Source organism: Ruegeria sp. CDSB086, assembly GCF_059611065.1.
Map to the genome: position 1 here is coordinate 57,672 of NZ_JBXWOV010000009.1, position 111,279 is coordinate 168,950.

Genomic DNA, 111,279 nt, shown 5'->3' on the forward strand with positions numbered 1-111,279 from the left:
GATCGCGGATTTCGTAGGCATGCACGAGCTTGAGGTGCAGGGCATCGCAGACGGCGATGTGGCCGCTGGCGTGAAAGGCTTTGACCCCATCGCCAACAACCAGCTGACCCAGGACGAGATCGACACCGCGCAGAACAACCCGCTGCACAAGCTGAAGCTCAAGTTCAACCCCGCTGCAAGCGGCGAGGAAAAGCGTCGCGGTCCGCGCTATACCCCGCTATCCAAGCGTCAGGACCGTCCGAACTCGATCCTGTGGCTGGTCAAATTCCACCCAGAACTCAGCGACGGTCAGATCGCCAAGCTGGTGGGCACCACCAAGCCAACCATCCAGTCGATCCGTGAACGGACCCATTGGAACATCTCCAATATGCAGCCGATCGACCCCGTTGCGCTAGGTCTGTGCAAACAGTCCGAGCTGGACGCGATCGTGCAGAAGGCCGCAGCAAAGAAAGCTGCCGAAGGTGGCGTCATGAGCGATGACGAGCGCCGCAAGCTGGTCTCGACCGAACAGTCGCTGGAAATGGACGCGGCGCCGAAGATCCCGACTGCCATCGAAGGTCTGGAAACATTCTCGCTGTCGGACGAGCCTGCGGAAGAGAAAGAAGAAGAACCAATCCTCGACGCGGACAGCTTCTTCAACCTGCCCAAAGGCGGTGCCGACGACGAAGACGAAGACGATCCGCGCCCCTAAAGCACAGACAGCCCCGGCCTGAACGGACCGGGGCTTTTTTACGAGAAAACCATGCTGAACGTTCTTTCCAAACTATTTGGACCGCATCGCGCCGTTTCGATCTATGCCTTCCTGAAGACCTGGGGTTTGCCCGTGGCAGGCGGTGTTGGTCTTGTTGCCGTCGCTGCTGGTTTGCTGATCTTCAACGACAGCGGCGAGCACGAGCATGAGGCATTCATGACCGTCAACGTCTTGTCAGCGACACCCATCAACGGGGACCTCAAGAACGGCGTCATTGCTTCGGTCCGACTGCCGGACGGGTCTGCGACCTCGGTCACTTCGACCGACGCTCCGGTCTCACAAACCGTTGGCACCACGGCATGCATCGAAAAGCGTGTGTACGTGGACAGTGGCGAGGCTCGGTATCGGTTCAAACTGCCGCGCCACTGCGAAGCAGGATAAGTAAAGCCGCCCGGTAAGAACACCGGGCGGCTTTGGTTTCAGATCATCTGGAACAGAATGCCAGCGGTGATGGCCCCAGTGATCCCCAGCCCCAGATAGGTCGCAAAGACCCGTGGTTTGACCAATGACCAGACCGCGGCCATTGCCGGGATCGAACTGACGGCACCCGCGACCATGAAGGACATCGCGGCCCCTGCGCTCATCCCTTGTTCCATCAGGCCAGCCAGCAGCGGCGGCGCGACGTAGGAGTTCAAGTAAGCGGGCATCCCGACCAACGCGGCAATGACAATGGGTACAACACCGTCACCGCCGACAACGCGCGCGATCAGATCGGCCGGCACATAGCTGACCAACAACGCCTCAAGCACATAGGCCAGAGCCAACCATTTAAGCAGGAACAAGCTGTTGTGAATGAACTCGGACCGGAAGCTCTGACGACGCTCGGGTACCTGCCAGAACTTCCAGACAGGTTTGTCCTCCTGTTTAGGTCCGCATCCGCAGCCAGCCGGTTTGTATTCGCGCAGAGGCTGGGCAAACGCGCCGCCTCGCATCAGGGCACGGACGGCAAAGCCTCCAAACAGACCCAATGCGACCGCTGCAATGGCCTTGCCGATTGCAAATGGCCAACCCAATGCGCCTGCCGTGATCAACAAGGTCGGTGGGTCAATCAGTGGCGAGCTGAGCCAGAACGCCATGACAGCCGACAATGGCGCACCAAGCGCCAGCAGACCAGCAATGAACGGAATGACTTCGCAAGAACAGAACGGTGCGAGGCCGCCGAAGACTGCGGCCAAAAAGATCATCCGCGTTTCGCGCCCCTCAAAGGCGCGCGCAACCATCACTTCGGCACCGGTCGCCTTGAGGTAAGACAGCAGCAAGACGGCGAACAGAATATACTGGCCGGTATGTGCAAGGGCTTTGCCCGCAAAGGTTACAACCTCTCCCCAATTGCCGGGGTCAAGGACGGCCACAAGCGCCAAAATGGCCACGATCACCGCCCATGGGGTTTTGATCAGATCAACGGCCACCTTTGCCGGTGCCTTTGGGTTTTGTGTCAGCTCAGCCATCGTTCGCAGCCTTTCCCACTTCGTCCGCGCAGCATTCGCTAAGAATGAACTGCGCGAGGTCTCTCAATTCTTCGTAATTTGCGCGGTTGATGGTGGCGCGCCCGATTTTCTCTTGCTCGACGACCCCGCCGGCCGCGAGGAACCGCAGGTGATGGGCCAATGTCGAAGGGGCAATGCCTGTGCGGTTCTGGATTTCCCCAACGGTCAACCCAGCCTCACCAGCCCGAACCAATGTCTTGAGAACCTTCAGTCGCGCTTCAGAGCCCATGGCCGAGAATCCTGCTGCAGCTGTTTCCCACATCTGATTTCTCCATTAAACTAGATTTCTAGTTATTTAGGTGAGTCGTTCTTTTTCGTCAAGCGCCTTGTTCACGAATTCTCGAGACGAGATTAAGTCCAGATTGCCCTCACCTTAAGTCCACCCTATAAGGCGCTATGGGAATATCGGTCGACACATTCTTTCTGGAATTGAACGGACAGGGCACGCTGCAGGCGCAGATCCAACAGATGATTGCCGAAGGCATCTTGTCTGGCCGGTTCCACGTTGGGGAAAAGCTGCCCTCGTCTCGCAAATTGGCGGCGCATCTGGGTGTTAGCCGGATCACGGTGACACTGGCGTATACGGAACTACTGGCCAATGACTACCTGACTGCCAAAGGCCGGTCGGGGTATTTCGTGTCGCAAAACGCGCCCGTGCCACCCAAGTATTCGCCCGTGCAAAAACGCGATGAAAATGTCGACTGGGACACGGCCCTCGCACGCAGGTTCTCGGACGGGGACGTGCTGCCCAAGCCCAGTAATTGGCGCGATTACAAATACCCTTTCATCTATGGTCAGGCAGATCGGAAATTGTTCGACCACGCCAATTGGCGTCTCTGCGCGGTCCGTGCACTGGGTCACAAGGATTTTGCCTCCCTGACCGGGGACTACATGGATCAGGATGATCCGCTGCTGATCGAATTCATCGCCCGTCACACGTTGCCGCGCCGTGGAATCGCCGCCCGCCCCGAAGAGATCCTGATCACTATGGGCGCGCAAAACGCCCTGTGGCTGGCCTCACGCATCCTGTTGAACCGCAACCGCACTGCCGTGATTGAAGACCCTTGCTATTATGCACTGCGGGATTTGCTAAATCACTCCGACTGCAAAGTTTCACCACTGGCCGTTGACCGCGATGGCCTGACCCCGGATGCGTTGCCGGATGAAACAGATGTAATTTTCACGACCCCCAGCCATCAAAGCCCGACGACCGCAACCATGCCCGTCGATCGCCGCCACGAGTTGCTGAAACGCGCCCGCGAACTGGACGCCATGGTGGTCGAGGACGATTACGAGTTTGAAATGGCCTTTCTGGGATCCCCGTCCCCGGCCCTCAAGTCAATGGATCGCGACGGACGGGTGATCTATGTAGGCAGCTTCTCGAAATCGCTGTTTCCCGGATTGCGCCTTGGCTACATTGTCGGGTCCGAGCCCTTTATCCGCGAGGCTCGCGCCTTGCGTTCTTTGGTGCTGCGCCACCCGCCGGGCCATATCCAGCGCACCGCGGCCTATTTCCTGTCCCTAGGCCATTATGATGCTCAGATTCGACGTATGTCGAAGACCCTTGCCCGGCGACGCGAAGCGTTGGACAGCGCGGTCGAACAGTACGGGCTTACCGTTGCCGGACGCGGAATCATGGGCGGGTCGTCGCTTTGGATGTCGGCCCCCGATCGTGTGGACACGACCAAACTTGCCAAAAAGCTGCAGAGCCAGGGCGTGCACATCGAACCAGGCGCCTCGTTCTTCAATGGGTTGCACCAACCGCGCAACTTCTATCGCCTTGGATACTCGTCCATTGGCCGAGACCGCATCGGGCCGGGCGTTAAACTGATCGCGGATGCCATCCGTTCCGCCTAGCACAACTCTGGACATATCCCGCCTAACGTTCTGGCCCTAACGCCGCTTCGCCCCTTGCGCCAAAACCGTATCAAAGGCGGGTGCTGTGCCCGAACCTTTCTTCAATTGTGCGGAGAACACTCAGATGAAAATGACCACTGAAGAGGCCTTTGTTAAGGTTCTGCAAATGCACGGTATCGAACATGCGTTCGGTATCATCGGTTCGGCCATGATGCCGATTTCGGATATCTTCCCGGCCGCAGGCATCAATTTCTGGGACTGCGCCCACGAAGGTTCGGGCGGCATGATGGCGGACGGCTACACCCGTGCCACCGGCAAGATGTCGATGATGATCGCGCAGAACGGCCCCGGCATCACCAACTTTGTGACTGCCGTTAAAACCGCATACTGGAACCACACCCCGGTTCTGCTGATCACTCCGCAGGCAGCCAACAAGACCATCGGCCAGGGTGGCTTCCAGGAAATGGAACAGATGCGCATGTTTGCGGACTGTGTTGCCTACCAGGAAGAACTGCGTGACCCCAGCCGTGTCGCCGAAGTTCTGAACCGCGTCATCCTGCAAGCCAAGCGTGCTTCAGCACCTGCTCAGATGAACATCCCGCGCGACATGTGGACTCAGGTCATCGACGTCGAACTACCCAAGATCGTCGAATTCGCAGCGACCGCTGGTGGCAACGAAGCACTGGACGAAGCCGCGGCCCTGTTGTCCGACGCCAAATTCCCGGTCATCCTGAACGGTGCTGGCGTTGTTCTGTCCGGCGCGATCCCTGCGTCCGCCGATCTGGCTGAACGTCTGACCGCACCGGTCTGCGTTGGCTATCAGCACAACGACGCCTTCCCCGGCTCGCACCCGCTGTTTGCCGGTCCGCTGGGCTATAACGGTTCAAAAGCCGGTATGGAACTGATCGCCAAAGCGGACGTTGTTCTGGCTCTGGGCACTCGTCTGAACCCGTTCTCGACCTTGCCTGGCTACGGCATCAACTACTGGCCGACCGATGCCAAGATCATTCAGGTTGACCTGAACCCTGATCGTATCGGCCTGACCAAAGACGTGACCGTTGGCATCGTCGGCGACGCCAAGAAAGTGGCCGAAGGTCTGCTGGAACGTCTGGGCGACAACGCCGGTGAAGCAGGTCGCGAAGACCGCAAGAACCTGATCGCCACCACCAAATCGGCTTGGGCGCAAGAACTGAGCTCCCTGACCCACGAGAACGACGATCCGGGCACCACCTGGAACGAGCGTGCACGTGCCGCCAAGCCCGACTGGATGAGCCCCCGCATGGCATGGCGCGCAATTCAAGCGGCGCTGCCGACCGAGGCAATCATCTCGTCCGATATCGGCAACAACTGCGCCATCGGTAACGCGTACCCGTCCTTCGAAGAAGGCCGCAAGTACCTGGCACCTGGCTTGTTTGGCCCCTGTGGTTACGGCCTGCCTGCCGTTGTTGGCGCGAAAATTGGTTGCCCGGACGTTCCGGTTGTCGGCTTCTCGGGTGACGGCGCATTTGGTATCGCTGTGAACGAATTGACCGCGATTGGCCGCGAAGAATGGCCCGCCGTGACCCAGATCGTTTTCCGCAACTACCAGTGGGGCGCTGAAAAGCGTAACTCGACCCTGTGGTTCGACGACAACTTTGTTGGCACCGAGCTGGACCAACAGGTCTCTTATGCCGGTATCGCAACCGCATGTGGTCTGAAAGGCGTCGTTGCACGCACTCAGGACGAGCTGACCGCGGCCCTGAACCAGGCGATCATCGACCAGAAAAATGGCATCACCACTCTGATCGAAGCCATGATCAACCAGGAACTGGGCGATCCTTTCCGTCGCGACGCCATGAAAAAGCCGGTCCGTGTTGCCGGTATCGACGCGGCTGACATGAATACGTCGGTCGGGGCATAATCGCGTGAAGCCATTGCGCACAATTCTCGGAGCTGCCAGCAGCTCCGACAAGATCATCGCCCTCGCTGAGGGCGATGATCCACGTGTTGTTGAAGGTGCTTTGAAGGCCCGCAAGGAAGGTGTCGCACGCATCATTCTGGTTGGCGACAAAGCCAAAGTAACTGCCCTGCTGGCCGAACAGGCTGGTCAGGATGTCGACGGCATCGAAATCCACGATCCATCGGACTCTCCCCTTGCCGAAGCGTTTGCAGCTGAGCTTTTCGAGCGGCGCAAGCACAAGGGCATGACGCCTGAAAAGGCCGCTGAAGAAATCAAACACCGCCTGAACTATGCCGCGATGCTGGTTCATACCGGTAATGCCGACGGAACCGTCGGCGGAGCTGTTGAGACCACGTCGGCCACAGTGCGCGCTGCTTTGCAGATCATCGGCAAAGCGCCCGACGCGGCCATGGTTTCCAGCTTTTTCCTGATGCTCTACTGCCGCGATCACCACACGGTCCGTGGAGCGCATATCTTTGCCGATTGCGGCCTGGTCGTTGATCCGAACGAACAGGAACTGGCCGAAATCGCCCGGGCATCTGCTGCGTCTTTCAAGGCACTGACGCATGAGACACCCCGCGTTGCGATGCTGTCCTTTTCCACCGGCGGCAGCGCCAATCATCCGAAGGTCACGAAGGTCAGTGAGGCCACGCAGCTTGCAAAATCGGCTGATCCCGATCTGTTGATCGACGGCGAGCTGCAGTTTGACGCTGCGTTCGTCCCCGAGGTGGCTGCAAAGAAAGCCAAGGATTCGCCCCTGCGCGGCGAGGCAAATGTCTTTGTGTTCCCGAACCTCGACGCAGGCAACCTTGGCTACAAGATCGCGCAGCGTATTGGGGGTGCCGAAGCAATCGGCCCGGTCCTTCAGGGGCTGGCGAAACCGGCCAACGACCTTTCACGCGGATGCTCCGCCGAGGACGTTCTGCACATGATCGCGGTTACGGCCGTGCAAGCAGAAACATCCAAAACCCGGACAGACGCCTCGTAAATCCGGCTAAAGCGAAATACTGTTCCGATTGATCTCTGCTCATGAGAATAATCGGATCAAAAGCCACAGGGACCAGAAATGAACCAGCCAATCATTAATACCTCTCCCAAGGTCTCTGACGAGGTCAGAAAAACAACGTGCTACATGTGCGCCTGTCGCTGCGGCATCAACGTACACATGAAGGACGGCAAGGTTGCCTATATCGAAGGCAACCGCGATCACCCGGTTAACAAGGGCGTCTTGTGCGCCAAGGGCTCGGCAGGGATCATGCAGGTCAATGCCCCTTCGCGTCTGCGCGCCCCACTGAAACGCGTCGGTCCACGTGGTTCGGGCAAGTTCGAAGAGATCAGTTGGGACGAGGCGCTGGACATCGCCGTTGGCTGGCTCAAGCCGATCCGCGAGGATAACCCCGAAAAACTGGCCTTCTTCACCGGTCGGGACCAAAGCCAAAGCTTTACCAGCTTTTGGGCGCAGAATTTCGGCACCTGTAACTATGCAGCACACGGTGGCTTCTGTTCCGTCAACATGGCTGCGGGCGGCATCTATACGATGGGCGGTGCGTTCTGGGAATTCGGCCAGCCTGACTGGGATCACACCAAGCTGTTCATGCTGTTCGGTGTTGCCGAAGATCACGACAGCAACCCAATCAAGATGGGCATCGGCAAGATCAAAGCCCGTGGCGCACGGGTGATCGGCGTCAACCCGATCCGCTCGGGCTACAACGCGGTGGCTGATGATTGGGTCGGGATCACTCCCGGCACGGATGGTTTGTTCATCCTGTCGATGATCCACGTGCTGATGAAGGCCGGCAAGATCGATCTGGACTATCTCAGCCGTTACACCAACGCGCCGGTTCTGGTCGACGCGTCCGAAGGCCCCACCAAGGGTCTGTTCCTGCGCGATGAGAATGGCAAGCCGCTGGTTGTTGATCGCAACACGGGCGAGCTGACGGCGTTTGACAAACCGGGTGTCCGCCCCGACCTGTCGGCGACCTTTGAGAAGGATGGCGTCACCCACCGGCCCGTGTTCCATCTGATGGCTGAACGCTACCTCAGCGACGAATACGCGCCCGAGAACATCGCCGAGCAGTGCGGCATCCCCGCCACCCGTATCCGCGCCATCGCGGGCGAGTTGGCCCGCGTTGCTTTTGACGAGGCGTTCGAGCTGGAGCGCGAATGGACCGATTTCCGCGGCGAAAAACACACCAAGATGATCGGCCGCCCGGTTGCCATGCATTCGATGCGCGGTGTCTCGGCCCATGCCAATGGCTTCCAGACCTGCCGCGCACTGCACGTGTTGCAGATCATCCTCGGCACAGTCGAAGTCCCCGGTGGCTTCCGCTTCAAGCCGCCCTATCCCAAACCGGTTGAGGCGCACCCGAGACCGCACTGCAAGGTGACCCCGAATACGCCGCTCGACGGCCCGCATCTAGGCTTCGTTCAAGGGCCAGAGGATCTGGCGCTGAAGGCAGACGGCAGCCCGGCGCGGATCGACAAGGCGTTCACATGGGACAACCCGATGTCCAGCCACGGGCTGATGCATATGGTGATCTCGAACGCACATGCGGGCGATCCCTACAAGATCGACACGCTGTTCATGTACATGGCCAACATGTCCTGGAACTCATCCATGAACACCAAAGGTGTCATGGAAATGCTGACGGACAAGGATGAGAACGGCGATTATGTAATCCCTCATATCATCTACTCCGACGCCTATTCGTCGGAAATGGTGGCCTATGCCGACTTGATCCTGCCGGATACCACCTATCTAGAACGCCACGACTGTATCTCGCTGCTCGATCGCCCGATCTGCGAAGCAGACGCGGCAGCCGACGCAATCCGCTGGCCTGTGATTGAACCCGACCGGGACGTCAAAGGCTTCCAGTCAGCGCTTGTCGAACTGGCCAACCGCTTGGGCCTGCCGGGCTTCACCAATGAAGACGGCAGCGCCAAATGGACAGATTACGCCGACTATATCGTCAATCACGAGCGCAAGCCCGGCATCGGCCCACTTGCCGGTTTCCGTGGTGAAAACGGCGACAAGGAAGGCCGGGGTGAGGTCAACCCCGATCAGTTGAACCGCTATATCGAAAACGGCGGCTTCTACGTGGCCCATATCCCCGAGGGCGCGGATTACTACAAACCATGGAACGCAGCCTATCAGGATTGGGCTGTCGGCATGGGCATCTATGACAGCCCGCAGCCATACCTGTTCCAGCTGTATTCCGAGCCGATGCGCAAATTCCAGCTTGCCGCCGAAGGCCATGGCGAACGTCAGCCCCCGGAACACCTGCGGGAACGCATCAAAGAGACATTGGACCCGATGCCCATCTGGTACGAGACCGACCAGACCGGCAACGAAGGCTTTACTGTCAACGCTCTGACCCAGCGCCCCATGGCAATGTATCACAGCTGGGGAACCCAGAACGCATGGCTGCGCCAGTTGCACGGCCGCAACCCACTTTATGTTCCGACTAAGCTGATGCGCGAGAATGGCCTGAGCGACGGTGATTGGGCCAAGGTGACCTCGCCGCATGGCGAGATCACGGTGCCGGTCATGGAAATGGCGGCCCTGAACGAAAACACCGTCTGGACCTGGAACGCCATTGGCAAACGCAAAGGCGCATGGGCGCTGCAAGACGACGCGCCCGAGGCCACCAAGGGCTTCCTGCTGAACCACCTGATCCACGAACTGCTGCCGCCCAAGGGCGATGGTCTGCGGTGGGCAAACTCTGACCCGATCACCGGCCAGGCAGCCTGGTTCGACCTGAAAGTGAAGATCGAAAAAGCTGACCCACCAACGGATGCGGAAAGCCAACCGGAATTCCCACCGATTGAATCTCCGGTCGGAACTGGACCGAAGGATTTGGCATGGAAGGTAGGCAAATGACCCGGTCCCTGCGTCATCTGGCCAAAAATATCGCGGGGTCTGGGGCAGCACCCCAGTCCGCCCTCACCACAAAAGCGGAGGCAAGGTAGTCATGACCCAGCTCCCCACATCCACCGACCGCAAGATGGGTCTGGTCATCGACCTGGACACCTGCGTTGGCTGCCACGCCTGCGTCATCTCATGCAAAGGCTGGAACACGGAAAACTACGGCGCGCCGCTATCCGATCAGGACGCTTATGGTGCCAACCCGTCCGGCACTTTCCTGAACCGGGTGCATTCCTATGAGGTGCAACCGGCGGAAGGTCACGCCCAGCTGATCCACTTCCCCAAATCCTGCTTGCACTGCGAGGACGCGCCTTGCGTCACCGTTTGCCCCACAGGGGCCAGCTACAAGCGGGTCGAGGACGGCATCGTTCTGGTCAATGAAAGCGACTGCATCGGCTGTGGCCTGTGCGCGTGGTCTTGCCCCTACGGCGCACGTGAACTGGATCAGGCCGAAGGGGTGATGAAGAAATGCACCCTCTGCGTTGACCGTATCTACAACGAAAACCTGCCGGAAGTAGACCGTGTTCCGTCTTGCGTACGCACCTGTCCCGCAGGCGCGCGCCACTTCGGTGATCTGGGCGATGCGGACAGCGATGTCAGCAAACTGGTCGCCGAACGCGGTGGCATGGATCTGATGCCGGAAATGGGCACCAAACCAGTCAACAAATACCTGCCGCCACGGCCCAAGGATAACGTCGAAGATCAGATCGACATCCTGGCCCCGTTGCTGGCCCCGGTCGCTGAAGAGCCCAAAGGGTTCCTTAGTTGGCTGGACAAGACCTTGGAGAAGCTCTGATGCATCCAGCACCTTCCGTCATCATTTTCACCACCCTGTCGGGTCTTGGCTTTGGACTGTTGTTCTTTTTGAGCCTCGGTCTGCCAGACGTCTCTGGCTGGGTCGCTTTTGTCTTTTTCGCCATCGCCTACGCCCTGTCCGTTGGCGGCCTGATGGCGTCCACCTTTCACCTTGGCCACCCCGAGCGGGCCTGGAAAGCGTTTACGCAATGGAAGACCAGCTGGCTCAGTCGCGAAGGCTGGTGCGCGGTCATCGCTCTGATCGTCATGGGGCTTTATGCGATTGGCGTGATCTTCCTGGGCCAACGCTGGAGCATTCTTGGCTGGATCGGTGCGCTGTTCTCGCTACTGACCGTCTTCACCACGTCGATGATCTACACGCAGCTCAAAACCATTCCCCGCTGGAATATGAACCTGACTCCGGCCATGTTCCTCAGCTTCAGCCTTGCAGGCGGTGCCCTGCTGGCCGGGCAGGTCCGGGTAGCGCTGCCGCTGCTGCTGATCGCGGCGCTGGTGCAGATATTGTATTGGAAAAAGGGCGACAAAGCGCTGGAGGAGTCCGGCACAAATCTGGGCACGGCTACCGGATTGGGCGATCGCGGCACCGTGCGCGCATTCGAGCCTCCTCATACCGGCACCAACTATTTGCTTCGTGAATTCGTTCACGTCGTTGGCCGCAAGCATGCTGAAAAGCTGCGCATCATCTCGTTTGTGTTGGCGTTTGTCCTGCCGGTTATCCTGCTGCTACTGCCGTTCGGCCACTTCTTTGCACTGCTGGCCGTGGCGTCGCACCTTGCCGGCGTTGCCACATCGCGCTGGCTTTTCTTTGCGCAGGCCGAGCATGTCGTTGGACTGTATTACGGAAAACGATAGGGGGCTCTGCCCCCGTCGCGGCAAGCCGCGACGCCCCCGGGATATTTTGGGCCAGATGAAGTCTGGAACCGGAACAAAAAAGGCGGCGCTCGAGGTTCGAGGCCGCCTTTTTTCTTTTTTGAATTCGCCTTAGATAAGGCCTGCGTGCTGGAGCGCCGCGTCAATCGCGGATTTGGTGCTGCTTTCCAGCCCGGACAGGGGCGAGCGGACTTCTTCGCTGCACAGACCCAATTTGCTGAGCGCGTATTTGGCACCCACGAGGCCGGGCTCGATAAAGATCGCTTCGTGCAGGGGCATCAGGCGGTCCTGATACTCCAACGCTTTGGCATAGTCGCCGTTCAGCGTCGCCTGCTGGAATTCGGCACACAGTTTGGGTGCGACGTTCGCGGTGACCGAAATACAGCCCACACCGCCATGCGCGTTGAAACCAAGCGCCGTCGCGTCCTCGCCTGACAACTGGCAAAAGTCCGGGCCGCAGGACGCGCGCTGTTGGCTGACGCGGGCCAGATCTCCGGTTGCGTCCTTTACACCGACGATGCGTGGCAGTTTCGCCAACTCACCCATGGTTTCAGGGGTCATGTCGATGATTGACCGACCGGGAATGTTGTAGATGATGATCGGAATATCCGCGCAATCATGCAGCGCACGGAAATGCATCAGCAGACCCTTTTGCGTGGGCTTGTTGTAATATGGCGTCACGACCAGAGCTGCATCGGCGCCTACTTTCTGCGCGAATCGCACAAACCGGATGGCCTCAACAGTGTTGTTTGACCCGGCACCTGCGATCACAGGAACACGACCAGCCGAGGCTTTGACAACCTCGTCGACAACAGTTTCATGCTCTTCGTGGCTCAGAGTGGGGCTTTCGCCGGTGGTGCCAACGGGAACCAGTCCGGTGGAGCCTTCCTGAATCTGCCATTCCACCAAGTGTTTGAGCGTCTTCAGGTCCAACTCGCCGTTGCTAAACGGTGTGACGAGGGCTGGCATAGAGCCTTTGAACATGACACGCTCCTTAGGTGCAGTTTGTAATTTTTACGCCTCGGTTTGCCAGAAATCTGTCTTTCTTGAGTTGAACCCGACGGCGCAAGCTTTATCCTGAATGGCTGTATCCTTGGTTGGTTGGGAAATGCAAGGGATGACACGCTTTCTGGCGTTTTTGACGGTCGTAATTCTGATTTCGGGCACACAAGTGCGGGCCGACGCCGCAGGTGATCTGCGGGCCGGCATGAATGAAATGCGCAAGGGGGACTGGAATGAAGCCCTGCGTGTTTCTGGTGCGCGGGGTTCAGTGTCTCGGGACATCATCGTTTGGCACTGGCTGCGCGAAGGGTTTGGCAGTTCGGGTGACGTTCTGGTGTTTTTGGATCGTCGTCCAGACTGGCCTGGTCTGGCTTGGTTGCGGCGTAAAAGTGAGCCCGCCTTTACTGGCGCCGATCCGGACCGCGTTCTTAGATTCTATGCCGAACAGCCGCCGCAAACCGCAGAGGGTGCGTTGAACTATGCAGTCGCATTGAAGGCAAAGGGTCGTCAGGGAGATGCCGAGGCCGATATCGTCGCGGCCTGGCGGACGATGCCAATGGGCTCGGGTCTGCAAAAAGACTATCTTGAGAACTTTGGAAAACTTCTGAAACCCCATCACGCTGCCCGTCTGGATCGGATGCTATGGGACAACCACCTTGTCAGCGCAGGTCAGATGCTGCCGCTGGTCAGCGCTGATCAGCGTAAACTGGCTGAGGCGCGGATCGGCCTTCAGAAACGGCAACTCGGCGTCGACGGCAAGGTGGCGGCAGTTCCGAAATCGCTGGGTGATTCACCGGGCTTGGCTTTTGACAGGTTCGTCTGGCGTGACAAGAAAGAACTGGACGACAGCGCGATTGACTTGATGCTGGCGCGTTCTTCCGGCCCTGATGCGTTGGGAGAACCTGACAAATGGGCCGAAGGCCGCCGCCGGTTGGCCCGACTTGAGATGCGAAATGGGGACCAGAACCGCGCTTATCAGATTGCTGCCAATCACCACATGACGCCAGAAATGGGTTATGGCTATGCGGATCTGGAGTGGCTTTCCGGGTTTCTGGCCTTGCGGAAGCTGAATGATCCTGCGACCGCGATCCGGCATTTCCAGAACTTCTCGGACGCGGTGAAATCGCCGATTTCGAAAGGACGCGCCGGGTATTGGTTGGGTCGTGCCTATGCGGCCCATGGTGACGCCGAAAAAGCCTATGACGCCTATGCAATGGGTGCAGATTATCAATCCTCTTTCTACGGCTTGCTGGCGGCGGAACAGATTGGGCGTCCTTTCGATAGTGAACTGGCCACCCCCCGCCGGGCGCCACACTGGAAGCAAGCTGAGTTCTCCAATTCAAGTGTACTGGAGGCGGGGCTACTGCTGCTGAAGGCTGACGAAGACACCCTGTCTGAACGGTTCCTGACCCATCTGGTTGAAGGGTTGGACCCGGTTCAGGCCAATCAGTTGGGCGATTTGGTGATCGAGTTAAAACAGCCGCATCTGGCCGTGATGATCGCCAAACGCGCTGCAACAGTCGGCCTGGTTTTGCCAGCCGCGTATTATCCGGTACACCCGGTTGCCGACATGGGTCTGCCCATGGCCAAGGAAATGACACTGGCCATTGCCCGTCGGGAAAGCGAGTTTGACCCCGTTGTGATCAGTGGAGCCGGAGCGCGCGGGCTGATGCAGGTCATGCCGGCCACGGCAAAGCTTGTGGCCAAGGAATTGGGTATCCTAAGCGGCCACAAGACGATCAAGCTGACCTCGGATTGGCAATATAATGCCAAGTTGGGTGCCAATTACCTGTCCGGTCTGGCCGCTGATTTCAACGGAAACGTCGTGATGATGGCGGCCGGATATAACGCAGGTCCGCGTCGGCCGATGTCGTGGATGGATCGCTATGGCGACCCGCGCGCAGGTGAAATCGACGTGGTCGACTGGATTGAGGCGATCCCGTTCAGCGAGACCCGCAACTACGTGATGCGTGTGTCGGAAAGCCTGCCGGTCTATCGCGCCCGTCTTGGCCAACCTGCCTTGCCGATCCCGTTCTCGCAGGAACTGGTCGGGTCAACGCTGGCGTCTTTCGCGCCATAGGGTGAACAGCCCAGCGGCGACAACCAGCGCTGCGCCTATGACCACTTCGGGGCGCAGCGTTTCACCAAAGACCGAGATTCCCAGGATCGCGCTCCAGACCAAGTGGAAATAGGCGAAGGGCTGCACCGCGCTGGCCTCGGCCATCTCATAGCATTTGATCAGCAACCAGTGTCCAAGAACGCCGCTCACGCATAGCAGCGCCATCCAGGCCCAATCCGTTTGGGCCATCGGTTCCCAGAACCACATTCCCACTAGCGTCATGGCGACGGCACCGCTGACGCCCGTCCAGAAAAAGCTGGTGGCGGAATTGTCCCGGCGGGACACGTAACGGGTCAGCAAACCATAGACTGCAAACATGAAAGCCGAGATCAGCGGTACAATGGCCCAAGGGTTAAAGACACCCACGCCGGGCTGGAGAATGATCAGAACACCGATGCACCCAACGCCGATTGCGGCCCAGCGTCGCCAGCCGACCTGTTCGCCCAATACCGGCCCGCTGAGAGCGGCGATCAACAACGGGTAGCAGATGAATACGGCCATCGCGTCGATCAGGCCCAGAACAGTGAAACTGAACACCGCGACACAGATCTCGGCCGCCAGCAGAAGGCCACGAAATATCTGCAGCTTCAGCTGGCTTGTCTGGGTGGTGGCCTTCAATCCGCCGGGCGCACGTGCGGCCAAAGCGATGACAAAGGCGGCGAAGAACCAATAGCGGATCATCACCACCATGTATGTGTTGTATGTTCCCGCCAGATGGCGCGAAATACCATCCTGCAGTGCGAAGACGATGGTCGCCCCGATCATCAACGCAATCCCGGCGCGCGTATTGTTCTGCTGCGTCATGATTTGACCGCCCGGGTCATGTGGCGCTTGCGGCCATAACCGGGTGCGCGTGTAACTGTGAAACCGGCGTCCTCAAGCCCCCGTCGCACGAACCCGGCGGCTGTATACGTTGCCGCCGTTCCGCCAGTGGCCGTGTGGTCGGCGACTTGCTGCATCAGGTCTGCACCCCATAATTCGGGGTTTTTAGCCGGAGAGAACCCATCCAAGAACCACGCATCGGCGGCACCTTCCCATGCTTGCAGGGTTTGACGTGCATCGCCTTCAACAACCTCCAGCCGCAGGGTGCCCAAATCACATGTGCCGCCCTCCCATTGCGCAAGGAACCGGTCAGACCAAGGCGCAAGTTCAGGAAAGGCCGCCAGCGCTCGGGACATGTCCGCGGGTGCCATCGGATAGGCCTCAAAACTGGTAAAGGACAGCGGCGTGGTCTGGCCCGATCTCTCCCACTCTGACCAGACAGTCAGCATGTTCAACCCGGTGCCAAAGCCCAATTCAGCAATGTGGAAGCCAGGTGCGAACCGCGCAGGCAGCTCATTGCCCGCCAGAAACACATGCCGCGTCTCTTCCAGCCCGTTTTGCAACGAGAAATACGGATCGTCGAAACGATCCGAGACCGGGATCTGATCCTCAGTCCATGTCAGTTCGGCACGCTGGTCTGCCATCGGGGAATCCTGTAGCTAAGCGGCGCGACACTGAACAAGGTAAAGGGGAATGGCAATGGTCGATGTGACGGTGCGCGGTGCAGGGATTTTCGGCCTGTCAATCGCCTGGACCTGCGCACGGCGAGGCGCAAAGGTGCAGATCGTCGACCCTTTTGGTCCCGGAGCCGGATCCAGCGGCGGCCTGGTTGGCGCACTGGCACCGCATGTGCCCGAAAACTGGAATGCCAAGAAGGCGTTTCAGTTCGACAGCCTGATCATGGCCGAACCATTCTGGAAACAGGTCGAGGCCACAGGCGGTGTCTCACCCGGATATGCGCGGCTGGGACGGCTGCAACCCATCGCCGACACCCGAACACTGGATCTTGCCCATGCGCGCGCCATCACAGCAGCGGAACTGTGGCAAGCCCGCGCCAAATGGAGCGTTGTTGAAACAGCCGCAATCGGTGCTTGGTGCCCACCCAGCCCCACGGGCTTTGTCGTCCATGATACACTCAGCGCACGCATGCATCCCCGCCGGGCCTGTGCTGCATTGGTTGCCGCACTGGCGGTGATGGGGGTCGAGGTCGTAGCCGACGCACCAGATCGCGGACAGGTTGTCCATGCCACCGGCCTTGCCGGTCTGCAGGAACTGACCGAGGCTTTTGGCAAAACCGTTGGCAACGGCGTCAAGGGTCAAGCCGCACTTCTGCGGTTTGATGCGGGAGAGGTTCCACAACTGTTTGCGGACACAATCCACTTCATACCGCATGCGGACGGGACGTTGGCAATCGGTTCGACCTCGGAGCGTGACTATGACGATCCGACCAGCACGGACGCGGCTCTGGATGACGTTTTAGACCGGGCGATGCGGGCCGTTCCCGTCCTGCATGGCGCAGAGGTCATCGAACGATGGGCGGGTGTACGGCCGCGCAGCAAAAGCCGCGCACCGATGCTGGGCGCGCACCCGGTACACAAAGGTCAATTCATTGCCAATGGTGGTTTCAAGATCGGCTTTGGCATGGCCCCGAAAGTAGCTGAGGTCATGGCGGATCTGGTTCTTGAGAACCGGGACGCGATCCCGAGTGATTTCAGACCCGAAGCATCACTCTGATCGCGGGACAAACTCGGCGGACATGCATTGCCGCCCATCTGGTCCGCGCACCCACATCGCTTGGCCATTCCAGCACAAGGTCGCCGTCTCAGAGTGCATTAGCGGCGATGACGCGCGAAATGAAAACTGAGCCAAGGGACCTGCCAGATCCTCGGCAAACAGCATCAATAATTGTGCCAGCAAAGGGCCATGAACGACCAGGCCGTCATAGCCTTCGACATCCCGCGCGTAGTCCAAATCGTAATGGATACGGTGCCCATTGAAGGTCAGCGCCGAGTATCGGAACAAAAACGTGCTGTCGAAAGTGACGTCTCGCCTGTGGGTTTCATCGGTACGGGCCACGGGTGCCTTGGGCTTGATGTCAGTATCCGAAGGGTCAGGCCGATAGACCAGATCCTGCCATTCGCTCAGACACAATTGACCGTCCTGAGAAATCTCGTGTCGCAGGGTAACAAACCCCAGCGGTCCCGTCCGTCCGGTTTTTGTCGCCGCACTTTCAAGAACAGACCGGCGCACGGCTTTTGAACCCGCGACCAGCGGCGCGTGAAACTGCAACCGTCCCCCGGCCCACATCCGACGTTGCAAGCCCATATCGGGGATCAGACCGCCCCCAACCTTTGGATGCCCGTCCCGCCCCAAATTGGCAGGCGGCTGAGGCGACCAGAAATACAGCTGGTGAAAGAACAGCGGCAGTTGATCGCCCGCATCGAATTTCTTATGGGAACCAAGCGCAGCCAGCAGCGCAGAGGCGCGGGCCGGGTCCATCACATCGGTCTGTATTTCGTCAGTCATGGCGGCAGACTATGCAGACGGACCAGACCCGGCAAGCAACCTCTCGATCTTAGAACCCGGACTCAGCACGTAGTTTCTGCATGAGTGTCCGCAGAGAACTTTCGTAACGGTCGCTCAGCAATTTCCCCTGCTCGTCAAACTCGTTCGAACTGCTCGCGAGATGAATCTCTGGCCCCTGCAAGATACGAGGCTGGAACGGAACCATATAGCCGCGCAGAACCATCTGCGCCCGCTCGCCACCCGCACGCCCTGCGGCGGCTGACATCACGGCAACCGGTTTGTCGGCCCAGGGGCGGCCATCGGTTCGGCTGACCCAGTCCAAAGCGTTTTTCAGAACACCCGACGGGCCTTTGTTGTATTCCGGAGTGGAAATGATCACGGCATCAGCCTGCGCAATCTGATCGGACAAGGTTTGCACTGCGGCAGGAATGCCCTCGCCATCCTCAAGATCACCATCATAAAGCGGCAGGTTCAGATCGGCTTCGATATGTGTCCCCGGCTCGAACAGCCGGGCCGCTTCGCGCAACAATTTGCGGTTGGTCGCGCTTTGGCGCAATGAGCCGGACAGGCTCAGAAGTATGGGGTCAGACATTGGGAAACTCCGGTTCGGGTGTTTCCCAATAGCTAGCGTAACTTTCGCGCGCACCAAAGACCGGATGACGCGCAGTCAATGTGCGAAAAATGGGCACCCGAAAGTGCCCATGTCATTATGTGTTTCCGTTCGGAATGATCTCTATGTCGACCCGGCGGTTCTGGGCCTTCCCCTCGGGCGTCAGGTTAGAGGCAATCGGGCGGTTTTCGCCCTGGCCGATGGTCGAGATGCGTGCACCGCTTACGCCATTTGCCTGAAGAATATCCGCGACAGACCGCGCACGGCGTTCGGACAGGCCCTGATTATACGCGGCGTCGCCGTCGCTGTCGGTATTGCCGATGACCTGCACGTTCGAGTTGGGGTAATTCACCAGATTCTGCCCCACCCGGACCAGATCGGCCCGCAGTGCCGGGCGCACGGTCGCGCTGTCGGTGTCAAAGGTGATATCATTCGGGACGGTCACAATCAGTCGGTCGCCCGCGTTGGTAACGATGATGCCCTGATTGGCCAGTTGCTGACGCAGTTCTGTGGCTTGTCTATCCAGTTGGTTGCCGATCAGGCCACCCCCTGCCGCACCGATCGCACCGCCTGCCACCGCACCCAAAAGCGGATCAGATCCATTGGCAATCGCGCCGACACCTGCGCCGATCAGACCGCCAAGGAGTGCACCCTGCTTGGCGTTCTGGTTCGGGTCCGAGGGCAGGTTCAACGTGCCGGGGTCCGTACAGGCCCCCAAAAACATGGCCGAACACAGCCCTGCGGCAAGAACACTCTTGGAAATCGTCATGAAATCACCTTCTGCTCTGGGGCCCGTTCACCGAACCCGCTTTGTTTGGCGCAGTATATCGCGTTACCTTATCTTAGGCTCAAGCAACAATCGGGTGAAGTCGGCAAATTACCGCCGTTCAACAGGATCCAATTGGTTCTGGTCTTGCCAGATAGCCCGCAGTGGCTCCCCCTGCCCGCAGAAATGATCGTCTGTAACGTCGCAGGCCCAAATGCGATCCGTACGAAAATGGCGAAACCCATTCCTCAGCTCGCACCACGCCGCCAACATCGTGCATTCAATGTGGTAGATCAGGGCGACAGGTCTGACGATCCGCTCGGTTCGCTCACCTTGGGCATTCACATAGGTGATGAGAATTTTGCGTTCAGAGCGGATGGCCTCGCGATAGTTTACGACAGGCACGCACCCCTTGGCCGGATCATCCAACGGTGCACCCCATGGGGCGACTTGCAGCCAATCCGCAGGCGCGCGCAAAGCGTCGATCTTGCGGCAAACACGGTCCGCAGCTTGTTGCAGGGTGCTATCCCCGGTGCGCGCCAGCATCGACAACCCGACCCACAGCGCCTCGACCTCTTCAGCGTCGAAATTCAAGGGTGGCAGGTCATATCCCCGCCGCATCAAGTATCCCACGCCGGCTTCACCCTCGATCGGGGTTCGCTGTGCCTGCAAAGCGGCGATATCGCGATAGACGGTACGCGCTGACACTTCCAGCTTTTCTGCCAGTGCCTCCGCCGTCACAGGCATTTCGGCCGAACGCAAGATCTGGATGATTTCAAAAAGGCGGGTTGAGCGGCGCATAAGGTTCTCCGGGCGGTCTGCTGACATCCTAGCACACCCCACTGACAGGGTGGTGTCAGGAGTGATCTGCGATCTTTGGGAAACAAACCAAAGGAGGTCGACCATGCCATACCTCGACAATCACGTGATGATGACATTGAAACTGGACCGCTGGGCGCAGGATCACACTTTGCGCGCGTTCGAGATCGAACGTGAAATTATGGCTGCCCGTCAGCCCTGCGCACCGCGCAAACGGACCAAACGGTTCTCGCTAGGCAACCTCAAGATGCTGTGGACAAGCACGGCCTGAGGTTAGAAATCAGCCGGGGCGCGGAATTTCATCGAAACTCCGCCCTCGGGGCTTTTCAGGCGCAGTTCCTCAGAATGCAGCATCAGACGCGGGAATTTGCGCGCTTCGCCCTCGGCGTAGAACGGATCGCCCAGAATGGGGTGGCCCAGCGCCAGCATATGAACGCGCAGTTGATGCGACCTGCCCGTTTTGGGGAACAATCGGACGCGCGTTGTCTCACCTTCGAATTTCACAAACCGCCAGTCAGTGACGGCGGGTTTGCCAGTCTCGTGACATACCATCTGGCGCGGGCGGTTGGGCCAATCCACGATCAACGGCAGATCGACGGTTCCTGACTTTTGCTCGATGCGCCCCCAAACGCGCGCAACATAGGTTTTTCGGGTCTGGCGCTTTTCAAACTGCATGCTCAGATGCCGCTGTGCGTGCGGTGACTGGGCAAACACCATGACACCCGAGGTATCCCGATCCAACCGATGCACCAGCAAAGCCTGAGGAAACGCCGCCTGCACGCGGGTCAACAGGCAATCGGCCAGATGCGCGCCACGCCCCGGCACAGACAACAACCCCGAGGGCTTATTCACCACGATCAGCTGTGCATCCTCATGCAGCACATCCAACGGCGTATTCGGGGGATTATAGGTTTCGCTCATGCGCGCCTGCCTAACGCACGGATTTGGTTCCCGCAACGTCGGCCTTGCCTGAACGGATCGGTTCAGCAACTCTCGGACCCAAAGCAGAGGAGAGACCATGCACCCCACAATCGCGCGCATGCAAGACGTTGTCGCCAAGGGCGATGAAACCCTGATCCACGAATTGCTGGCCGAAGACGTACGGTTTTCCCCGCCAACTTACTACAGCACCTGGACCGGACGCGAACCGGTGGCGGCTGTTCTGGGTCACGTGGGACAGGTGTTTTCCGACTTCCGCTATCGCCGGATTATGGGTGAAGGCAATGATTGGGCGTTGGAATTTCAATGCAAGGTCGGGGATCTGGACGCGGTCGGCGTCGATCTGATCACATTGAACGATGAGGGTCTGATACAGGAATTCGAGGTCGTCATGCGCCCTTACAAGACCATTGGTACCCTGCGCGAGGCGATGATGGCTCGGGTTATGACGGACGCCCGCTTCCTCGAATACAAAAACGCGCTCGGCTAACCATGACTGCCCCGATTGCCGCCGATCAGATATTGCGTGTCCCACTGTTGCCGGTTCTGGCAGCACAGGCGATTTCCGTGCGTCGTAACGCTCAGCTACTGCCCGAACCGTCCGGCCCGCGCCAAGGGCGCGAAGGGCGCGGCCCCCGGTTGCGACTGCTCATCGCTGGTGACAGCTCGGCAGCAGGTGTGGGGGCGGGGCGACAGCAACAGGCGCTTTCGGGGTTTCTCGTGGCGCGGTTGGCCCGCCATTACAGCGTGGAGTGGCGACTGGAGGCGACGACGGGTCACACAACACAGGATACGCTGGAACGATTGAACCGCCTTGAAGGCAGCTATGACGCCGCCGTGACTGCCTTGGGTGTAAACGACGTCACGCGTGGAGTATCCCGGCAAAAGTTCACGGGTTTGCAGACCCAGCTTCTGGATCATCTGACGAGCAATCTGGGTGTTCGACGTGTCGTGGTCACCGCCGTGCCACAGATGAACCGTTTTCCGGCCCTGCCCCAACCGCTGGCCTGGGCACTGGGGCGACAGGCGGCCCGGCTGGATCGGGGTTTGCAAAAGGCCTCTGCGACATTCCCGCAAGCCCGGCACCTTTCATTGGAGTTTCCGGATGACCCGGCACTGGCTGCTCCGGACGGATATCACCCAAGCCCCAAAGCCTATCGCTTGTGGGCGGAGGCCGCGGCCGACTTATTGCATCAGCGCTGACCCCGCATCTGGCGGATCATCGGGATCGTATAGACCACCAAAGCCGCCCAGATCAGCGGGAAGGCGATCATCCGGCCCCGATCGATCTGTTCCCCAAACACGGTAATCGCCGTGATAAAGATCATCGTCGGCGCGATATACTGCAGGATTCCCATTGTGGACAACCGCACCAATTTGGCCCCGTTGGCATAGACCAGCAGCGGAACAGCGGTGACAATGCCGGCACAGGCCAGCAGCATGGTGTCCCCAGCGGCAGCGCCAAAGTGGCCGGTTCCTTTTGCCCCCAACCAGGTGATGTAGACCAAGGCTGGGATCAGCAGGATCAGAACCTCTAGCAGAAAGCCCTGATTGGGGCCGATGGGCAGCGAGCGTTTGAAGAAAGCATAAAACCCCCAACTGACCGTCAGAGCCAGCGCGGCCCACGGCAACCGACCCGCTTCGACGATCAATACCAACACACCCAAAGCAGCTAACCCCACTGCCGCCAATTGCGTACGATTCAAAGGCTCACGTAACAGGATCGCCCCTAGCGCAATGCTGAACAGCGGGTTGATGTAATAGCCCAACGCTGCGTCCAATGCGTTACCGCTGGCAATCGCCCAGACGTAAATGGCCCAATTCACCGAGATCAAAGCCGCTGTCAGACAGGCCATGCCCAGCATTTTCGGGTTTTGCAAGGCAGCCTTCAAATCCCCGGTTCGCCCTAGCGCCACCAGCAACAGCCCGGCCACAGGCACCGACCATACAATCCTATGCGCCACGATCTCGACCGGCCCGATATGCGCCAGAGCTTTCATGTAAAGCGGCAGGAAACCCCATAGAACGTAGGCGGTCACCGCCAGAGCCAATCCTTTTGGCGTGTCCTCATTCTGGGGTGATGTTGCGACGTCCGCCATCATGGATCTCCGGGTGATACCGTTTGTCTATACGGCTGTTCCGGAGGGTTTGGAAACTGCGAAAACCGTGAACGGTCGCATCAAGAAAATTGATATGTACCAATAAAACGGGGCGCCGCAGCGCCCCGTGTGTCAAACCTTGGCGCTAAACTTTAACGCGCTCGGATTTTGGGTCGTACATCGGCTTGAGTGATGCTTCGGCTTTCACCTTCACACCGCAGACATCGATCTCGTAGGTCGAAGCCAAAACGTCAGCCGCCTTTTCGCCTTCGCAAGGCACATAACCCAGACCGATCGCACCGCCCAGCGTGTGGCCATAGTTGCCTGAGGACAGATAGCCCACATACTCGCCATCCCGGATGATCGGCTCGTTATGGAACAACAGCGGTTCCGGATCGGTCAGCTTGAACTGAACAAGGCGGTTTTGCGGTCCGCTTTCCTTGCGCGCAATCACCGCCTCACGCCCGATGAAATCGCTGCCCTTGTCGACCTTGACCGCAAAACCAAGACCGGCGTCGACCACATGGTCCTCACAAGTGATGTCGTGGCCGAAGTGGCGAAACCCCTTTTCGATCCGTGCGCTGTCCATCATATGCATGCCGCATAGTTTTAGCCCCATGTCCTGTCCGGCCTCGTGCAGGGTTTCGAACACATGTCCCGCCATGTCAGACGAGACGTAGATTTCCCAGCCAAGTTCTCCCACGTAGGTCACACGGTGAGCGCGGGCCAGGCCCATGCCGATCTCGATTTCTTGTGCGGTGCCGAACGGGTTGGTCGCGTTGGTGAAATCGTTGGACGAGACCTTTTCAAGCAGCGTACGCGCATTTGGACCCATAATGGCCAGAACACCCTCACCCGCCGTAACATCGGTGACGACGACGTTGAAGTTGCCCGCATGGCGCTGCATCCAGGTCTGGTCAGACAAACGGGTCGCTGCCGGGGTCACCACCAGATAAGCGGTCTCGGTCAGGCGGGTGACAGTCACGTCCGCCTCAATCCCGCCTGCGCGGTTAAGGAACTGAGTATAGACGATCTTGCCATTCGGGACCGAGTAATCGCCGCCACCGATATAGTTCATGAATGCTTCGGCATCGGGGCCGTCAACGCGGATTTTGCCAAAGGACGACATGTCATACATGCCGACATTCTCGCGCACGGCTTTATGCTCGGCAGCCGAGTTCTCGAACCAGTTCTGGCGTTTCCAGCTGTACTGATACTCGCGCTCCTGCCCTTCATTCGCGAACCAGTTGGCACGTTCCCAACCCGCCAACTCGCCCATGACCGCGCCCTGTTCTAGCAGGTGGTGGTGGAATGGGGTCCGACGCACGCCGCGCGCAGTGGCCTTTTGGCGATAGGGGTAATGGTCGGCATAGAGCAAACCCAGAGTCTCTTTCGAGCGCTCAAACAGGTACTGCTTATTGCCCTGGAACGGCTGCATCCGGCTGATGTCCACGTCTCCCAGATCGAACGGTTTTTCACCGCTATCCATCCATTCGGCCAGCGCCATGCCAGCGCCACCGGCGGACTGGATGCCGATCGAGTTGAAGCCCGCCGCGACCCAGACATTGTCCATCTCAGGCGCGAGGCCCAGATGATAGGCGTCATCGGGGGTAAACGACTCGGGCCCGTTGAAGAAGGTGTGAATACCCGCTTCGGCCAGCATCGGCATACGTTCACACGCAGCTTCGAGGATCGGTTCGAAATGGTCGAAATCCTCGGGCAACTGGTCGAATTCAAAGGTGTCAGGAATACCGTCCATCGCCCAGGGCTTGGCATTCGGTTCAAATGCACCCAACAGGATTTTGCCTGCGTCCTCTTTGTAATACGCGCATTCATCGGGAACGCGCAGTACCGGCAGCTGGGTCAAACCGTCGATATTTTCGGTAACGATGTAGAAGTGTTCGCAGGCGTGCAACGGCACGTTCACGCCAGCCATCTGGCCGACCTGATGCCCCCACATACCGGCGCAGTTCACCACCATGTCGCATTCGATATGACCCGAAGCGCTGCCGTCATCTGCGACCCAGTCAACGCCGGTTACCTTGCGGCCCTGCTTGACGATGTCGGTGACTTTCACACGTTCTTTGACGATACCGCCACGCTGACGGGCGCCCTTTGCCAGCGCTAAGGCAATGTTGGCCGGGTCACCCTGACCATCCAGCGGTAAGTAAACAGCACCCTTCACGCCTTCGAGGTTGATGTGGGGATACAGCTCCTGAACACGTTCATTCTCGATTTCTTCGACCTCGACGCCGAAAGCGCGCGCCATGGCCGCCTGACGGTAGATCTCTTCTTTGCGCTCTTCGGTTAGCGCAACAGTGATTGATCCACAGCGTTTAAAGCCTGTGGCCACACCGGTTTCTTCTTCGAGCGAACCATAGAGTTCCTGGCTGTACTTCGCCAGCTTTGTCATGTTCGCCGTTGCGCGCAGCTGAGCGATCAGACCCGCCGCATGCCAGGTCGTGCCGCTGGTCAGCTGCTTACGCTCTAGCAGGACAACGTCTTTCCAGCCTTTCTTGGTCAGGTGATATGCCACCGAACATCCGATGACACCGCCACCGATGATGACAACACGGGCCTTGTTTGGAAGATCAGCCATTCTCATGATTCCGCTTTATGAGTTTCCACCCAAAATGACACGGAAGAGCGACACAGAATGCACGAAAAACGTCAGCCCGTTTGCAAAAATCAACGTTGTTTGACTTGCCGTTTTTCGCGTCTCAGCACAAAGGGGGTTACGCCGAAAAAGCTTTTGTAGACCGACGAGAAACCGTTGGGGAAACCGCAGGCTAGTCCGATTTCGCGCACGCTCATCGTTGTGTTCAGCAACAGGTTATTGGCCTTGGCCAGCCGCATTTCGCGATAAAAACCGTTTGGCGTGGTTCCGAAATAGTTCTTGAATTTCCGTTCCAGCGACCGGTTCGAAAGCTTTAGCGCTTCGACGATTTCGTTAATCGGCAGCGGGTCTTCGATATTAGCCTGCATCACTTTGATGCACTGGTCCAGCTTGGCGTCACCTGTAGCGGTGGTCTTTGATCCGGAAAATGGTTGGAGAGACGAGAAATCCCGGATGTTTTCGTGCAGCATGATGTCGGCCACGGTCATTCTTGTTGGCCCGGAAATATGACGCCCGATCACGGCCAGCGCTACATCGGTAGTGGCCTCCATCCCGGCGCAGGTCACCACGGCGCCCTGTTCTGTTGCAATCGACAGTTTGGCCTCGAACTGGGCGCGACGTTCACGCAAGAAGGACGCGTTTTCCCAGTGGGTCGACATGTCCTCGGTCCCCTGCTCGTCGATATAGCGGCTTGCAGCTTCGGACAGCAAAAAGACCTGTGCGCCGCGGAAAGTATAATCCGACACAACACGCCCCAGAGACAGATCAGGATGATCGGGGTCGGAATTTCCGATGACGAACAAATAGTCCGCGTTGGGCTGCGACGGAATGCGGTCGGTCTGGATCGTCGCCTCGCTGCTGCTGGCGACCGGGCCACCCCTCAGAGAGCGATAGGCATAGGTGAATGGCGGGCTCGGACAAACGCGGTTGGCCAACCGCAGCACTTCAACCAATGACGCCAGTTCCAGCAGCACATAGCCCGGCGCGACAACGATGTCGAAATGTCGCTGCGCGTTAGAAGCCGGGATGTTCGACGGCGATGGCATCACTTTCCTCTCAGACAATCCGGTGCCCGGCGGACCGCAATCGATCGGCAAGGATCTCTATGTGATCCGGCCCGACTTCGCAGCATCCGCCAACAATCGTTGCCCCCTGCGCTACCCATTCCATGGCATGATCGGCATAAGCCTCAGGTCCAAGATCGTGGCGCTGCGTCAACACGTCGACAGTCGGCGCGTCTTTCAGGAAATCCTGTGCAATCCCTGTGAACCCGTTTGCATAGGCCCCAAATGGTCGCCTCATCGTGGCTATGACCTTGAGCGCGGCGGGAATAGCCTCGGGGCGCGAACAGTTTATCAGAACAGCGTCAGGGTTAAACCGATCCACAAGAGGCGCAATATCGGCAAGCGGTTCACCAGACCGCAGCCGTGTTCCGTCATCATCCATAACGGATAGCGCAAGCCAGACCGGCTTGGCCGCATCGATCGTACCACGCAGGGCCCCTTCGGCCTCTTGTACCGAGGAAACGGTTTCGATCAGGAATAGGTCGACGTCATCGGACATGAGGGTAACCAACTCGGCAAACTTTTCAGCGGCGTCTTCCACATCAGGGTTCAGATCGGGGCGATAGGACGCCAGCAAAGGACCCAGTGCCCCGGCGATGCGCCCGGAACCGCCCTTGCGTGCGTGGTTCGCCTGGGTAACCGCAGCACGGACTAGGTCGGGCAGTTGATCCTCCATATCCAGACGTTCCAGCCGAGAGCGATGGACCGCGTAGGTGTTAGTCGTTGCAACCGTCGCGCCACGGCGGAAGTACTCGGCATGGACCTCCTTCACCAGTTCCGGGTGGTCGATCATCACGCGCGTCGACCACAGCGGCGTGGGTTTGTCCCCACTGCGTTTGACCAGTTCCTGCCCGATCGAGCCATCCAGAAGCGTGATATCCGCCATTTGCCAACCTTCCTACGGAATTAGAACGAGTTTTCCCGGCAGCGCCTTGGACTGAAAGTCCTCCTGCGCCTTGGCGATGTCTCTTAGTGGATAGGTCTTGGAAACCAAAGGCTTGATGCGGCCCGCATTCATCATCTCGACAAGGCGGCCAAAGACTTCAAATGCCTGATGTGTGCAGCCGTGAATCGTGATGTCGCGCAGGTAGATCTCACGCAGGTCAGCCTGCACTATCGGCCCTGCAATTGCCCCGGAAACGGCATAATGACCGCCGGGTTTCAGGGCCAGGATCAGGCCGGGCCAGGCCGGGCCTCCGACAACGTCGATCACGACGTCGAACATGCCCTTGGGCAGCGTCGCGTTGCGGTCAAAGGTGTCCACGGAACCCTGCGCTTTGACCACCTCGGCCTTGGCTGAACCCGTAACGCCCCAAACCGTCGCCCCACGTAGCGCCGCCAGTTGCACGGCGGCAAGGCCCACGCCACCCGAGGCACCGGTAACCAGCACCTTATGCCCGGCAGTCACGCCAGCACGGGTCAATAGATTTTCGGCTGTGCCAAATGCACAGGGGATGGCGGCGATTTCGACATCTGACAGAGGTGAGGTCGTCACGTCGTACAGGTCGTCGGCCTGAACCAGACAATATTGCGCAAATGCTCCGTCGATTTCAGAGCCTAATGCGATAAAGTCAGTCGGATTGCCGGGGCGTGGGCGCGGCAAGTTGATCGGGCAAGTCACCCGTTGCCCGGCTTGAAACCCGGTCTCTTGCCCTGCCAATTCGACTATCCCACATAGATCGCCACCCTGAATGCGCGGAAACGGCAACGCACCTCCCCAGCCTCCGGCATCAACATCCTGATCAACGGCGTCCGTTGCCCCGGTCACGTCCGAGGAATACCAGCCGACCCGTGTATTGATGTCGGTGTTGTTTACCCCTGCAGCCGCGACCCGAACCAGAACCTGCCCCGGACCAGGCGTTGGGACCGGAATATCCTCGCGCCATTCCAGCGCTTCGGGACCGCCGTGGCGCGTCAGGTAAACGCCGGACATTTTCGTGGGCGTGGTCATCTTTAGACCCTGTCTTCCGGATGGGCTGGAACCGGCCCCATCGGCACAATGTCGTAACGCGCGTTCAGCTCGGCCATTTTCGCCTCATCTGCAAAGTCAGCCTCGGTCATTTTTGCCAGTTCAGCCAGAAACCCGTCGAACCCCGAGGGTTGAAAGATCTTCAGCATTCTGGCGGGCTCGCCATCGGCGACGCGACACGCGTGGGGTACTCCGGGCGGGACATGCATGGTTGTGCCCGGAGTACAGCGATGCCAGCCGCCATCAACGTAGAAATCCACCGCGCCTTCCAGAAAATAGAAGGTTTCGGCATGGTTGTCATGGCGATGAAGGCCAAGCGCGAAGCTGGCCTTCAGATTATCTTCCATAAGCGTGTATGCGCCATCGGTATCCTGACCAGACACCTTCACAAAGGTGTGGTCATTTTCCCAGTCATAGTTGGGACCCTCACTGGGTCCCAGTTTGGCGTATCGTTTGCTCATGGTGGTCTCCGTGAGAATTTAAGCGCGCAACCGCTCGTTCTCAGGATCCCAGAGCGGCTGATCCTGCTCTACCACGGCGCGGCACTTTTGGCCGTAGATTTCGACTTCAAGCTCGGTGCCGGGGTTGGCAAGCTCGGCCTTGACCATGCCCAGCGCAATGGACTTGCCGACGCGGTAACCCCATGCGCCCGAAGTGGTCTCGCCCACGATCTCGCCGTTCTGCCAGATGCAGGACATGTAGGGCGCGTCGCAGTCTCCTGCATCCACTGTAATGGTGACAAAGGCCTTTTTTACGCCCTGCTGCTTTTCGTTCAGGATCGCGGCCTTGCCAGGGAAGTCCTGCGGCTTGTCGAGTTTGACGAAACGCTCCAGCCCACCTTCCAGCAGAGAGTAGTCGGTCGACAGGTCACCCTTCCATGCCCGATAGCCTTTTTCGATACGCAGTGAGTTCAGGGCATACATCCCGAACGGCTTGGCACCAGCGTCGACGATTGCGTCATAGATCGCAGGCATATGCTCGTTCAGGGCGTGCACTTCCCATCCCAGTTCACCGGCAAAGGAGACGCGGATCAGGTAGGCGGGCTGGCCTGCAACCGTGGCGGACTGGTGGGTCAGCCAACCAGTGGTCAGGTCGGCATCTGTCAGGTTCGACAGGATCTCGCGCGATTTCGGGCCCGTGACGATCAGAGTGTCGCGTGTTGTGGTCACGTCCTCGATCGACACACTGGCAGGCATTGCGTTCATCAGGATGTCACGGTCATGCCATTGCGCAGTGGCGGCGGTGATCATGACGAATTCGTCCTCGCCCAGACGGATACAGGACATCTCGGTCAGAATGCGGCCACGATCATCAGAGACATAGATGAGGTTCATCCGGCCAACCTTTGGCAGCCCTCCGGTTGCGAGACCGCGCAACGCCTCAGCGGCGCCCTCTCCCTTGACCATGAAGCGCGAGAAGCCTGGCAGATCCAGCACTCCACAATCATCTCGCACGGCCTCGCATTCTTCTTGGATCCGCTGCTCCCACGGGCCGGACCGACCCCAGGTATGGGTGGCATCAAGCGACGTGTCGTCGCCCGGCTTTGCGAACCAGTTGGCGCGCTCCCATCCATTATAGGCACCCATCACGCCGCCCAGCGCTTTGACCTTGTCATGTACCGGCGACAGTTTCTTGTCGCGTGCGGCAGGCCATTCGTGATGAGGGAAGTGCATGGCGTATTCGTTGCCATAAACTTCCAGACCTTTCTGGTTGCAGTAGTCCTGATCTGTGTAGTCGGTGTAGCGGCGCGGATCGACGGCCCACATGTCCCATTCGGTCGCGCCATCGACGATCCATTCGGCCAGCACTTTGCCCGCGCCACCGCCCTGCGCGATGCCGAAAGTAAAGGTGTGCGCTTCGAACGCGTTTCTAACTCCCGGCATCGGGCCGATCAGCGGCAGACCATCCGGTGCATAGGGGATCGGGCCGTTGATGACACGGCCAACGCCCGAGGTTGCCATCAGCGGAACCCGCTCCATCGCGTCAGTGACGATATCCTCGATGCGGTCCAGATCATCGTTCCACAGCTGGAACGAGAAATCCTTGGGCATAGCATCGTCTTCAGTCATCCAATGGCCCTTGCAGTTAGGCTCATACGGACCAAGGTTGAAGCCATTCTTTTCCTGCCGCAGGTAGTACGAGATATCCACGTCGCGCAGCAGTGGCAGTTTCTTACCACCGTTCGCTTTGGACCATTCTTCAATTTCTGGAACTTCGTCGGTCAGCAGGTACTGGTGGCTCATCACCATCGCGGGAACTGTGCGGCCGCCGAAAGGTTTGAACCACTCTCCCACGCGCTGCGCGTAATACCCAGCCGCGTTCACAACATAGTCGCAGGCGATATCGCCTTTGTCGGTGTGTACGGTCCAGGAGCCGTCGTCGTGCTGAGTTACGCCAGTTGCCGGGCAAAAGCGGATGATCTTCTGGCCCATGTCACGGGCACCCTTGGCCAGTGCCTGTGTCAGCTGCGCCGGATCAATATCACCATCGGTGGGATCGTACAGAACGCCTTCAAGATCGTGCGTTTCTAGGAATGGATAGCGCTCTTTAGCTTCTTCCGGGGTCCACATCTCCATCGGGATGCCTTGATAGCGTCCCATCGCCATGGCGTGTTCGAACTCTTGCATCCGCTCTTTGCTGTGCGCCAGACGGATCGAGCCGGAAACGTGGTAGTTCATCGGATAGTCGACCTCTTCGCCCAGACGCGAATACAGCTCGGTCGAGTATCGCTGCATGTTCATGATCGCCCATGAATTCGAGAACGTAGGAACGTTACCCGCCGCGTGCCAGGTCGAGCCTGCGGTCAATTCGTTCTTTTCCAGCAGGACACAGTCGGTCCAGCCCTTCTTGGCCAGATGATACAGCGAGGAGGCCCCCACCACACCGCCACCGATAACAACCACGCGGGCTTTTGTCGGAAAATCGCTCATTTGTCTTGATCCTTGTTACTGTGCCCGTTGGGGCAGATCGTCTGTGATGTCGTAATAATCGCCCTTGTCGGCCACAAAGATGTGCCGGGCGAGCTGTAATCCGGTGGGCGTATCGAAAGCCCCCATGGAAATCGAAATCGTGTCCTCGTCATTGTGCTGCCAGAAGAGGAACGAGCCGCAGGAACGGCAGAAACCGCGGCGGGCGGTGTCCGAAGCGCGGAACCACGTAAGCGTATCGCTGGCGGTGAAGCTGACGTTTTCCTGATGTGTCCAGGTCGAAGACCAAACATGGCCGGACTGCTTGCGGCATTGACCGCAATGGCAGGCCGAAGGCTGTGAAAGCTCTCCGTCAATCGTGAACGCGACTGCGCCGCAGAGGCAAGAACCGTTTTGCATCTGATTACCCCCTAGCTGCGGGCGTGGAGCTGGCACCCAGCAACACGCCATAGATGATGAAACAGGCGGCCATGACACGACGCACCCAAGTGTTGAAAACCGCTCCTAGCGCCGCTTTGCCCATCAATGTACCCATCAGGGTGAACCCGGTATAGCTGAGCGTGGTAATGACCAGCGCCGTGGGCATGACGACGACCATCTGCTGCCAGATCGGCACATCCGGTTGCACAAACTGTGAAAAGGCGGCGAGATACCCCGCCACGCTTTTGGGGTTGATCGTCGCGACCGCCAATGCGTGCAGATACACGTGACGCGCGGGGCGTTCGGTAACTGGTGCCGGACGCGTGGCATTTATCCAACCGCGAACCCCAACCCAGATCAGGAACCCTGCACCAACCAGTTTGGCGATGAAAAACCCGGTTGGGGAGGCTGCGATCAACGCGGTCACACCTAGTGCTGACAAAATCAGAAACGCGCTGGCCTGCGTTAGAATCGCCAGCACACCTAGCATCGCCTTGGGAAACGGCAGGCTCATTCCGTTCGAGATGCAGTTTACAGCATTCGGACCCGGCGTGGTGACGAACACCACCCAAAACAGCGCGAATATGGTCCAGGCTTCAAAGCTCATCAGTACACCGGCGGAGCGATAACCCATATGGCCACTGCGGGCTCATCATAGGGGTTCGACCATTGATAGGGTTCATGTTTGATCCGAAAGCTGTCGCCGGGGCCGACCGAAAACTGGCGCCCACTGATCGTCAGTTCCAACCGCCCTGACACCATGTACCCTACCTCCTGCGTTGGTCGGTTGGCCGGAGTTTGCATTTTCGATCGGGGCTTGAATGTGGAATGCACCATTTCGAAATCATCGGTCAGATCGGGCGAAAGCAGTTCTTCGATCAACCCTTCCTCACCGGACCCCATCGGGCGGCGCGTTCCGGCGCGCACCACATACCCCTGCTCATCTGCCGGAGCGGAGGAATGCGCGAACAGCATCGACATCGGCACGCCCAGACATTCGGCAATCTGGCGCAGGTCGGAAATTGAGGGGTCGGATTTGTCGCGCTCGACTTGGCTAAGCCAACCTACAGAACGACCCAGACGTGCAGCGATCTCGGTCAGCGTCAACCCACGCGCCTTACGCAAAGCCCGAAGATCGGCTCCGAGTGTGGCGCTGTGCGGGGCTTGGCTGTTCACTGAACGCTCCGAAGTTTGGTGAAATTTTCTCCTCGTTTTTCACGATGCATTGATTCCGTGAAAAATCCAAGATTTTTTTCACTTGGGTCCACGACATTGTTTGGATATCCGTCAACCATGTGGATTGCGGTGATTTATCTGTGGGTCGTCAACACCCTGACTTTGCTTGCCTTTGGCTGGGATAAGCTGCGGGCAAGACGGCGGAAAGGGCGTATCCCGGAACGAAAACTATTGTGGCTGGCGGCGCTGGGCGGCAGTCCAGGCGCATTGCTGGGGCGGTGGATTTTCAGACACAAAACCCGCAAGCGGCTGTTTTCATACTACATCTTTGGGATTTTCGGCGCTCAGGCTGTCCTAGCCTATCTTCTGGCGGCCTTGGAATTGCCCAGCCTAGTCTAGCGCGAGATTTCCATCAGGGATTAGGTGCTAACCATTTGGGAAACTGTCTGCTACACTCTCATTCTATCTGAATATGATTATTCTTACGCATTCGCAAAGGGTTGAATGACAAATGGACAACGGCATCGGTTTCTTCGACATAGTCTGGTCAATCTTCTGGCTGTTCCTGATGGTGGCCTGGTTCTGGGTGATGATTTCGGTTGTGGCCGATGTCTTCCGATCCAAGGACCTAAGTGGCGGTGGAAAGGCAGTCTGGATTGCCTTTGTCATCCTGATTCCTTGGATGGGTGTTCTGGCCTACCTGATTGTCCGCGGCGACAAAATGCACCAGCACAATGCCGAAGCCATGAGCCAGATCGAACAGGCGCAAAAGGACTATATCCGCTCAGTCGCAACCGTATCCGCCGCGGATGAGCTGGAACGGCTTGCAGCGCTCAAGGAAAAAGGCGTTCTGACGGATGAGGAATTTGCAGCGCAGAAAGCCAAGCTTCTGAGCACCTGATAGGAAGCACACACTAATCAATATGGCCGGGGGTACGCCCCCGGCCATTTTTACTTGGCGAATACGCTGGACAGAATTCCGCTCAGTTGCCTTGCGTCTTGTTCATTGAACGCGTTGGGTTGATCACTGTCGATATCGAACACCGCAATGACGTCACCGGCGGCGTTGTGCACAGGCAGCACCACCTCGGATCTGGTCGAAGATGCGCAGGCGATATGGCCCGGAAACGCATCCACATCCGGCACCAACTGTACCTCGCCCGTACGGGCGGCAGCGCCACAGACACCGTGGTCGAACGGGATGACCAGACAGCCGTGCCCACCTTGATAAGGTCCAATCTTCAAAAGCCCCGGCTCGGTGACCCGGTAGAAGCCTGTCCAGTCAAATCGATCATCGGAATGATGCACCTCGCACGCGACTGTAGCCATCAGGGCCACGTCATCGGTTTCCCCCTCGGTCAGGGCTGCGATGGTTTTGGCAAGTGTATTATAATCAGCTGTCATGTCAGAACTCGTGGCACGTTTGCACCGGAGTATTTGGAAAAAGGTGAAGCGTCAAACGCGTTCGATGGCGATCGCCGTTCCTTCGCCGCCGCCGATGCAGATCGCCGCCACCCCGCGTTTCAGGTTTCGCTTTTCCAACGCGTTCAGCAGCGTGACTATAATCCGCGCACCCGACGCACCGATCGGATGTCCAAGTGCGCAAGCCCCGCCGTTCACGTTGACGATATCGCGGGGCAGACCCATTTCGTGCATGAACGCCATCGGCACGACCGCAAAGGCTTCGTTGACCTCCCACAGATCGACATCTTCTTTGGACCAGCCGATGTTGGTCAGCAGTTTCTGCGCGGCCGGAACAGGTGCCGTCGTAAACAGCCCCGGTGCCTGCGCATGGCTAGCGTGGCCGACAATACGGGCACGCACAGTCAGACCCTGCGCATGGGCTGCGTTCTCGGATGCCAGCACCAATGCAGCGGCACCGTCCGATATCGAAGAAGAGTTTGCCGCCGTGACAGTGCCATCCTTCCGAAACGCCGGCTTGAGCGTCGGGATCTTCTCGGGCCGCGCCGAAAGCGGCTGTTCATCCGTGGCCTGCGTGACCTCACTCTTTCGGGTGCGGACCGTAACCGGCGTGATTTCATCCGCGAATGCGCCGTTTTCCTGTGCGGCCAGCGCATTTGACAATGAACGCAGCGCATATTCGTCCTGCGCTTCGCGCGTGAACTGATAGGCCTCGGCGCAGTCTTCGGCGAATGTGCCCATCAGGCGACCTTTGTCGTAAGCGTCCTCGAGCCCGTCCAAGAACATATGATCCATTGCCTGCGTATGACCCAATCGCGCGCCTTCGCGCATTTTGGGTAAAAGGTATGGCGCGTTCGTCATGCTCTCCATCCCACCTGCGATCATTGTATCGGCATGCCCTAAAGCGATCTGGTCATAGGCCATCATGGCCGCTTTCATGCCCGATCCGCACATTTTGTTCAGCGTTGTGGCGGGAACGTCTTCGCCCAACCCTGCCGCAAAACCGGCCTGGCGCGCGGGCGCCTGCCCCTGCCCGGCCGGCAAAACACATCCCATAAGGACTTCGTCAACGGTTTCAGTACCGGCCCCTTGCAACGCTGCCCTGATGGCGTCGCCGCCCAGATCGGCCGCTGTCACGGTATCGAACATCCCCTGAAACCCACCCATCGGGGTCCGCGCCGCGCCGGCGATAACGACTTGCTTCATCTGGATGCTCCTTCGCTTTTCTACTGGAATGGATACAGAATGGTAAGAATTGTCGTCTAGCGTATTTCTACGAGTGATTTTCAGTTTAGAGAGCCCGTGCGCATGGCCCTGACCAGTAAGATAACAGACACGACGCAGATCATTACCGTGCATTCGGACCGGATTGATGCCGCAATGGCCATTCAGTTCAAGGAAGACATGCGCAATGAGGCCGACGGTGGCGCGTCGCGCGTTGTTCTGGACCTGACGGGGGTCGAATTTATCGATTCAAGCGGCCTTGGGGCCATCGTCGCGTCGATGAAACAACTGGGCAGTGACCGCAGGTTGGATTTGGCCGGGTTGCACCCGTTTGTCGAAAAGGTGTTTCGGCTGACCCGCATGGATACGGTTTTCAACCTCTATCCTACCCTGGACGACGCTCTGGCACCGCCGGCGGAATGACTTCACGGATTGAATAGGCGCGATGTCGATGGGGAACGGGAACTGCTTGGATCTGAGCTTTACTGCAACCGAAACCGAAGCCAGTGTTGGTATCGCCCAGCTAAGCAAAGGGCTGGAGGCGCAGGGTCTACCGCCACACAAGGCGAGCGACGTGAAAATCGCTCTGGCCGAGGCGATCAACAATGTGGTGGAGCATGCTTATTCGGACGTCACCCCGGCCAAGGTCCGGGTGCATTGTCGGCTGCACCAAAATTGGCTGGATATTTTGATCTCTGACACCGGGACTCCTTTGCCGGGATTTCGCGTGCCCGATAGTGTGCCCGCGCCTTTGGGATCGACACTCGACGAGTTGCCCGAAGGCGGGTTTGGCTGGTTCCTGATCCACGAACTGACCAGCGACATTCGCTATGAACATCGCAATGGCTGCAACCGGTTGTCCCTGCGGTTTGACTTTCCAAACCCAACCACCTGACCCAAAATAGTCACATAATGGCCCAGATCGTACCATTGCCGCGCCGCAAACAAAGGGCAAAAAGGTATCCGTAGCTCAGATAGCTTCCCTCGGCGCCTCGTGTCACAGCCCCCACCCAGTGAACGGCGCCGAGGATCTCCCTTCCCGCTGATGTGACTAGACAATCCCTGACCGCGCTTTACGTTCGGCGTGTTCAAAAGGGGAAGGCAAAGCTATGCGGGATTTTCACACTCCAGGTCGGTCCGAAGTTCTGGCAACCGAGGGAATGTGCGCCACATCGCATCCTCTGGCCGCGCAGGTTGCCGTAAATATCCTGCAGCAAGGCGGCAATGCCATGGACGCTGCCATCGCAGGCGCTGTGCTGCTGGGAATTTGCGAGCCGCAGATGACGGGCATCGGCGGCGATTGCTTTGTCCTGTTCAACCGCGCAGGCGAAGATCAGATACGCGCCCTGAACGGATCCGGGCGCGCGCCGGCGGCTGCCAATGCGGACAAGTTGCGGGCCGAGGGGCTGGATACAGTGCCGTTGAACACACCCGATGCGGTGACCATTCCCGGTGCGATTGATGCCTTTTGCCATCTGGCAGAAACCGAGGGCAGGCTTGGGCTGGATGAGATACTGGCACCTGCCATTCACTATGCCGAGGTGGGTGTCCCAGTTGCACCCCGCGTCGCCATTGATTGGAAAACGGGGGCCGCCACGTTACAGGGCGCCGCGCGCAGACACTACCTGACCGACGGCGAAGCGCCAAAAACAGGTCAGGTCTTTCGCGCGCCAGGGCAAGCAGAGGTTCTGCGCCAGATTGCCCGCAATGGTCGTGACGCCTTTTATTCCGGTGAAATTGCACAGGATATGATTGACGCCCTAACAGCATTGGGTGGTGTTCACATGGCCGAGGATTTTCTGGCCACGCAATGCACAAAATCCCAGCCTGTCAGCGGAAACTACAACGGCATCGATCTTGTCGAACACCCGCCCAACGGCCAGGGTGCGACTGCAATCCTGCTTTTGAACATCCTAAAGAACTTCGATCTGGCCGGTCTTGACCCATTTGGCCCAGAACTCATCCATCTTGAGGCCGAGGCCTCGAAACTCGCCTATGACGCGCGCAATCGGTTCATTGCGGACCCCGATCACACGACCCACGCTGAACGATTCCTCGACCAGAGCGTGGCGGACAAGCTGGCCGCGTTGATTGACCCCAAGCGCGCCATGCCAGCGGCAGCCCCACTAACCGAGTCCATTCACAAGGACACGGTCTATATTACGGTTGTTGACCGGGATCGGATGGCCGTTTCGCTGATCTATTCCATATTTCACAGCTTTGGGTCTGGCATCGCATCGGAAAAATACGGGATTTTGCTGCAAAACCGCGGCTCAGGCTTCAACCTGAGCCCCGGTCACCCAAACGAGCTTGGCCCGGGCAAACGCCCGATGCACACGATCATTCCCGGTATGCTCAAACAGGATGGCCGTGTGCTCATGCCATTTGGCGTGATGGGCGGAGCTTTTCAACCAACAGGCCATGCACGCCTATTGTCCAACCTCACTGATCATGGGTTGGGTTTGCAGGCCTCTGTGGACGCCCCGCGCGCCTTTGCAGACGGCGGCGTTCTGAAACTTGAACGCGGAATTCCGCCCAGCACATCTCAACAATTGAGCGATTTTGGGCACAACGTTCAGGTTCCAGAAACGCCCCTTGGCGGAGCGCAAGCAATCCGAATCCGCACAGATGGTGTTCTGGAAGGCGCAAGTGACCCCAGAAAAGACGGTTGTGCGTTAGGTTACTGACCACCAGGGCGCGAAATCTGGCGCACCAAATCACTTAGTTCAAATTAAAGTGCAGCGGGTACGCGCCATTCTCGAAAGGACCGAACATGTCAGGAATATCAGGATGCTCAACCGGTTCCCCGGATTGGTCGGCAACCAGATTTTGTTCTGAAACATAAGCCACATAGAAGGATTGGTCGTTTTCTGCGAGCAGATGGTAAAACGGCTGATCCTTGATGGGGCGGCTGTCCTCGGGAATGGCCTGATACCACTCTTCTGTGTTGGAAAATTCCGGGTCCACGTCAAAAATCACCCCTCGGAAGGGATGCTTTTTATGGCGGACCACCTGTCCCAGGCGGTACTTGGCATTTGTCTTCAGCATTATCTCAGCCCCCAGAGATCTTACTACCTCTTTCCGGGCCGGAATGCCAATCATTGATCGGAAATTAAAGGAAACAGTCTGTGAACATCTTACTGACAGTGTTCGAAATTGTGGCGCCGGTTTTTCTGCTGGCGGGCATTGGATTCACCTGGGTCAAACTTGGTTTTGAGTACCGTTTGGAGTTTGTGACGCGCCTTGCCGTGACGCTTGCCGTGCCCAGCCTGATCTTTGTGGCGCTGATGCAAACCGAGATCCCGGCAGGAGAGTTGACCCGCTTCACACTGGCCGCAATTGCGGGTCATATTGGCCTTGCCGTGGCCTTTGGCGTTTTCGTTCGACTTTCAAACCTGGACCGTCGGACTTACCTGTCGCCACTGATTTTTGGCAATACCGGAAATCTGGGCCTGCCGCTGTGCATTTTTGCGTTTGGTCAGGCAGGTCTGGGTTTTGCAGTCATTTTCCTGGCAATTACCGCCCTGTTTTCCTTCACCTATGGAATTTACCTCGTCGCTGGAAAGGGTGCATTCGGCAAAGTTGCGCGCGAACCGATGGTTTGGGCGACCCTGCTTGGGGCCTTATTCCTATGGCAAGACTGGGAAACGCCACTGTTCCTGACCAATACGCTAGAGCTGCTAGGCCAAATGGCCATCCCCATGATGTTGATTACAGTCGGCGTGGCAATTGCAAGGCTGACGACGCGCAAATTGGGTCAGGCGATCTGGCTGTCCGTCCTGAAGCTGCTGGTCTGCTTTGCGCTCGGCTGGGCAATAGCTCGATTCTTTGATCTGGACGCAACCGCTTTTGGAGTATTGGTCCTGCAGATGTGCACTCCAGTCGCGGTTACATCGTACCTGCTGGCCGAGCGGTTTGACGCGGATTCGGACGCGGTTGCAGGGATGGTCATGGTATCAACTGTGCTTAGCGTGGGCGCTTTGCCTATAATTCTAGCCATTGTTCTATAACGATTGTGATTTCCTAATCGCTCAATTTGCGCTAGAATAAAGAAAAAAGGCACGAGGCACATGAGCAGAATTCTTTTCGTACTCTTCGGGGTGCTGCTTTTGGCATCCTGCGGTGGCGGGTCCAAACAGCCACCGAGCAGATTGAATGACGCGTGCAGCATTGCGCGCGAACGGCCTGATTTTATCAAGGCGTTCAAAAGCACCGAACGGAAATGGGGCGTCCCAATTCACGTTCAGATGGCGACGATCTATCAGGAAAGCCGCTATAAGCACGACGCACGTACGCCGCACCAATACGTTCTGGGTGTGATCCCGATGGGCCGTCAAAGCAGCGCCTACGGTTTCAGCCAGGCCCTGGACGGCACTTGGGATGAATACCGCAAAGAGACCGGCAAACGCCGCGCCAAGCGGGACCGCATCCGCGATGCGTCAGATTTCATCGGCTGGTACATGAACAAAAGCCATCAGCGGAACGGTATTCACCCCACAGATACGCGCAACCAGTATCTGGCCTATCACGAGGGGCACACCGGCTTTGCCCGCGGCAGCCATAACAGCAAATCCTGGCTGTTGAACGTCGCCAATGACGTGGATGCACGCGCCAAGCTCTATCAGGCGCAGCTGGCCAATTGCCGCTACTGACAGGAGTGCGGGTCAGCGATTGCCTGACCCGCTTCTTTTTGATCTGGAAAACAGATCGTTGCTGAGATTTCCGCCGGTACTCAGCTGCCCCAGCAGAACGGTCGTCTGACTGCCGGCATTGTCGTGAATGACCCATTTGCGCAGCTCGATCGGGTCCCCCGTGAACATCAGTTCAATCCGGCCGGAATCGGGGTTCTTTGGGTCCCGAGCGGTAACAACCGTGGCCGTCCCGTCAAAATCATGGGCAACCACCATATTCGCCTGCCCCAGATTGACGTTACGCGCCAGCACCAGCGACAGGGGTGTGCGTTTCAACGGATACTGTTCAGGGGGCTGGTTAGATTTCGGATCAAAGATCTGCACCGTACCTGCGCGCGCCAGAACCACAGCGCTGTTGGGCGGGTCATATTCGAACCGCATCTTACCGGGGCGTTCTATCCACAGCTTTCCGGTGCTCAGCGAGCCGTCATCGTTGACTTGTGTAAACGTGGTCTCAACGGTTTTGAGGCCATTGAGGTAGTTTGAGATTTGGGACAACGGCAGCTTATCAGCCGCCCAGGCCGCAGGCGCGGCGAGTGTCAAAGCAAGGGCAAAGGCAATCTGTTTCATAAGTTCCCAGATAAGCGCTCTGCCCTTGTTATTAAATATCCTATTGTTCGGGTACGAGGATTTCGCGTTTCCCGACATGATTTGCCGACGAAACAACGCCTTCATCTTCCATTTGCTCAACAAGTCGCGCAGCTTTGTTGTAGCCAATGGCAAGTTTCCGCTGAATGTACGAGGTCGAGCATTTGCGATCCTTGATCACAATCGCCACCGCCTGATCGTATAGCGCGTCTTCCCCGTTGGTGTTGCCACCGGTGTTGAGGCCCAATACGGCATCGATGTTGTCGGCTTTATCCTCAGATGGGCCGTCCAGTACGGTGTTCACATAGTCCGGTGGGCCGAACTGTTTCAGGTGGTTGACGATTTCCTCGACTTCCTCGTCCGAAACAAACGGGCCGTGGCAACGGGTGATCTTGGCACCACCTGCCATATACAGCATGTCGCCCTGCCCCAGCAGTTGCTCGGCCCCCATTTCGCCCAGAATAGTGCGGCTGTCGACTTTCGAGGTCACCTGGAACGAAATCCGGGTTGGGAAGTTCGCCTTGATCGTACCGGTAATCACATCGACCGAGGGGCGCTGCGTGGCCATGATCAGGTGAATACCCGAGGCCCTTGCCATCTGCGCCAGTCGCTGGATACAGGCCTCGATCTCTTTGCCCGCGACCATCATCAGGTCGGCCATCTCATCAACAATCACGACGATGTAGGGCATCGCTTCGGGCGCGAACTCTTCTGTCTCGAACGTTGGCTCGCCGGTTTCATCGTCGAACCCGGTCTGCACGGTGCGGCTGAACATCTCGCCCTTGGCCAACGCGTCCTTCACGCGGCCATTGTAGCCCGCGATGTTGCGCACACCCATCTTGGACATTTTACGATAGCGGTCCTCCATCTCGCCCACGACCCATTTCAGCGCGACAACCGCCTTTTTCGGGTCGGTCACAACGGGCGACAGCAGATGCGGAATGCCATCATAGACGGACAGTTCCAGCATCTTGGGGTCGATCATGATCAGGCGACATTCGTCCGGTGTCAGCTTATATAGCAGCGATAGGATCATGGTGTTGATCGCAACCGACTTACCGGAACCGGTTGTCCCCGCAATCAACAAGTGGGGCATCTTGGCCAGGTTTGCGACCATGGATTCGCCGCCGATATCCTTGCCCAGCGCCAGTGGCAGCGCGTGGTTACCATCACCGAAATCACGGCTGGCAAGGATTTCGCGCAACACCACCATCTCGCGGTTTTCATTGGGCAATTCGATCCCGATCACCGAACGACCCGGCAGGGTCGAAACACGTGCCGACAGTGCCGACATCGAGCGCGCAATATCGTCGGCCAGACCGATAACCCGGCTCGCTTTCAGGCCCGGAGCAGGCTCTAGTTCGTACATGGTAACAACCGGGCCGGGGCGCACACTGGTGATCTCACCCTTGACGCCATAGTCGTCCAGCACGTTTTCCAACATGCGCGCGTTTTCTTCCAATGCCTCATCGCTGAGGTGATGGCGCTGAATGCTGGAAGGGTTGGACAGCAAGCTCAAAGGCGGCAGCTCAAAGTCCGAATGCCGGTCTTCAAAGGACAACCCAGGCTGTGCTTCGGCCTGTGCACGACGCGACGGCGCAGGGGTACGGCGAACAGGCTGTGCCACTACGGGTTTGCGCGGCTCGGCCACTGGAATTTTCATCGCAGGAAGCGGGGCCGGTTCGGGTTCGGGTGCGTCTTCAAATACGGCCTCATCCTCAAAGACGGGCTCGGGCGCAAAATCATGATGCAGGGGTTCCTGATGCCACTCGGGTTCAGGCTCTGCTGTCAGCATCGGCTCAGGCGGCAGACCGTCCAATGTCATCGGCGGCTCGGGGGGAAGCTCCTCTCCGCCTCTGGCGTTCAAAATCAACGGGTCCGGCCCCCGGCCACGCCCTTTGGTCAAAGGCAGGGTTGGATCGACCTCTGGCGCCACTTCACCCGCGGCCACTTTGCGATTGCGCACGGCTGCGGAAATCTTGGACTTGATACGATCTTCACCCGGCATTTCATCGAATCCGGCAACCGGTTCGCGGGCGACCAGTTCAGGTTCCGGCATGGGATCGGCGCGGCGGATCAGGCTTGGCATCCGCGCCAGCAGACCGGGTTTTGCGGGTTCGGGCTCTTCGAAATCCGGCTCTTCGAACATCGGATCGGCATACGCCATATCATCGTCAAACACCGCGTCGTTGGCCTCTGCGCGGATGGCCTTGCGCTCTTCCCACTGTGCCCGGCGATCTCGTGCCGCCTGTGCGGTAACCGACGCACTGCGACCCAAGAGGTTCATCAACATGTCATAGGACATCACAAGGCCCAACAAGAAGGCACGCGTGCCTTTGCGCACGTCGGCTTTTGTGAATCCAAGGACAAATGTACCCAGCACCAGCATGCCAGCTGCCATCGCCAGCGACATCAGTTTGACCATGAAATGTGACGATATAGGCAGCAGTGTCAGCAACGCACCCATGACGGTATCACCGAACAAGCCCCCCAGACCAAAGCTGTGGGTCGTGCGCCATGCCTCACCCGGCACCAAAGTCGCGGCATAAACGGAAACGATGGCAATCCAGATCGGAGCAAAGATAAGGCGGGCCACTGCGCGTTCCTCGCCGAAGTGCCCGGCAAAGCGTATGCCCCAGCCAATCAGCACCAGCGCGATGCTCCAACTGCCCCATCCGACGATCATGAACAGCGGCGCGGCGATCGACGCCCCAATCCGCCCCATCCAGTTCTGCACTGGCGCGTCTGTCGACACCATCCAGTTCGGATCATCCGGCGTGTAGGACCAGATCATCGCGGCTGAAGCCAGCCCCAGCAGGATCAGGGCGATCCCGATCAGTTCCTTGCTACGCCTTTCGATGGCGGCCTGGGTCGTACTGTCCAGCAATGGATCGCGGTTGCGCGCGTTATATGATGCCATTTTGCCCTCGTACCTCACGAATAGATGCAGTCACGGAGCGTAATCAGCCCCTGCCGCAACTCTGTTTTTGGGGCCACCATTGCGACCCGGATAAATTGTTCGCCCGGGTTTTGCCCCGGATCACCTTGAGAAAGATATGCACCAGGCAGCACCCGAACACCGGTTTCCTGCCACAGCCTTAATGTGGTTTCCTCGCCATTTTCGACTGGCAGCCATAGGAAAAACCCGGCTTCAGGCGCCATATAGCCCTGCACGCCCGCGAAAACCTCATCCGCGATCGTGTATTTTTCCTGATACAGCGCGCGGTTCTCTACAACATGCACCTCATCTGCCCAAACTTTTGCGGCGGCAGCCTGCAAAGGTAGCGGTAAAGGCGCACCTGCGTAGTTGCGTAACTGCTTGACCCTCTTGATGGTCTCGGGACCACCGGCGATCAGGCCCGAGCGCAGACCAGCCAGATTGGACCGCTTCGACAGTGAATTGAACAAGGTGATCCGCTCCGGATCGGCCCCAAGTTCCTGCGCGGCGGTCAGCACACCGGTTGGTGCCGTGTCGCGGTAAATTTCGGAATAACATTCATCCGCGAAGATGCGGAAATCATAGGTTTCGGCCAGTTGGATCAGTTCGACCCAATAGTCGCGCGAGGCGACTGCGCCCTGCGGATTGGCGGGAGAACAGATATAGGCCGCTACGGTGCGGTTCAGAACGTCCTTTGGTAGCCCCGAATAGTTCGGCAAGTGACCTGTGGCGGCAGTTGCGGATACGAATACAGGCTCGGCACGAACCGACAGTGAGGCCACCATATAGACCTGGTAGAATGGATTCGGGCACAGTATGACGGGCTTTTCACCGTTTTTCTGCTCGGGGCACAGCGCCATCGCGGCGTTGTACAATCCTTCGCGCGTGCCATTCAACGCCATCACGTTGGTGTCAGGGTCCATCGAAACGCCATAGCGGCGATCAATCCAGTCAGTAATCGCCGACCGCAACTCGGGCGACCCTTCGTTTGGAGGGTATCCTTTAAACCCGGCCGCGTTTTCTGTGATCACATCGGTGACCCACGCCGGAAAATCATGCATAGGCGCGCCAATGGTCATGTGAATCACTTCGCCACCCGGCTGGTGATGATCCAACAGGGTGCGCAGACGCGGGAATGCATATTCCGGTAGGTCCGAAAACCGTTCGGGGAAATTCATAACTACTGCCTCAATACCGGGATCATTTCGCCCCGTTTTACAGGCAGACTACAGATCGCACCCGGTTTCGTCCAGACAAAGAGGTGGCGAATCAGGGGATTGTGGCATTCAGGCCAACGCCGTCTCGGCCGCTGATCCCAGCCTTAGCAGGGCCTCTTCCGAGCCCGGATATCCCATCATCATCACGCCACAGCCGGGTATTCCGGTCGGCAGTGTCAGTGCAGCAAGTCCCATCAGATTGCCAATACGGGTGTTGCGCAGCGCCAACAGATTTTCCGTGACATAGTAGTCATGGTCATTCATCAACCGATCCAGATTCGGCGGCAAAATGGGCGCTGTCGGCGCAAGCACTGCATCAAACCCGGATGTGGCGGCATCCCATGCCGCCCGACAGGCTTTCAGCCTGGACCAGGCCGCGATGTAATCGGCTCCGGTCGCGTTTTGACCCGACCGAAACCGTTCCAGTATCTCGGGATACATGGCGTCAGGGTTGGCCTCGATCACATCGCGCCACAACCCATAAGCTTCGGTCGTGTACAGAATGCCGGACAGCGCCATGGCGTCGTGCAGCTCGGGGACGTCCAGCGGAACGATCTCGGCGCCTGCCTCGGTGAGTCTTTGCAACCCATCCTCAAAGGCCTTACGCGGTTCATCCCTCAGGTCGTCCTGCGCCACAGTCTGAAGATTGGCAAAGCGGCGGCCTTTCAGGCTGGCACCGCGAAGATCCAGTGGAGAGCGCCCCTCGAGCAAGGCCAGCATCTGAGCCGTGTCCTCGACTGAGCGGGTCAGTGGACCAATAGTGTCGAACCGCAGACACAAGGGCACTGTACCCTCAAGGCTGACGCGCCCGGCGGTGGTTTTCAGCCCGACCAGATTGTTCCAGGCCGCTGGAATGCGCACTGACCCGCCCGTATCTGAACCGATCCCACAGGCGGCAAGCCCCCAGGCCACCGATGCCGCCGCGCCGGAAGAAGAGCCTCCGGATACAGCGTCTTCGTCGTCAATGCATGGGGGTGTGCCAGTGATCGGGTTCAGGCCAAGGCCTGAGAAAGCCAGCTCGCTCATATGCGTCTTACCCAGACAGACCGTGCCCATGGCGGTGGCGTTACGCACAACGACCGCGTCCATTTCGGGCACCCGGCCTTTCAGCAAGGCCGAGCCTGCCTCAGTCGCGGTGCCGGCGGTGTCGAACAGATCTTTCCAGCTGATCGGCACACCATCCAACAGGGACCGCCGCAGGCCCAGATTGGCGCGCTCCTGCGCAGCCTGTGCCTCAGCTCGTGCACGATCATGCGTAACGCGGGCATAGATCCTGTCACGGTGCGGATGCGCGTCGATAGCGGCCAGATAGGTCTCGGTCAATTCAACCGGATCGATCTGTCCCATGCCGATACCCCGACCCAGATCACACGCCGCCATGGTCAGCCAGTCCTGCATCCCTGCCCCCTTGGAAAAAAAGCACTTTTAGGGAAGGTAGCGACAGGACCGCACATGGACAATCCCGAAAGGGCGCGCATATTGCAGGCCATGGAACACAACTCGGATATCCTGATCGTAGGCGGCGGCCTGAACGGCCCGGCCCTGGCACTGGCACTGGCCCAGACGGGGCATTCTGTCACCGTCATCGACGCATTGGCCGAAAAAGCACGGAAAAACGCGGCTTTTGACGGGCGCGCCTATGCGCTGGCGCTAGCCTCGCAGCGGTTGTTGGATGCGGTTGGCGTCTGGGACAAGGTGGCAGACCGTGCCCAGCCCATGCTTGAGATCAAGGTCACTGATGGCCATTCCGGCGCTGGTCCATCCCCGTTTTTCCTGCATTTTGACCATGCCGAGATAGAAGAAGGCCCGATGGGTTACATGGTCGAAGACCGCCACCTGCGCCGCGCTTTTCTGGATGCCATGGCCGAACAGGGCAGCATCACGCAGATCAGCGGCAAAACCGTTGTCGCGCAGGCCTCTGATGATACCGGCGTAGCGCTGACGCTGGATGATGGCACGACCCTGACCGGCGGATTGTTGGTTGGCTGTGACGGGCGCCGCAGTGGCACCGCCGCGCGTGCTGGGATCAAGCGCACCGGTTGGGACTACGGCCAGACCGCGCTGGTCTGTGCCATTGAGCATGACCTGCCCCATAACGGCGTGGCGCATCAGTTCTTCATGCCCCCCGGCCCCTTGGCGATTCTGCCGCTGACCGGCAATCGCAGCTCGATCGTCTGGAGCGAACGCTCCGAAATGGCCAAACGCATCAACGCCATGCCCGAGGCGGACTATCTGCAGGTATTGCGCCCGCGCTTTGGTGATTTTCTGGGTGACATCCGCCTTCAGGGCGACCGATTCACCTATCCGCTAAACCTGACGATCGCCAATTCCTTTATCGGTGACCGCATGGCTTTGGTCGGGGACGCCGCCCACGGCATGCATCCAATTGCAGGTCAGGGTTTGAACGCAGGTCTTCGGGACGTGGGTGCCTTGGCGGAAGTTCTGACACTGGCCGGACGGCGTGGCGAAGATATCAGTTCGGTATTGGTTTTGGAACGTTACCAGGAATGGAGACGGTTCGACACGGCGGCGCTGGCCATGGCGACCGATGTGTTCAACAAGCTGTTTTCGAACGACAACCCGATTCTGCGCTTCGGGCGCGACATCGGGATGGAGATCGTCGGCTCGATCCCCGGACTACGTCGCGGCTTTGTCCGTGAGGCCGCCGGGCTGACCGGAGATCTGCCAAAACTTCTGCAAGGGCGCGCGATTTAGTCAAGGTGCCGGGCTTCATCCACCAGCATCACCGGGATACCGTTGCGGATCGGAAAGGCTAGATTGGCAGCTTTGGACACCAGTTCCTGCTTTTCGGCGTCGTAGTGCAAAGTAGTGTGCGTCTGCGGACAGATCAGCGCCTCAAGCATGTGGCGATCAAATGGGTGTTCAGGTTCGGTCATTGCAGTTTTTCCTCGCTCGATCCGCCGCGCATGGCGAATTCAATCAATGTCACCAATGTCTCGCGGCGCGTGCGAAGGCAAGGTGCCTCAAGCAGCGCCTGTTTCTCTTCGGGATCGAAATCCAGCAGCATCGACAGAGAATTCACTAGCAGCTCGTCATCGGCATCCTTCAACGTGTCCCAGTCGGTCGACAGCTGGCGCGAGGAAAAAAACCGTTCAAGCAGATCCAAAAATCGCAACCGATCGAACGCATTGTCCGCCTCGGCCTTGCCAAGATCGCGGTCAAACCCGTCCCATGAAACAGCACAACGGCGATAAGGCGTAAACGCATCCAGCTCGGACTTGATCCGAAATCGCGAGATGCCGGACAATGTAATCAGGTAGCGACCATCTTCGGTTTCAGAAAACTGTGTCACACGTCCGGCACAACCGATTTGGTGCAGCTTGCTTTCGTTGGACTGACAGGGGTTCGGCTGGGCCATGCCGATCAAGCGTTCAGGCGTTTTCAGCGCGTCGTCCAGCATTTGCAGGTAACGCGGCTCAAAAATATGTAGCGGCAAGCGAGACCGGGGCAGCAAAAGCGCCCCGGGCAATGGGAAAACGGATACCGTCTCCGGCAGATCAGCGGGATGCATCATGTACCCGAGTGTAGCCCTGATCAGGAATTAGGCAAATATCATCGAGCTGAGCTTGCGCCGCCCGTTCAGAACAATCGGATCATTGGGCTTCAGCGCGTCAAAAATGGTGAACAGTTGCGCCTTTGCGGCACCGTCATCCCACTCGCGGTCGCGGCGGAACAGTTCCAACAATTGCGTAACAGCCTCTTCAACTTCACCACTGGCGTGCAGCGCCTGTGCAAGATCGAACCGCGCCTGATGGTTGTCGGCATCTGCCTCGACCGCTGCTTTCAGCTCACCCACGGGACCTGCATCAGCCGCTTGTTTCGCCAGCTCAAGCTGGGCATGGGCTGCTTCAACCTCGGCCGAGGTTGAAATCTCTGCGGGTGCGCCATTCAAAATGGCCTCGGCTTGCTCCAGATCACCGGCTGCAATATGGGCACGTACCAGGCCGCCATAGGCTGCAGCGTGGTTCGGGTCTTCCCCCAGAATGGCGGAAAAGGTCTGCGCGGCGTCGACGGCTGCACCTTCGGCTAGCATTTCTTCAGCGGCCAGAACTGCGTCATCCAACTGACCGCCGGGGCTTTCACCACCGGCGGCCTCAATCACTCGGTCCACAAACGCCTTGATCTCGGACCCTGGAACGGCACCCTGAAACCCATCGACCGGCTGGCCTTTGTAGAACGCGTACACTGTCGGGATCGACTGAACGCGCATTTGCGAGGCGATCATCTGCGCCTCATCCACGTTGATCTTGACCATCTTCACCGCGCCTTTGGCGGCTGTCACGGCCTCTTCCAGCAATGGGCCAAGGGTTTTGCACGGGCCACACCAGGGCGCCCAAAAATCCACGATGACGGGGGTTTCCTGCGAGGCCTCGACGACATCGGCCATAAAGGTGGCCTCGGATCCGTCCTTGATCAGATCGGCGGTATCGGGTCCGGCTGCGGCGTTCAGAAGGTCCATGGCATTCACTCTTTCGTTCGAATTTGGCCCCTATATGCAACTGCAAAGGGCAGAAACCAAGGGGAGAGTTGCAGGGTCAAAGGTCGAATGTCGCAAAGACTGGTGCGTGGTCGCTGGGTTTTTCCCACCCTCGCGCATCGCGCAGAACGCGGCTGGAGTGCCCCGCGTTCGAGATATCCTGCGTGGCCCAGACATGGTCCAGACGCCGCCCCTTGTCGGCTGCGTCCCAATCGCGGGCCCGGTAGGACCACCAACTGTATAGCTGCCCGTCGGGGATGTCCTGACGGGTAATGTCCACCCATCCGCCTGCGTCCTGCGTTTCGGCCAGCGCCTCAACCTCGATCGGCGTGTGTGAGACAACCTTGAGAAGTTGCTTATGCGACCAGACGTCATCCTCGCGCGGGGCGATATTCAGATCGCCAACCAGAATGGACTTTTCGGGCTTTTCGGCATGGAACCAGTCGCGCATATCTGTGAGGTAGTCGAGCTTCTGCCCAAACTTCTCGTTCTTTTCTCGGTCTGGGATGTCGCCACCGGCCGGGACATAGAAGTTGTGAATGGTGACACCGTTTTCCAATCGCCCAGCGATGTGGCGCGCGTGGCCGAGACCTGCAAAATCCTTGTCACCGACTTCTTCCATCGGCAGGCGCGAAAGGATGGCGACGCCGTTATACCCCTTCTGGCCCCTCGCAACCATGTGGGTGTACCCCAGTTCGGCAAATCCGTCGGTTGGGATCTTCTCAACCGGCGACTTGCACTCCTGCAAACACAATACATCGGGAGCCTCTTCCTGCAGTAATTTCAGCACGATAGGCTCGCGCAGGCGGACCGAGTTGATGTTCCAGGTGGCAAGAGTAAAGGGCATGGGGGATTCCTCTGTCGCGGTTGGGCGGAGGTTAGCGTGGGTTGGAGTGGGGTGCCATTGGAAAAGAGGCCCAAAAGCAGTTATGCGGACAATGCTGTCGTTCGCTCGAAGAAAATGAACGACCGCTCGTGAAGGTAACACATTTTAGGGTTGTTCAAACGATCCTATCCAGTGGATCGAAATGCAAACACCCTATTGCAACTTCGGAAGCGGTCGGCGGCGCGCCGCGTCTACAGCCTGATCTAGAAAGCGAATGTAGTTCGCCATGGAGTCGAGGTGATCCTCCATCGGGGGGCCACACTTCCATAGTTCGGTGAACGCGCCATTGGTGAAGGCGCTGCAATCCCAACCACGCAAAGAGAATTGAATCAGCTGTTTGAAATGGAGCGTATTCAAGCCTTCATCCTCCGCAAAGCTGACGGTTTGCATGTCGCACCTGTCATTACAGAACAGCACGACATAACGGCCCTGAAACATACGGGATTTTGACAAGTAAACACGGCGCTGGCTCTCAAGTGAGCTGTGGTCAATAATATCGAAATCTTGCGAAGCGGGACGCAAGAACGCGCGCAGCGAGGCATAGGTGGGTTTGGAGTCACCCTTCCAAAACCGCGCCGGGCCCAAAACTTCAAGAAAGACGTTATTGCGGTTAGGTTCTTCAGACCCAAACTGCCCTCTGTAGAAAATAATGTAATCTTCCCATCTGGTAAAGGGCATGGTGGGTTCTGCACAACGGACAAAATAGGAGGTCGCGCGACGATCCAAGGCTGCCCCACGGAGCACCTTACCGTCCAAGTATTCGGTTTCATCAAAGCTATCAGTCGTTAACCGACAGGTGTCTCCCGGAAACGGCTGGGCATAGTGGATTAGGCTTAGGGTCTCCTGCCCGATGTTCTTGACGATGTATCCTTCAGGTACGTCATCGCAGTCGTACTGCGTGCAGAAGTCTGTCCATTCCTCGGCTTTCGTGCGGAGTTTCTCTGCCCGCTCAGCCTCGACCCTCTCACTGTGCGTCGGAGCGGTAAACACCAAATACGCAAAATAGCCAATCCAAACCACCGCGATGAGAATTGCCACGGCGGTAGACGCGACTACTGCGGAAAGGAGGTAGCGAAAGAAGCGTTTCAGAATCATAGAGTTTCGGCCCAGAACCAAATCGTTGACAGCTTGTGTCAGCATTCGGGCGAAACTTTGGCCCATTTCCGGGTCACGGGGGTCACTTTCCCAGTGTGGCTAGCAGGACTTTCTAACGACCTTCGAACCAAAGCTATCGGTGTGAGTTTTGGCAAGCAGAGATAACTAAAGCCGACATTGGAACTATGCTCGGGATTGAGCACTTTGGGCTCAAAGCCGGCATCCATCCCCAGCCCAACAAAAAAGGCCGGGCCATAAGGCCCGGCAGTCCAACAGGGAGGTGCATGTCATAACCCGGACATGCGCGGGTTGGGAGTACTCTAATTACACATCCAGAGTATCACTTTGATCCACGTCAATCCACCCGGAGTTACGAGACCAAGCGATATCCGCCCGATTCTGTGACCAAAAGGCGCGCGTTCGATGGGTCGGGTTCGATCTTTTGGCGCAGACGATAGATGTGGGTTTCCAGCGTATGTGTGGTGACACCGGCGTTATAGCCCCAGACCTCGTGCAGCAGAACGTCGCGGGCGACCACGCCATCTGCCGAGCGGTACAGGAACTTGAGAATGTTGGTTTCTTTCTCGGTCAGGCGGATCTTGCGATCCTCTTCGGTGATCAACATCTTCATCGCCGGCTTAAAGGTATACGGCCCCAGCACAAAGACCGCGTCTTCGGATTGTTCATGCTGGCGCAACTGCGCGCGGATACGGGCCAGTAGGACCGGAAATTTGAACGGCTTAGAGACGTAATCATTGGCACCGGCATCCAAACCCAGAATGGTATCTGCGTCGCTGTCATGGCCGGTCAGCATCAGGATCGGGCTTTTGACGCCTTGTTTGCGCATCAGACGGCACAGCTCACGACCGTCCGTATCCGGCAGACCGACGTCCAGAATGACCAGATCGTAAATCGCCTCGCGTGCGCGCTCCATGGCGGATTGACCGTCTGCCGCTTCGAACACGTCGAAATCCTCGGTCATCACGAGTTGCTCGCTGAGCGCCTCGCGCAGATCTTCATCGTCATCCACCAGCAGGATTTTCTTGAGCTGAGCCATGTCCGGTCCTCCTAAGCCTTTTCCACCATTTGCGTGCGGAAGATGCAATCAACAAGATTTACTGCAATGGTCTCACGCCCTCGTGTCTGACGCAGAGGAATTGTTTCACTTTTTCTTCTGTTCGGGTTAGACGAAGACCAACACGTTATAGGGTAACATAGATGAGTCTTATCCCCGATATCTCGGAATTGCTGGCACGGGCCCGCGCGGATCTGCGTATGGGCGTTCCCGTCGTATTGACTGATGACAGCGGGTTCAGCGTCATAGCGATAGCGTCCGAGACATTAAGCGCACAACGGCTGGCCGACCTTCGGAACTTCGAAGGTCAGCCTGTGGTCGCGATCACCGTAAGACGCGCAGAAACGCTGAAGGCACGCGCCTATGATGGCGACCTCGCACGGGTAATCATCCCATCGGACACCGACATCGCATGGGTTCAGGCGGTCGCCGATCCCTCGGATGATCTAAATACCCCGATGAAAGGCCCTCTGATGTCCGAGCGTCAGGGTAGCGCAAACCTGCACCGAATTGCCATCGCTTTGACGAAGTCCGCACGCCTCTTGCCGGCCGCCGTGGTGGTTCCAATTGATGACGGTCGCGATTTTGCGGTGGCACATGGCCTGACCTGCATCGACCATACCCGCGCTGCGCCGCATCTGGCAGATCGAAGCACCCTGCACGCGATTGCCGCCGCGCGCCTGCCGATGGAAGTGTCCGAGGCCGGTCGGCTGCACGTTTTCCGCCCCGAAGATGGCGGAGAAGAGCATTATGCCGTGGAAATTGGGCGTCCGGACCGAAGCAAACCTGTGCTGGCCCGTTTGCATTCGGCCTGTTTCACAGGCGACTTGATGGGCAGCTTGAAATGCGATTGCGGGCCGCAGCTGCGTGGTGCGCTTGCCCAGATGGGGTCCGAGGGCGCAGGCGTGTTGCTGTACCTCAATCAAGAAGGACGCGGCATCGGCCTTGCCAACAAAATGCGGGCCTATTTCCTACAGGATCAGGGTTTTGACACGGTCGAGGCCAATCACCGATTGGGGTTCGAAGACGATGAACGTGATTTCCGACTAGGCTCGGACATTCTGAAAGAACTTGGTTTTTCGTCGGTTCGGTTGCTGACAAACAACCCGGCGAAAATCGCGATGATGGAAAAGACAGGCATCGCGGTGACCGAAAGAGTACCGCTGAAAGTGGGTGAAACAGCCCACAACCGGGGGTATCTGGCCACCAAGGCAGCGAAATCAGGCCATTTGCTGTGACCCCGGACGATCTGGTTCTTACGCCACGGGGCATAAGGTTTGCCGGGCGCCTCTTTCCTTGTTCGATCGGAAAAGGCGGCCTGACGGATGACAAGCACGAAGGCGATGGGGCAACGCCAATCGGTGTGCATCACATAGTCGGTATGCTGTTTCGACCAGATAGAATTGCAGCTCCGTCCTCATGGGCCATCCCAATAGGCCCCGGCGATCTTTGGTCTGATGACAGCGCGGACAGCCAGTACAATCAGATGGTCAGCGCGCCCTATGCCCCCAGCCACGAAAAGCTGCGGCGCGCGGACCCCCTGTACGATCTTGTTCTGATCACCGACTGGAACTGGCCGAACTCTGTGTCAGGCCGGGGATCAGCCATTTTCCTTCACCAGTGGAGACGCCCCGGCTACCCGACCGAAGGCTGTGTCGCTTTTCGCCGCGACCATCTGCATTGGATCGCGCGTAGAATTTCCCCCGGAACGCGTCTGATTATCCCGCAGGTTTGACCCTCTCGCCAAAGATCGCGGACCCCACGCGCACATGGGTGGCCCCCAACGCGATCGCCTGCTCGAAGTCACCGCTCATCCCCATCGAGAGCCCTTCTAAACCGTTGCGTTCGGCGATCTTGGCCAGCAACGCAAAATGCAGCGAGGGTTCCTCTTCAACCGGCGGGATTGCCATCAGACCCTGAACCGGCAAATCCAGTTCGCGGCACTCGGCGATGAAGGCGTCCGCATCAACCGGCATGATCCCTGCTTTTTGCTCTTCTTCTCCGGTATTGACCTGAATGAACAGATCCGGGCAGTGGCCAACCTCTTGCGCCAACCGTGCCAGCGTTTTGGCAAGCTTGGGCCGATCCACCGAGTGAATCGCGTTGAACAGTTCAATTGCCTGCCGGGCCTTGTTGGTTTGCAGCGGTCCGATCAGATGCAGGTCTATCCCTGAGAATTGCTCCTTAAAGCCCGGCCACTTTTCGGCCGCTTCCTGCACGCGGTTTTCCCCAAAACAGCGGTGGCCTTGGCTCAGCACAGCCTCAACACGTTCATTCGGCTGGACCTTTGAAACCGCGATCAGCTTTGTCGAACCCGCAAGTCGTCCGGCGGCGGATTCGGCCTTGGCGATGCGGGCAGTGATGTCGTGCAGCGACATGGATTTCCTCTCTCTGCTTTGGGGCAGGAAAACACCAAGTCCGCGCAAAAGAAAAGGGCAGGTCCGAAGACCTGCCCTTAAACTTTGTGGTTTAGCTCAACTTAGAAGTTGAACTGAGCACCGAAGTCGGCACGTACACGGCTGTCGCCGTCGCCGCGCTTCTCTTGGCCGAGACCACCGCGCAGCGATGCACCGCCGCCCAGGTCGTACTTAACGCCGATACCATACTGCTGCAGGTCGTCGTCCGCCGAACCGTCACCGTAAGCAGCGGTCAGAGTGGTTGCCGCGCCCAGGTTGTAGGCCAGCGACAGACCGTATGCGGTGCCGTTGCGATCGTCGTTTACAACGTCATCGTCAGCTACAAACAGAGTACCCGAGAAGTCACCGAATTCTGCACCCAGGGTCAGAACGGTCAGCGACTGCTTTTCGCTCGCGCTGTTCACGTTCGCCTTGGTCTGACCATAGGCCAGTGCAGCGGTGATGTTGTTGAAGTTGTAAGTTGCGCTGATGTCCCAGCGGTCTGCGTCCTGCGCAACACCGTCAAAAGCAATAGTTGCTTGGTCATATGACGCGCCGAATGCGAAATCGCCAACTGCGTACTGGAAGAACACAGCGTTCGAACCCGAACCGGTCGACGAGTAAGCCAGGAAGCTATAGTCAACGCCCGAGTACTGACCGATGAAGGCTTCCAGGCCAGGCTCGTTACCGTAGTAGTTTGCCAGGTTGTCGAAGGAACCCGCAACGTTGCCGGCGTCAACACGCAGACCACCGTAGATGACCGAGAAGCGTGCGCCGTTCAGGCCAGCGCTGTTCTGCTCACCGTTGCCGGCGTTTTCGTCAGCCTGCAGACGAACACGAGCCGAGAACTCAACGCCGCCATCGGTTTCTGCGGTGCCGTCGATGTTCAGACGGAAACGCGAGACCAGGATGGTGCTGTCGGTTTCGACGGTCGAGGTGCCATCAGCGATGATGTCGCCGTTTGCATCTGTGGTGAAGTTGTTAACAGTACCGGTACGATCTTCGTAGTAGCCAATACCAAAACGGCCATAGCCGCTGAATTTAACGTCGGCCGCTGCAACACTTGCGGTTGCGATCAGAGCGGTCGATGCGAAGAGAACTTTTTTCATCTTGTTTCCCTCGGTTTCAAAAGTTTTTCTACTCGACACATGCCTCAGCACATGTCTCAGCACGGGAACCGTTTCGCTCGAATTACCCCCTTCACGCAAGCTTGCCTTAAATGTGAAGGGTGCATTGGCCCCAAATTGGTGCAAGGATGCCACAGTCGATAATCGGGGGCTAATCTGCCGTCCACACTGACATGAGTAACAAGAATAGGGTTGTTGCTGAACTGGACCTTGTCTAGGAGTAACACGTAATAAAGTAGACCAAGTGAAACAGGACCAGTCGACAATGCGCCTGCAGACGATTTTCGGTTTGATCATAATGACTGCTGCCGTGTCGGCCTGCGGACAGAATCAGAGTGCGGCTCCGAATCCCGCGTTGCTGTATACAGATAGCACACGCACGGAAGAACGAGAGCTGAACGATCCAGAACGCACGACAATCTGGGACGTGTTCAACCGCGGGAATGCTGAACAGATCGTCAATGTGAACCGGTATTTGTGGGCGGCCTCACTGGATGTGCTGAATTTCCTCCCAATTCAGGAAGTTGATCCATTTACCGGCGTGATCGTAACAGGTTACGGCACGCCTCCTGGTGGCGGACGCTCTTATCGCGCGACCGTGCATATAAGTGACCCGGCCCTGGCGGCGCGGTCCCTTTCGGTAGCACTGCAAAGCAGCGGAGGCGCTCCGGTCAGCGCTGCAACGGCCCGGGCGGTCGAGGATGCGATCCTGAATCGCGCACGCCAGTTGCGCATTGCGGACAACAAACTCTAGCCACCCGCTGAAAATCACAATATTACCACGCCGGGTTCACGCCCGGCGTTTTCATTCACGAAGGACCGCACAATGTCGCGCTACTCGGCCACCGAAATCGAAGCAAAATGGCAAGAGGCCTGGGACAAGGCCGGGATCTTCACCGCCGACCATAAGGCGGACAAGCCGAAATATTATGTGCTTGAGATGTTCCCCTACCCGTCAGGGCGAATCCATATGGGGCATGTGCGCAACTATACGATGGGCGACGTCATTGCGCGTCACAAGCTCGCGACGGGGCATAACGTGCTGCACCCGATGGGCTGGGATGCCTTCGGGATGCCCGCAGAGAACGCCGCCATGGCCATTGGCGGCCACCCGAAAGACTGGACCTATAGCAACATCGCCGACATGCGCGGACAGATGAAGCCACTGGGCCTGTCGATTGACTGGTCCCGCGAATTCGCCACCTGTGACCCCGAATATTATGGCCAGCAGCAGGCTCTGTTCCTCGATATGCTCGATACTGGGTTGGTTTACCGCAAGAACGCCGTGGTGAACTGGGACCCGGTCGACATGACCGTTCTGGCCAATGAACAGGTGGAAAATGGACGTGGCTGGCGCTCAGGCGCACTGGTAGAACGGCGCGAGCTGACACAGTGGTTCTTCAAAATCTCGGACTATTCCGAAGAATTGCTGGATGCGCTTGATACGCTGGAGAACTGGCCTGCCAAAGTGCGGCTGATGCAGGAAAACTGGATCGGCAAGTCGCGCGGCCTGCAATTTGGCTTCGAACGTACTGATGGTGGTGAGCCCATCACCGTCTATACGACTCGGCCCGATACGCTGTTGGGCGCGTCCTTTGTTGGTATTTCGCCGGATCACCCGATTGCCAAGCAGCTTGAGGCCGAAAACCCCGAAGTTGCTGAGTTTGTTGCCGAATGCCGCAAGGGTGGCACCACGGAAGAGGCCATCGAGACGGCCGAAAAGCTGGGTTGCGACACCGGCATTCGCGTGCGTCACCCGCTGGACCCGAACTGGGAACTGCCGGTCTGGATCGCCAACTTCATCCTGATGGATTACGGAACTGGCGCGATCTTTGCCTGCCCCGCGCATGACCAGCGCGACCTTGATTTCTGCCGCAAGTATGGCCTGCCGGTCATCGACACCTTCTTTGCACTGGGTGACAATACGACGGTCGACAAGATCGCTTTTGTGCCGCCGAAAACTGAAAAAGTCCGCTGGGTGGACCACTTCGCAGGCCTGACCGAGGCCACGGGGGATGAGGCGATCAACGCCACCGTCGATTTCGCGGAAAAAGCAGGTTGGGGTGAAGGCGTCACCAAATATCGCCTACGCGATTGGGGGCTCAGCCGTCAACGCTATTGGGGTTGCCCGATTCCGGTCGTGCATTGCGACAAATGTGGCACCGTGCCCGAGAAGAAAGAGAATCTGCCGATCGAATTGCCTTACGACGATGGCAACGGCAAACCCATCGACTTCTCGATCCCCGGCAACCCGCTGGACCGCCATGCCAATTGGCGTGACACCCCTTGCCCGTCTTGCGGCGCGCCTGCCAAACGTGAAACGGATACGATGGATACGTTTGTCGATTCGTCGTGGTATTTCGCCCGTTTCACCGCGCCACGCGCTGACACACCCACCGATCTGGCCGAGGCCGAATACTGGATGAATGTCGACCAGTATATCGGCGGTATCGAGCACGCGATTCTGCACCTGCTCTATTCGCGCTTCTTCGCGCGGGCGATGAACATCACGGGTCACCTGCCTAAGAAAGCCATCGAGCCGTTCAATGCGTTGTTCACGCAGGGCATGGTCACGCATGAGATCTATCAGACACGCGACGCCAATGGCCGTCCGGTTTATCACCTGCCCGAAGATGTGACCGACGGAAAACTGGCCGACGGCACCGAGGTTGAGATTATCCCCTCGGCCAAGATGTCGAAATCAAAGAAAAACGTAGTCGACCCGGTCAGCATCATCTCGGCCTTCGGCGCGGATACTGCGCGTTGGTTCGTCCTGTCCGATTCGCCGCCTGAACGGGATGTGGAATGGACCGCATCCGGGGCCGAGGCTGCGTTCAAGCACCTCAGCCGTGTGCATCGGATCGCCTCGGAAATCGCCGAATCGGATGTTCCGGCCAATGCCGAGGATGAAACCCTGCTGCGCGAGATGCACAAAGCCATCCATGACGTCACAGGCGGAGTCGAATCTTTCGGCTTCAACGCCTCAATCGCCAAGCTTTATGCTTTCACCAACACCCTGGCCAAATCCAAGGCGGGCACCGCAGCCAAACGCGAGGCCGCCAAAACGCTGGCACAGCTGATGTCGCCGATGACCCCGCACCTGTCCGAGGAGCTTTGGCAGCTGCTGGGTGGCGAAGGGCTGGTTGCCACGGCATCATGGCCGGTTGCGGATGCAGCTATGCTGGTGGACGACACCGTCACCCTGCCGATCCAGATCAACGGCAAGCGCCGCGCGGAAATCAGCGTGGCCAAAGATATGCCCAAGGACGAGGTTGAAAAAGTCGCGCTGAGCACCGAAGCTGTGCAAAAGGCGCTAGATGGCGCCACACCCAAGAAAGTAATCGTTGTACCGGGCCGGATTGTGAATGTCGTCGTTTAACCGCAGAACCTTGTTGCTGATGCCCTTGGCCCTTGCCGCCTGCGGGTTTGAACCTGTGTACGCTCCGGGCGGATCGGGCTCGGCCCTTTTTGGCCGCGTAGAAGTGTCGGCACCAAACACGGTCACCAGCTTTCTTCTGGTCGAAGATCTGGAACAAAAGCTAGGCCGTAGCGCAACATCCGGCAGTGAATACAGTCTGGACGTTTCCGTCGTGACCCAGACGGTGGCGGCATCGATCACCTCAACGAACGAAACCAACCGTCTTATCATCAACGGGACCGCCAACTATTCGCTTAGATCGAAAGCGACGGGGCAAGTTCTTGCGTCGGGCTCGGTGACGGACTTCGTGGGGTATTCGGCTGCCGGTTCCACCGTATCCACCCTGGCTGATGAGCGGGATGCAACGCAGCGCCTGATGGTGATTCTGTCCGATCAGATCATCAGTCGGCTGTACGCCACGCCGGGCCTGTCCGTATGAAGCTGAGCCCGCGCGAGGCCGAGGGATATTTCTCGAGACCCGACGCGGACAAGGCCGGGCTGTTGATCTACGGTGCGGATGCGATGCGCGTGGCGCTAAAGCGGCAACAGGTTTTGGCCGCTCTGCTGGGCGCCAATGCAGAAGAAGAGATGCGGTTGACCCGCCTGCCCGGAAGCGATCTGCGTGGCGATCCGGCCTTGTTGCTGGACGCGGTCAAGGCGGTCGGGTTCTTTCCCGGGCCACGCGCTGTATTCGTCGAAGACACAACCGACACGGCCGCCCCAGCAATCCTTGCCGCGCTGGAAGATTGGGTGGCTGGCGATGCCCAGATCATCGTCACCGCCGGGCAGCTCAAGGCCAGCTCCAAGATTCGCAAAGCGTTCGAATCGCACCGCTCGGCCTATGCGGTAGGTATCTATGACGACCCACCATCCCGGGCCGAAGTCGAACGAATACTTTCTGAGGCCGGTTTGCAAAACATCCCGCGCGATTCGATGGCCGCGATTGCTGAGCTGGCAACCGGTATAAGCCCCGGTGACTTTACCCAAACGATTGAGAAACTGTCGCTTTACAAGCGCGGTGACAGTTCCGAGCTGACCATTGAAGACGTCGAAGCCTGCGCGCCCCGCTCGACCGAGGCCGCACTGGATGATGTGCTGAACGTGGTTGCCGATGGTCGCGCGGGTGAAATCGGCCCGCTGATCCGACGTTTGCAATCACAGGGAACCAATGCGGTCAGCCTGTGCATCGGCGCGACAAGGCACTTCCGCACTTTGTACGCCTGCGCATCCGATCCGGGCGGAGCAGCACAGGGCATCGGAAAGCTGCGCCCCCCGGTTTATGGGAAACGGCGCGACCGCATTCTGCGTCAGGCCCAAGGGTGGGGTGCGCCAAAATTGCAAACTGCGTTGACGGTTCTGACAGATACGGACCTGTCGCTGCGCTCGGCCGGGCAAACGGCACCGGCCATGGCATTGGTCGAACGTGCCATGATCCGTTTGGCGATGCTGGCGCGGACCCGCTAACCGCTTTGATCCAACCAATATGCCGCCGAACGCCCAGCCCAACGGCCGGTCGCTAGGCAGGCTGTCAGAAGGTACCCCCCGGTCGGGGCCTCCCAATCCAGCATCTCGCCCGCGCAAAACACTCCGGGACATGCAGTAAGCATGAGCCCCTCATTAAGCGCCGAACGTGGCACACCTCCTGCTGTGGAGATGGCCTCGTCCATCGGGCGCAGGCCCGAGTGTCTGATCTGCAGATGCTTGATCACGCTTACGTCTAGCGATGGAAACTGGCCATCGCGCTTGGACATTTCATGAAACAGGGCGACCTTTTGCGGAGACAGGTGCAGAGATTTCTTCAGCCACTGCGAAAAGGTCGTTTTCGATTTCTTTGACGCAAAACGACTTCGCAACGTATCGGCATCCAAATCCGGAACCAAATCGACAAAAAGCGGTGCTCTGTCACGCAAGGCCGGGGTCAGTGAGTACAATCCACCCCCTTCCAACCCTTTCGCCGAAACCGCAGCCTCGCCGCGACTTTCCAACTCTCCGGCCCTCCATCGCACCGATTTCAAAGCCGCGCCAAAATGCGGCTGCATATGGGGGCTCCATTCCACGGAAATGGCTGAGTTTGCGGGTGCGAAAGGTGTGAGGGGCACGCCTTTACCCGTCAGCACCGATGCCCATGCGCCGTCTGATCCCAACCGCGACCAGCTTGCCCCGCCCAGCGCAAGAACGGTCACATCGGGGAATAGCTTCTGCCTGCCATCATCCGTGTCGAATACGGCTTGGGCACCGTCCCAACCAAACCACCGCCAGCGTGTTCTGACCTGAACGCCAGCCTCTGCCAGCCGTGCCAGCCACGCCCGCAACAGCGGAGAGGCCTTCATCGATGTCGGAAACACCCGCCCGGTCGAGCCTGTGAACAGCTCTTGCCCCAACCCTTGCGCCCATGTTTGCACGTCCGAGGCATCAAATTCGGCAATCATTGGTCGCAACCAGGTCGCAGCCTCACCATAGGATCCCAGCAAAGTCTCAAGCGGCTCGTCCTTGGTCAAATTCAGCCCGGACTTCCCGGCCATCAGGAATTTTCGCGCCACCGAAGGCTTGGCCTCGGCCACAACAACAGAATGCCCGGCTTTGGCCATTTCCTCGGCCACCATCAGGCCTGCGGGTCCGCCGCCGATCACCAGTGCCTTTGCCATCCCTGCCCTCTTGCCTTTCGCGCCACCTGACGCAACCTTACCCTCGTCATGACGAACCGCGATCCGACCTGCCCGCTCTGCAACCGCCCGATCCCGGACGGGGGCGGAAGCCTGCACCATCTGATCCCAAAACTCAAAGGGGGCAAGGGCGGACCCACCGTCCTGCTGCACCAGATCTGCCATAAAGAGGTGCATGCGACCCTGACCGAGGCGGAATTGGCCCGTGAATTCAACAGCGTCGAGGCCCTGCGCGCCCATCCGAGGTTGGAGAAATTCCTGAATTGGGTTCGCAAACGCCCGCCCGGCTTTCGCTCGAAAGTTCCGGGCAAGCGTCGAGGTCGTTGATCAGCCGGGATTAACCGGGTCGCCAAACGCGTCCCGCGTCGGCGCGGCAAGCCCCTGAAACTCCAACCCGCGATAATCGGGTACATTGGCAAACCTGACGCCTTTGACGTGTTGGAACTCCAACGTTGTGTAGGGGCGTTTCCACAGCCATTCGCGATTTCCTACTGACCAAGGGTCTGGATTTGGCGGAGCCTCGTCGGTGAACGCGTAAAAATGCAGATCAAAGCCGTATTGCCCAATGTCCTGCATCGAAAGCAGGCGCATGCCCTTGCCCCGGCAGAATTCATCCTCGGCTTCTATATTTCCGGTGCGCAGGGTGATCTGGCCGATACAAGCCTGCGCAAACGGATCGCTCGGATCTGCTGCGTTTAGCGGCCGGTTGCCTTCGAAATCATGCTGAAGCAGCTCGATCACGAACCCTTCTGGGTCTTTGAGATGGCACATATACCCGATGTTCAGAAACTGCTTCGGGTCCGAAACCTCAATTCCCTTTTCGCGCAGGAAAGCGGCCGCCAGATCGACATCCGGAACGGTGATGCCGATCTTCCAATAGCGTTGTCCTGTGTCATGGGTGTATCCGCCGCCGCCAGGCATCAGCAGCAAATCGGCGTCCTGCCCCGGATAGCCGATGCGCAGGCTCACCCCCTGGGCCTGAACCGGCATCCCAAGGACATCCGTATAGAATTTGCCCAGTTGTTCAGGATCGGCGACGCGTAGTCGCAAGCCAGACAGCCTCATCCGCACAGCCCGGCAATACCGGCAGCGATCTTGGGGTCGGCGGCGGTGCTATCAGCGACCAGTTCACGCGCTGTCTGCATCAGCGCATCCGGTGCCACCACCCGGTCCACCAGACCAAAGGTATAAGCCTCATCCGCGGTGATCTTTTGCCCGGCCATCAGGATCATCTTGGTGCGGGATGGTCCGATCAGGGCTGACATGCGGGCGGGATCAGACGGTTGCGGTAAAAACCCCAGTTTCATCACGGGATAGAAGAACTTGGCGGACGGGACTGCAATTCGAATATCGCAGGCCAGCACCATACCGTTCGCTCCCCCAGCCAGGGTTCCATTCAACGCGGCGACCGTCAGGCATGGCAGGGCGGCGATTGCGCCCGACAAACGCTCCCATACATCCGAAGTTGCAAGCCCCGCGCGTGCCTCAGCCAGATCCGCCCCGGCACTGAACACACTGCCCGTCCCGGTCAGGATCAACGCGCGTGCCTCAGTGGCGGCTTCGGCAATTTCGGCCAGCTCAGTCAGCATCGCCCCGGTCAGCGCGTTGGCTTTGCCGGGGTTGTTCAACGTAACAATCCACAAACCGTCTTCTTTGTTTAGTTCGATCACGTCAGCCCAACCCTTTGTCGAATATCTTCACGCCGCAACGAGATTTCGGATCCCAAAAATTCATCCGCATCGGACGTGCACATCCACAGCAGCGCTTTGGCTGGCCAATCGGCGGGAATATGATCGCTCCAATCCAACTGGCTGACGGCGTTGATACCGCTTGTCTTGATTACCCGCTGCATATCCGTCGCCACGGTGCCCGGGGACAGACCCATGGCGCGGATACCGTGCAACGATTCCTCAAGATGGAGGCATTCCGTCAGCATTTTTGCACCAGCCTTGGAGGCACAATAGTGGCTCCATGCCTCAACCGGGTTCGAGGCCGCGCCTGATGATACGGTCAGCACGGTGCCTCCACCTGCTGCGCGCATGATGGGCAGGGCAGCGCGCATTCCGTAGAACACACCCTTGAGATTTATGTCTATCGCCTTGTCCCAGGCCGCGACATCCGCGTTCGAAAGATGGAAGATCGGGTCAATAACACCGGCATTCCCGATCAGAACATCCAAACCACCAAAGCGGTCGACGCAATCTGCCACAGCCTGTTCAACCTGCGCAAAATCACTGACGTCACATTCCAGTGCGATTGCGTTTTCGCCCAGCGCAGTTGCCAATGCGGCGATCTGATCGCGGCTACGCGCGAGCAGCGCCACGTTCGCACCTGCTGCGGCAAAAAGGCGCCCTGCCTCTGCTCCGATGCCGCGGCTGGCCCCAGTTATCAGTACGGTTTTCCCCTGCATTTGGTTCCTATACCTCCAACGGTTTGAATTTGTGTGAATGCTTACCGCGCGAAGGGGGAAAGGGTCCAGCCCTTGCCCCTTGACGCCCGACGTCACAAGCACGACGATGCCGGCAAAATTATCTAGAAGGGTACTGTAATGTCCGTTTTCCTTCGCCGCAGTTGCGGTGCTGTATTGGCATATGCCGTTATCACACAAGGCGCACTTGCCGACCTGACCTCGCAGGATGTCTGGAATGATTGGAAAACCTATCTGGGTCAGATGGGGTACACCGTTTCGGGCGACGAAACCGTTTCAGGCAATGTAACTACGATTGCCGACATGGCTGTTTCGATGGACCTGCCGGAAGAGGATGCAACCTTCCAGATGGTCGTTCCGGAAATGAGCCTGACGGAAAACGGCGACGGCACGGTCAGCATCGATTTCCCTGACACTTATGTGATGACCGTGTCCGGCCAGGGAGATGGCGAGGAATTCTCGGTCGATATCAACTATTCTGAGACCGGAATGAACCTGGTCGTTTCAGGCTCGCCCGACGAAATGACCTACGACTATTCGGCCGACACGATAGGTATCAAGCTGGATGGTCTGAATGTGGACGGCGAAAAGATGCCCGCTGATGCGCTCGCGCTCAGCTTAAACATGACAGATCTGGCTGGCAGCTCGGTCATGAAAATCGGCGAAAACCGTGACATTGATCAGAAGTTCACCGCGGGTGGGATGACCTATGATATGGCGTTCCAGGACCCGGACAGCGGCGACACGGCTAGGGTTGACGGCTCGATGAGCCAGCTGGCGTTTGAGGGCACAAACGTTATCCCATCCGAATTCGACATCTCGGACCCGCAGGCCTTCTATGAGGCGGGCTTCTCGTTCTCGGGGCTGTTCACCTACGGATCCGGCCAGAACGCGATTGCAGGCACCAGCGAAGGCGAGGCATTCTCGGTCGGAAGCGAGTCTCAGGGTGGCAAATTTGGCGCCAGCATCGACGCAGAGCGTCTTGCCTATGACATCGAGCAGAACAGCGCGAAAGTCGCAGTGACGACGGCCGACCTGCCTTTCCCGATCGAAATCGCGATGGAGAATGCCGGGTTCAAGTTTGAAATTCCGGTGCAGAAATCCGAGGAAATCCAACCGTTTGGGTTCGCCATGAACCTGACCGACTTCACCATGTCGGATATTCTGTGGAGCATGTTCGACCCAGCAGGCGCACTGCCGCGCGACCCGGCGACGATTGCGCTGGACACGACCGGGACCGCCAAGGTTCTGTTGAACATCTTTGATCCTACCGCAGTCGAAAACCTGGATACATCTGACGCAGCACCGGGCGAATTACACTCGCTGAAGATCAACGAACTGCTGGTGTCTCTGGTCGGAGCCAAGCTGACCGGTGAAGGCGATTTCACCTTCGACAACTCCAACGTCTCAGAGTTCGACGGAATGCCCACGCCGACCGGCGTTGCCAAGCTGAAACTGAATGGTGCCAACGCCCTGATCGACAAGTTGATCGAGATGGGGCTGGTGTCGGACAGCGATGCAATGGGCGCTCGGATGATGATGGGTCTGATGGCCGTACCGGGTGACGAGCCCGACACGCTGAATTCGGAAATCGAATTCACTGCGGATGGTCAGATTCTGGCGAACGGCCAGCGTATCAAGTAACACTTCGGGAAGGCGGCACCGCTGCCTTCCCAATCCTTCGCCCGTGGTGCGAACTCCGGCACCGGGCGCATCGTGGCGAATTCCATTTCAATAGTTTGCTCAACCTAAAATAGCCGCAGGCCTTGCGAGACCGGCGGTCCAAGGCTAGGTCGAATGCACACAGACCGGAGGCCTCATGACCCGCACACCCGAAGAAATCAGCCATAATCTGCTGGACGCGGCCCGCAAAGCCGGGGCCGAAGCGGCGGATGCCATCGTTCTGGATGGCTCATCGGTATCGGTTGAAGTCCGCGGTGGCGCGCTGGAGCACGCCGAACGGTCCGAAGGCACCGACCTGGGACTGCGTGTGTTTCTAGGCAAGCGGCAGGCGATCGTCTCAAGTTCGGACAGTCGCCCCGAAACGCTGACGGCGATGGCGCAACGTGCAGTGGCCATGGCAAACGAAGCTCCGGAAGATCCTTTTACAGGGTTGGCCACGCCCGACCAGCTTGCAAAAGACTGGGATATCGCGGCGCTGGAACAATTCGACCCGACGCCGGAACCGTCGGCGGATACGCTTTTGCAGGATGCACTGGCTGCCGAAGCTGCCGCTTTGGCCATAGAAGGCGTGTCCCAAGTATCAGACGCCGCGGCCGCTTATGGCACCCACCGCGTGCATCTGGCTGCCACAAATGGCTTTTCCGGCGGGTATTCCCGCAGCAGCCGCTCGACCTCTTGCGTTGCTATCTCGGGCCAAGGCACAGGGATGGAACGCGACTACGACGGCGACAGCCGCACATTCCAGAGTGACCTGCGCAGCCCTGATGAGATTGGCCGCTCGGCAGGTGAACGCGCCGTTGCGCTGATTGGGGCACAAAAACCCGCGACAGGCACATTCCCTGTCCTGTTCGACGAGCGGATTTCGTCTTCGCTGATCGGTCATCTTTTGGCCGCCAGCAACGGCGCCGCCATTGCCCGTGGTGCGTCATGGCTGAAGGACAGCCTGGGAGAGCAGGTCCTGCCTGAACACCTGTCACTGATCGAAGACCCGCATCGCCCGCGTATCTCGGGCTCTCGCCCCTTTGACGCCGAAGGTTTGCCAACACAGCGAAGGGCCGTTGTTGAAAACGGAGTACTGACCGGGTGGACCCTGGATTTGGCCAGCGCACGAAAACTGGGCATGACCTCGACCGGGAATGCGGCGCGTGGCGTGTCCGGCCCCCCGTCGCCCAGCAACTGGAACCTGAGCCTGACCCAAGGCACGCACAGCCGGGACGATCTGCTGCGTGACATGGGAACCGGCCTGCTGGTGACCTCGATGATCGGATCGACGATCAACCCCAATACCGGCGACTACTCACGTGGGGCATCAGGCTTTTGGGTCGAAAACGGGGAAATCACCCATCCCGTCAACGAATGTACGATCGCTGGCAATCTGCGTGACATGCTGAAACGGATTATTCCGGCAAATGACGCACGTACGTACTTGTCCCGCGTGGTGCCATCGATCCTGATCGAAGGAATGACACTTGCCGGCACCTGACCTGCAACTGCTGATTGACGCCGCATTAGAGGCCGGAAAGATCGCCACTCGGTTTTCGGGGACAACGGCGCAACGCTGGGATAAACCCGACGGGGCCGGCCCGGTGACCGAAGCTGATCTTGCCGTGAACGAGATGCTTGAGCAAATGCTGCCCGCAGCGCGTCCGGGGTATGGCTGGTTGAGCGAGGAAACCGAGGATTCAACTGACAGGCTATCGAAAGACCGTGTTTTCATCATTGATCCCATCGACGGCACCCGCAGCTTTGCCGAAGGCTCGCGGACCTGGGCCCACTCATTGGCTATCGCCGAACAGGGCGAAGTGACGGCCGCTGTGATCTACCTGCCTTTGCGAAACCTGCTTTATGCCGCAGCAAAAGGTCAGGATGCTACGCTCAACGCCGAAAAGATTCGGGTCAGCGAACTCGGTGTGTTAGAAAGCGCCGAGGTGTTGGCCGCGAAACCCAACATGCAGCCGCAACACTGGCGTCAGGGGCAGGTACCCGAGTTCAAACGGAACTACAGGCCATCTCTGGCCTATCGCATGGCCCTTGTTGCACAGGGACGATTTGACGGGATGATGACCCTCAGGCCCAGTTGGGAATGGGACATCGCCGCCGGTGATCTGATTATACGCGAAGCCCTCGGCCGGTGTTCGGACCGCGCGGGGCTGCCTCTGCGGTTCAACAATGAAACTCCGCGTCTGAACGGTGTGATCGCTGCGGGTTCAGGTGTTTATGGGCTACTGTCGGAACAACTCGAACCGGAAAGCCCTGGAATCGCACCATGAGCAAGCCACGCTCGTTAAGCCTTGCCGCCTATCGCGTGCTGTCCTGGGGTATGCAGAATACCGCCAGCAACGGCGATATTGCGCGCCCCGAGGGCGAGGTTCTGTGGTTGCACATAAATGCGTGGGAACGTCACCGCGCTATTGTTGATTTTTGCCAGCGGTTGCAGCAGACGCGCCCCAATCTGTCGGTGGTTCTGACCGCGCCACCCGATGCAGATCTGACAAGGTGGGCCAGCAGCGGATACCCTTTGGTCAACCTGCCCGCCGAACAAACCGGGGCTGCGCGCGCGTTTCTGGACCATTGGCGTCCGGATATCGGAATATGGGTCGGGGGCGGCCTGATGCCTAACGTGATCACGCGCGCCGAGGAACGCGGGATTCCCCTGATGTTGATCGAAGCACAGGCGGACGTGAAAATCGCACGGGGCGGCCGTTGGTTACCCGATATCACAAGATACACGATTGACTGTTTTCAGACGATCCTGTGCACGACACCGGAAATCGCCCGTCAAATTCGGCGGCTAGGCGTCGCTTCGAACAAGGTGCAAGAGGCACCGCCCCTTCATATCAGCCCCAATCCGCGCCCATGGCCCGAGGACGAGCTGATCGAGGTGAACCATGCGCTGTCTGGCCGACCGGTCTGGTTAGCGGCGTGGGTCCAGGACAAAGAATTCATCTCGGTCCTCAGCGCCCATAGACAGGCAATGCGCATGCTGCCGCGTTTGGCGTTGGTATTGCAAGTGGCCGATGTTGCCGAAGCCGGACCGCTGCATCGGCGGCTTGAAGCGATGGATCTGCGTTGCACCAACTGGGATGAAAGCGGGACGATCGAGGATATGACACAGGTGATCCTCTCCGCCGTGCCCGAGGATCTGGGTCTTTGGCAGCGGGTATCGCCCGTTACCTTCATGGGCAGCTCTCTGGAACGCGGCGCCGGGGGGGCGGACCCGCTGATCGCCACGGCGCTGGGCTCTGCTTTGATCCACGGACCATTTGTGCACAGCCAACAACAGCTTTACGATCAGCTCGACAGGGCGGGGGCCGCGCGCACAGTCAGGTCCGCCACCGAGCTGGGCGATGCAGTGGTCGAGCTGTTGGCGCCGGATCAGGCCGCCAATATGGCACTGGCCGGGTGGCAGATCGTAACCGAAGGTGCGCCTCAGGCGGATCACCTGATCGACATGATTCAGGACTACCTGGACCAGCGGAGTGCAGACGATGCGAGCACCTGATTTCTGGAAAACCGCGCCAGATCGGCTGGACCTGCGCGCTCGAATGCTGGCACCGCTTGGGCGGCTCTATGCTGGCGCTACGGCGCGTCGGGTCGCCTCGGAACCCGGCATTAACCCGGGTATTCCTGTCATTTGTATTGGCAACCTGAACGCGGGCGGCACCGGCAAGACCCCGACTGTGATCTGGGTAATCGAGCAATTGCGCGATGCCTGGCATGAGACACATGTGGTCACGCGCGGCCATGGCGGCTCGCTCGAAGGACCGGTGCGCGTGGACCCCGGCAAGCATACCGCGGCGCAGGTCGGGGATGAGCCCCTGTTGCTGGCGGCTTTTGCCGATGTCTGGGTCGCCAAAGACCGCGCTGCTGGAGCAAAGGCAGCCGCCGCGGCGGGTGCCACAGTCGTCGTGCTGGACGACGGGTTTCAAAACCCCTCGGTTGCGAAGGATTTCTCGGTCATTGTGGTGGACGCATCGCGCGGATTTGGAAATGGGCTGTGCTTGCCGGCTGGCCCCCTGAGGGAACCGGTGGAAGTCGGATTACGGCGCGCTGATCTGGTGCTGTCCCTTGGCGAAGCTGATTCCCAAATCGAGTTTGCCGAACGTTGGGGAAAAAAACTGTCCGTCCCACATACGACCGGCGCGGTTGAGCCGCTGCAAACCGGCATGGATTGGAGCGATACGCCCGTTCTTGCCTTTGCAGGCATCGGACACCCCGAGAAGTTCTTCGCCACTTTGCGCCAACAAGGCGCGACCTTGCTGCGAGCCGAAGCGCTGGATGACCACCAGCCGCTGACACCCGCCTTGATGACTCGTCTTGAAAACGAAGCCCGCTTGTTGCGCGCGCAAATGGTCACCACGGAAAAAGACGCCGTTCGCCTGCCCGCTGCGTTTCGCAGCAAGGTCATCACGCTTCCGGTTCGTTTGAAGGTCGATGAGGCAGACAAGGTCAGGCAGATGCTTTTGCAGGTCGCACCGTCGCCCTGAAGGACGACCGGCCCGGATTGAGCCGGTCGTAAAAGCAATTAGCTGCCCAGTTCGTCTTCGATCAGCTTTTTGAAGCCGTCATAGGACTGATTCTCAACCGACTTGCCATTCACTATGAAGGATGGGGTCGCCTGAATACCGTCGCGCTCGGCGTTTTCCTGATACCAGGCGACCAGCGTCTGCGCGCGGGTTCCGTCCTGCAAGCAGGCTTCAAGCTGATCATTGTCGATACCAGCCAGACGCCCGATTTTGCGCAGCTCGTCCACGATTTCAGCGGGACCACCGGCTTTGGTCCACTCGGACTGGCCTTCGTAGATCAGGTCGGAGATGCCAAAGAACTTTTCGGGCCCGCCGCAGCGCGCAACCATTGACGCCCACAGGCCATAGCGGTCAAAGTAGACCTCGCGATAGATGAACTTCACCTTACCTGTGTCGATGAAATCTTTCTTGAGCTGCTTGTACGCTCCCGTGTGGAAATTCGCACAATGCGGGCAGGTATAGGACGCATATTCGATGATCTCGACCGGTGCGTCTTCGGCACCCAGAGTCATCTCGACGATGGTCGAGGTGTCCAGATCGGCCTCTTGCGCCTCGGCGCTGCTAATCAGCGGATAGGCGGGGTTGGAATTCGACAGCGACAGCCAATAACCGCCAGCGGCCACGGCGACGGCCGCACAAATTCCGGTTGCAATACGGCTCATTTCTCAGCCCTTTCTCAGCGTTTTTGCTTGGATAAAACGTTACGGCCCAGACGTTCAAGGGCTGCGCGCAGATCACCATCGTGAACTTCTTGCGCAGCCCGGTCCGCCTCGGCTGCTATTTCTGGTTCGATCTTGGGTTTCGCTTGTTTCGGCTTGTGGTCGAAACTGGCCTGCCCCTCGGCAAATCCTGTCGGAGCGGTCTGGGTGATGCGTACCCGGCTGATGGCGTTATAGCCATAAACCGCGTTCACCTTGCCGCGCAATTGTTCCTTCTGCATCTCCAGCATCGGAGCCTGCGGGCCAGTGGTCAGTACCGTCAGCGTGGCGCCAATGCCACCCTTCCCGTAACCCACTTTTACCGGTCGCGCGATAGCGGCCATATCCTGTCCAACGATCTCGGACCAATGGGTCAGCAGGCGTGATACGGCAAAGCCCCGGCTTTCACCGGCGCGCCTGATCTGGTCGTTCAGCAATGTCGCGGTGCGTTTGAACCCGCGGGTCGAAGAACGTCTGCGCTGCATCTGGTTTCCAACTCCTGCGCCGCTATTGTAAAGGGCAGGACAACAGGCGCCAGCGAAACCCGACAGAGAGATAGATAAAACTTGCGTGACTCCGGTGAATTTGACGTGAGCAGTGCGCTGCTGGATTGGTACGACCGCCATGCCCGCGAGATGCCTTGGCGCGTAGCTCCAGCCGATCGGGCTGCGGGTGTGATGCCCGACCCCTACCGCATTTGGTTGTCCGAGGTCATGCTGCAGCAGACCACTGTTGCGGCTGTGCGCGACTATTTCGTGCGATTCACAACCCGTTGGCCGACAGTTAAGGCACTGGCCGCTGCCCCGGATGATCAGGTTATGGGGGAATGGGCAGGGCTTGGCTATTACGCGCGTGCGAGGAACCTTCTGAAATGCGCCCGGGTTGTGGCCGAACAGCATGGTGGAACGTTCCCCGATACCTATGACGCGCTCCTCAATTTGCCGGGAATCGGTCCCTACACCGCCGCTGCAATTTCCGCCATCGCCTTCGACCGGCCCGAAACCGTGTTGGACGGCAACGTGGAACGGGTTATGGCCCGACTTTTCGACGTTCACGACCCTTTGCCCGGTTCAAAACCGCAACTGAAAAAGCATGCGGCTGCACTTACGCCTGCCACGCGACCGGGTGATTATGCGCAGGCGGTCATGGATCTGGGGGCAACAATCTGCACACCAAAATCTCCGGCCTGCGGTATCTGCCCGGTGCAAGCCCCCTGCGCCGCTCGCGCCGCTGGAACGCAATCCGATTTGCCACGCAAGACTCCAAAAAAGCCCAAATCCACGCGATACGGCCATGTTTATATAGCCCAAGGCGATAACGGAGCCTTTCTGATGGAACGTCGTCCCGACAAGGGCCTGCTGGGTGGCATGCTGGGCTGGCCCGGATCAGAATGGTCAGACGGCCCGGCCGAGGCACCGCCCTTTCCGTGCAAATGGCAGGTGCTGCCGGGTGAGGTACGCCACACCTTTACCCATTTCCACCTGATCCTGCGCATCTGGACGACCACGCTGCCGGTCGGCTGGTCGCATGACGATCTGATTGTAATGGAAAAACACGCTTTCCGCCCCAGTGACCTACCTACTGTTATGCGCAAAGCGTATGACCTCTGGCGCTCTACGTAACCCATTGTGTGGCATTGCCGGGTGAGGCTAGTCTGCCCACAGTTTCTCGGAGCGAAGCGATGATCGCATCAGACAGTCTGTCACGCTGGCAAGCGGCATTGCCCTTCTGGGTGTCCTTCCTGCTGATCCCCGTCATTTGGCTTACCGCCGTTGCCGGAGGTTGGTGGGTCTTGCTTGTGCCTCTTTCGACTTGGTGGGCGTTTGCAGTTCTGGATCGGTTAACGGGGCTGAACCTTGAAAATGCCGATCCGGCCACGCCGGACGGCGGTCTCAAATGGTACATTCTGCTGACCAAGGCATGGGCCCCGGTTCAGTTTCTTACGCTGTTTGGGTTGCTCTGGTACGCCACACATACCGATCACCTGTCTGTTTTTAGCAAGATTGGATTGTTCTTCGGGATGGGTGTGATCTCGGGCACCATCGGGATCAACTACAGCCATGAACTAATGCACCAGAAAGGGCGGTCGGAACGTTGGCTGGGTGATATTCTACTGGCCATGGTGTTGTATTCTCACTTCCGGTCAGAGCACCTGCTGGTTCACCATCGCTATGTCGGAACACCACGCGATCCGGTCACTGCACGGTACAATGAAGGGTTTCACCGCTTCTATCCGCGCGTTCTGTGGCAATGCCTTGCGTCCGCCTTCCACGCAGAAAGGGACAAGCTGGGGCGCAAGCAACGTCCGTGGACCGACCCCGCGAACCCGTTCTGGCGCTATTGGGCGCTTCAGGCGGGTATGCTGGCGTTGGCTTTCGTGGTCGGGGGATGGCCGGGCGTTGCCCTGTTCCTGGTGCAGGCGGGCGTCGCCATATGGCAGCTGGAACTGGTGAACTACGTCGAACATTACGGCCTGACCCGCAAACACCTTGGCGATGGCAAGTACGAGCATGTCCAGCCGCGCCACTCGTGGAACGCTTCGCAAAAAGCGTCGAACTGGCTGCTGATCAACCTGCAGCGTCACTCGGACCATCACTACAAACCCAACCGACGCTTTCCGCTGCTGCAGCATCATTCGGAAGATGCGGCCCCGCAACTTCCCTATGGCTATCCGGTTATGACCGTCGCTGCGATGGTCCCACCGCTTTGGCGGCGCGTCATGAACCCCCGCGTTCGGGCCTGGCGACGTCAATATTATCCCGAAGTCACCGATTGGAAGCCGTACAACAGATCTCGCAACCCGTTGCCGCGGTCCTGACCGCAGCGCGCGCCCGCGCGCTGCCCGGCCCAACAGAATGACGCGCATCTCTGATGCGTGTCAGATCGGCGGGAGCTGCCCGTTCTACTGCGCCCAGATATCCATAGTGCCCTGCACCCCGCGGACTGGCTGGTTTTCATGCTTCACAAAACCTGCTGTCAGGTCAGCGGCGTTATTGCCCTCCTGCATCACCTGTGCCCGGACCGCGTCACTCAGCACCACGCGAACACCAAGGTCACGCGTCATCGCTTCGAGCTTGGCGGAGACATTCACCGCATCCCCGATAACCGCAAATTCCAGTCGGTTCGCTCCGATATCTCCCAATACCACCGAGCCATAGTGAACCCCAATTCCTACACGAATTTGCGGCTCACCTGCCCGTCGCCGCTCCAGGTTCCAGCGATCAATCACATCCACCATATCGCGCGCGCAAGCCACCGCGTTACTGGCATCCAATGGGGTCGTCACCGGCGTACCGAATGTGGCCATCAAACCATCCCCAAGATATTTGTCCAACGTGCCATGATGGCGAAACACTTCGGTTTCCATTCGCGCGTGAAACCCACGCAAAACTTCGATGACTTCATACGGGTCGCGCCCGGCCGCGAATTTGGTAAACCCCACGATGTCGATGAACAAAACGGCGATGTCTTCTTTGCGAACCTGCTTGAGCGGCTCATCATTCTGGCTGAGTTCGTCCACGACATTCGGAGAGAAATATCGCGACAGGTTTGCACGCTCCCTCTCAAGCCCGGCATTTGTCATCAACAATCGATTGAGCCGCCGCATCGAGATACCAAGCGTAACCGCGACCATTAGGAATACGATCACCTGCTGAATACGCTGAGGGACCATGAAACTGTTGGGGTCCAGCAACTCCGCAACATCCGGATACCCGGCCAATGCCTCGTACACGCGCTCACTGATGCCCGGGATTGGCGTAGCCACCCACCAGGCGATGATCCAGCCTACCGTCCACATCGCCGCCGTCCACGTGCCGATAGCCACGACTGTGCGCCACGAATAGGCCAGAGTTCCCGCGGCCAGAATGATGAAGAAATACTGGAAGTTGTCGAACCGGTATTGCATTGCCAGCGGTCGAACATCATCGCTGAACGGGTTCGGCACGATCATCCCCAAAGTCATAATCAGCAAGTCGACGAAGATCAGCAAAAGCTCGACTCGTGACTGGCCCACGCTGCCAGCCCGCCGGATCAACCAACCATTGGCGCAAATCAATAACAGGATGAAGTGATACCACAGAACGTCCCAATGGGGGTTCAGGTAGATCAACAAAATGCCGGTAAGGCCCATCGCCACCCAGCGGGCGCGGACGGCAAGTTCCAACCCTTCGCGCTTGTGCCGTTCCAGCGCTGCCTCGGTGTACTTGTTGTCCAGATCATACTTGTCTGGCTGTGTCACAAAAAACCGCCCAAATCGGGATTCGCTGGCTGTGGTATCCGACATTGCCAAGGTTCCTTCCGTAAGCAGCAGGACAAGGAATCTCATATCGGAACTGAATGAAGAATAAAACAAAAGACCCCGCCGAGATCGGCGGGGCAAGGCGTAGTGCCTTGTGTCAGGCCACAGGCACCGGCGGTATTCTTGAAATCAGTTGTGCAACTCGGCCCGGATCTGCTGACGCAAAACGTCGATCGGCACCGTTTTCCCATCGCGTTTAAAGCACCAGTAAGTCCAGCCATTGCAAGAGGGCGCGTTTTCCAGATGCGCGCCGACCTGGTGGATCGAACCTTTGACGTTATCGCCCACCAGCGTTCCGTCAGCCCGAACCTTGGCCTTGTGGCGTTGATTCATCGAATAAAGCTCTTCACCCGGGCGCAGCATGCCACGTTCGACCAGCTGACCGAAGGGCACGCGCGGCTCAGCGCGCTTGCTTGCGCTGACTTCCAGCGCCTCACGGTCGAACTTGCGGACTTTGGAAATCCGCTTCTCGGCGACCTTGCGATAGCTTTCCTCGCGTTCGATCCCGATGAATTCGCGGCCCAGCATCTTGGCGACAGCACCAGTGGTACCCGTGCCAAAGAACGGATCCAAAATAACATCACCGGGGTTGGTCGAACCGATCAGGACACGGTGCAACAGGGATTCCGGCTTTTGCGTCGGATGCGCCTTGTCGCCGTTTTCATCCTTGAGGCGCTCATGCCCGGTGCAGATTGGCAGAACCCAATCGCTGCGCATCTGCACGCCTTCGTTCAGCGCTTTTAGGGCTTCGTAGTTGAAAGTATACTTAGCACCTTCGCGCTTTGAGGCCCAAATCATCGTCTCATGCGCGTTGGTAAACCGCTTGCCGCGGAAATTCGGCATCGGGTTCGATTTGCGCCAGACAACGTCGTTCAGAATCCAGTATCCGGCGTCCTGCAGGGCTGTACCGACGCGAAAAATGTTGTGGTAGGACCCAATCACCCAAATCGCGCCATTGGGCTTGAGCAGACGATGCGCCGCTTTCAGCCATTCGCGGGTGAACTGGTCATAAACACCAAAGCTTGAAAACTGATCCCAGTGATCGTCGACCGCATCAACCTGGCTGTTATCGGGGCGATGCAGCTGGCCTTTGAGTTGAAGATTATACGGCGGATCCGCGAAAATCAGATCAACCGATTCCGCAGGCAGACTGTTCATCACATCGATGCAGTCGCCTGATAGAATCGTGTTTAAAGGGAGCGCTTTTGCGCCCTTTTTAGTGGTTGTTGTCATTCTACTGCCTCAAGTATCCACGGCGCTTTTGCGCTCATTTGGTTGAGACAAGGATGAGTCAAAGTCGATTCGTCGTCAATTTCTTTTTTGAATCAGCGGCTTACGATTTACTCTTGATACAAGATATTGTGTACCGGCTTGAACGAACGCCTATGATGTGGGGTCACACCAAGTTTTTGCAGCGCTTCCCTGTGTTGTTTTGACGGATAGCCTGCGTTCTTCTCCCATCCATAGCCTGGATGCTGTTGCGCCAAATCCACCATCAGTTGATCGCGCCAGTTTTTGGCAATGATGGAAGCCGCTGCAATCGACACGGAATGCGCATCCCCTTTGACTACCGCTTGCGCCGGGATCGTCAAACCGCGAGGGATCATGTTTCCGTCGATCAGCAGATAGTCAGGCGGCGGATCCAAGGCCGCAACCGCACGTTCCATCGCCAGATGCGAGGCACGCAAGATGTTGTGTTCGTCAATCTCGGCAACCGAAGCGTCGGCAATGGCGAATTCCGCCCGGTCGCGAACGGCAGCGTCCATTGCAACGCGCCGTTTGGCCGTCAGTTTCTTGGAGTCATTTAGCCCCTCGGGAATATCTTCGGGGTTCAGGATCACGGCGGCAGCAACCACTGGCCCGGCCAATGGCCCACGGCCCACTTCATCCACACCGGCAATGCGCAGATACCCTTGCGCCACTGCCGCCTGTTCAATCGAATAATCTGGCGTTGTCATACCAACCGAAAACCGCGTTTCGCGCCCCACCGCAAGACAAAAAGAGAGGGCGGCTTGTGCCACCCTCTCCTGCGCGGCGCTTCTGTGGCACCGCTCCTGCTCGAAAGTGATTACTTGTAAACGACGCGGTATCCCTTCTGGCGCAGGCATGCGGGTTCATATGCCCGGTTCACCTTATTGCCGTTCCAGAAACCGACCTTGCACTCTTGCGGCAGGCTATTGGCATGTTTGTAATGCTTCTTGAGGCATTTCGGAGCCAGAAGCGGGTGATTGTTCGAATAGGCGCTATACTTGCGCAGGCATTTCTGCGGCAGATCATACCGCGCGACGTGTTGCGGCAAGGGGCGCACTGGGTAACTGGGCTGGGCCACATAAGGCTGAGGCGTATAGGTCTGATGACGCGTCGTCCGGTCCTTGCGTTTTTCCTTGTTATAGTAGTGGACCCCGGCACCGATGATCGCGATGGCAGCAAGCCCGCCAAGGATGTCCTTGGCATCCGCCGCCCGCGCCTGCGAGGCTGAGACGCCGGTGATGGTGATAGCGGTGGCAACGATAAAAGCGATGAACTTCCGGTGCATGATGCGTGTCCTTCCTGGTGTTTCGGGGCGATCCGACACAGACCGCAAACGTGATGCCCCAACACTGGGTCCGCTCCCTTCAGACAAGCAATAACGGGCGGGTGTTATCCGATATCACCCCCCTCAAACCCCTTATGTTATTGAATATCGTGCAAACCCATGCGCAGGATGCAGCCTATGAAACCAATCCTCTCTTCTCTGGCCGTTGCGGCCCTGATATCGCTTGGTACTGCTGCGTCGGCAGAGTGCTATGCGGATTACAAGGCCAAGCAGGACAATCCGCTGCGACTGCATTACGGCGTGATGCAGGTTTCGGCCTGTGACAAAGGCCAGGCTCAGCAAGAAGCCTCAAAACGCCTCAGCGCGTCGGGCTGGACATTGTTGAATGTCATGTCTGTCTTTGGGCCAGAAGGGTTGGATAAAAGGAAGGCCAATGCCGGACAATTCTATCTCCGTTACTGATACCCGGCGATCTGGCACAAGACTGGTCGGCGCAGGCATAGTGGCGATCGTACTGATCCTTGTCACTGCCGCCGTCTTTCTGTTCTGGACCTTGCCGGACGCCAACGCCTTTAACGCGCGTGTTGAACGGCTGTTTGTCGAAAGCGATTTGACCTCGCAGACCGAAATTCGGCTGTTGGAGATTTTGGCCCAATCCGGCACCGCCTTTGCCGACACCCTATCCAGCTATCGGATGGTGATTTTCGTATTGTTGGTCTTTGCCAGCGCCATGCTTGTGACGGCCCTAGTGTTTCTGGTGATGCTGGTCATGCTGAACCGCCGGATGGCACAGATCGAACGAACTGGCATTCAGGTTACCTCGCTACTGATCAGTCGCGAGGAAAACACCGTCTATCTGAACAACATGGACTTCAAACTGACCCCAGCTGCGATGGAGACCCTGTCAGTCCTTGCCGAATCCCGACTGGATGACGAGGTTCTGTCCGGCGTTCAGATCGAAGCGGTGATTTCGGGCAAAAGCGCCGCCGATTGTGACGAAGCTGCTGGTGCGACGCGGATAAAACGGCTGCGTGACGCTTTGGGTAATCAGATGGTCAGCGAATTGCTGGTCAAGAACATCGCCAAGAAAGGTTATATGTTGTCCATCGAAAAGGACGTAATCCAGATGGTCTGATCCACTAGGACCGCACAGCTATCGTGCAGAAGAATGCCGAGGCTGCCCCTTGGAAAACCTCTTCACAAGGCCCATCCTATAGGGACCCCGCGCCAGGGAGGATGAGGATGAACGTCCACGCCACAGCAAGACCAAAAGGCTATGGAATCTCGGTCGAACGGTTAGATGGTAAGATTGCGATTTACCGGGACCAGACCCTTTTAGCCGAAAGCAGCAACGCCAAAGTCATGTACGAAACACGGTTGCCGCCGACGATCTACATTCCGCGCGAAGACGTGCTGGTGGATCTCAGCGACGAAACCGAGCTGCAGACTTTTTGCCCCTTCAAGGGCACCGCAACCTATCACGACGTCATTCTTGGCGACGAACGACTCGCCAATTCCGTTTGGGCCTACGAAGAAGCTCTTCCCGAAAGCGCTGCCATTCAGGGGCATATCGGGTTTTTACCCAATGCTTATTCCCGGATCGATTTGGGCGACAACCAACTGCGGGAACCCCAAGACGGCAATATCAGTGGCCCTTTGATCGATTGGCTGATGCGTGGGGCATCCGCAAACAACACGCCTGAGGCGTTCACCAAAGCGCTGGCCGAGAAAATGCTGGAACACGGGATTGCCATTCAACGCCTCAGCATTCTGACATGGTCCCTGCACCCTTTGATCGCCGGCAAACACTATATTTGGGAAAAGGGCGAGGCTGAGATCTCGACCAATGTTCCGACCTATGAAATCCACGACCACCCGGCATACATCAACAGCCCTTTGCGCCATGTGTCGAACGGGCTGGGCGGAGTGCGTCAGCGGTTGAACGCCGAAAACCCCCACAACAGCTTTCCGATCATGGAAGACCTGCGGGAAAAGGGGGCAACCGACTATGTCGCCATGCCGTTGCCGTTCTCGGATGGGCGGACCAACGTTCTGACCCTGACCTGTGATCACCCGGACGGTTTCACAACCGAAAACCTTGGGCTGGTGTTCGAATGTTCGCTGGTCATCGCCCGGTTCTATGAGGTTTTCATGCAGCGCGAAAACGCGCAGGTCCTGCTGGAAACCTATGTCGGAAAACGATCGGGTGCGCGCGTACTTGGGGGTGAAATCCGGCGCGGTGACGGCGATGAAATTGATGCTGCCATCATGTTCTGCGACCTCCGCAATTCGACCAGTCTTGAGGAACAGCTTGGGCGTGAGGCGTATATCAATCTGTTGAACGACTTTTTCGAAACCGTTTCTGGCATCGTGCATGAAAATGGCGGCGAGGTCCTAAAGTTCATAGGCGACGCTGTCCTTGCCGTGTTTCCGGCAGGCGAGGATGCAAAAGCCGCCCGCGATAATGCCCAGCGCAGCGCCATCGATATCGTCGAAAGACTGGGGGAGCTGCGCCAATCAGGGTCCGATGCGCATTGCGATTGCTCTATCGGCGTTGCCTATGGGCGCGTGACCTACGGCAATGTCGGCTCGCGCGAACGGCTGGACTTTACCGTGATCGGACAAGCCGCGAATATCGCTGCGCGTCTGGGTGAATACGGAAAAACCAAGAACCACAGGATCGTCGTGTCTGCCGATATTCTGCCTGCTTGCGCGAATGCCTTGCCGCTTGGCGACGTCAAGCTGCATAACGTGTCGCAACCGGTCGAGTCATATGCTCTCAGAACTTCCGCGGATGCCGTTCTGAACGCTTGAATTCCGCAATCGGTTTGCATTTTTCAAAGCGCTGAGTGTTGGGATTTCTGATCAAGGTTCGGGTGCGTGACCAATGGTTTCCATGCCTTACCCGCCCAGTAGGATCAGCGCGGTCTGCGCCGGGGAAATGATGCTTTCAAGCTGGGCGATCTGACTGCGGGCAAGGAATTGATCTGTCAGCCGCCCGACTGCGGCCTCATCCTTGAACTGGGTCAGGTCGTCGGACCCAGTCAGCCCTGACAACCTGTGTTTGAATACTTCCAACTGTCTGTCGATGTTCAACTGGCCAAAGCTGGACGGCAACCCAAGTGCCGTCTCCATCATGCGCCGCAGCGGTGGCAGGCTCATCAAATCGAACCATTTGGTATCTTTGCTGCCCGCCTTTTGCGCCAGATCACGCAGCGCATGCTGGGCATACAAAGCGATACGCATCGTTTCATCTGACTCGCCCACCGCGATTTCAAAACGCGACACGACATTGTCGTGCACAATGTCCTCCATGTTGATGATCAGCCCGGTTTTGCGAACCTCGCCCGGCCCCAGCCCAAACGCCTCGGAAAATTGCCGATACCTTTTGTCGGACAGACGGTTGGATAGCGCATCCTGGGCTTTTGTTCCGTCGGACAGGATTTTCTGGATGAAATAGCGATTGTCCAGGTCAGACTCCAACCCAAAGGCGCCCAGCGCGACTTGCAACAACCGGCGGTCGGACACCAGATCCTCTGCCGTTTGGACCTTTTTGATGTTTTGCAGAAAGTACTCGCTGTCCCTTTTGTTGACGGAGGATGAGGAAAAGCTGTCGATCTGGGCGTCATATGTACGCTGCAGAAACCGCCAACCGACAATGCCGCCCGAAGGTATGACCGGCTGGAACGTCATTACTGGTAGGCCATCAGCCGCTCTTCGCGCGGCAGCAGCGCGCGCAGAGCCTTGAGGCATTTGTAAAATTGCTGGTCCAGCAGTGCTTGGGTTGCCTCGGACAAAACCCGGCGGCTATCGGCGTCGGTAAAGACCTGGCTCAGCTCTTCGACGCGGCGCAACAATTGTTGGCGGGCCTGATCAGGTTCCATATCGCCAGACAGCACCAGCTGAGCGGCGTAGCAGACGCGTCGAACCGGCGTATTTACCTGATCCGGGTGAATCGCATCCCGCAGGCGCAATACGTTTGCCTCGGGCGTCATGATCGAAAACCGGCTGCGCCGGTCGCCATTTTCAACGACTACGCCATTGATCAAAACCCGCTCTTTCGGTGCCAATTTCAAAACCAATCCTGCCATCAGGTCGCCCCCATTTGGCGAAGGCCGCGCAGGACTGCCATGTTGATCTCTAACAAAGGTTCAACCGATGCTTTGTTCCCTAGTATCTGACTGCTGTGCTGTTCGGTAAACTCGGCCAGATAGAATATCCGCGCACGCAGATCATTGGGCAAAGCATTGTCAGAGTCGGTGACACCACTGGCCAATACAGTCCACAGGCGCCGGTTTTCATGCAGAGCCTGCACAAATGCGCCAAAATCGGACTGCTGACCGGCCGCAGCGGCCTTGAGCCTGCGTGTGATTTTCGAAATCGCTTCGTATTCAGTGTCTCGCGGGGTACGCGTTGGCGCGGCGGTCTGTGCATATGCGCGTTGTGCAAGGGCTTGCGGTGTCACGTGAAATCCTTCCGGTAATCCGCCATTTGGCGGTTAGTATCGGGGCGCGTCGCCGCGCCCCGACCATTGTCCTGAACTTAGCGGAACAGAGACAAAATCGACTGCGGTGCCTGATTGGCAATCGACAGCGACTGGGTGGCCAGCTGCTGCTGAACCTGAAGAGCCTGCAGGCGTGCCGAGGTCTCCTCCATATCCGCATCGACCAACGCGCCGATCCCGGATTTGAACGAATCCGCCAGGTTCGAAATGAACTCTTTCTGCGTCTCGATCCGACCTTGCGAAGAACCAAAAGCGGCCGATGCGTCGATCGATGTGTCGATCAGCGTTTCGATTGTGGCCAACGCGGCCGTTGCCCCTGCACCGGTCGAAACGTCAATGCCGGTCAACGCGCCAAGACCACCCGAACCCGCGTTCACGTACTGGGCCGAGAACGAGATGTCTGTGCCGGTCGCATTGGCAACGGATAAGGTGCCTGCCGTACCCGAGTCATAGTCGACCGTCAGACCCGAGATACCCAGCTCTTCAATCTTCGCCTTCAGGCCAATGGCAACAATATCACCCGTGGTCGCGGCAGCCGCATCCGTTGCAGAAACCGTGTAGGACACGACCTGATCGTCGATCGCCACGACAACTTTGTCACCGGCCGCAAACGCACCACTGGATTCATCCGTAACCAGCGCAGTTGCCGAAGTTGCGCCGTTGTCAATCGTTGCACCCACACGGTCGTTGCCGGTGGAAGATCCGGTCGATCCGTCAAAGACCTGAGCCGCCGTGTACCCACCGGTCGAAAGGTCCTGACCCGCAACAGTGATAGAAGACGCGGTTACGTTGCCTGCATTGTCCCGGTCAAGGGACGCGAGGATCGAAGCGGATCCGGCTGAACCGTTAACCAGGTTGAGACCGTTGAATTGCGCGGCGTTCACCACCGAGTTGATCTGGTCCTTCAACGCGGTAACATCGTCGTTGATTTTGTCGCGATCTACGTTGTCTTCCTGTGCTGCAACGATCTTGCTTTTCATCTGAGACAGCAGATCGGTGACCGTTTCGGACGCGTTACGCGCAACCGCCACGGTGGATTCACCCAGGGCCAGGCTGTCCTTGATCGCATTGAAGCCTTTGACATCCGATTCCATGACCTTGGAAATCGCCCAGACGGCCGAGTTGTCTTTCGCAGTCGCAACGTCCTTACCCGTCGAGATCGCGTTCCGCGTTGCCCCAAGATCCTTGTTGACCGACTTGAGAGTTTGCAGCGCAACCATGGCGCCATTGTTTGTCAGAATGCTGGACATTAGCTTTCTTCCTTTTCCGTTCGGGCCCTTTGCGCCCATGCTCATCCCGCCACTGGTGCGGGCTTTGACGTCTTTCTGATCGGTGCGACCCGCCGTCGGGCTGTTCGCGCCACCTGATTTGTCCAGGTGCCCGAACACCTTTGACGTCGATCCCCTAACGGAGTGCTAAAGCGCGAAGGTCAGAAACCTCGGATTTGAATCAAACCCTTATCTATGCCCGTTTTTCCAGCTTGGCTTGATGGCGGACGGCAAATTCGCTGCGCTGCCCGTCCGCACCATAGGTGGTGAATTCTTGCCGCACGCGCCGTAACTCGGCCATGCGGTTGGCCACCGCGCGAATCCCTTCGGCGGCGCTGTTTAGTAACGCCTGGTTCCGCTCGACCTTTCTTTGCAGGCGGATCAGTTCATCACTATCAAAGACGTCAAGATCATTAATCGCACCTATCAGTTTTTCCTTTTCCGGAGCCGTGTTATGCAGACGATCCAGATCGCCCTGCACCAGCGCGTTTCGCTCAAGCTCAAGAACGTCTTCGAGTGATTTTACAAGGTCGGCTTCAGACGTCTTTGGCATCGGTTTTCTCCATCATGGATTGGAACAGGATTTCGGACAGCCCAACGCCACCGGATCTGGCCAGCGCACGGGCCTGATGCTGAACAAGAAATGAGGCAAACTGATCTTCGCCTGCACCGCCGCCAAAGGATTGGCGCGCTTTGCCCAGCCCGGCCGATTTCAGCATCTCACTCAGAAACGCAGCCTCTAGTTCTATGGCCGCCTCCCGCAATTTCTGGGAATAGGCAGGGGGTTGAGATGGGGAGAGAGGTGGGGAAACCTTCATTGCTTTCTCCAAAAATTGCATCGAACTTTTCCGATCAAAAGCGAAAGCAGTTAAAATAAACGTAACTTCCTGCAGGCAGGTTTCCGGTCACACAACCGGAGTCGGAGCAAAATGCCCAACCCTCTTTCAGTGACGTCATCCTCGCCGACCGCAACCACAAAACCCCACGGGATCAATCCCGAGCAGGGGGATGAAAACGGCGCGACGTTTGAGGCCGTGCTCAATCAACACAAAGGTGAGAACAAGCAAGAAGCAGCCGCTCTTAAAGGCGCTGAACCTGAACAGGACGTCGACGTTGAAACGGACGAGGCTGTCTTGCTTGAAGATTCAGAAGTGTCCGCTGATCGCAACCAGAGTGAGCTGACACCCCTTTTGGACACGCGTCTTGAAGTGAGCACAAAACGCGATCCTGCCGAAACACCCGTGTCAGCTGCGTTACCCGACTCGCGCAGTCCGAAAGTGCCTGAAACCGAGCAAACCGGCCAGGCCAACACGGTCGATAAACCGGATGCAGGCATCAAAGATTCGCGCAAAGTCACCCCGGATTTTCGGCACAGCTCGGCTTTGAGACCCGCGTTACAACCAATGGCAAGCCGGGGGCAGGCGGACCTCGCGACTTCTGTGTTGCAACCTGTGGGTATATCCCCAAAAGAGACCGCAGACCTGACCGTTCATCCAGAGCGGCACCAGCGTGAAACGCAACGTCCGCCGCAAAGCAATCTTGCACCTCAACAAACGACCAACCCGGATCGCGCACCAAGCATCGCTCAATTGCAGATGTTCGCGCCGGAAAAAACCCGCGCTCAGACTGACGCGCCAGCATTTTACGAGGTGGAAGACGTTCACGCCCTCAGGGCAGATTCGCCCGTTTCGGCGGGTCGGGATTCGGTATCTTCTGCGCAAGTCATGGCACAGACTGCCCGGTCCGAGACAGCGCGCGCCGTCGCCGGGCAAATGGCGGCCGTCATCAATACTCAGCCGAAACCCGGTTCAGTTGAGATCGCGCTGAACCCCGAAGAACTGGGGCGAGTGTCCATCATGTTGAACGGTCGCGATGACGGATTGCATCTGACAATTTCCGCCGAGCGCCCGGAAACCCTCGAGATGATACGGCGTCATTTGGCGGTGCTGGAAGAAGAGTTCAAAAATTTTGGCTTGGGCGATCTGTCAATTGACCTTGGGACATCCGAAGACGCCGAGCAGAACCAGGCCGGCCAGCAAGAAGGATCGCGTGCTGAGACCGCGCAACTCACCGATTCCTCTTCAAACGCGTCACCCATTCCCAAAACCGGCCCCGTTGGCCGCATCGACATGAGGTTGTGAAATTGATTACCCCGACCCAACCCAACGCCCAACCGTCAGCCACAGCGCAATACAAAGACGTGCCAAAGCAAACAGGTCTGGCATCAGACTTTGAGACATTCCTTACAATGCTGACCGTACAGGCCCAGAATCAGGATCCTTTGAAACCATTGGATGCCTCAGAATATGCATCGCAACTGGCGCAATTCTCGATGGTCGAACAACAGGTTCAGACAAATGATTTGTTGGCGACACTTGGACAGGCGCTGGGTGGCGCAAATCTGGACAAACTCGGCAAATGGATCGGGATGAACGTGCGAGCGCCCGCGGCTTTCCAATATGAGGGCGAGCCTGTGACGCTGTTTGCCACACCTGCACCCGAGGCTGACAAGGCGGTCATGGTCATCCGCGACAGCGACGGTGCCGTTGTCGATCGTGTGGCTGTTTCCACGACCGACAACAAAACAGTTTGGACTGGTCAGGGAAGCGATGGGCAGCCTCTGGTGGCGGGAAGTTACTCGGCCACACTGGAAAGTTATGATGGCGACGAGCTGTTATCGACACAGCTGGCAGAGACCTATGGCGAGGTTGTCGAAGCTCAGGTTTCGGACAATCAAGTTATGCTGACCCTCGAAAGCGGGCAGGTTGTCGCTGCCACGACGGTAACCGGGGTCAGAGCCGGAACTTGATCTGCCGGGCAGGACAGTTCAAACCTTGGCAGATTCGACTCGCTAACTGCATTGGTGAAACTCCTGCCTGCCCCAACCCACCCCCCTTCTGATCTGATCGACGATCTGCGCGCCCGTGGCCTTGTTCAGCCCGGCGCAGAGTTTCAAACGTTGTATGGCGGGCGAACAAATCAGGTCTGGAAAGTACTGGGTGGCAGCGGTGACAAGGTTCTGAAGCAGTATCGCGCGACACCGCGCAATCCGTTATTTCGCAACGACCCGGAACTCGAAGCGCTATGCTTGCGCGCCCTTGAGCCTACCGGATTTGTTCCCCGCCTGCGTGCGACCGGAACACATGATACAGGTCATTGGGTGTTCTACGATCATGCCCCGGGATCACCGTGGCAAGAAGGGCCTGAAGGTGTCGCCGGTTTGCTGCGTGAACTGCACAGGCTTGATGTTTCGGTCCAAGCGCCGGATGGCTGCAATGGCAGCTGGGATTTGGCTGAACATGCCGAACGTATTCTCAGCGTCTGCACCTCTGATACACGCGCACGGCTCGCAAAGCTGCGCCCCAAAGGCCATGTGCCCGCGACCGCACACACATGCCTGATCCATGGCGATACCGTGGCCGGAAACATCCTTGTCGCGCCGACTGGCATGACCCTGATCGACTGGCAGTGCCCGGCTTGGGGCGATCCGTGTGAGGACATTGCGATGTTCCTGTCCCCGGCCATGCAACGGCTTTATCGGGGCGCATCCCTAAGCGTGACCGAGGAAGAGCGGTTTCTGGCTGCATATGGTCACGATGAAACTGTCGCGCGATACCGGGATATGCGCCCGTGGTATGCATGGCGCATGGCTGCCTACTGTTTGTGGCGGATCGAAAACGGAGCTGCGGATTATGCCCAAACGCTCGAACTGGAAATCGCCGCGCTTTAGAGCGATAACCGATCCGCGATTGCCATCGCGGCATAGGCGGGCGGCATCAAGGCGCGCCGCCAGAACCCAAGGGGAAACCGTCCCGGTGGCTGTGCAATCGGCGCGGGCAACTCGGTCTGTTTATCCAAAACCACGCGGGCAAGAGCGCCTCCGCAATACGTCCCCATGGCAACGCCGTTCCCGTGATAGGCAAAGGCGGCAAACATTCCGGGTTGATCGGGAACCGGCCCGACATAAGGCGTCAGCTTGCGCGACAGGCACACCATTCCGGACCAAATATGGGTCACATCCACATCTTTCCATTCTGGAAACATGGCCTGAAAGTCCCGACGCATTGTCCGGCGAATGGCGGCCTCGGCCCGAGGGGACGACTGTAACCCTCCGCGCATGCCGAACAGGAACCTCCGATCAGGCATCAGGCGGAAATAGTGCAGCAGGTTTCGGGTGTCATAACACATCTGCTCCGAGGTCCACCCCTGCGCTTGCAACTCAGCGTCTGTCAGGGGCCGGGTCACCAGAACCGTGGATTGCGTGGGCATGTAGCGTCCCGAAAACCACGGCGGCATATCCTCGCTGGAGTATCCGTTCGTGCAAATCAGAACATTCGTGGCGCGGATGTGACCTGATCCGGATTCAATATCGAACCCGGCCTGAGTTTTCCTGATGGTTTCAACCGGCGATTTCTGGAAAATCTGTACGCCCCGCGCCTTGGCGGCACTTGCCAAGCCAAACAGATACTTTCGAGGGTTAAGAGCGAAACCAACCGGATTTGTATATGCACCATGAAAGGAACCGCCCAGACCCAGGCGCTGCAGGTCATCAGAATCGTGCAAGACACCTGATGCTTCAGCGTTACGACGCAGCTTTTCCATCGCCCGTGCCGAATGAGCCAGTTGGGTTTCCCCTTTCGAATGGGTATCGGCGTCGATCTGATGCTGTTCCAGCAAATCTGCGACAAGCTGAACAGCATCTTCTTCCGCTTGTTCGTAGGACTGCGCAGCCTCAGCGCCAAACCCACGGACCAAAGACCCATGGCTTAGCTTAGACCCTCCGAGACAGCAAAATCCGCCATTCCGGCCCGAGGCACCCCACCCCGGGGTTGCGGCCTCAAGAACCGCAACTTTCACACCTGCCACGGCCAGATGCAGGGCTGCCGAAAGCCCCGTGAAACCGCCGCCGACGATTGCGACGTCAACGTTCAGATCACCTTTATGGGTCGGCCAATCAGGTGCCGAAATTGTCTGATCCCACCAGCAGTTCTGACGGGGTCCAGGCCCATAGGTGTAGTCCGGAAAAAGACGCTTCATTCGGTGCGCGCAGCGGCAAGTTCATCCTGCTTTTGCCGAACCATTGCGCGTTTCGTCACCAGCGAGGCGGTGATAACGCCAACCGTGACGACTGCAATCATGATGGTAGACAGCGCGTTGATCTCGGGGCTGACGCCCAGACGCACCGCCGAGAATATCTTGATCGGCAGCGTTGTCGCCGACGGGCCCGAGGTAAAGGACGCGATAACCAGATCGTCCAGCGATAGGGTAAAAGCCAGCAGCCAGCCTGAAATCACCGCGGGCGCAATGATCGGCAGTGTCACAAGACGGAACGCCTGCGCTGGCGAACATCCCAGATCCAAAGCGGCCTCTTCCAGCGATTTGTCAAAGGTCACAAGACGCGAGGACACGACGACCGACACAAAGCACATCGAAAAGGTTGTGTGGGCCAGAACGATGGTCAGAATGCCCCTGTCCAGCCCAATGCCGATAAACAGCAGCAGCAACGACAGGCCGGTGATCACTTCGGGCATTACCAGAGGCGCGTAAATCATTCCGGAAAACAGTGTCCTGCCAAAAAACCGCCCGCCTCGGACCAGAACATATGCGGCAGCGGTGCCAAGAACCGTGGCCAATGTGGATGAGAACACCGCAACCCGTATTGTCACCCAGGCCGCGTTCAGAAATGCCTCATTCTGGGCAAGCTCACCGTACCATTTGGTCGAGAACCCTGCCCATACTGTGACCAGCTTGCTTTCGTTAAAGCTGAAGATGATCAGGATGACCATCGGGATATAGAGGAACGCAAAGCCCAGTGTCAGAGACACCGCGTTGAACCAACTCAGCCTGTTCATTGCTCGGCCTCCGTCTGTTTCTGCTGGTTGCGCTGGAACAGCACAATCGGGATCACGAGGATAAGCAACAACACAACGGCAACGGCACTGGCCACCGGCCAATCGCGGTTTGAGAAGAACTCTTCCCACAGCACCTTGCCGATCATTAGCGTGCTGGACCCGCCCAACAGCGACGGGATCACGAATTCACCGATCACCGGGATCATCACCAGAAAACAGCCGGCAATGATGCCGGGGCGCGACAGCGGTATAGTCACCAGCCAGAACGCCTTCAGACGGGAACAGCCCAGATCTTCGGCTGCTTCGATCAGGGATTCATCCATGCGCTCCAACGACGAATAAATCGGCAGGATCATGAAAGGCAAATAGGTGTAGACGATACCGATGTAGACGGCAGTGTTGGTGTTCAAAATGGTCAGCGGGGTCGAAATGATACCCAGCCACAACAGAATCTGGTTCAGATAGCCTTCATTGCTGAGAATTCCCATCCACGCGTAAACGCGGATCAGGAACGAAGTCCAGAACGGCAGGATCACCAGCATCATCAGCGTCGGGCGCCATTCGGCTGGCGCACGAGCCATTCCATAGGCAATCGGATAACCCACCAGCAACGTCAGAACCGTCGAGATCAGAGCGATCTTGACGCTGGACAGGTAGGCTTTCCAGTAAAGGTCATCTTCGGTCAGCCAGACGAAGTTTTCGAAATCCAACTGGCTGAAAAAGTCGGTTATCCCAGACCAACCCTGCGACAGATCCAGTGTCGGCGTATATGGCGGGATCGCCAGTTCGACATCCGACAGCGAAATCTTCAGAACGATGAAAAACGGTATCAGAAACAGGGCCAGCAGCCAGACGTAAGGAACAGCGATCAGAAGGGCGCGGCGCATCAGTTTGCCAACAAAACCGCAGCCGTTGCCGTCCACGACAGCCAGACCGGGTCTTCCCATGTAAAGGATCGGCGCGAGATTCGGCGCGTGTTGGCCGATTGCGCCTTGATGATCGTGCCATTCGGCAGTTCCACGTAGTACGTGGACAAGTTGCCCAGATAGGCAATGTCAAGCACCTTACCCTGTACCGCATTGATGGCATCCGCCGGGCGGTCGGCCGAGATCGTCACCTTTTCGGGGCGGATCGCAAGATGGCAGCTTTGCCCGTTCGAGAATTCTGTCGACGAGGTTGCGGTCAGCGGCGATTGCCCCTCGGCCCAGTCGATTTGGTAGGCTTCATCGCCGTTCGCAGTCGCCCGGCCTTCGATGATATTCACATCCCCGATAAAGTCAGCGACATAGACTGAGTTGGGGTTTTCATAGATCCTGTCCGGCGTAGATACCTGCATCAACTTGCCCTGATCCATCACGGCGACGCGGCTGGCAACAGTCATCGCCTCTTCCTGATCGTGGGTCACGATCACAAAGGTGGTGCCGGTCTTTTCCTGAATATCCATCAGCTCGAACTGAGTGTCCTGCCGCAGTTTTTTGTCCAGCGCACCCAAGGGTTCGTCTAGCAACAGCAGTTTTGGCGCTTTTGCCAGTGACCGTGCCAGCGCGACCCTCTGCCGTTGGCCACCCGAAATCTGGTGCGGTTTACGGCGGGCGAATTGCTCAAGCCGGGTCAGGCGCAACATCTCTTCCACGCGGTCTTCAAGATCCCGCTTGGGCATGTTGTCCCGGCGCAGACCGAAGGCGATGTTCTCCCAGATGCTAAGATGAGGAAACAGCGCATAAGACTGGAACATCATGTTCACAGCCCGCTTGTTTGGCGGGATCGGGTCGATGTCCTGCCCGCCCAGCATGATGTGCCCTTCGGTAGGCTTTTCAAACCCTGCCAGCATCCTCATCATGGTCGTCTTGCCGCAGCCGGATGGACCGAGCAAAGCAAAGAATTCCTGTTCAAATATGTCCAGTGACAGGTTGTCGATCGCCGTGAATCCGCCAAAACGTTTGGTCACATTCTGGAATTGGATCAATGGTTTCGCCTGTGGATCTTCCCACGGCGCAAAGACGTTTGTGTTCAAGGCGGCCCCCGTTCGACGGTCTGATTGAAAGGGCAAGGCGGTCGGACCGCCTTGCTCAGATACTTCGGTTCAGGTGCCCGATTTGATTTTGGTCCACAGGCGGGTCACGCTCCGCTGCGTTTTGACGGGATAAGGCGTCGTGATGTAGAGATTCTGCATCGTGGCATCACTCGGATAGATTGCCTGATCACCAATCACGTCTTCCTCAAGGAACTCCTGAGAAGCCTTGTTGCCATTGGCATAGTACACATAGTTCGATGCGGCAGCCATGTTGTTGGCGTCCAGAATGAAGTTCAAGAACTGGTGTGCGCCTTCCGGGTTCGGAGCATCCGCCGGGATGGCCATCTGGTCGAACCACATCAGCGAACCTTCAGCGAATGGGTGGTATTCAATTTCCACGCCATTTTCGGCCTCGGCCGCGCGATCCCGCGCTTGCAGGATGTCACCTGACCAACCGACAGCTACGCAGATATCGCCATTTGCCAGCGCGTTGATGTATTCCGAGCTGTGGAATTTCTGGATATGCGGGCGAACGCCAGCCAGGACTTCTTCGGCTTTACCGATCACATCGGTGTCATGGCTGTCCGGATCTTCACCGATATACTGCAGCACCATAGGAATAATCTCGGCCGGAGCGTCCAGGAAATGGACGCCGCACGAGGCCAGCTTTTCCATATTCTCCGGCTTCAGAACCAAGTCCATGCTGTTCAGAGCAACGTCATCGCCCAGCACTTCCTTAACCTTACCAACGTTAACGCCGAGGCCGGTCGTCCCCCACATGTAGTTGATCGAATAGGCGTTGTTCGGGTCATAGCCTGCGGTACGTTCCTGAATCACGTCCCAAAGGTTTCCTGAATTCGAAAGCTTTGCTTCGTCCAGTTCCTGAAAGGCGCCAGCTTGAATCTGACGCTGTAGAAACGTGCCCGACGGCACAACCACGTCATAGCCTGATCCTCCGGCCAGCATCTTGGTTTCCAGAACCTCGTTGCTGTCAAACACGTCGTAGATCAGGGTCAGCCCTGTCTCTTCTTCGAATTTTTTCAGTAGATCCTCGTCGATATAGTCGGACCAGTTGTAGACGCGCACCTCTTCGGCAAAAGCCGCCGAAGTCCCCAGCGCGACAATCGCTGTCATCGTCAGCGTTTTGATTGACATATTTCTCTCCCTGCAAGTGTACGGGTATTCTCCCGTTTTTTTTGATTTGATCAAGTTTTGCGTTTTCCCCCGATCCATCGTATGGTTTCACGAGGTCAGGCGTCTGGCAAGTCGACACCACGCGAAACAGGGTAAACCACTTGGATTTGATCAAAAATAAAGCATCCAGCTCGAAGGTGGATGAGGGAAAAAGACCGGCGCATGAACAGGTGTACCAAACCCTGAAATCGCAGATCATGTACGGTGATCTGGTCCCGGGACAACCCGTCACGATACAGGGTTTGACCGAATCGCTCGGGGTTGGAATGACCCCCGTCCGCGAGGCGATCCGGCGGCTGATTTCGGATGGCGCACTGGTGTTTCAGGGCAATCGGCGCGTCAGCGTGCCTTTGTTGTCGGGCACCGATGTCGAGCAGATGATTTTTGCCAGAATATCAATAGAATCAGAGCTTTCCAGACGGGCAACCGCGAATCTAAAACCTGCTGATATCGATCAGCTCGAGAGGCTTGATCAGCGATTGGATCAGACAATCACAGACGGCGACGTCAGTGGTTATTTGCGCTTGAACCACCAGTTTCATGAAACGCTCTATGCGCATGCGGATGCCCCGATTCTCAACGATCTGGCCGAGCGGCTTTGGCTGCGGTTCGGCCCCTCACTACGCGTTGTCTGCGGACGGTTCGGGACACATAGCCTGCCGGATCGGCACAAGGACATCATCGCAAGCTTGCGGGCGAAAGATGCGGAAAAGGTCGCGAAAGCAACCGCTCAGGACATTGAGCAGGGTATGGAATTGATGTCGGACGCTTTGATCTCTGCCTGATTCAGGTCGATTCGATTGACACGAAAAAATTTGATCATATTGTGACGGGTAACCGCCTTTTGCAGGAGATTCTCTGATGTCGACCATCACCAATCACATGCCGACCGCCGAATTGCAGGCGCTGGATGCGGCGCATCATATGCACCCGTTTTCGGCCAACGGATCATTGGGCGAGGAAGGTGCGCGCGTCATCACTCGTGCCAAAGGCGTGTACCTGACCGATAGCGAAGGCGAAGAGATTCTGGACGCCATGGCCGGTCTTTGGTGCGTCAATATCGGTTACGGTCGCGATGAACTGGCCGAGGTTGCTGCCCGTCAGATGCGTGAACTGCCCTATTACAACACGTTCTTCAAAACGACCCATATTCCAGCCATCGCTTTGGCAGCCAAGATCGCAGAACTGGCGCCGGGGGATCTGAATCACGTGTTCTTCGCGGCGGGCGGGTCCGAGGCAAATGACACCAACATTCGCCTGGTGCGCACCTATTGGGCTGAGAAGGGTCAGCCGAACAAAAACATCATCATCAGCCGCCACAATGCCTATCACGGGTCCTCCGTTGGTTCGGCCTCACTGGGCGGTATGGCTGGCATGCATGCGCAGGGCGGCATCCCGATCCCGAACATCCACCACATCAACCAACCGAACTGGTGGGCAGAAGGCGGCGACATGGCGCCGGAAGAGTTTGGCCTGGCCCGCGCGCGTGAGCTGGAAGAAGCCATTCTGGAACTGGGCGAAGACCGCGTCGCGGCCTTTATTGCCGAACCCGTGCAGGGTGCGGGCGGGGTGATCGTTGCCCCCGATACCTACTGGCCCGAGATCCAGCGCATTTGCGACAAATACGATATCCTGTTGATCGCCGATGAGGTGATCTGCGGCTTTGGGCGCACAGGCAACTGGTTCGGGTCCGAAACCGTTGGTATCAAACCGCATATCATGACGATCGCTAAGGGCCTCAGCTCGGGTTACGCGCCCATTGGCGGATCCATCGTGAATGACGAGATTGCCGAGGTGATCGGCGGCACCGAGTTCAATCACGGCTATACCTATTCCGGCCACCCGGTCGCTGCGGCAGTCGCATTGGAGAACCTGCGCATCCTCGAAGAAGAAGGCATCGTCGACCACGTCCGCGACGTGGCCGCCCCCTATCTGAAAGAGAAATGGGAGGCCCTGGCCGATCATCCATTGGTCGGTGAGGCCAAGATCGTCGGCATGATGGCCTCAATCGCTCTGACGCCGGATAAGGCCAGCCGCGCCAAATTCGCGTCCGAGCCCGGTACGGTCGGCTACATCTGCCGCGACCGCTGCTTTGCCAACAACCTGATCATGCGCCATGTGGGCGACCGGATGATCATCTCACCCCCGCTGGTCCTGACTCCTGCGGAAATCGATGAGATGTTCGTGCGGATTCACAAGTCACTGGACGAGGCGCAGGCCGAGATCATCGCGCAGGGGCTGATGAAAGCAGCGTCATAGTCCAGATTGCTACTTTCCGGGTTTAAGGGGCGCACTAAAATGCGCCCCTTCTCACTTTCTAAATCGCAATTGCACGTCAATCGATCCAGCTCAATTGCTGAACACAGCTAGATTCAATCAAATCGATCGACAAAAAGAAGTATTCTTGTATCGCGCGGCAAATAAAAATTTATCGCGCGATAAATATCTTGATTTGATGTGACTCAGATTCAAGTATGCGAATGCGAGTCGGTTATTTGTATTACCTCTACCGGCGTCGCGACCCGCTCTACTGCTGGGTCCACCTCCCGTCTATCGTAGTGAGTGCCGGTAGTCGGGAGGTTGCACAGCCAATAACTGAGAGAGTATCAGCGGCGCATACCCAGGCAATAGATCAACGCCCTTCCATTGTCACCGCAACGCTTCCAAGAGGTTCAGACTGGCATATCCGTCTGGCAGCAACCCCTGCGCCAATTGATAAGCCCGAACAGCTTTGACTGTGTTTGGCCCTGTGCGCCCGTCGACGCCTTTGGTATCAAATCCAGCCTCTGTCAGTCGGGATTGCAGTTCCTTTTTCTCGGTGAAACTCAACACCCTGTCACCTCGCGGCCATTCGGTCTGGAACGACCCCCGTCCAGCCAGACGGTCGGACAGATGGCCGATGCCGATCACATAGGCGTCGGCACCATTGTATCTCTCGATGACTTTGAAATTATCGAAGATCATCAGCGCGACGCCCTGCCCTCCGGCAGGCAACAGGATCGCCGCCTGCCCGTGATCCGATACAGGCCCGCCGTTCGCCGCCACCACGCCACGTGCGGCCCATTGTGAGGGCATCAATGTGTGATCCCGCCTTGCGGTGGAATAGTCGAACCCTTTGGGCAGGGTCACCTCAACGCCCCACGGCTGCCCCTTGGTCCACCCATGCCGCGCCAGATAGGCGGCGGCCGAGGCCAGCGCATCGGTTGGATCGTCCGACCAGATATCGCGCCGCCCGTCCCCGTCGAAATCAACCGCATGGTCCAGAAACGAGGTTGGCATGAACTGCGTATGCCCCATCGCCCCGGCCCAGCTGCCCATCATACTGCGCGGGCTGACGTCACCCGCCTGAATGATCTGCAATGCGGCGATTAACTGGGTTTCGAAAAACTGCGCGCGTCTTGCGTCAAACGCCAATGTTGCCAGAGATCGGATGGTGTGGTCGTTGCCCCGAAACGTTCCAAACGATGTCTCAAGTCCCCAGATAGCTGTCACGACCTCTTTTTCGACGCCGTACTTGGCTTCGATGCGGGTCAGTGCTTCGCGATGGCGCTCCAACCCCGCCCGGCCGTTCCTGATGCGCGTGTCTGAGACGGCAGAATCCAAATACTCCCAAATTGGTTTCGAAAATTCCGCCTGATTGCGGTCGCGCCTGATCACGTCCTTATCGTAGGTCAAACCCGCCAACGACCTGTCCAGTGTTGAGGCTGATATCCCCTGCTCTACCGCCCGTTCACGAAATGCTCCAAGCCACGCCTGAAACCGCGCGTTTCCTTCCGTCGACACCCGGTACTCCTTAGCTGAGGGTCGTAAAACTGGCCGGATCGATATCGCCACGCCAGCTGACGCCAGCTGTATGGCCTGTGATCCGCCCAGAGTATTGATAGATTCCGCCTGCACAATGGATGCCCATAATGCGGCGGTCATAACGCCACCTATGCATTTACGCATTCCGAATTTTCCTGGTTACTGCTCGACTTCAGAATACCTCAAAATTCGCGTTTTCCAAAGCGTTCAGCTTGACCCCTCGCGATCTTTTGCTTTGTGTTCCGCACGAATTCCGGCAAGTGCCTCACGCAGCAAAGGGATGCGGTTTGGTCTAAAGCTTTCGCCTGTCACGGACATTTCGCGTATCCGGTCCAGCCGAAAGACGCGAAAATCCTGTCTCAGATGGCACCAGGAAATCAAAACGCTGGCGCGGTCCATATAGACGATACTCAGCGGGTTTACCTTGCGGCGCGTGTCATCGCCCTTGGCATCGGTGTAGGCAAACTCGATCGTGCGTTCGTCCCATGTGGCCTGCCGCAGGTCAGCCACCGCGATGGTGGGCTTGGCTGGGCGATCAAACCGCGTCGCTGTCAACACGGCATGGGTCAGGCGGTGCGACTGGCGCTGGGGTAGGCGTCCCTGAAGTTTTCGTAACGCATTGCCCGCCGCATCCGCTAAACCGGGGTCGCCAATGGCCTGAACCTCTCGCAACCCCAACACCAGCGCTTCAAGCTCATCATCTCTGAATCCAAGCGGTGGCAGTGTTGCGTCTTCGATCAGAGTAAAGCCAAAACCGGCCTCACCGTCGATCACCGCCCCAAGCCCGCGCAACGATTCAATATCGCGATGCACGGTACGCGGCGAGACGCCCAGATCCTGCGCCAGTTGCTGGGACGTCTTCGGCGAAGGACCAGAGCGCAAGGCTTGCATCAATTGGAACAGGCGGGCGGTTCGGGACATAGTGCAGATTAATCTAAACCTGATGACAGAAACTGTCATCAGGCAAAGCTATTCCTCGGGCATCCCGAATTTGGAGCCTCCGATGTTGACCCTTATGATTTACCCTTCGGCCTTTGGCCTGTTCAGCGCCAGCCCCTTTTGCGTCAAGGCCGCTTACATGTTGGAACACGCGGGCCAGCGTTGGCAGCGGTCCGATATGTTGGACCCCCGCAAGATGCCCCATCAGAAACTGCCGGTTCTGCGCACGCCAGAGCGTCTTGTCCCCGATAGCGACCTGATCCGCGATTGGCTTGAGGCGCAGGGCGCAAACTTCGACGCTGGGCTAAGCGACATACAAAAGGCGCAGGCGCGAACGCTGATCCGCATGTCAGAAGAACATATCTATTTTCAGGTCGTCCAGGACAGATGGGCCAATGACGAGGTTTGGCCAATTCTGCGCAAGACCTTCTTTTCGGTCATTCCTGCGGTGATCCGAACGCCGGTGTCGAACTCAGTCCGGAAAAAGGTCGTCCAAGGATTGGGGTTTCAGGGTGTCGGCCGGTTCTCACCTGCTGAGCGTCAGGATCGATTGGAGCGGGACCTTGAAGCGATATCCGCTTATTTGTGGCAATCACCGTACCTTATGGGCGACCGGCCAACCTCAGCAGATATGAGCGTTGGGCCTATGTTGGCCGCAATGCGCGCAACACCGGTGGAAACCCCGCTGACCCAGCGGATCAAACAGGATAGGCTGCTCAACGACTACGTAGACCGAATGGAGCAGGCAATACCGCTGCCATGACACCTTTTGACGACCCTGCGGTGCAAACCGCCTTTGAAGCGTTCCCCGAAGACACCCGTTCGGGTGTTCTCGTCTTGCGCGAGCTGGCGTTTTTAACCGCTGGGACTTTGCCTAAAGCTCAGCCATTGAATGAGGCGTTGCGTTGGGGCCAACCCGCCTATCTGGCGCCCAAAGGGTCAACCATCCGGTTGGGCGGGCACAAGTCGGCACCCTTTGCCCTGTTCGTGCATTGTCAGAGCCGACTAATGGGTGATTTCACCACCGCCTTTCCGGGCGAGGATCGGTTGGACGGCAACCGGGCCATTCTGTTTGATGACCCGGATCAGATTGATGAAACCCGTCATGGCTGGCTGATCGCACGGGCGTTGACCTATCACCTTTGACGGCGTTTGCGTTCGACCTTGCGCTTGATCTTGTCTTTCTTGCGCTTGGTACTGACGGCCTTGCGCCGTGCGCCCCCCCGCTTGGCGGGTCCGCCTCCGCGCGGCAGGGCCTGGTCATCGATGGACAGCAGCTCCAGCTCGAGCCCGCCGGTAACGGGCGTGGCCTCGGTCAGGCGCACGGTGACGCGCTGACCGATAGCAATGATCAACCCGGTGTCCGAGCCCATCAACGTTCCGGCTTCGCGGTCGAAATGGAAAAACTCCCGCCCCAATGATCGGACGGGGACCAGCCCATCTGCACCGGTTTCATCCATCTTCACAAATGCGCCAAACCGGGCGATGCCGCTGATGCGACCAGAGAATTCGTTGCCTACACGCTCGCTCAGATAAGAGGCGAGGTAACGATCCGTTGTATCCCGTTCCGCCATCATCGAGCGACGCTCGGTGTCCGAAATATGCGTCGCCGTTTCATCAAGGCGCGCGATCTCATCCTCGGTCAGCCCGTCATCGCCCCAGCCATGCGCCGTGATCAGTGCGCGGTGCACGATCAGGTCCGCATAGCGGCGAATGGGCGAGGTGAAATGCGCATAATTCCGCAGCGCCAGACCGAAATGTCCGAAGTTTTCCGGATTGTAATAAGCCTGTGCCATCGAGCGCAGGGTTGAAAGGTTGATCAGCTCTGCATCCTCGGTCCCGGCGGCAGCGTTCAGCAAAGCATTCAGGTGCCGGGTTTGCAGCACCTGACCCTTGGCCAGGTTCAGACCAGCTGCCTGCGCGGTTTCCCGCAGGCTTTCTAGCTTTTCTTGCGCCGGTTCCTCGTGCACACGGAACAGCAACGGGCGGCGCTTGGCGATCAATGTCTCGGCGGCGGCCACATTGGCGAGGATCATAAATTCCTCAATCAGCTTGTGCGCGTCCAGCCGGTCGCGGAAAGCCACACTTTGGACCTCGCCCGCGTCACTGAGAACGATCTTGCGTTCGGGCAGGTCCAGTTCCAGCGGCTGCCGTTCTGCCCGCGCTTTCTTTAGCGCGGCATAGGCATCATAGAGCGGCTTCAAAACAGGCTCTAACAACGGCCCTGTGCGGTCGTTTGGATTGCCGTCGATAGCGTCTTGAACTTCGGCATAGTGCAGCGAGGCGGCCGAGCGCATCAGACCACGTACAAAGCGATGAGCAATCTTGTTTCCATCCGCATCGATCTGCATTCGAACAGCGATACAGGCGCGCGGAACACCTTCGTGCAACGAACACAGGTCTCCAGAGAGGCGATCCGGCAGCATTGGCACAACTCGATCCGGGAAGTAGCTGGAGTTGCCGCGCTTGCGCGCCTCACGATCCAGCGCCGTACCGGGCTGCACATAGGTGGCAACGTCGGCGATGGCGACCCAGATCACATGCCCGCCAAGGTTCTTCGGGTCATCGTCGGCATGGGCATAACAGGCATCGTCATGATCCCGCGCATCTGACGGATCGATGGTCAGCAAAGGCATATCCCGCAGGTCTTCGCGGCCTTTTAGACCAACCGGTTTGGCCTTATCGGCTTCGGCAATCACCTTGTCGGGGAAATCATCCGGAATACCGTGCTGATGAATTGCAATCAGTGACACAGCCTTGGGCGCCGATGGATCACCCAGCCGTTCCACAATGCGCGCGCGCAGCAGGCCCATTCGGTTCTTTGGCCCAGCCTGTTCAGCCTCGACCAATTCTCCATCCTTGGCACCTAATACGGCCCCATCAGCAACCAGCCATTCGGTCTGACCGGCTTTGTCGATTGGCACGATCCGACCGCCTTCGGCCCCTTTGCGAAAGATGCCCACGATCTTGCGCGGGTTCGTCCCGACACGTCGGATCAGGCGTGCTTCGTAATTGTGGTCTTCTTCATGCACAACCGTGAGGCGGGCCAGAATGCGGTCGCCCTCGCCCAGCGCAGGATCGCTGGCACGGGTGATGAGCAGAATGATCGGCTCGACCCCTTCGCCATGCCATTCCAAGGGCCGTGCGAACAGGTCGCCATCCGCATTCGGAGCCTTCACCTGCAGCACGCTGACCGGTGGCAGGCGGTCCGGGTCGCGATAGCTGCGCTTGCGCTTTTCCAGATGCCCTTCGGCCTCTAGCTCTTTGAGGATACGCTTCAGGTCAATCCGATCCGCGCCCTTGATACCAAAGGCTTTGGCGATATCGCGTTTCGAGGTCAGGGTGGGGTTCGCCGAGATCCAATCGAGGACCTCCTGCTTGGTAGGTATGCGAGTCATACCTCCGGCCTATCACGGGTATGCGACCGCGTCATGACCAAAAAGTTCAGGGCGTCAAGTCAGCCACCGTATCAACGTCGCGCAGATGGTCCAGCAATCCTACGCGGCACCCCGGAACTGAGGCCAGAGTGTCAGCCAGCGCAGTTTCAGTAGACCAGCGTACATTACGGAACAGGCTTTTCGGCAACGCCTTGTACCGCTGAGCCCCTACCAACCAATAGCCACCGTCCGGCGCAGGGCCAAATACAAATTCCGACTGTCCCAATTCCTTGAAGGCTCGTGCGATATGCTGGGACGTGATCCCGGGAATGTCCGCGCCGATCAGACAAACCGGTCCCTGCGGCATGCCGCGCAACATGCGCCCCATGCGGTCGCCCAGATCGCCTCGCCCTTGCGCCGCGCGGGGCAGATCAACGGGCCAGATGCGGCTGGTCAGACCTTCCCGATCCGGGGCGACGGCAAGCACTATCTGCCAGCGTGGGTCCCGCAAACGCCGGATCAGCGCGCGTGTCTGATGGCGAAACCACCATGCAGCACCAACCATGCCGATGTCTCGCCCCAGCCGCGTCTTGACCCGACCCGGGCGAGGTTCTTTCACCATGATGACTAATGTGCGTTGCATGGTTCAGGCGAAATAGTCCCGAAGGATGCGCGCGTAGATCGCCTTGAGCTGTTCGATCTGCGCCACCTCGACGCATTCATCGACCTGATGCATCGTTCTGCCGACAAGGCCGAACTCAACCACTGGGCAATGGTCTTTGACAAACCGCGCATCCGAGGTGCCACCTGTTGTCGACATCTCGGGGCGTACACCGGTTTCGGTCTCGACCGCTTTCGCGACCAGATCAGACAGGGGGCCGGGTGGAGTCAGAAAGCTCTCGCCTGAGATCTTGATCCGGACGTTGACCGCGACATCGTAGGATTCAGCCACGGCTTTGGCTTCGGCCTGCAACCACTCACTAAGGCTGGCGCCCGAGTGCAGATCGTTAAAGCGGATGTTCACCGCTCCGGTACATTGCGCCGGGATCACGTTGGTTGCTGCGTTGCCTGTGTCAATACTCACAACGGCCAGGGTTGAGGCATCGAAATGGTCCGATCCCTGATCCAGTTCGTGGCTGGCCAGTTGATGCATCAAACGCGCCATGGCGGGCAGAGGGTTTTTGGCCCGGTGCGGATAGGCCGAATGCCCCTGCTCACCGGTCGCCGTGAACCAGGCGGTCATCGAACCACGCCGCCCGATTTTCATCATCTCGCCCATTGTGTTTGGGCATGTCGGCTCACCCACCAAACAGGCAGACATGCGTTCTCCGGCCTTGGACATGTAATCAAGCAGTGCCGTAGTGCCATCCACTGCGTCCGCCTCTTCATCGCCCGTGATCGCAAGAATAATCGCCCCGTTCGGGGGGGAGTCGCGCACGAAATCCACAGCGGCCGCCGCAAAGGCCGCCACGCCGGATTTCATGTCTGTGGCCCCGCGCCCATACATCACACCTTCGCGGATTTCTGCACCGAACGGGGGCATCGTCCAGGCCGCTTCGTCTCCCACCGGGACAACGTCTGTATGCCCGTTGAACCCAAAGCTGCGCGGATGGGCTATCGGCCCCCAGCGCGCGTACAAATTGCTGACATCGCCCCGGTCCACGCGGGTGCAGTCGAAGCCTGCGTCGGACAGAAGCTTCTCCAACAACACAAGCGCGCCACCTTCCTCAGGTGTGACTGATGGGCAACGGATCAGGTCCGCCGTCAACTTCACCGGATCTGTCATTTCTGGGCCCTTTTGGTTGGTTCAATCGCGGGATCGTGCACAGATTCAACGAATTGGACCAATTGCCAACCCCTCGCCACCGGATTCCGGGCGCTTTTTTTCGCGAGTCTTGAAATGACACCCCAATAAAACATGGCGGTTTACCTTGCGGCCACCTTGCCGTGCCTTTCAAATCTGCGTTAGAGGGCCGCGAAACAGGTGAATTGACGATGATACGTGCGCTTCTCGTTTGGATCTGCCTGACTTTCGCCGTTCTTGCACAGCAAAGCCAGGCGCAGACGCTTTCGGTCACGACCGTGACCCGCCCCCCGTTTTCCTATGTCGAGGACGGAGCCCAAACCGGTTTTTCAATGGACCTGCTGCACGCCTTGTCCGAGGCACTGAATTGGGACTACTCGGTCACCAGGGTCGAGGCCTTCAGCGATATGCTGGGTGCTGTGCAGGAAGGAACCGCGGACCTGGCTGTGGCCAATATCTCGATCACGGCTGCGCGTGAAACGCAGATGGATTTCAGCCAGCCCATATTCGAGGCCGGTCTGCAGATCATGGTGCCATCGGATGCAGCGCGCAGACCATCGCTGCTGCACGCTTTGCTGTCCGTTGAATTGTTCATCGCCATCGGACTGGCCTTTGCGATCCTGCTTGGCGGCGGGATGCTGATGTGGGGATTTGAGCGTCGGGCTCAGCCCTATTTCGACCGCAAGCTGAATGAGGCATGGTTCCCGTCCTTTTGGTGGGCGCTGAATCTTGTGGTCAATGGCGGTTTCGAGGAACGCATGCCGCGCACACCGTTTGGACGGTTGCTGGGCGTGGTACTGGTGGTGTCCTCACTGTTCATCGTTTCGGTCTTCACAGCGCGCATCACGTCGGTCATGACAGTGGATGCCATCAGCGGCAACGTGAACTCGGTCAACGATCTTTATGGCAAACAGGTGGGCACAATCTCGAACTCAACTGCCGCAAACTTCCTGAACCGGCGCGAGATTGAGTTTTCCGGTTATGAAAACCTGGATGATGTGCTGACCGCATTCCAGGATAAGGAGTTGGACGCCGTTGTCTTTGACGCGCCGATCCTGTCCTATTATGCGGCGCATGAAGGCCGTCGGATCGCATCGATGACAGGTGGCGTTTTCCTACGCGAGAACTACGGGATTGCGTTCCCAACCGGCTCGCCATTGGTCGAGGACGTGAACCAGGCTCTGCTCGCGCTGCGCGAAGACGGCACCTATGATGAAATTTACCGCAAATGGTTCGGGGTGCGAAACTAAGCCGGTTCTTCATCCCCGAAAAACGGCGTCATTTGCGCCACGATAACGGCGTTTTCGTCCAAGGCCCGCTGCATCAGGTCGCGTTCGTCCGGGTCGATGTCGTGCCCCTGCGCCTCACGCTCGGCCAGAGTTCCATAACCGGTGACGTCCAGTGGCGCAGTGTCGGCCTGTTTCAGGATCGCCACGGTTTCACGCACCGCTTCAGCCTCATCCACGCCGCTAGCAAAACACATCAGCGCTGCTCCGGTCGCACCTTCGGGCAGACCGTCGCCTTCTTTGCGGCCAATCTGAACGAGCAATGTATAAACTTGCTGACGGGACGGTTTCTTTTGCTTTTCCATGCAGGGGGCCATAGCCGCGCGCCTGTCCGTGGTCAAGCAGCCGGGAATTGCGGGAAGCCCCCAGCACGTCCATAGTACCCGCGAAAACCCATTTCAAACTGCAAAGGATTTTTCATGGCCTACCCAGATTTCATCACAGACTTCCCTAGCCTCGACGTCCCATTCCCCGAGGACGTGGTGCAAACCGCCGTCATCCGGTCAGATGCGGGTTTGGTCGCGTTCTTCACCTTCCTCAAGGATTTCGAACTGCCACCGCATTCACACAAGGCGCAATGGGGCACGGTGGTCGAGGGCGAGGTTGAACTGACAATAGGCGGAGAAACTAAGACCTATCGCCCCGGCGACAGTTACTCGATCCCGTCTGGTGTTGAACACGGCGGGAAAATCAAAGCCGGAAGCCGCGTGATCGACGTGTTTGAGGAACCCGACCGCTATCCAGTCAAAGGATAAACAAAAAAGGGCTGCAGCGAGATACGCTACAGCCCCGTTTCAAATCCGCACTTGATTTAGTCGCGCAGCAGTTCGTTAATCCCGGTTTTCGAACGAGTTTTCTCGTCCACGCGCTTTACGATCACGGCGCAATACAGGTTGACGTTGTTCTTGGACGGCATCGAACCCGCGACAACCACCGAATATGGCGGCACTTCGCCGTAAGTGACTTCGCCGGTTTCGCGATCCACGATCTTGGTGGATTTGCCAATAAAGACACCCATGCCCAAAACCGAGCCTTCGCGCACGATGCAGCCTTCGACCACTTCCGAGCGTGCGCCGATAAAGCAATTGTCTTCGATGATGGTCGGGCCGGCCTGCATCGGTTCCAGAACGCCGCCGATGCCAACACCGCCTGACAGGTGTACGTTTTTACCAATCTGCGCGCAGGAACCAACGGTGGCCCATGTGTCCACCATAGTGCCTTCGTCGACATAGGCGCCCAAATTCACGAAGGACGGCATCAGAACCACACCGGGTGCGACATAGGCCGATTTGCGAACAACACAGTTCGGCACCGCGCGGAAACCGGCTGCGCGCCACTGGTTTTCACCCCAGCCGGCGAACTTGCTGTCCACTTTGTCCCACCAGCCGCCATCCTGTGGACCGCCGGTCTGGATTTCCATATCCTTGATGCGAAAGCCCAGCAGAACTGCCTTCTTGGCCCACTGGTTCACATGCCAATCACCGTTATCCAGCTTTTCAGCAACCCGCAGCGAACCGCTGTCCAACGCGGCCAGCGTATCCTCGATCGCCTCGCGTTGTTCGCCGGTGGTGGCGGGCGTAATGGTGTCGCGCGCCTCCCAGGCGGCTTCGATAGCGGTTTCCAGTTGCGCGTTGGACATCGGATGGCTCCCTGCAGAATCTGTTCACGTTTGTTTGGCCTATACGCAACTGCACCTCGCGGTGCAATGCGACGCAGGAGGTACGATTTGCGGCTAGGTTGACCTGTGATCAGCTTGCGCGGCGGATATGGCGCGTCAGAATGGCCGTCGCCGTGGCCGCGTCCTTGCGCTTGAGCGCCTGAACGATGGCTGCGTGGTCACCATCCGCACGGTGTACCCACTTGGGGCGCCAATGGGCAAACAGGTGGCGCGCGCCGGCGATATGCAGGTCATCAATCGCATGCAGTAGGCGTGGCAACCCGCACGGCGTCAGGATCGAGCGATGAAAGGTACGGTTGCACGCTTCCCACTCGGGCATCGTTTGCGCAGCATCACAGGCGATCCGAGCATCATCCGCCTCTTTAAGCGCGCCAGGCGTCATATTCTGTACCGAATGCTGCAAGGCCAGGGATTCCAGCGCAACGCGCATTTCAACCACTTCGCGCACTTCTGCCGGGTCCAGCGCCGAAACACGCATACCGCGGCGCGGCTCACTTTGGGCCAACCCGTGCGCTTCCAGACGCAGCAATGCCTCGCGCACCGGTACATGGCTGGTCTCAAAGGCCCGCGCGATGTGATCCTGACGTAGCTTTTCACCGGCAAGCAATTCGCCCGTGATAATCTTCTGTCTAAGGTTTTGGTAAATTGTGTCGGCGATCGTAGTGGTCATAGATTATCGATAAAATCCTTAACCACCTTCCACAAGTCGATAATTCACCCCATCAGCGGGTCCGGGGCAATATTTCCCCCGCACACCAGAACCGCCACGCGTTCGTCTGGTTCTGGCTTGTAAACACCTGAGGTCAAAGCCGCCAACGCGGTCGCACCGGCCGGTTCGACCAATATGCGATGGGTCTGCCACAGCGCCTTTTGCGCGGCTGCAATCGCCTCGTCTGAGACAAGAACAGATGTCATTCCTTGCGCAAGATCGAAACAAATCCCTCCGATCCGCCGCGCGCCCAGCGCGTTGGCTGCTATACCCGAGACCGAGACATCCACCGGTTCACCCGCCTGCAGCGCCGCGTTCAGCGCGCAGGAGGTTTCCGGTTCGACTGCTACGACCTTGCGCGTGCCATCAAACCAACCCAAAGCCCCGCCAATCAGGCCACCGCCGCCCACTGCAACCAAAATGGTGTCAGCCTGCAGTCCCTGCGCCTCCCATTCGGCAAAACACGTGCCCTGCCCTGCTACGGTTGCGGGGGCATCATAAGCGTGGATTTGCATCGCCCCGGTCGCAGCCTCATGCGCTCTGGCCTCGCTCAGTGCGTTTGCGTATTCACCTTGCACCACCGTCAAATCCGCGCCCGTCTGTTCAATCAGGGCGATCTTGGATGGTCCGGCAAGGTCTGGCACGAAAATCTTGGCCGGATATCCCAGCGTTTGTGCCGCATACGCCGCCGCCGCACCGTGATTGCCGCCCGAAGCCGCCACAACGCCAGCCTCGGGCACGTCCAAGCTGAGCAGCGTATTAAACGCCCCGCGCGCTTTGAAACTGCCCGTGTGCTGCATATGCTCCAGCTTCATTTCGACCGGATAATCCAATCCGGGCACGCGGCTTTCAATCACCGGGGTCACCTGCGCATACCCATTGATCCGTTCGGCGGCGGCCGAAATTTCACTCTTCCAATTCATTCTTGTTCTTCCGTGACTGGCACTCTGCCTGCGAACCCTATAGCTGTTTTATGAACACGCAAGCAGGGAACCATCACCCATGAGAGAAGACCGCCTCAGCCCTTTCCGCGACGCCCAGACAGACCGCTCGACCGCGAGCGAGGTGCCGGACACGCCGCAGACGCGCTCACCCGCCTATCGCCTTGCCTTTGCAGACGATGATTTCCTGTGTCGGGATGAGCTACGCCCCGTGCGTTTGCAGCTGGAGTTGCTGAAGCCCGAGATGATCATGACCGAACGTGAGATCACCTCGACCATCGTCATGTTCGGTGGCGCACGCATTCCTGAGCCGTCGCAGAAACACACTGCGCGAACCCAGACGCTGGCCAACCTGTCGCAATATTACGACGAAGCGCGGGAATTCGCCCGTCTGATGACCGAAAAATCCAATGAAACCGGCGGCCGCGAGAACGTGATCGTCACCGGCGGTGGCCCCGGCGTGATGGAGGCCGGAAATCGCGGTGCCCAGGATGCTGGCGGTTGTTCGATTGGCCTGAACATTGTGCTGCCGCACGAGCAGGCGCCGAACCTGTATGTAACGCCCGATCTCAGCTTTAATTTCCACTATTTCGCCATTCGCAAGATGCATTTCCTGATGCGCGCCCGCGCAATCACCATCTTCCCCGGCGGCTTCGGCACGATGGACGAGCTGTTCGAGTCGCTGACGTTGATCCAGACTGGCCGGATGGAGCGTGTGCCCTTCCTGCTGTTCGGTCGCGAATTCTGGGAAAAAGTCATCAATTGGGAGGCGCTGGCCGATGCGGGGACCATCTCGGACGAGGATCTCGATCTGTTCCGCTTTGTCGATACCGCACAAGAGGCGGTCGACATTATCGATAACTGGGAACCGGCCCCACCGCGCGACGAAATACCGGGGCGCTGAAACATGAAACCGCCAAAAACCGGTGAGATGCTGCACCTGCGTGGGAACGCACTGAACAAGGGCGATCCGGTGGCCCTGCCGCTGACACAAAGCAGTATGTACCATCTGCCCGGCGCACCGGACGGGCATCCGACCTATGGTCGGGTCGACAACCCGACATGGGTGCATCTGGAACATGTGCTAGCACATTTGGAAGACGCGCCCTGTCTGACCTTTCCGTCAGGTATGGGGGCGATCTCTGCGGCTTTGTTCGCGACGGTCAAAGCCGGGTCCCATATCCTGATCCCCTCGGACGGGTATTATGTCACACGATTGCTGGCCGATCGGTTCCTGTCCAATCTGGGCGTCTCGGTTACTGAGCGTCCAACGACGGCGTTCGCAGAGGGCGGGTTTGGCGGGTTTGACGTGGTCTTTTTGGAAAGCCCCTCGAACCCCGGTCTGGATATGATGGACCTGCCTGCGATCGCCACTGCCGTTCGCGTGGCGGGCGGTCTCACGATTGCCGACAACACAACCATGACCCCACTGGGGCAACGCCCGTTGGATTTGGGCATCGACGTGGTGGTCGCTTCGGATACCAAGGCAATGGGCGGGCATTCGGACCTGCTAATGGGTCATGTCGCCAGCCGCAACGCGCAGATCATGGAACGGGTCGAAGAATGGAGGCGCGTTTCCGGCGCGATCCCCGGCCCGTATGAGGCATGGCTGCTGCATCGCGGGTTGGAAACGCTGGACGTTCGTTTCGACCGGATGTGTGCATCGGCGCAAGTACTCGCGGAACGGTTGGCAGAACATGAGGCCGTGAAACAGATCCGCTATCCCGGCCTGTCGGATGACCCGTCCTATGCTCTGGCCAAGTTGCAGACGTCCCGGTTTGGGTTCTTGTTGTCGATCACGTTAGAGACCGAGGAAAAGGCCGAAGCTTTCATCAACACGTGCCCGATGCTGCGGCCGGCCACATCGTTTGGCGGTGTTCACAGTTCTGCCGAACGACGGGCACGCTGGGGCGACGATGTCGACCCTGCATTCATCCGCCTGTCAGTAGGTTGCGAACCGTTAGAGGAACTGTGGCAGGCGATTGAGAGCAGCCTGAACGCGCTGTAATTACTTCTTTGGCTCGCGCAATTCGGTGAACACGTAGATCGGCAGCAGAACGCTGGCGATCAACGCGCCCAGCCAAACGAGCAGGGTCGCCGCTAACAGGTTGGCAACGCCGCCAACTGTCAACCCGGCCGTAATCAGATCAGTCACCAACAGGCCGACAAATGTCACAATCAAGGCAATCCCACCTTTGATCGAGGGGGCTTTTTTCTCACCCAGCTTCAGGATCAGCGGCTCGGCCACCACCTGCACCAGGGTGAACACGATCACCACGACGATGAATGAAATTGGCTTGATCGCAAACCCCGACAACAACAGCGTCGCAAGCAACAACCCGATGGCATTCCCGGCCAACAGGGCCAGTGCGGATTTTATTCTGCGCGTCATGGGGTTCTCCGTGAATGATCAATTAGAAACATGCAGATGTTAACAGACTCGAAGGAATTTGCGAGCGGTTTCAAAAGCCACTTCCTTTTGGGTCATTGAAATCGCATGATAAAACACATTCATAAAGATCAGACCCACCCCCATCGACGAGAGATGTGATGAGCGACGATCCCTATACCGTTCTTGGTGTCGCTAAAGACGCCAGCGCCGCCGAGATCAAGAAGGCTTATCGGCGCATCGCCAAAGAGTGCCACCCGGACCTGAAACCCGGGGATGACGAGGCTGAAGCCAAGTTCAAGGCCGCCGCTTCGGCTTATGACCTGCTGAAAGATGCGGACACACGCGCGCGTTACGATAGTGGCGAAATTGATGCCTCGGGTCAGGAACGTCCCCAGCAGCAGTATTATCGCGAATATGCCGAGGCCGCCGGGAACCCTTATCGCGCGCGCGCAGCAGACCCGGATGACATGTCAGACATCTTTGCCGAATTCATGCGTGGCCGCGGAGGATACCAGCAGCGCACGCATGAATTCCACGCGCCGGGCCACAACCGCGCTTATAACCTGCAGATCAGTTTTCTGGACGCGG

117 protein-coding genes (2 of these 117 running past the window's edge) are annotated in these 111,279 nt (G+C 58.2%); 50 read left to right on the top strand and 67 right to left on the bottom strand.

The window, feature by feature from the left end:
* Both AC2FIO_RS17875 and AC2FIO_RS17880 read left to right on the top strand, forming a co-directional pair.
* A protein-coding gene (locus tag AC2FIO_RS17875) for a DUF1013 domain-containing protein (RefSeq protein WP_108861163.1) crosses the window boundary here: on the top strand, window positions 1-691 show its 3' portion. Its footprint begins 71 nt before the window's first position; 691 of the gene's 762 nt are visible here — the last part of the coding sequence; its start codon lies off the left edge, out of view; the stop codon is at window positions 689-691.
* A 51-nt stretch (window positions 692-742) separates the two neighbouring features.
* A complete protein-coding gene (locus tag AC2FIO_RS17880) occupies window positions 743-1,132 on the top strand; it encodes a hypothetical protein (protein ID WP_108861162.1) in 390 nt (129 codons plus the stop codon).
* Window positions 1,133-1,170: 38 nt separating this feature from the next.
* Here the strand turns inward: AC2FIO_RS17880 and AC2FIO_RS17885 are convergent, their stop codons facing one another.
* Complete coding sequence (locus tag AC2FIO_RS17885) at window positions 1,171-2,199, bottom strand: permease (protein ID WP_496699336.1); 1,029 nt, start codon at window positions 2,197-2,199, stop codon at window positions 1,171-1,173.
* Window positions 2,192-2,500 (bottom strand): ArsR/SmtB family transcription factor, encoded by a 309-nt coding sequence (locus AC2FIO_RS17890; protein WP_108861160.1) that lies wholly within the window; start codon window positions 2,498-2,500, stop codon window positions 2,192-2,194. The genes AC2FIO_RS17885 and AC2FIO_RS17890 overlap by 8 nt, the downstream gene beginning before the upstream one ends.
* Before the next feature lie 134 nt (window positions 2,501-2,634).
* On the opposite strand from AC2FIO_RS17890, the gene pdxR reads away from it, so the two are divergent.
* From pdxR to AC2FIO_RS17920, 6 genes are all read left to right on the top strand, one after another.
* Window positions 2,635-4,095 (top strand): MocR-like pyridoxine biosynthesis transcription factor PdxR, encoded by a 1,461-nt coding sequence (gene pdxR / locus AC2FIO_RS17895; RefSeq protein ID WP_058272523.1) that lies wholly within the window; start codon window positions 2,635-2,637, stop codon window positions 4,093-4,095.
* Window positions 4,096-4,219: 124 nt separating this feature from the next.
* Window positions 4,220-5,995 (top strand): sulfoacetaldehyde acetyltransferase, encoded by a 1,776-nt coding sequence (gene xsc / locus AC2FIO_RS17900; protein ID WP_496699339.1) that lies wholly within the window; start codon window positions 4,220-4,222, stop codon window positions 5,993-5,995.
* A 4-nt stretch (window positions 5,996-5,999) separates the two neighbouring features.
* Window positions 6,000-7,022 (top strand): phosphate acetyltransferase, encoded by a 1,023-nt coding sequence (pta, locus tag AC2FIO_RS17905; RefSeq protein WP_496699341.1) that lies wholly within the window; start codon window positions 6,000-6,002, stop codon window positions 7,020-7,022.
* Window positions 7,023-7,100: 78 nt separating this feature from the next.
* Window positions 7,101-9,914 carry a molybdopterin oxidoreductase family protein gene (locus AC2FIO_RS17910; RefSeq protein ID WP_496699343.1) on the top strand — a complete coding sequence of 938 codons (2,814 nt, stop codon included), beginning with the start codon at window positions 7,101-7,103 and terminating at the stop codon, window positions 9,912-9,914.
* Between the two features lie 91 nt (window positions 9,915-10,005).
* Entirely contained in the window at window positions 10,006-10,755 is a 750-nt protein-coding gene (locus AC2FIO_RS17915; protein ID WP_108861155.1) for a 4Fe-4S dicluster domain-containing protein, read from the top strand.
* Window positions 10,755-11,627, top strand: a complete 873-nt coding sequence (locus tag AC2FIO_RS17920) for a dimethyl sulfoxide reductase anchor subunit family protein (protein ID WP_496699345.1) — start codon at window positions 10,755-10,757, stop codon at window positions 11,625-11,627. The genes AC2FIO_RS17915 and AC2FIO_RS17920 overlap by 1 nt, the downstream gene beginning before the upstream one ends.
* A 129-nt stretch (window positions 11,628-11,756) precedes the next feature.
* Here AC2FIO_RS17920 and dapA read toward each other — a convergent pair whose 3' ends face one another.
* Window positions 11,757-12,629, bottom strand: a complete 873-nt coding sequence (gene dapA, locus AC2FIO_RS17925; protein ID WP_496699347.1) for a 4-hydroxy-tetrahydrodipicolinate synthase — start codon at window positions 12,627-12,629, stop codon at window positions 11,757-11,759.
* A 133-nt stretch (window positions 12,630-12,762) separates the two neighbouring features.
* Between dapA and AC2FIO_RS17930 the strand changes: the two genes are divergently transcribed.
* Window positions 12,763-14,727 carry a lytic transglycosylase domain-containing protein gene (locus tag AC2FIO_RS17930; RefSeq protein WP_496699528.1) on the top strand — a complete coding sequence of 655 codons (1,965 nt, stop codon included), beginning with the start codon at window positions 12,763-12,765 and terminating at the stop codon, window positions 14,725-14,727.
* Here AC2FIO_RS17930 and AC2FIO_RS17935 read toward each other — a convergent pair.
* The gene (locus tag AC2FIO_RS17935; RefSeq protein WP_282120289.1) at window positions 14,701-15,570 is read right to left on the bottom strand and encodes a DMT family transporter; all 870 of its coding nucleotides are present in this window, start codon (window positions 15,568-15,570) and stop codon (window positions 14,701-14,703) included. The two genes, AC2FIO_RS17930 and AC2FIO_RS17935, sit on opposite strands and share 27 nt — an antisense overlap.
* Window positions 15,567-16,232, bottom strand: a complete 666-nt coding sequence (gene mnmC2, locus AC2FIO_RS17940) for a tRNA (5-methylaminomethyl-2-thiouridine)(34)-methyltransferase MnmC2 (protein ID WP_496699350.1) — start codon at window positions 16,230-16,232, stop codon at window positions 15,567-15,569. The genes AC2FIO_RS17935 and mnmC2 overlap by 4 nt, the downstream gene beginning before the upstream one ends.
* A gap of 49 nt (window positions 16,233-16,281) precedes the next feature.
* Here mnmC2 and AC2FIO_RS17945 point away from each other — a divergent pair, with 49 nt between their 5' ends.
* A complete protein-coding gene (locus AC2FIO_RS17945) occupies window positions 16,282-17,322 on the top strand; it encodes an NAD(P)/FAD-dependent oxidoreductase (RefSeq protein ID WP_496699352.1) in 1,041 nt (346 codons plus the stop codon).
* Here AC2FIO_RS17945 and AC2FIO_RS17950 read toward each other — a convergent pair.
* The 4 genes from AC2FIO_RS17950 to AC2FIO_RS17965 all read right to left on the bottom strand — a co-directional run bounded on the left by AC2FIO_RS17950 (window position 17,314) and on the right by AC2FIO_RS17965 (window position 20,291).
* The gene (locus AC2FIO_RS17950; protein WP_496699354.1) at window positions 17,314-18,114 is read right to left on the bottom strand and encodes an HTD2 family dehydratase; all 801 of its coding nucleotides are present in this window, start codon (window positions 18,112-18,114) and stop codon (window positions 17,314-17,316) included. The two genes, AC2FIO_RS17945 and AC2FIO_RS17950, sit on opposite strands and share 9 nt — an antisense overlap.
* Window positions 18,115-18,163: 49 nt before the next feature.
* On the bottom strand, window positions 18,164-18,706 hold the full coding sequence (locus AC2FIO_RS17955) for an NADPH-dependent FMN reductase (protein WP_496699356.1): 543 nt from the start codon (window positions 18,704-18,706) through the stop codon (window positions 18,164-18,166).
* A 115-nt stretch (window positions 18,707-18,821) separates the two neighbouring features.
* Entirely contained in the window at window positions 18,822-19,493 is a 672-nt protein-coding gene (locus AC2FIO_RS17960) for a YiaD family glycine zipper/OmpA-like lipoprotein (RefSeq protein WP_282152999.1), read from the bottom strand.
* Between the two features lie 108 nt (window positions 19,494-19,601).
* A complete protein-coding gene (locus tag AC2FIO_RS17965; RefSeq protein WP_496699359.1) occupies window positions 19,602-20,291 on the bottom strand; it encodes a helix-turn-helix transcriptional regulator in 690 nt (229 codons plus the stop codon).
* 103 nt (window positions 20,292-20,394) lie between these two features.
* On the opposite strand from AC2FIO_RS17965, the gene AC2FIO_RS17970 reads away from it, so the two are divergent.
* The gene (locus tag AC2FIO_RS17970; RefSeq protein ID WP_058272537.1) at window positions 20,395-20,580 is read left to right on the top strand and encodes a hypothetical protein; all 186 of its coding nucleotides are present in this window, start codon (window positions 20,395-20,397) and stop codon (window positions 20,578-20,580) included.
* A gap of 2 nt (window positions 20,581-20,582) precedes the next feature.
* On the opposite strand, the gene AC2FIO_RS17975 is transcribed toward AC2FIO_RS17970, so the two are convergent.
* On the bottom strand, window positions 20,583-21,230 hold the full coding sequence (locus AC2FIO_RS17975; RefSeq protein ID WP_496699361.1) for an RluA family pseudouridine synthase: 648 nt from the start codon (window positions 21,228-21,230) through the stop codon (window positions 20,583-20,585).
* A gap of 97 nt (window positions 21,231-21,327) precedes the next feature.
* Here AC2FIO_RS17975 and AC2FIO_RS17980 point away from each other — a divergent pair, with 97 nt between their 5' ends.
* Window positions 21,328-21,738: a nuclear transport factor 2 family protein gene (locus AC2FIO_RS17980; protein ID WP_496699363.1), complete on the top strand. Its 411-nt coding sequence runs from the start codon at window positions 21,328-21,330 to the stop codon at window positions 21,736-21,738.
* A gap of 2 nt (window positions 21,739-21,740) precedes the next feature.
* The gene (locus AC2FIO_RS17985; protein ID WP_496699365.1) at window positions 21,741-22,451 is read left to right on the top strand and encodes an SGNH/GDSL hydrolase family protein; all 711 of its coding nucleotides are present in this window, start codon (window positions 21,741-21,743) and stop codon (window positions 22,449-22,451) included.
* Here AC2FIO_RS17985 and rarD read toward each other — a convergent pair.
* From rarD to AC2FIO_RS18035, 10 genes are all read right to left on the bottom strand, one after another.
* Window positions 22,442-23,347, bottom strand: coding sequence for an EamA family transporter RarD (gene rarD / locus AC2FIO_RS17990; RefSeq protein ID WP_108861142.1), 906 nt, complete (start codon window positions 23,345-23,347; stop codon window positions 22,442-22,444). The two genes, AC2FIO_RS17985 and rarD, sit on opposite strands and share 10 nt — an antisense overlap.
* A gap of 145 nt (window positions 23,348-23,492) precedes the next feature.
* Window positions 23,493-25,946: a GcvT family protein gene (locus AC2FIO_RS17995; protein ID WP_496699367.1), complete on the bottom strand. Its 2,454-nt coding sequence runs from the start codon at window positions 25,944-25,946 to the stop codon at window positions 23,493-23,495.
* Window positions 25,947-26,035: 89 nt separating this feature from the next.
* A complete protein-coding gene (locus tag AC2FIO_RS18000; protein ID WP_282120297.1) occupies window positions 26,036-27,010 on the bottom strand; it encodes a GlxA family transcriptional regulator in 975 nt (324 codons plus the stop codon).
* Window positions 27,011-27,020: 10 nt separating this feature from the next.
* Complete coding sequence (locus AC2FIO_RS18005) at window positions 27,021-27,914, bottom strand: homocysteine S-methyltransferase family protein (RefSeq protein WP_496699370.1); 894 nt, start codon at window positions 27,912-27,914, stop codon at window positions 27,021-27,023.
* A 12-nt stretch (window positions 27,915-27,926) separates the two neighbouring features.
* Window positions 27,927-28,979, bottom strand: coding sequence for an alcohol dehydrogenase family protein (locus AC2FIO_RS18010; RefSeq protein WP_496699372.1), 1,053 nt, complete (start codon window positions 28,977-28,979; stop codon window positions 27,927-27,929).
* Between the two features lie 2 nt (window positions 28,980-28,981).
* Complete coding sequence (locus AC2FIO_RS18015; protein WP_496699374.1) at window positions 28,982-29,458, bottom strand: cupin domain-containing protein; 477 nt, start codon at window positions 29,456-29,458, stop codon at window positions 28,982-28,984.
* 18 nt (window positions 29,459-29,476) lie between these two features.
* Window positions 29,477-31,927 (bottom strand): GcvT family protein, encoded by a 2,451-nt coding sequence (locus AC2FIO_RS18020; RefSeq protein ID WP_496699375.1) that lies wholly within the window; start codon window positions 31,925-31,927, stop codon window positions 29,477-29,479.
* Window positions 31,928-31,942: 15 nt separating this feature from the next.
* Window positions 31,943-32,323, bottom strand: coding sequence for a GFA family protein (locus tag AC2FIO_RS18025; RefSeq protein ID WP_496699377.1), 381 nt, complete (start codon window positions 32,321-32,323; stop codon window positions 31,943-31,945).
* A gap of 4 nt (window positions 32,324-32,327) precedes the next feature.
* Entirely contained in the window at window positions 32,328-32,951 is a 624-nt protein-coding gene (locus AC2FIO_RS18030) for a LysE family translocator (protein WP_496699379.1), read from the bottom strand.
* Window positions 32,951-33,520 (bottom strand): helix-turn-helix domain-containing protein, encoded by a 570-nt coding sequence (locus AC2FIO_RS18035; protein WP_472724551.1) that lies wholly within the window; start codon window positions 33,518-33,520, stop codon window positions 32,951-32,953. Before AC2FIO_RS18035 ends, AC2FIO_RS18030 begins: the two co-directional genes overlap by 1 nt.
* A gap of 117 nt (window positions 33,521-33,637) precedes the next feature.
* Between AC2FIO_RS18035 and AC2FIO_RS18040 the strand changes: the two genes are divergently transcribed.
* Window positions 33,638-33,919, top strand: a complete 282-nt coding sequence (locus AC2FIO_RS18040) for a DUF1294 domain-containing protein (protein WP_282120305.1) — start codon at window positions 33,638-33,640, stop codon at window positions 33,917-33,919.
* A gap of 112 nt (window positions 33,920-34,031) precedes the next feature.
* Window positions 34,032-34,421: an SHOCT domain-containing protein gene (locus tag AC2FIO_RS18045; RefSeq protein WP_058279764.1), complete on the top strand. Its 390-nt coding sequence runs from the start codon at window positions 34,032-34,034 to the stop codon at window positions 34,419-34,421.
* Between the two features lie 50 nt (window positions 34,422-34,471).
* On the opposite strand, the gene AC2FIO_RS18050 is transcribed toward AC2FIO_RS18045, so the two are convergent.
* Window positions 34,472-34,924 carry a GAF domain-containing protein gene (locus tag AC2FIO_RS18050; protein WP_496699382.1) on the bottom strand — a complete coding sequence of 151 codons (453 nt, stop codon included), beginning with the start codon at window positions 34,922-34,924 and terminating at the stop codon, window positions 34,472-34,474.
* A gap of 51 nt (window positions 34,925-34,975) precedes the next feature.
* Window positions 34,976-36,148, bottom strand: coding sequence for a thiolase family protein (locus tag AC2FIO_RS18055; RefSeq protein WP_108861131.1), 1,173 nt, complete (start codon window positions 36,146-36,148; stop codon window positions 34,976-34,978).
* Window positions 36,149-36,250: 102 nt separating this feature from the next.
* Here AC2FIO_RS18055 and AC2FIO_RS18060 point away from each other — a divergent pair, with 102 nt between their 5' ends.
* The 3 genes from AC2FIO_RS18060 (at window position 36,251) to AC2FIO_RS18070 (ending at window position 38,853) form a co-directional block, all read left to right on the top strand.
* Entirely contained in the window at window positions 36,251-36,589 is a 339-nt protein-coding gene (locus tag AC2FIO_RS18060; RefSeq protein WP_108861130.1) for an STAS domain-containing protein, read from the top strand.
* A 28-nt stretch (window positions 36,590-36,617) separates the two neighbouring features.
* A complete protein-coding gene (locus tag AC2FIO_RS18065) occupies window positions 36,618-37,061 on the top strand; it encodes an ATP-binding protein (protein ID WP_496699384.1) in 444 nt (147 codons plus the stop codon).
* A 214-nt stretch (window positions 37,062-37,275) separates the two neighbouring features.
* Window positions 37,276-38,853 (top strand): gamma-glutamyltransferase family protein, encoded by a 1,578-nt coding sequence (locus AC2FIO_RS18070; RefSeq protein WP_496699386.1) that lies wholly within the window; start codon window positions 37,276-37,278, stop codon window positions 38,851-38,853.
* A gap of 34 nt (window positions 38,854-38,887) precedes the next feature.
* Here AC2FIO_RS18070 and hspQ read toward each other — a convergent pair whose 3' ends face one another.
* On the bottom strand, window positions 38,888-39,214 hold the full coding sequence (hspQ, locus tag AC2FIO_RS18075) for a heat shock protein HspQ (protein WP_108861127.1): 327 nt from the start codon (window positions 39,212-39,214) through the stop codon (window positions 38,888-38,890).
* Window positions 39,215-39,294: 80 nt separating this feature from the next.
* Here hspQ and AC2FIO_RS18080 point away from each other — a divergent pair, with 80 nt between their 5' ends.
* Both AC2FIO_RS18080 and AC2FIO_RS18085 read left to right on the top strand, forming a co-directional pair.
* Window positions 39,295-40,176, top strand: a complete 882-nt coding sequence (locus AC2FIO_RS18080) for an AEC family transporter (RefSeq protein WP_282120309.1) — start codon at window positions 39,295-39,297, stop codon at window positions 40,174-40,176.
* Between the two features lie 60 nt (window positions 40,177-40,236).
* Window positions 40,237-40,818, top strand: a complete 582-nt coding sequence (locus AC2FIO_RS18085) for a transglycosylase SLT domain-containing protein (protein ID WP_058272557.1) — start codon at window positions 40,237-40,239, stop codon at window positions 40,816-40,818.
* Window positions 40,819-40,830: 12 nt separating this feature from the next.
* On the opposite strand, the gene AC2FIO_RS18090 is transcribed toward AC2FIO_RS18085, so the two are convergent.
* The 4 genes from AC2FIO_RS18090 to AC2FIO_RS18105 all read right to left on the bottom strand — a co-directional run bounded on the left by AC2FIO_RS18090 (window position 40,831) and on the right by AC2FIO_RS18105 (window position 46,998).
* Window positions 40,831-41,427 (bottom strand): LolA family protein, encoded by a 597-nt coding sequence (locus tag AC2FIO_RS18090; protein WP_282120310.1) that lies wholly within the window; start codon window positions 41,425-41,427, stop codon window positions 40,831-40,833.
* 40 nt (window positions 41,428-41,467) lie between these two features.
* Entirely contained in the window at window positions 41,468-44,365 is a 2,898-nt protein-coding gene (locus tag AC2FIO_RS18095; protein ID WP_496699389.1) for a DNA translocase FtsK, read from the bottom strand.
* A gap of 14 nt (window positions 44,366-44,379) precedes the next feature.
* Complete coding sequence (locus AC2FIO_RS18100) at window positions 44,380-45,561, bottom strand: aminotransferase class I/II-fold pyridoxal phosphate-dependent enzyme (RefSeq protein ID WP_496699391.1); 1,182 nt, start codon at window positions 45,559-45,561, stop codon at window positions 44,380-44,382.
* A gap of 108 nt (window positions 45,562-45,669) precedes the next feature.
* On the bottom strand, window positions 45,670-46,998 hold the full coding sequence (locus AC2FIO_RS18105) for an amidase (RefSeq protein ID WP_496699393.1): 1,329 nt from the start codon (window positions 46,996-46,998) through the stop codon (window positions 45,670-45,672).
* Between the two features lie 54 nt (window positions 46,999-47,052).
* Here AC2FIO_RS18105 and AC2FIO_RS18110 point away from each other — a divergent pair, with 54 nt between their 5' ends.
* On the top strand, window positions 47,053-48,315 hold the full coding sequence (locus tag AC2FIO_RS18110) for an FAD-dependent monooxygenase (RefSeq protein ID WP_496699395.1): 1,263 nt from the start codon (window positions 47,053-47,055) through the stop codon (window positions 48,313-48,315).
* Here the strand turns inward: AC2FIO_RS18110 and AC2FIO_RS18115 are convergent.
* The 6 genes from AC2FIO_RS18115 to AC2FIO_RS18140 form a co-directional block, all read right to left on the bottom strand.
* Complete coding sequence (locus tag AC2FIO_RS18115) at window positions 48,312-48,497, bottom strand: Trm112 family protein (protein ID WP_282170493.1); 186 nt, start codon at window positions 48,495-48,497, stop codon at window positions 48,312-48,314. The two genes, AC2FIO_RS18110 and AC2FIO_RS18115, sit on opposite strands and share 4 nt — an antisense overlap.
* The gene (locus AC2FIO_RS18120) at window positions 48,494-49,135 is read right to left on the bottom strand and encodes an LON peptidase substrate-binding domain-containing protein (protein WP_282170494.1); all 642 of its coding nucleotides are present in this window, start codon (window positions 49,133-49,135) and stop codon (window positions 48,494-48,496) included. Before AC2FIO_RS18120 ends, AC2FIO_RS18115 begins: the two co-directional genes overlap by 4 nt.
* Before the next feature lie 27 nt (window positions 49,136-49,162).
* Window positions 49,163-50,080: a thioredoxin gene (gene trxA / locus AC2FIO_RS18125; RefSeq protein ID WP_282170495.1), complete on the bottom strand. Its 918-nt coding sequence runs from the start codon at window positions 50,078-50,080 to the stop codon at window positions 49,163-49,165.
* 76 nt (window positions 50,081-50,156) lie between these two features.
* Window positions 50,157-50,945, bottom strand: a complete 789-nt coding sequence (locus AC2FIO_RS18130; RefSeq protein WP_282152973.1) for an exodeoxyribonuclease III — start codon at window positions 50,943-50,945, stop codon at window positions 50,157-50,159.
* A 192-nt stretch (window positions 50,946-51,137) separates the two neighbouring features.
* A complete protein-coding gene (locus AC2FIO_RS18135) occupies window positions 51,138-52,079 on the bottom strand; it encodes a hypothetical protein (protein ID WP_496699398.1) in 942 nt (313 codons plus the stop codon).
* 370 nt (window positions 52,080-52,449) lie between these two features.
* On the bottom strand, window positions 52,450-53,136 hold the full coding sequence (locus tag AC2FIO_RS18140) for a response regulator transcription factor (RefSeq protein WP_058272567.1): 687 nt from the start codon (window positions 53,134-53,136) through the stop codon (window positions 52,450-52,452).
* Between the two features lie 161 nt (window positions 53,137-53,297).
* Between AC2FIO_RS18140 and ribA the strand changes: the two genes are divergently transcribed.
* Both ribA and AC2FIO_RS18150 read left to right on the top strand, forming a co-directional pair.
* A complete protein-coding gene (gene ribA, locus AC2FIO_RS18145; RefSeq protein ID WP_282170497.1) occupies window positions 53,298-54,392 on the top strand; it encodes a GTP cyclohydrolase II in 1,095 nt (364 codons plus the stop codon).
* A complete protein-coding gene (locus tag AC2FIO_RS18150) occupies window positions 54,389-54,889 on the top strand; it encodes a L,D-transpeptidase family protein (RefSeq protein ID WP_282120320.1) in 501 nt (166 codons plus the stop codon). The genes ribA and AC2FIO_RS18150 overlap by 4 nt, the downstream gene beginning before the upstream one ends.
* Here AC2FIO_RS18150 and AC2FIO_RS18155 read toward each other — a convergent pair.
* Together AC2FIO_RS18155 and AC2FIO_RS18160 are read right to left on the bottom strand one after the other, a co-directional pair.
* Window positions 54,873-55,532: a YggS family pyridoxal phosphate-dependent enzyme gene (locus AC2FIO_RS18155; RefSeq protein ID WP_109310663.1), complete on the bottom strand. Its 660-nt coding sequence runs from the start codon at window positions 55,530-55,532 to the stop codon at window positions 54,873-54,875. The two genes, AC2FIO_RS18150 and AC2FIO_RS18155, sit on opposite strands and share 17 nt — an antisense overlap.
* Before the next feature lie 101 nt (window positions 55,533-55,633).
* The gene (locus AC2FIO_RS18160; RefSeq protein ID WP_282120321.1) at window positions 55,634-56,659 is read right to left on the bottom strand and encodes a porin; all 1,026 of its coding nucleotides are present in this window, start codon (window positions 56,657-56,659) and stop codon (window positions 55,634-55,636) included.
* Window positions 56,660-56,942: 283 nt separating this feature from the next.
* Here AC2FIO_RS18160 and AC2FIO_RS18165 point away from each other — a divergent pair, with 283 nt between their 5' ends.
* From AC2FIO_RS18165 to holA, 4 genes are all read left to right on the top strand, one after another.
* On the top strand, window positions 56,943-57,431 hold the full coding sequence (locus tag AC2FIO_RS18165) for a DUF3576 domain-containing protein (protein ID WP_108861114.1): 489 nt from the start codon (window positions 56,943-56,945) through the stop codon (window positions 57,429-57,431).
* Between the two features lie 72 nt (window positions 57,432-57,503).
* Window positions 57,504-60,056, top strand: coding sequence for a leucine--tRNA ligase (gene leuS, locus AC2FIO_RS18170; protein WP_496699402.1), 2,553 nt, complete (start codon window positions 57,504-57,506; stop codon window positions 60,054-60,056).
* Complete coding sequence (lptE, locus tag AC2FIO_RS18175; protein ID WP_496699404.1) at window positions 60,043-60,534, top strand: LPS assembly lipoprotein LptE; 492 nt, start codon at window positions 60,043-60,045, stop codon at window positions 60,532-60,534. The genes leuS and lptE overlap by 14 nt, the downstream gene beginning before the upstream one ends.
* Window positions 60,531-61,559 carry a DNA polymerase III subunit delta gene (gene holA / locus AC2FIO_RS18180; protein ID WP_496699406.1) on the top strand — a complete coding sequence of 343 codons (1,029 nt, stop codon included), beginning with the start codon at window positions 60,531-60,533 and terminating at the stop codon, window positions 61,557-61,559. Before lptE ends, holA begins: the two co-directional genes overlap by 4 nt.
* Here the strand turns inward: holA and AC2FIO_RS18185 are convergent.
* Window positions 61,556-62,740, bottom strand: a complete 1,185-nt coding sequence (locus tag AC2FIO_RS18185) for a TIGR03862 family flavoprotein (protein WP_282120325.1) — start codon at window positions 62,738-62,740, stop codon at window positions 61,556-61,558. The two genes, holA and AC2FIO_RS18185, sit on opposite strands and share 4 nt — an antisense overlap.
* A 48-nt stretch (window positions 62,741-62,788) precedes the next feature.
* Here AC2FIO_RS18185 and AC2FIO_RS18190 point away from each other — a divergent pair, with 48 nt between their 5' ends.
* Entirely contained in the window at window positions 62,789-63,085 is a 297-nt protein-coding gene (locus AC2FIO_RS18190; RefSeq protein ID WP_282120326.1) for an HNH endonuclease, read from the top strand.
* Here AC2FIO_RS18190 and AC2FIO_RS18195 read toward each other — a convergent pair whose 3' ends face one another.
* Genes AC2FIO_RS18195 through AC2FIO_RS18205 form a run of 3 tightly spaced genes read right to left on the bottom strand, consistent with a single transcriptional unit; the run spans window position 63,086 to window position 65,168 of the window.
* Window positions 63,086-63,823, bottom strand: coding sequence for a VOC family protein (locus AC2FIO_RS18195; RefSeq protein ID WP_496699409.1), 738 nt, complete (start codon window positions 63,821-63,823; stop codon window positions 63,086-63,088).
* Entirely contained in the window at window positions 63,820-64,428 is a 609-nt protein-coding gene (locus AC2FIO_RS18200) for an enoyl-CoA hydratase/isomerase family protein (RefSeq protein WP_496699411.1), read from the bottom strand. The genes AC2FIO_RS18195 and AC2FIO_RS18200 overlap by 4 nt, the downstream gene beginning before the upstream one ends.
* On the bottom strand, window positions 64,425-65,168 hold the full coding sequence (locus AC2FIO_RS18205; protein ID WP_496699413.1) for an SDR family oxidoreductase: 744 nt from the start codon (window positions 65,166-65,168) through the stop codon (window positions 64,425-64,427). Before AC2FIO_RS18205 ends, AC2FIO_RS18200 begins: the two co-directional genes overlap by 4 nt.
* 138 nt (window positions 65,169-65,306) lie before the next feature.
* Between AC2FIO_RS18205 and AC2FIO_RS18210 the strand changes: the two genes are divergently transcribed.
* From AC2FIO_RS18210 to lpxK, 5 genes are all read left to right on the top strand, one after another.
* Window positions 65,307-66,830, top strand: coding sequence for a DUF2125 domain-containing protein (locus tag AC2FIO_RS18210; RefSeq protein ID WP_496699415.1), 1,524 nt, complete (start codon window positions 65,307-65,309; stop codon window positions 66,828-66,830).
* A gap of 175 nt (window positions 66,831-67,005) precedes the next feature.
* Complete coding sequence (locus tag AC2FIO_RS18215) at window positions 67,006-68,352, top strand: TldD/PmbA family protein (RefSeq protein ID WP_496699417.1); 1,347 nt, start codon at window positions 67,006-67,008, stop codon at window positions 68,350-68,352.
* Window positions 68,339-69,139, top strand: coding sequence for a 3'(2'),5'-bisphosphate nucleotidase CysQ (locus AC2FIO_RS18220; protein ID WP_496699419.1), 801 nt, complete (start codon window positions 68,339-68,341; stop codon window positions 69,137-69,139). The genes AC2FIO_RS18215 and AC2FIO_RS18220 overlap by 14 nt, the downstream gene beginning before the upstream one ends.
* Window positions 69,136-70,371, top strand: coding sequence for a 3-deoxy-D-manno-octulosonic acid transferase (locus AC2FIO_RS18225; RefSeq protein WP_496699421.1), 1,236 nt, complete (start codon window positions 69,136-69,138; stop codon window positions 70,369-70,371). The genes AC2FIO_RS18220 and AC2FIO_RS18225 overlap by 4 nt, the downstream gene beginning before the upstream one ends.
* A complete protein-coding gene (lpxK, locus tag AC2FIO_RS18230) occupies window positions 70,358-71,356 on the top strand; it encodes a tetraacyldisaccharide 4'-kinase (protein WP_496699423.1) in 999 nt (332 codons plus the stop codon). The genes AC2FIO_RS18225 and lpxK overlap by 14 nt, the downstream gene beginning before the upstream one ends.
* Window positions 71,357-71,394: 38 nt before the next feature.
* Here lpxK and AC2FIO_RS18235 read toward each other — a convergent pair whose 3' ends face one another.
* Both AC2FIO_RS18235 and AC2FIO_RS18240 read right to left on the bottom strand, forming a co-directional pair.
* Window positions 71,395-72,057 carry a DsbA family protein gene (locus AC2FIO_RS18235; protein WP_496699425.1) on the bottom strand — a complete coding sequence of 221 codons (663 nt, stop codon included), beginning with the start codon at window positions 72,055-72,057 and terminating at the stop codon, window positions 71,395-71,397.
* 14 nt (window positions 72,058-72,071) lie between these two features.
* On the bottom strand, window positions 72,072-72,578 hold the full coding sequence (locus tag AC2FIO_RS18240; protein WP_496699430.1) for a DUF721 domain-containing protein: 507 nt from the start codon (window positions 72,576-72,578) through the stop codon (window positions 72,072-72,074).
* 81 nt (window positions 72,579-72,659) lie between these two features.
* Here AC2FIO_RS18240 and mutY point away from each other — a divergent pair, with 81 nt between their 5' ends.
* Together mutY and AC2FIO_RS18250 are read left to right on the top strand one after the other, a co-directional pair.
* Window positions 72,660-73,715 carry an A/G-specific adenine glycosylase gene (gene mutY / locus AC2FIO_RS18245; protein WP_496699432.1) on the top strand — a complete coding sequence of 352 codons (1,056 nt, stop codon included), beginning with the start codon at window positions 72,660-72,662 and terminating at the stop codon, window positions 73,713-73,715.
* A gap of 59 nt (window positions 73,716-73,774) precedes the next feature.
* Window positions 73,775-74,911, top strand: a complete 1,137-nt coding sequence (locus AC2FIO_RS18250) for an alkane 1-monooxygenase (protein WP_282170513.1) — start codon at window positions 73,775-73,777, stop codon at window positions 74,909-74,911.
* Between the two features lie 84 nt (window positions 74,912-74,995).
* Here AC2FIO_RS18250 and AC2FIO_RS18255 read toward each other — a convergent pair whose 3' ends face one another.
* The 4 genes from AC2FIO_RS18255 to AC2FIO_RS18270 form a co-directional block, all read right to left on the bottom strand.
* A complete protein-coding gene (locus AC2FIO_RS18255) occupies window positions 74,996-76,378 on the bottom strand; it encodes an adenylate/guanylate cyclase domain-containing protein (protein ID WP_496699435.1) in 1,383 nt (460 codons plus the stop codon).
* Between the two features lie 144 nt (window positions 76,379-76,522).
* The gene (locus AC2FIO_RS18260) at window positions 76,523-77,626 is read right to left on the bottom strand and encodes a site-specific DNA-methyltransferase (protein WP_058272589.1); all 1,104 of its coding nucleotides are present in this window, start codon (window positions 77,624-77,626) and stop codon (window positions 76,523-76,525) included.
* A gap of 107 nt (window positions 77,627-77,733) precedes the next feature.
* The gene (gene rnhB / locus AC2FIO_RS18265) at window positions 77,734-78,351 is read right to left on the bottom strand and encodes a ribonuclease HII (protein ID WP_282120336.1); all 618 of its coding nucleotides are present in this window, start codon (window positions 78,349-78,351) and stop codon (window positions 77,734-77,736) included.
* 110 nt (window positions 78,352-78,461) lie between these two features.
* A complete protein-coding gene (locus AC2FIO_RS18270; RefSeq protein ID WP_058279727.1) occupies window positions 78,462-78,929 on the bottom strand; it encodes a hypothetical protein in 468 nt (155 codons plus the stop codon).
* A gap of 177 nt (window positions 78,930-79,106) precedes the next feature.
* On the opposite strand from AC2FIO_RS18270, the gene AC2FIO_RS18275 reads away from it, so the two are divergent.
* The 3 genes from AC2FIO_RS18275 (at window position 79,107) to AC2FIO_RS18285 (ending at window position 81,743) form a co-directional block, all read left to right on the top strand.
* Window positions 79,107-79,391, top strand: coding sequence for a hypothetical protein (locus AC2FIO_RS18275; RefSeq protein WP_058272591.1), 285 nt, complete (start codon window positions 79,107-79,109; stop codon window positions 79,389-79,391).
* A complete protein-coding gene (locus AC2FIO_RS18280; protein WP_496699438.1) occupies window positions 79,363-80,064 on the top strand; it encodes a winged helix-turn-helix domain-containing protein in 702 nt (233 codons plus the stop codon). Before AC2FIO_RS18275 ends, AC2FIO_RS18280 begins: the two co-directional genes overlap by 29 nt.
* Window positions 80,065-80,171: 107 nt before the next feature.
* The gene (locus tag AC2FIO_RS18285) at window positions 80,172-81,743 is read left to right on the top strand and encodes a DUF427 domain-containing protein (RefSeq protein ID WP_496699440.1); all 1,572 of its coding nucleotides are present in this window, start codon (window positions 80,172-80,174) and stop codon (window positions 81,741-81,743) included.
* Window positions 81,744-81,830: 87 nt separating this feature from the next.
* On the opposite strand, the gene AC2FIO_RS18290 is transcribed toward AC2FIO_RS18285, so the two are convergent.
* The 6 genes from AC2FIO_RS18290 to AC2FIO_RS18315 all read right to left on the bottom strand — a co-directional run bounded on the left by AC2FIO_RS18290 (window position 81,831) and on the right by AC2FIO_RS18315 (window position 85,519).
* Window positions 81,831-82,622: a DUF1217 domain-containing protein gene (locus tag AC2FIO_RS18290; protein ID WP_496699442.1), complete on the bottom strand. Its 792-nt coding sequence runs from the start codon at window positions 82,620-82,622 to the stop codon at window positions 81,831-81,833.
* Window positions 82,622-83,020, bottom strand: a complete 399-nt coding sequence (gene flbT, locus AC2FIO_RS18295) for a flagellar biosynthesis repressor FlbT (RefSeq protein WP_109310643.1) — start codon at window positions 83,018-83,020, stop codon at window positions 82,622-82,624. Before flbT ends, AC2FIO_RS18290 begins: the two co-directional genes overlap by 1 nt.
* The gene (flaF, locus tag AC2FIO_RS18300; protein WP_496699444.1) at window positions 83,020-83,394 is read right to left on the bottom strand and encodes a flagellar biosynthesis regulator FlaF; all 375 of its coding nucleotides are present in this window, start codon (window positions 83,392-83,394) and stop codon (window positions 83,020-83,022) included. Before flaF ends, flbT begins: the two co-directional genes overlap by 1 nt.
* A 77-nt stretch (window positions 83,395-83,471) precedes the next feature.
* Window positions 83,472-84,683: a flagellin N-terminal helical domain-containing protein gene (locus AC2FIO_RS18305; protein ID WP_282120390.1), complete on the bottom strand. Its 1,212-nt coding sequence runs from the start codon at window positions 84,681-84,683 to the stop codon at window positions 83,472-83,474.
* 211 nt (window positions 84,684-84,894) lie between these two features.
* A complete protein-coding gene (locus AC2FIO_RS18310; RefSeq protein WP_282120342.1) occupies window positions 84,895-85,254 on the bottom strand; it encodes a flagellar biosynthesis protein FlgN in 360 nt (119 codons plus the stop codon).
* Window positions 85,238-85,519: a rod-binding protein gene (locus tag AC2FIO_RS18315; protein ID WP_282170519.1), complete on the bottom strand. Its 282-nt coding sequence runs from the start codon at window positions 85,517-85,519 to the stop codon at window positions 85,238-85,240. Before AC2FIO_RS18315 ends, AC2FIO_RS18310 begins: the two co-directional genes overlap by 17 nt.
* Before the next feature lie 111 nt (window positions 85,520-85,630).
* Here AC2FIO_RS18315 and AC2FIO_RS18320 point away from each other — a divergent pair, with 111 nt between their 5' ends.
* Genes AC2FIO_RS18320 through AC2FIO_RS18330 form a run of 3 tightly spaced genes read left to right on the top strand, consistent with a single transcriptional unit; the run spans window position 85,631 to window position 88,431 of the window.
* Window positions 85,631-86,842, top strand: coding sequence for a flagellar hook-length control protein FliK (locus tag AC2FIO_RS18320; RefSeq protein ID WP_496699447.1), 1,212 nt, complete (start codon window positions 85,631-85,633; stop codon window positions 86,840-86,842).
* Window positions 86,839-87,510, top strand: a complete 672-nt coding sequence (locus AC2FIO_RS18325; protein ID WP_496699449.1) for a flagellar hook capping FlgD N-terminal domain-containing protein — start codon at window positions 86,839-86,841, stop codon at window positions 87,508-87,510. The genes AC2FIO_RS18320 and AC2FIO_RS18325 overlap by 4 nt, the downstream gene beginning before the upstream one ends.
* Before the next feature lie 54 nt (window positions 87,511-87,564).
* Window positions 87,565-88,431, top strand: a complete 867-nt coding sequence (locus AC2FIO_RS18330) for a phosphotransferase (protein WP_496699451.1) — start codon at window positions 87,565-87,567, stop codon at window positions 88,429-88,431.
* Here the strand turns inward: AC2FIO_RS18330 and AC2FIO_RS18335 are convergent.
* The 5 genes from AC2FIO_RS18335 to AC2FIO_RS18355 all read right to left on the bottom strand — a co-directional run bounded on the left by AC2FIO_RS18335 (window position 88,428) and on the right by AC2FIO_RS18355 (window position 93,722).
* Window positions 88,428-89,738, bottom strand: coding sequence for an NAD(P)/FAD-dependent oxidoreductase (locus tag AC2FIO_RS18335; protein ID WP_496699453.1), 1,311 nt, complete (start codon window positions 89,736-89,738; stop codon window positions 88,428-88,430). The genes AC2FIO_RS18330 and AC2FIO_RS18335 overlap by 4 nt on opposite strands.
* Window positions 89,735-90,553 (bottom strand): ABC transporter permease, encoded by an 819-nt coding sequence (locus AC2FIO_RS18340; RefSeq protein ID WP_058272596.1) that lies wholly within the window; start codon window positions 90,551-90,553, stop codon window positions 89,735-89,737. Before AC2FIO_RS18340 ends, AC2FIO_RS18335 begins: the two co-directional genes overlap by 4 nt.
* Complete coding sequence (locus tag AC2FIO_RS18345; RefSeq protein ID WP_108861206.1) at window positions 90,550-91,440, bottom strand: ABC transporter permease subunit; 891 nt, start codon at window positions 91,438-91,440, stop codon at window positions 90,550-90,552. The genes AC2FIO_RS18340 and AC2FIO_RS18345 overlap by 4 nt, the downstream gene beginning before the upstream one ends.
* Window positions 91,440-92,567: an ABC transporter ATP-binding protein gene (locus AC2FIO_RS18350; RefSeq protein ID WP_109310740.1), complete on the bottom strand. Its 1,128-nt coding sequence runs from the start codon at window positions 92,565-92,567 to the stop codon at window positions 91,440-91,442. The genes AC2FIO_RS18345 and AC2FIO_RS18350 overlap by 1 nt, the downstream gene beginning before the upstream one ends.
* A gap of 69 nt (window positions 92,568-92,636) precedes the next feature.
* Window positions 92,637-93,722, bottom strand: a complete 1,086-nt coding sequence (locus tag AC2FIO_RS18355; protein ID WP_113791802.1) for a polyamine ABC transporter substrate-binding protein — start codon at window positions 93,720-93,722, stop codon at window positions 92,637-92,639.
* Between the two features lie 140 nt (window positions 93,723-93,862).
* On the opposite strand from AC2FIO_RS18355, the gene AC2FIO_RS18360 reads away from it, so the two are divergent.
* Together AC2FIO_RS18360 and AC2FIO_RS18365 are read left to right on the top strand one after the other, a co-directional pair.
* Window positions 93,863-94,546, top strand: coding sequence for a GntR family transcriptional regulator (locus AC2FIO_RS18360; RefSeq protein WP_496699456.1), 684 nt, complete (start codon window positions 93,863-93,865; stop codon window positions 94,544-94,546).
* 76 nt (window positions 94,547-94,622) lie between these two features.
* Window positions 94,623-96,020, top strand: a complete 1,398-nt coding sequence (locus AC2FIO_RS18365) for an aspartate aminotransferase family protein (protein WP_282170524.1) — start codon at window positions 94,623-94,625, stop codon at window positions 96,018-96,020.
* Between the two features lie 390 nt (window positions 96,021-96,410).
* Here AC2FIO_RS18365 and AC2FIO_RS18370 read toward each other — a convergent pair whose 3' ends face one another.
* From AC2FIO_RS18370 to AC2FIO_RS18380, 3 genes are all read right to left on the bottom strand, one after another.
* Complete coding sequence (locus AC2FIO_RS18370) at window positions 96,411-97,595, bottom strand: lytic murein transglycosylase (RefSeq protein ID WP_496699530.1); 1,185 nt, start codon at window positions 97,593-97,595, stop codon at window positions 96,411-96,413.
* Complete coding sequence (locus AC2FIO_RS18375; protein ID WP_233493530.1) at window positions 97,555-97,701, bottom strand: hypothetical protein; 147 nt, start codon at window positions 97,699-97,701, stop codon at window positions 97,555-97,557. Before AC2FIO_RS18375 ends, AC2FIO_RS18370 begins: the two co-directional genes overlap by 41 nt.
* A 71-nt stretch (window positions 97,702-97,772) precedes the next feature.
* On the bottom strand, window positions 97,773-98,486 hold the full coding sequence (locus AC2FIO_RS18380) for a helix-turn-helix transcriptional regulator (RefSeq protein WP_282120352.1): 714 nt from the start codon (window positions 98,484-98,486) through the stop codon (window positions 97,773-97,775).
* Between the two features lie 22 nt (window positions 98,487-98,508).
* On the opposite strand from AC2FIO_RS18380, the gene AC2FIO_RS18385 reads away from it, so the two are divergent.
* Together AC2FIO_RS18385 and AC2FIO_RS18390 are read left to right on the top strand one after the other, a co-directional pair.
* Window positions 98,509-99,267 (top strand): glutathione S-transferase family protein, encoded by a 759-nt coding sequence (locus AC2FIO_RS18385; protein ID WP_496699458.1) that lies wholly within the window; start codon window positions 98,509-98,511, stop codon window positions 99,265-99,267.
* Window positions 99,264-99,650, top strand: a complete 387-nt coding sequence (locus AC2FIO_RS18390) for a DUF1801 domain-containing protein (RefSeq protein ID WP_282170525.1) — start codon at window positions 99,264-99,266, stop codon at window positions 99,648-99,650. Before AC2FIO_RS18385 ends, AC2FIO_RS18390 begins: the two co-directional genes overlap by 4 nt.
* On the opposite strand, the gene rnr is transcribed toward AC2FIO_RS18390, so the two are convergent.
* From rnr to dapE, 3 genes are read right to left on the bottom strand one after another with little or no spacing between them, the layout of a single operon-like run.
* Complete coding sequence (gene rnr / locus AC2FIO_RS18395) at window positions 99,641-101,902, bottom strand: ribonuclease R (protein WP_496699461.1); 2,262 nt, start codon at window positions 101,900-101,902, stop codon at window positions 99,641-99,643. The genes AC2FIO_RS18390 and rnr overlap by 10 nt on opposite strands.
* 46 nt (window positions 101,903-101,948) lie before the next feature.
* The gene (locus AC2FIO_RS18400) at window positions 101,949-102,524 is read right to left on the bottom strand and encodes a TIGR04282 family arsenosugar biosynthesis glycosyltransferase (RefSeq protein ID WP_282152933.1); all 576 of its coding nucleotides are present in this window, start codon (window positions 102,522-102,524) and stop codon (window positions 101,949-101,951) included.
* Window positions 102,525-102,527: 3 nt separating this feature from the next.
* Window positions 102,528-103,667, bottom strand: coding sequence for a succinyl-diaminopimelate desuccinylase (dapE, locus tag AC2FIO_RS18405; protein ID WP_496699463.1), 1,140 nt, complete (start codon window positions 103,665-103,667; stop codon window positions 102,528-102,530).
* Window positions 103,668-103,876: 209 nt separating this feature from the next.
* Between dapE and AC2FIO_RS18410 the strand changes: the two genes are divergently transcribed.
* Complete coding sequence (locus AC2FIO_RS18410) at window positions 103,877-104,935, top strand: transporter substrate-binding domain-containing protein (protein WP_496699465.1); 1,059 nt, start codon at window positions 103,877-103,879, stop codon at window positions 104,933-104,935.
* On the opposite strand, the gene AC2FIO_RS18415 is transcribed toward AC2FIO_RS18410, so the two are convergent.
* Window positions 104,932-105,276: a DUF8846 family protein gene (locus AC2FIO_RS18415; RefSeq protein WP_058279829.1), complete on the bottom strand. Its 345-nt coding sequence runs from the start codon at window positions 105,274-105,276 to the stop codon at window positions 104,932-104,934. The genes AC2FIO_RS18410 and AC2FIO_RS18415 overlap by 4 nt on opposite strands.
* 114 nt (window positions 105,277-105,390) lie before the next feature.
* Here AC2FIO_RS18415 and AC2FIO_RS18420 point away from each other — a divergent pair, with 114 nt between their 5' ends.
* Window positions 105,391-105,726, top strand: coding sequence for a cupin domain-containing protein (locus AC2FIO_RS18420; RefSeq protein ID WP_109310629.1), 336 nt, complete (start codon window positions 105,391-105,393; stop codon window positions 105,724-105,726).
* Window positions 105,727-105,782: 56 nt separating this feature from the next.
* On the opposite strand, the gene dapD is transcribed toward AC2FIO_RS18420, so the two are convergent.
* From dapD to AC2FIO_RS18435, 3 genes are all read right to left on the bottom strand, one after another.
* Entirely contained in the window at window positions 105,783-106,610 is an 828-nt protein-coding gene (dapD, locus tag AC2FIO_RS18425; RefSeq protein WP_496699468.1) for a 2,3,4,5-tetrahydropyridine-2,6-dicarboxylate N-succinyltransferase, read from the bottom strand.
* Between the two features lie 109 nt (window positions 106,611-106,719).
* Window positions 106,720-107,319 carry a GntR family transcriptional regulator gene (locus AC2FIO_RS18430; RefSeq protein ID WP_058279708.1) on the bottom strand — a complete coding sequence of 200 codons (600 nt, stop codon included), beginning with the start codon at window positions 107,317-107,319 and terminating at the stop codon, window positions 106,720-106,722.
* A gap of 44 nt (window positions 107,320-107,363) precedes the next feature.
* Window positions 107,364-108,281 carry a threonine/serine dehydratase gene (locus AC2FIO_RS18435; protein WP_496699470.1) on the bottom strand — a complete coding sequence of 306 codons (918 nt, stop codon included), beginning with the start codon at window positions 108,279-108,281 and terminating at the stop codon, window positions 107,364-107,366.
* A gap of 79 nt (window positions 108,282-108,360) precedes the next feature.
* On the opposite strand from AC2FIO_RS18435, the gene AC2FIO_RS18440 reads away from it, so the two are divergent.
* Both AC2FIO_RS18440 and AC2FIO_RS18445 read left to right on the top strand, forming a co-directional pair.
* A complete protein-coding gene (locus tag AC2FIO_RS18440; RefSeq protein ID WP_496699472.1) occupies window positions 108,361-109,203 on the top strand; it encodes an LOG family protein in 843 nt (280 codons plus the stop codon).
* 3 nt (window positions 109,204-109,206) lie between these two features.
* Complete coding sequence (locus AC2FIO_RS18445; protein WP_496699474.1) at window positions 109,207-110,307, top strand: cystathionine gamma-lyase; 1,101 nt, start codon at window positions 109,207-109,209, stop codon at window positions 110,305-110,307.
* Here the strand turns inward: AC2FIO_RS18445 and AC2FIO_RS18450 are convergent, their stop codons facing one another.
* On the bottom strand, window positions 110,308-110,691 hold the full coding sequence (locus AC2FIO_RS18450; RefSeq protein ID WP_058272613.1) for a hypothetical protein: 384 nt from the start codon (window positions 110,689-110,691) through the stop codon (window positions 110,308-110,310).
* Between the two features lie 158 nt (window positions 110,692-110,849).
* Here AC2FIO_RS18450 and AC2FIO_RS18455 point away from each other — a divergent pair, with 158 nt between their 5' ends.
* Window positions 110,850-111,279 carry the beginning of a DnaJ C-terminal domain-containing protein gene (locus tag AC2FIO_RS18455; protein ID WP_496699477.1) on the top strand. It continues 488 nt past the right edge of the window, so 430 of the gene's 918 nt are visible here — the first part of the coding sequence; the start codon lies at window positions 110,850-110,852; the stop codon falls past the right edge of the window.

Coding starts and splice junctions, on each gene's coding strand:
- AC2FIO_RS17880 (WP_108861162.1), top strand. CDS start 743: ATGCTGAACGTTCTTTCCAAACTATTTGGACCGCATCGCGCCGTTTCG.
- AC2FIO_RS17885 (WP_496699336.1), bottom strand. CDS start 2,199: ATGGCTGAGCTGACACAAAACCCAAAGGCACCGGCAAAGGTGGCCGTT.
- AC2FIO_RS17890 (WP_108861160.1), bottom strand. CDS start 2,500: ATGTGGGAAACAGCTGCAGCAGGATTCTCGGCCATGGGCTCTGAAGCG.
- pdxR (WP_058272523.1), top strand. CDS start 2,635: ATGGGAATATCGGTCGACACATTCTTTCTGGAATTGAACGGACAGGGC.
- xsc (WP_496699339.1), top strand. CDS start 4,220: ATGAAAATGACCACTGAAGAGGCCTTTGTTAAGGTTCTGCAAATGCAC.
- AC2FIO_RS17910 (WP_496699343.1), top strand. CDS start 7,101: ATGAACCAGCCAATCATTAATACCTCTCCCAAGGTCTCTGACGAGGTC.
- AC2FIO_RS17915 (WP_108861155.1), top strand. CDS start 10,006: ATGACCCAGCTCCCCACATCCACCGACCGCAAGATGGGTCTGGTCATC.
- AC2FIO_RS17920 (WP_496699345.1), top strand. CDS start 10,755: ATGCATCCAGCACCTTCCGTCATCATTTTCACCACCCTGTCGGGTCTT.
- dapA (WP_496699347.1), bottom strand. CDS start 12,629: ATGTTCAAAGGCTCTATGCCAGCCCTCGTCACACCGTTTAGCAACGGC.
- AC2FIO_RS17930 (WP_496699528.1), top strand. CDS start 12,763: ATGACACGCTTTCTGGCGTTTTTGACGGTCGTAATTCTGATTTCGGGC.
- AC2FIO_RS17935 (WP_282120289.1), bottom strand. CDS start 15,570: ATGACGCAGCAGAACAATACGCGCGCCGGGATTGCGTTGATGATCGGG.
- mnmC2 (WP_496699350.1), bottom strand. CDS start 16,232: ATGGCAGACCAGCGTGCCGAACTGACATGGACTGAGGATCAGATCCCG.
- AC2FIO_RS17945 (WP_496699352.1), top strand. CDS start 16,282: ATGGCAATGGTCGATGTGACGGTGCGCGGTGCAGGGATTTTCGGCCTG.
- AC2FIO_RS17950 (WP_496699354.1), bottom strand. CDS start 18,114: ATGACTGACGAAATACAGACCGATGTGATGGACCCGGCCCGCGCCTCT.
- AC2FIO_RS17955 (WP_496699356.1), bottom strand. CDS start 18,706: ATGTCTGACCCCATACTTCTGAGCCTGTCCGGCTCATTGCGCCAAAGC.
- AC2FIO_RS17960 (WP_282152999.1), bottom strand. CDS start 19,493: ATGACGATTTCCAAGAGTGTTCTTGCCGCAGGGCTGTGTTCGGCCATG.
- AC2FIO_RS17965 (WP_496699359.1), bottom strand. CDS start 20,291: ATGCGCCGCTCAACCCGCCTTTTTGAAATCATCCAGATCTTGCGTTCG.
- AC2FIO_RS17970 (WP_058272537.1), top strand. CDS start 20,395: ATGCCATACCTCGACAATCACGTGATGATGACATTGAAACTGGACCGC.
- AC2FIO_RS17975 (WP_496699361.1), bottom strand. CDS start 21,230: ATGAGCGAAACCTATAATCCCCCGAATACGCCGTTGGATGTGCTGCAT.
- AC2FIO_RS17980 (WP_496699363.1), top strand. CDS start 21,328: ATGCACCCCACAATCGCGCGCATGCAAGACGTTGTCGCCAAGGGCGAT.
- AC2FIO_RS17985 (WP_496699365.1), top strand. CDS start 21,741: ATGACTGCCCCGATTGCCGCCGATCAGATATTGCGTGTCCCACTGTTG.
- rarD (WP_108861142.1), bottom strand. CDS start 23,347: ATGGCGGACGTCGCAACATCACCCCAGAATGAGGACACGCCAAAAGGA.
- AC2FIO_RS17995 (WP_496699367.1), bottom strand. CDS start 25,946: ATGGCTGATCTTCCAAACAAGGCCCGTGTTGTCATCATCGGTGGCGGT.
- AC2FIO_RS18000 (WP_282120297.1), bottom strand. CDS start 27,010: ATGCCATCGCCGTCGAACATCCCGGCTTCTAACGCGCAGCGACATTTC.
- AC2FIO_RS18005 (WP_496699370.1), bottom strand. CDS start 27,914: ATGGCGGATATCACGCTTCTGGATGGCTCGATCGGGCAGGAACTGGTC.
- AC2FIO_RS18010 (WP_496699372.1), bottom strand. CDS start 28,979: ATGACCACGCCCACGAAAATGTCCGGCGTTTACCTGACGCGCCACGGC.
- AC2FIO_RS18015 (WP_496699374.1), bottom strand. CDS start 29,458: ATGAGCAAACGATACGCCAAACTGGGACCCAGTGAGGGTCCCAACTAT.
- AC2FIO_RS18020 (WP_496699375.1), bottom strand. CDS start 31,927: ATGAGCGATTTTCCGACAAAAGCCCGCGTGGTTGTTATCGGTGGCGGT.
- AC2FIO_RS18025 (WP_496699377.1), bottom strand. CDS start 32,323: ATGCAAAACGGTTCTTGCCTCTGCGGCGCAGTCGCGTTCACGATTGAC.
- AC2FIO_RS18030 (WP_496699379.1), bottom strand. CDS start 32,951: ATGAGCTTTGAAGCCTGGACCATATTCGCGCTGTTTTGGGTGGTGTTC.
- AC2FIO_RS18040 (WP_282120305.1), top strand. CDS start 33,638: ATGTGGATTGCGGTGATTTATCTGTGGGTCGTCAACACCCTGACTTTG.
- AC2FIO_RS18045 (WP_058279764.1), top strand. CDS start 34,032: ATGGACAACGGCATCGGTTTCTTCGACATAGTCTGGTCAATCTTCTGG.
- AC2FIO_RS18050 (WP_496699382.1), bottom strand. CDS start 34,924: ATGACAGCTGATTATAATACACTTGCCAAAACCATCGCAGCCCTGACC.
- AC2FIO_RS18055 (WP_108861131.1), bottom strand. CDS start 36,148: ATGAAGCAAGTCGTTATCGCCGGCGCGGCGCGGACCCCGATGGGTGGG.
- AC2FIO_RS18060 (WP_108861130.1), top strand. CDS start 36,251: ATGGCCCTGACCAGTAAGATAACAGACACGACGCAGATCATTACCGTG.
- AC2FIO_RS18065 (WP_496699384.1), top strand. CDS start 36,618: ATGGGGAACGGGAACTGCTTGGATCTGAGCTTTACTGCAACCGAAACC.
- AC2FIO_RS18070 (WP_496699386.1), top strand. CDS start 37,276: ATGCGGGATTTTCACACTCCAGGTCGGTCCGAAGTTCTGGCAACCGAG.
- hspQ (WP_108861127.1), bottom strand. CDS start 39,214: ATGCTGAAGACAAATGCCAAGTACCGCCTGGGACAGGTGGTCCGCCAT.
- AC2FIO_RS18085 (WP_058272557.1), top strand. CDS start 40,237: ATGAGCAGAATTCTTTTCGTACTCTTCGGGGTGCTGCTTTTGGCATCC.
- AC2FIO_RS18090 (WP_282120310.1), bottom strand. CDS start 41,427: ATGAAACAGATTGCCTTTGCCCTTGCTTTGACACTCGCCGCGCCTGCG.
- AC2FIO_RS18095 (WP_496699389.1), bottom strand. CDS start 44,365: ATGGCATCATATAACGCGCGCAACCGCGATCCATTGCTGGACAGTACG.
- AC2FIO_RS18100 (WP_496699391.1), bottom strand. CDS start 45,561: ATGAATTTCCCCGAACGGTTTTCGGACCTACCGGAATATGCATTCCCG.
- AC2FIO_RS18105 (WP_496699393.1), bottom strand. CDS start 46,998: ATGCAGGACTGGCTGACCATGGCGGCGTGTGATCTGGGTCGGGGTATC.
- AC2FIO_RS18110 (WP_496699395.1), top strand. CDS start 47,053: ATGGACAATCCCGAAAGGGCGCGCATATTGCAGGCCATGGAACACAAC.
- AC2FIO_RS18115 (WP_282170493.1), bottom strand. CDS start 48,497: ATGACCGAACCTGAACACCCATTTGATCGCCACATGCTTGAGGCGCTG.
- AC2FIO_RS18120 (WP_282170494.1), bottom strand. CDS start 49,135: ATGATGCATCCCGCTGATCTGCCGGAGACGGTATCCGTTTTCCCATTG.
- trxA (WP_282170495.1), bottom strand. CDS start 50,080: ATGGACCTTCTGAACGCCGCAGCCGGACCCGATACCGCCGATCTGATC.
- AC2FIO_RS18130 (WP_282152973.1), bottom strand. CDS start 50,945: ATGCCCTTTACTCTTGCCACCTGGAACATCAACTCGGTCCGCCTGCGC.
- AC2FIO_RS18135 (WP_496699398.1), bottom strand. CDS start 52,079: ATGATTCTGAAACGCTTCTTTCGCTACCTCCTTTCCGCAGTAGTCGCG.
- AC2FIO_RS18140 (WP_058272567.1), bottom strand. CDS start 53,136: ATGGCTCAGCTCAAGAAAATCCTGCTGGTGGATGACGATGAAGATCTG.
- ribA (WP_282170497.1), top strand. CDS start 53,298: ATGAGTCTTATCCCCGATATCTCGGAATTGCTGGCACGGGCCCGCGCG.
- AC2FIO_RS18155 (WP_109310663.1), bottom strand. CDS start 55,532: ATGTCGCTGCACGACATCACTGCCCGCATCGCCAAGGCCGAATCCGCC.
- AC2FIO_RS18160 (WP_282120321.1), bottom strand. CDS start 56,659: ATGAAAAAAGTTCTCTTCGCATCGACCGCTCTGATCGCAACCGCAAGT.
- AC2FIO_RS18165 (WP_108861114.1), top strand. CDS start 56,943: ATGCGCCTGCAGACGATTTTCGGTTTGATCATAATGACTGCTGCCGTG.
- leuS (WP_496699402.1), top strand. CDS start 57,504: ATGTCGCGCTACTCGGCCACCGAAATCGAAGCAAAATGGCAAGAGGCC.
- lptE (WP_496699404.1), top strand. CDS start 60,043: ATGTCGTCGTTTAACCGCAGAACCTTGTTGCTGATGCCCTTGGCCCTT.
- holA (WP_496699406.1), top strand. CDS start 60,531: ATGAAGCTGAGCCCGCGCGAGGCCGAGGGATATTTCTCGAGACCCGAC.
- AC2FIO_RS18185 (WP_282120325.1), bottom strand. CDS start 62,740: ATGGCAAAGGCACTGGTGATCGGCGGCGGACCCGCAGGCCTGATGGTG.
- AC2FIO_RS18190 (WP_282120326.1), top strand. CDS start 62,789: ATGACGAACCGCGATCCGACCTGCCCGCTCTGCAACCGCCCGATCCCG.
- AC2FIO_RS18195 (WP_496699409.1), bottom strand. CDS start 63,823: ATGAGGCTGTCTGGCTTGCGACTACGCGTCGCCGATCCTGAACAACTG.
- AC2FIO_RS18205 (WP_496699413.1), bottom strand. CDS start 65,168: ATGCAGGGGAAAACCGTACTGATAACTGGGGCCAGCCGCGGCATCGGA.
- AC2FIO_RS18210 (WP_496699415.1), top strand. CDS start 65,307: ATGTCCGTTTTCCTTCGCCGCAGTTGCGGTGCTGTATTGGCATATGCC.
- AC2FIO_RS18215 (WP_496699417.1), top strand. CDS start 67,006: ATGACCCGCACACCCGAAGAAATCAGCCATAATCTGCTGGACGCGGCC.
- AC2FIO_RS18225 (WP_496699421.1), top strand. CDS start 69,136: ATGAGCAAGCCACGCTCGTTAAGCCTTGCCGCCTATCGCGTGCTGTCC.
- lpxK (WP_496699423.1), top strand. CDS start 70,358: ATGCGAGCACCTGATTTCTGGAAAACCGCGCCAGATCGGCTGGACCTG.
- AC2FIO_RS18235 (WP_496699425.1), bottom strand. CDS start 72,057: ATGAGCCGTATTGCAACCGGAATTTGTGCGGCCGTCGCCGTGGCCGCT.
- AC2FIO_RS18240 (WP_496699430.1), bottom strand. CDS start 72,578: ATGCAGCGCAGACGTTCTTCGACCCGCGGGTTCAAACGCACCGCGACA.
- AC2FIO_RS18250 (WP_282170513.1), top strand. CDS start 73,775: ATGATCGCATCAGACAGTCTGTCACGCTGGCAAGCGGCATTGCCCTTC.
- AC2FIO_RS18255 (WP_496699435.1), bottom strand. CDS start 76,378: ATGTCGGATACCACAGCCAGCGAATCCCGATTTGGGCGGTTTTTTGTG.
- AC2FIO_RS18260 (WP_058272589.1), bottom strand. CDS start 77,626: ATGACAACAACCACTAAAAAGGGCGCAAAAGCGCTCCCTTTAAACACG.
- rnhB (WP_282120336.1), bottom strand. CDS start 78,351: ATGACAACGCCAGATTATTCGATTGAACAGGCGGCAGTGGCGCAAGGG.
- AC2FIO_RS18270 (WP_058279727.1), bottom strand. CDS start 78,929: ATGCACCGGAAGTTCATCGCTTTTATCGTTGCCACCGCTATCACCATC.
- AC2FIO_RS18275 (WP_058272591.1), top strand. CDS start 79,107: ATGAAACCAATCCTCTCTTCTCTGGCCGTTGCGGCCCTGATATCGCTT.
- AC2FIO_RS18280 (WP_496699438.1), top strand. CDS start 79,363: ATGCCGGACAATTCTATCTCCGTTACTGATACCCGGCGATCTGGCACA.
- AC2FIO_RS18285 (WP_496699440.1), top strand. CDS start 80,172: ATGAACGTCCACGCCACAGCAAGACCAAAAGGCTATGGAATCTCGGTC.
- AC2FIO_RS18290 (WP_496699442.1), bottom strand. CDS start 82,622: ATGACGTTCCAGCCGGTCATACCTTCGGGCGGCATTGTCGGTTGGCGG.
- flbT (WP_109310643.1), bottom strand. CDS start 83,020: ATGGCAGGATTGGTTTTGAAATTGGCACCGAAAGAGCGGGTTTTGATC.
- AC2FIO_RS18305 (WP_282120390.1), bottom strand. CDS start 84,683: ATGTCCAGCATTCTGACAAACAATGGCGCCATGGTTGCGCTGCAAACT.
- AC2FIO_RS18310 (WP_282120342.1), bottom strand. CDS start 85,254: ATGCCAAAGACGTCTGAAGCCGACCTTGTAAAATCACTCGAAGACGTT.
- AC2FIO_RS18315 (WP_282170519.1), bottom strand. CDS start 85,519: ATGAAGGTTTCCCCACCTCTCTCCCCATCTCAACCCCCTGCCTATTCC.
- AC2FIO_RS18320 (WP_496699447.1), top strand. CDS start 85,631: ATGCCCAACCCTCTTTCAGTGACGTCATCCTCGCCGACCGCAACCACA.
- AC2FIO_RS18335 (WP_496699453.1), bottom strand. CDS start 89,738: ATGAAGCGTCTTTTTCCGGACTACACCTATGGGCCTGGACCCCGTCAG.
- AC2FIO_RS18340 (WP_058272596.1), bottom strand. CDS start 90,553: ATGAACAGGCTGAGTTGGTTCAACGCGGTGTCTCTGACACTGGGCTTT.
- AC2FIO_RS18345 (WP_108861206.1), bottom strand. CDS start 91,440: ATGCGCCGCGCCCTTCTGATCGCTGTTCCTTACGTCTGGCTGCTGGCC.
- AC2FIO_RS18355 (WP_113791802.1), bottom strand. CDS start 93,722: ATGTCAATCAAAACGCTGACGATGACAGCGATTGTCGCGCTGGGGACT.
- AC2FIO_RS18365 (WP_282170524.1), top strand. CDS start 94,623: ATGTCGACCATCACCAATCACATGCCGACCGCCGAATTGCAGGCGCTG.
- AC2FIO_RS18375 (WP_233493530.1), bottom strand. CDS start 97,701: ATGCATAGGTGGCGTTATGACCGCCGCATTATGGGCATCCATTGTGCA.
- AC2FIO_RS18380 (WP_282120352.1), bottom strand. CDS start 98,486: ATGTCCCGAACCGCCCGCCTGTTCCAATTGATGCAAGCCTTGCGCTCT.
- AC2FIO_RS18385 (WP_496699458.1), top strand. CDS start 98,509: ATGACAGAAACTGTCATCAGGCAAAGCTATTCCTCGGGCATCCCGAAT.
- AC2FIO_RS18390 (WP_282170525.1), top strand. CDS start 99,264: ATGACACCTTTTGACGACCCTGCGGTGCAAACCGCCTTTGAAGCGTTC.
- rnr (WP_496699461.1), bottom strand. CDS start 101,902: ATGACTCGCATACCTACCAAGCAGGAGGTCCTCGATTGGATCTCGGCG.
- AC2FIO_RS18400 (WP_282152933.1), bottom strand. CDS start 102,524: ATGCAACGCACATTAGTCATCATGGTGAAAGAACCTCGCCCGGGTCGG.
- dapE (WP_496699463.1), bottom strand. CDS start 103,667: ATGACAGATCCGGTGAAGTTGACGGCGGACCTGATCCGTTGCCCATCA.
- AC2FIO_RS18410 (WP_496699465.1), top strand. CDS start 103,877: ATGATACGTGCGCTTCTCGTTTGGATCTGCCTGACTTTCGCCGTTCTT.
- AC2FIO_RS18415 (WP_058279829.1), bottom strand. CDS start 105,276: ATGGAAAAGCAAAAGAAACCGTCCCGTCAGCAAGTTTATACATTGCTC.
- AC2FIO_RS18420 (WP_109310629.1), top strand. CDS start 105,391: ATGGCCTACCCAGATTTCATCACAGACTTCCCTAGCCTCGACGTCCCA.
- dapD (WP_496699468.1), bottom strand. CDS start 106,610: ATGTCCAACGCGCAACTGGAAACCGCTATCGAAGCCGCCTGGGAGGCG.
- AC2FIO_RS18430 (WP_058279708.1), bottom strand. CDS start 107,319: ATGACCACTACGATCGCCGACACAATTTACCAAAACCTTAGACAGAAG.
- AC2FIO_RS18435 (WP_496699470.1), bottom strand. CDS start 108,281: ATGAATTGGAAGAGTGAAATTTCGGCCGCCGCCGAACGGATCAATGGG.
- AC2FIO_RS18440 (WP_496699472.1), top strand. CDS start 108,361: ATGAGAGAAGACCGCCTCAGCCCTTTCCGCGACGCCCAGACAGACCGC.
- AC2FIO_RS18445 (WP_496699474.1), top strand. CDS start 109,207: ATGAAACCGCCAAAAACCGGTGAGATGCTGCACCTGCGTGGGAACGCA.
- AC2FIO_RS18450 (WP_058272613.1), bottom strand. CDS start 110,691: ATGACGCGCAGAATAAAATCCGCACTGGCCCTGTTGGCCGGGAATGCC.